This is a genomic window from Marinomonas sp. UCMA 3892, from assembly GCF_012726345.1.
Classification (GTDB): Bacteria; Pseudomonadota; Gammaproteobacteria; order Pseudomonadales; family Marinomonadaceae; genus Marinomonas.
This window is the reverse complement of sequence record NZ_PTXN01000018.1, coordinates 1-88,337: the sequence shown is the minus strand read 5'-3', so window position 1 is coordinate 88,337 and position 88,337 is coordinate 1. Positions and strand designations below refer to the sequence as shown.

65 protein-coding genes and 4 tRNA genes are annotated in these 88,337 nt (G+C 41.8%); 25 read left to right on the top strand and 44 right to left on the bottom strand.

Features of this window, described 5'->3' with window-relative positions; translation table 11 throughout:
- Nucleotides 1–321: 321 nt before the first annotated feature.
- Complete coding sequence (locus tag B6N13_RS20075) at nt 322–696, bottom strand: DsrE family protein (protein ID WP_012069611.1); 375 nt, start codon at nt 694–696, stop codon at nt 322–324.
- 150 nt (nt 697–846) lie between these two features.
- Between B6N13_RS20075 and B6N13_RS20070 the strand changes: the two genes are divergently transcribed.
- The 4 genes from B6N13_RS20070 to B6N13_RS20055 all read left to right on the top strand — a co-directional run bounded on the left by B6N13_RS20070 (nt 847) and on the right by B6N13_RS20055 (nt 6,981).
- The gene (locus tag B6N13_RS20070; protein WP_169460400.1) at nt 847–2,529 is read left to right on the top strand and encodes a transporter substrate-binding domain-containing protein; all 1,683 of its coding nucleotides are present in this window, start codon (nt 847–849) and stop codon (nt 2,527–2,529) included.
- A 33-nt stretch (nt 2,530–2,562) separates the two neighbouring features.
- Entirely contained in the window at nt 2,563–3,981 is a 1,419-nt protein-coding gene (locus B6N13_RS20065; protein ID WP_169460399.1) for a sigma-54 dependent transcriptional regulator, read from the top strand.
- Nucleotides 3,982–4,246: 265 nt separating this feature from the next.
- Nucleotides 4,247–5,674 carry an aspartate ammonia-lyase gene (locus B6N13_RS20060; protein ID WP_169460398.1) on the top strand — a complete coding sequence of 476 codons (1,428 nt, stop codon included), beginning with the start codon at nt 4,247–4,249 and terminating at the stop codon, nt 5,672–5,674.
- A gap of 35 nt (nt 5,675–5,709) precedes the next feature.
- A complete protein-coding gene (locus B6N13_RS20055; RefSeq protein WP_048813980.1) occupies nt 5,710–6,981 on the top strand; it encodes a dicarboxylate/amino acid:cation symporter in 1,272 nt (423 codons plus the stop codon).
- 132 nt (nt 6,982–7,113) lie between these two features.
- On the opposite strand, the gene B6N13_RS20050 is transcribed toward B6N13_RS20055, so the two are convergent.
- Nucleotides 7,114–7,773: an NAD(P)H-dependent oxidoreductase gene (locus B6N13_RS20050; RefSeq protein WP_169460397.1), complete on the bottom strand. Its 660-nt coding sequence runs from the start codon at nt 7,771–7,773 to the stop codon at nt 7,114–7,116.
- 239 nt (nt 7,774–8,012) lie between these two features.
- On the opposite strand from B6N13_RS20050, the gene B6N13_RS20045 reads away from it, so the two are divergent.
- The gene (locus tag B6N13_RS20045; protein ID WP_169460396.1) at nt 8,013–8,774 is read left to right on the top strand and encodes an EAL domain-containing protein; all 762 of its coding nucleotides are present in this window, start codon (nt 8,013–8,015) and stop codon (nt 8,772–8,774) included.
- A 41-nt stretch (nt 8,775–8,815) separates the two neighbouring features.
- Here the strand turns inward: B6N13_RS20045 and B6N13_RS20040 are convergent, their stop codons facing one another.
- Entirely contained in the window at nt 8,816–9,304 is a 489-nt protein-coding gene (locus B6N13_RS20040) for an ASCH domain-containing protein (protein ID WP_211172951.1), read from the bottom strand.
- A gap of 26 nt (nt 9,305–9,330) precedes the next feature.
- The gene (locus tag B6N13_RS20035) at nt 9,331–9,522 is read right to left on the bottom strand and encodes a DUF3185 family protein (protein WP_012069603.1); all 192 of its coding nucleotides are present in this window, start codon (nt 9,520–9,522) and stop codon (nt 9,331–9,333) included.
- A 174-nt stretch (nt 9,523–9,696) separates the two neighbouring features.
- Here B6N13_RS20035 and B6N13_RS20030 point away from each other — a divergent pair, with 174 nt between their 5' ends.
- A complete protein-coding gene (locus B6N13_RS20030) occupies nt 9,697–10,068 on the top strand; it encodes a glutathione S-transferase N-terminal domain-containing protein (protein ID WP_169460395.1) in 372 nt (123 codons plus the stop codon).
- A gap of 137 nt (nt 10,069–10,205) precedes the next feature.
- Here the strand turns inward: B6N13_RS20030 and B6N13_RS20025 are convergent, their stop codons facing one another.
- Together B6N13_RS20025 and B6N13_RS20020 are read right to left on the bottom strand one after the other, a co-directional pair.
- Nucleotides 10,206–11,108, bottom strand: coding sequence for a GGDEF domain-containing protein (locus B6N13_RS20025; RefSeq protein WP_012069601.1), 903 nt, complete (start codon nt 11,106–11,108; stop codon nt 10,206–10,208).
- Nucleotides 11,109–11,329: 221 nt separating this feature from the next.
- Entirely contained in the window at nt 11,330–13,309 is a 1,980-nt protein-coding gene (locus B6N13_RS20020; protein WP_169460394.1) for a sigma-54-dependent Fis family transcriptional regulator, read from the bottom strand.
- 411 nt (nt 13,310–13,720) lie between these two features.
- Between B6N13_RS20020 and B6N13_RS20015 the strand changes: the two genes are divergently transcribed.
- A complete protein-coding gene (locus B6N13_RS20015; protein WP_100635654.1) occupies nt 13,721–15,550 on the top strand; it encodes an NAD(P)/FAD-dependent oxidoreductase in 1,830 nt (609 codons plus the stop codon).
- Between the two features lie 84 nt (nt 15,551–15,634).
- On the opposite strand, the gene gdhA is transcribed toward B6N13_RS20015, so the two are convergent.
- The 3 genes from gdhA to B6N13_RS20000 all read right to left on the bottom strand — a co-directional run bounded on the left by gdhA (nt 15,635) and on the right by B6N13_RS20000 (nt 19,334).
- Nucleotides 15,635–16,987 (bottom strand): NADP-specific glutamate dehydrogenase, encoded by a 1,353-nt coding sequence (gene gdhA, locus B6N13_RS20010; protein WP_169460393.1) that lies wholly within the window; start codon nt 16,985–16,987, stop codon nt 15,635–15,637.
- A 714-nt stretch (nt 16,988–17,701) separates the two neighbouring features.
- Nucleotides 17,702–18,610 carry an NAD(P)-dependent oxidoreductase gene (locus B6N13_RS20005; RefSeq protein ID WP_169460392.1) on the bottom strand — a complete coding sequence of 303 codons (909 nt, stop codon included), beginning with the start codon at nt 18,608–18,610 and terminating at the stop codon, nt 17,702–17,704.
- 19 nt (nt 18,611–18,629) lie between these two features.
- Nucleotides 18,630–19,334 (bottom strand): pseudouridine synthase, encoded by a 705-nt coding sequence (locus B6N13_RS20000; RefSeq protein ID WP_169460391.1) that lies wholly within the window; start codon nt 19,332–19,334, stop codon nt 18,630–18,632.
- Between the two features lie 157 nt (nt 19,335–19,491).
- Between B6N13_RS20000 and B6N13_RS19995 the strand changes: the two genes are divergently transcribed.
- From B6N13_RS19995 to B6N13_RS19985, 3 genes are all read left to right on the top strand, one after another.
- The gene (locus tag B6N13_RS19995; protein WP_012069595.1) at nt 19,492–20,688 is read left to right on the top strand and encodes a DEAD/DEAH box helicase; all 1,197 of its coding nucleotides are present in this window, start codon (nt 19,492–19,494) and stop codon (nt 20,686–20,688) included.
- Nucleotides 20,689–20,939: 251 nt separating this feature from the next.
- A complete protein-coding gene (locus tag B6N13_RS19990; RefSeq protein ID WP_169460390.1) occupies nt 20,940–21,884 on the top strand; it encodes a M23 family metallopeptidase in 945 nt (314 codons plus the stop codon).
- Nucleotides 21,794–22,258 (top strand): polymer-forming cytoskeletal protein, encoded by a 465-nt coding sequence (locus B6N13_RS19985; protein WP_169460389.1) that lies wholly within the window; start codon nt 21,794–21,796, stop codon nt 22,256–22,258. The genes B6N13_RS19990 and B6N13_RS19985 overlap by 91 nt, the downstream gene beginning before the upstream one ends.
- Nucleotides 22,259–22,373: 115 nt before the next feature.
- Here B6N13_RS19985 and B6N13_RS19980 read toward each other — a convergent pair whose 3' ends face one another.
- On the bottom strand, nt 22,374–24,518 hold the full coding sequence (locus tag B6N13_RS19980) for a transporter substrate-binding domain-containing protein (RefSeq protein ID WP_169460388.1): 2,145 nt from the start codon (nt 24,516–24,518) through the stop codon (nt 22,374–22,376).
- A gap of 110 nt (nt 24,519–24,628) precedes the next feature.
- Entirely contained in the window at nt 24,629–25,585 is a 957-nt protein-coding gene (gene rho / locus B6N13_RS19975) for a transcription termination factor Rho (RefSeq protein WP_169460387.1), read from the bottom strand.
- Between the two features lie 197 nt (nt 25,586–25,782).
- Here rho and B6N13_RS19970 point away from each other — a divergent pair, with 197 nt between their 5' ends.
- Nucleotides 25,783–27,336 carry a sensor domain-containing diguanylate cyclase gene (locus B6N13_RS19970; RefSeq protein WP_169460386.1) on the top strand — a complete coding sequence of 518 codons (1,554 nt, stop codon included), beginning with the start codon at nt 25,783–25,785 and terminating at the stop codon, nt 27,334–27,336.
- Here B6N13_RS19970 and B6N13_RS19965 read toward each other — a convergent pair.
- The 4 genes from B6N13_RS19965 to B6N13_RS19950 form a co-directional block, all read right to left on the bottom strand.
- A complete protein-coding gene (locus B6N13_RS19965; RefSeq protein WP_012069589.1) occupies nt 27,333–28,775 on the bottom strand; it encodes an NAD(P)/FAD-dependent oxidoreductase in 1,443 nt (480 codons plus the stop codon). The two genes, B6N13_RS19970 and B6N13_RS19965, sit on opposite strands and share 4 nt — an antisense overlap.
- 193 nt (nt 28,776–28,968) lie before the next feature.
- Nucleotides 28,969–29,202 (bottom strand): hypothetical protein, encoded by a 234-nt coding sequence (locus B6N13_RS19960; protein WP_169460385.1) that lies wholly within the window; start codon nt 29,200–29,202, stop codon nt 28,969–28,971.
- 45 nt (nt 29,203–29,247) lie between these two features.
- The gene (locus B6N13_RS19955) at nt 29,248–31,098 is read right to left on the bottom strand and encodes an alkaline phosphatase D family protein (protein ID WP_169460384.1); all 1,851 of its coding nucleotides are present in this window, start codon (nt 31,096–31,098) and stop codon (nt 29,248–29,250) included.
- A gap of 34 nt (nt 31,099–31,132) precedes the next feature.
- Nucleotides 31,133–32,671 (bottom strand): ankyrin repeat domain-containing protein, encoded by a 1,539-nt coding sequence (locus B6N13_RS19950; RefSeq protein WP_169460383.1) that lies wholly within the window; start codon nt 32,669–32,671, stop codon nt 31,133–31,135.
- Between the two features lie 177 nt (nt 32,672–32,848).
- On the opposite strand from B6N13_RS19950, the gene B6N13_RS19945 reads away from it, so the two are divergent.
- Complete coding sequence (locus B6N13_RS19945; protein WP_169460382.1) at nt 32,849–33,973, top strand: LuxR C-terminal-related transcriptional regulator; 1,125 nt, start codon at nt 32,849–32,851, stop codon at nt 33,971–33,973.
- A gap of 81 nt (nt 33,974–34,054) precedes the next feature.
- Here the strand turns inward: B6N13_RS19945 and B6N13_RS23610 are convergent, their stop codons facing one another.
- Nucleotides 34,055–34,330, bottom strand: coding sequence for a YrhK family protein (locus B6N13_RS23610; protein WP_348981558.1), 276 nt, complete (start codon nt 34,328–34,330; stop codon nt 34,055–34,057).
- A 432-nt stretch (nt 34,331–34,762) separates the two neighbouring features.
- Between B6N13_RS23610 and acnA the strand changes: the two genes are divergently transcribed.
- The 3 genes from acnA to B6N13_RS19925 all read left to right on the top strand — a co-directional run bounded on the left by acnA (nt 34,763) and on the right by B6N13_RS19925 (nt 40,602).
- Nucleotides 34,763–37,507: an aconitate hydratase AcnA gene (gene acnA / locus B6N13_RS19935; RefSeq protein ID WP_169460380.1), complete on the top strand. Its 2,745-nt coding sequence runs from the start codon at nt 34,763–34,765 to the stop codon at nt 37,505–37,507.
- 216 nt (nt 37,508–37,723) lie between these two features.
- Entirely contained in the window at nt 37,724–38,677 is a 954-nt protein-coding gene (locus B6N13_RS19930; RefSeq protein WP_169460379.1) for a TAXI family TRAP transporter solute-binding subunit, read from the top strand.
- A gap of 164 nt (nt 38,678–38,841) precedes the next feature.
- A complete protein-coding gene (locus B6N13_RS19925) occupies nt 38,842–40,602 on the top strand; it encodes a TRAP transporter fused permease subunit (RefSeq protein WP_169460378.1) in 1,761 nt (586 codons plus the stop codon).
- Nucleotides 40,603–40,676: 74 nt separating this feature from the next.
- Here B6N13_RS19925 and B6N13_RS19920 read toward each other — a convergent pair whose 3' ends face one another.
- Entirely contained in the window at nt 40,677–41,162 is a 486-nt protein-coding gene (locus B6N13_RS19920; RefSeq protein ID WP_012069581.1) for a GNAT family N-acetyltransferase, read from the bottom strand.
- A gap of 262 nt (nt 41,163–41,424) precedes the next feature.
- On the opposite strand from B6N13_RS19920, the gene B6N13_RS19915 reads away from it, so the two are divergent.
- Both B6N13_RS19915 and xylA read left to right on the top strand, forming a co-directional pair.
- Entirely contained in the window at nt 41,425–42,147 is a 723-nt protein-coding gene (locus B6N13_RS19915) for a spermidine synthase (protein ID WP_169460377.1), read from the top strand.
- Between the two features lie 169 nt (nt 42,148–42,316).
- A complete protein-coding gene (gene xylA, locus B6N13_RS19910; RefSeq protein WP_012069579.1) occupies nt 42,317–43,636 on the top strand; it encodes a xylose isomerase in 1,320 nt (439 codons plus the stop codon).
- 121 nt (nt 43,637–43,757) lie between these two features.
- Here the strand turns inward: xylA and B6N13_RS19905 are convergent, their stop codons facing one another.
- From B6N13_RS19905 to B6N13_RS19800, 22 genes are all read right to left on the bottom strand, one after another.
- On the bottom strand, nt 43,758–44,198 hold the full coding sequence (locus tag B6N13_RS19905) for an RbsD/FucU domain-containing protein (protein WP_012069578.1): 441 nt from the start codon (nt 44,196–44,198) through the stop codon (nt 43,758–43,760).
- A gap of 44 nt (nt 44,199–44,242) precedes the next feature.
- Complete coding sequence (locus B6N13_RS19900) at nt 44,243–45,307, bottom strand: sugar ABC transporter permease (protein ID WP_012069577.1); 1,065 nt, start codon at nt 45,305–45,307, stop codon at nt 44,243–44,245.
- Nucleotide 45,308: 1 nt separating this feature from the next.
- Nucleotides 45,309–46,829 (bottom strand): sugar ABC transporter ATP-binding protein, encoded by a 1,521-nt coding sequence (locus B6N13_RS19895; protein WP_169460376.1) that lies wholly within the window; start codon nt 46,827–46,829, stop codon nt 45,309–45,311.
- Nucleotides 46,829–47,443, bottom strand: a complete 615-nt coding sequence (locus tag B6N13_RS19890; RefSeq protein ID WP_169460375.1) for a DUF2291 family protein — start codon at nt 47,441–47,443, stop codon at nt 46,829–46,831. The genes B6N13_RS19895 and B6N13_RS19890 overlap by 1 nt, the downstream gene beginning before the upstream one ends.
- A 53-nt stretch (nt 47,444–47,496) precedes the next feature.
- Nucleotides 47,497–48,441, bottom strand: coding sequence for a D-ribose ABC transporter substrate-binding protein (locus B6N13_RS19885; RefSeq protein WP_169460374.1), 945 nt, complete (start codon nt 48,439–48,441; stop codon nt 47,497–47,499).
- Nucleotides 48,442–48,780: 339 nt separating this feature from the next.
- Nucleotides 48,781–49,794 carry a substrate-binding domain-containing protein gene (locus B6N13_RS19880; protein WP_169460373.1) on the bottom strand — a complete coding sequence of 338 codons (1,014 nt, stop codon included), beginning with the start codon at nt 49,792–49,794 and terminating at the stop codon, nt 48,781–48,783.
- Between the two features lie 234 nt (nt 49,795–50,028).
- A complete protein-coding gene (locus B6N13_RS19875; RefSeq protein WP_012069572.1) occupies nt 50,029–51,210 on the bottom strand; it encodes a DNA-binding transcriptional regulator in 1,182 nt (393 codons plus the stop codon).
- 160 nt (nt 51,211–51,370) lie between these two features.
- The gene (gene xylB, locus B6N13_RS19870) at nt 51,371–52,819 is read right to left on the bottom strand and encodes a xylulokinase (protein WP_169460372.1); all 1,449 of its coding nucleotides are present in this window, start codon (nt 52,817–52,819) and stop codon (nt 51,371–51,373) included.
- Nucleotides 52,820–52,857: 38 nt separating this feature from the next.
- On the bottom strand, nt 52,858–53,988 hold the full coding sequence (locus tag B6N13_RS19865; protein ID WP_169460371.1) for a sugar ABC transporter permease: 1,131 nt from the start codon (nt 53,986–53,988) through the stop codon (nt 52,858–52,860).
- Complete coding sequence (locus B6N13_RS19860; protein WP_012069569.1) at nt 53,981–55,510, bottom strand: xylose ABC transporter ATP-binding protein; 1,530 nt, start codon at nt 55,508–55,510, stop codon at nt 53,981–53,983. The genes B6N13_RS19865 and B6N13_RS19860 overlap by 8 nt, the downstream gene beginning before the upstream one ends.
- A gap of 57 nt (nt 55,511–55,567) precedes the next feature.
- Nucleotides 55,568–56,569: a D-xylose ABC transporter substrate-binding protein gene (xylF, locus tag B6N13_RS19855; RefSeq protein WP_012069568.1), complete on the bottom strand. Its 1,002-nt coding sequence runs from the start codon at nt 56,567–56,569 to the stop codon at nt 55,568–55,570.
- Nucleotides 56,570–56,764: 195 nt separating this feature from the next.
- Nucleotides 56,765–57,259, bottom strand: coding sequence for a DUF2165 domain-containing protein (locus B6N13_RS19850; RefSeq protein ID WP_012069567.1), 495 nt, complete (start codon nt 57,257–57,259; stop codon nt 56,765–56,767).
- Nucleotides 57,260–57,320: 61 nt separating this feature from the next.
- Nucleotides 57,321–58,667, bottom strand: coding sequence for an FAD-binding oxidoreductase (locus B6N13_RS19845; RefSeq protein ID WP_169460370.1), 1,347 nt, complete (start codon nt 58,665–58,667; stop codon nt 57,321–57,323).
- A 60-nt stretch (nt 58,668–58,727) separates the two neighbouring features.
- Nucleotides 58,728–59,540: an ABC transporter permease gene (locus tag B6N13_RS19840; protein WP_169460369.1), complete on the bottom strand. Its 813-nt coding sequence runs from the start codon at nt 59,538–59,540 to the stop codon at nt 58,728–58,730.
- Nucleotides 59,537–60,388 carry an ABC transporter ATP-binding protein gene (locus B6N13_RS19835; RefSeq protein WP_198432154.1) on the bottom strand — a complete coding sequence of 284 codons (852 nt, stop codon included), beginning with the start codon at nt 60,386–60,388 and terminating at the stop codon, nt 59,537–59,539. Before B6N13_RS19835 ends, B6N13_RS19840 begins: the two co-directional genes overlap by 4 nt.
- Nucleotides 60,385–61,392, bottom strand: coding sequence for an ABC transporter substrate-binding protein (locus B6N13_RS19830; protein WP_169460368.1), 1,008 nt, complete (start codon nt 61,390–61,392; stop codon nt 60,385–60,387). Before B6N13_RS19830 ends, B6N13_RS19835 begins: the two co-directional genes overlap by 4 nt.
- A 45-nt stretch (nt 61,393–61,437) precedes the next feature.
- Complete coding sequence (locus B6N13_RS19825; RefSeq protein ID WP_169460367.1) at nt 61,438–62,286, bottom strand: creatininase family protein; 849 nt, start codon at nt 62,284–62,286, stop codon at nt 61,438–61,440.
- Between the two features lie 42 nt (nt 62,287–62,328).
- The gene (locus tag B6N13_RS19820; RefSeq protein WP_198432155.1) at nt 62,329–62,793 is read right to left on the bottom strand and encodes a Rid family hydrolase; all 465 of its coding nucleotides are present in this window, start codon (nt 62,791–62,793) and stop codon (nt 62,329–62,331) included.
- Nucleotides 62,780–64,081, bottom strand: coding sequence for an amidohydrolase family protein (locus B6N13_RS19815; RefSeq protein WP_169460366.1), 1,302 nt, complete (start codon nt 64,079–64,081; stop codon nt 62,780–62,782). Before B6N13_RS19815 ends, B6N13_RS19820 begins: the two co-directional genes overlap by 14 nt.
- A gap of 2 nt (nt 64,082–64,083) precedes the next feature.
- Entirely contained in the window at nt 64,084–65,025 is a 942-nt protein-coding gene (locus tag B6N13_RS19810) for a PDR/VanB family oxidoreductase (RefSeq protein WP_169460365.1), read from the bottom strand.
- Between the two features lie 142 nt (nt 65,026–65,167).
- Nucleotides 65,168–65,797: a TetR family transcriptional regulator C-terminal domain-containing protein gene (locus B6N13_RS19805; protein WP_169460364.1), complete on the bottom strand. Its 630-nt coding sequence runs from the start codon at nt 65,795–65,797 to the stop codon at nt 65,168–65,170.
- Nucleotides 65,798–66,273: 476 nt separating this feature from the next.
- The gene (locus tag B6N13_RS19800) at nt 66,274–67,380 is read right to left on the bottom strand and encodes a diguanylate cyclase (protein ID WP_012069566.1); all 1,107 of its coding nucleotides are present in this window, start codon (nt 67,378–67,380) and stop codon (nt 66,274–66,276) included.
- 381 nt (nt 67,381–67,761) lie between these two features.
- Here B6N13_RS19800 and B6N13_RS19795 point away from each other — a divergent pair, with 381 nt between their 5' ends.
- The 7 genes from B6N13_RS19795 to B6N13_RS19765 all read left to right on the top strand — a co-directional run bounded on the left by B6N13_RS19795 (nt 67,762) and on the right by B6N13_RS19765 (nt 76,412).
- Nucleotides 67,762–69,024: a hypothetical protein gene (locus B6N13_RS19795; protein ID WP_012069565.1), complete on the top strand. Its 1,263-nt coding sequence runs from the start codon at nt 67,762–67,764 to the stop codon at nt 69,022–69,024.
- A 256-nt stretch (nt 69,025–69,280) separates the two neighbouring features.
- A complete protein-coding gene (locus tag B6N13_RS19790) occupies nt 69,281–70,336 on the top strand; it encodes a sugar phosphate isomerase/epimerase (RefSeq protein ID WP_169460363.1) in 1,056 nt (351 codons plus the stop codon).
- A gap of 12 nt (nt 70,337–70,348) precedes the next feature.
- A complete protein-coding gene (locus B6N13_RS19785) occupies nt 70,349–71,533 on the top strand; it encodes a Gfo/Idh/MocA family oxidoreductase (RefSeq protein WP_169460362.1) in 1,185 nt (394 codons plus the stop codon).
- Between the two features lie 12 nt (nt 71,534–71,545).
- The gene (locus tag B6N13_RS19780; RefSeq protein WP_100188597.1) at nt 71,546–73,045 is read left to right on the top strand and encodes a sugar ABC transporter ATP-binding protein; all 1,500 of its coding nucleotides are present in this window, start codon (nt 71,546–71,548) and stop codon (nt 73,043–73,045) included.
- Between the two features lie 99 nt (nt 73,046–73,144).
- Nucleotides 73,145–74,119 (top strand): ABC transporter permease, encoded by a 975-nt coding sequence (locus tag B6N13_RS19775; RefSeq protein WP_012069561.1) that lies wholly within the window; start codon nt 73,145–73,147, stop codon nt 74,117–74,119.
- Nucleotides 74,120–74,223: 104 nt separating this feature from the next.
- The gene (locus B6N13_RS19770) at nt 74,224–75,192 is read left to right on the top strand and encodes a substrate-binding domain-containing protein (RefSeq protein ID WP_211172950.1); all 969 of its coding nucleotides are present in this window, start codon (nt 74,224–74,226) and stop codon (nt 75,190–75,192) included.
- Between the two features lie 191 nt (nt 75,193–75,383).
- Nucleotides 75,384–76,412 (top strand): LacI family DNA-binding transcriptional regulator, encoded by a 1,029-nt coding sequence (locus tag B6N13_RS19765; protein ID WP_169460361.1) that lies wholly within the window; start codon nt 75,384–75,386, stop codon nt 76,410–76,412.
- Between the two features lie 1,178 nt (nt 76,413–77,590).
- Here the strand turns inward: B6N13_RS19765 and B6N13_RS19760 are convergent.
- The 4 genes from B6N13_RS19760 to B6N13_RS19745 form a co-directional block, all read right to left on the bottom strand.
- A tRNA-Met gene (locus tag B6N13_RS19760) sits at nt 77,591–77,667 on the bottom strand.
- A 50-nt stretch (nt 77,668–77,717) separates the two neighbouring features.
- Nucleotides 77,718–77,794, bottom strand: a tRNA-Met gene (locus B6N13_RS19755).
- Between the two features lie 50 nt (nt 77,795–77,844).
- Nucleotides 77,845–77,921, bottom strand: a tRNA-Met gene (locus tag B6N13_RS19750).
- Between the two features lie 100 nt (nt 77,922–78,021).
- Nucleotides 78,022–78,098, bottom strand: a tRNA-Met gene (locus tag B6N13_RS19745).
- A 289-nt stretch (nt 78,099–78,387) separates the two neighbouring features.
- Between B6N13_RS19745 and msrA the strand changes: the two genes are divergently transcribed.
- Nucleotides 78,388–79,047 carry a peptide-methionine (S)-S-oxide reductase MsrA gene (msrA, locus tag B6N13_RS19740; RefSeq protein WP_169460360.1) on the top strand — a complete coding sequence of 220 codons (660 nt, stop codon included), beginning with the start codon at nt 78,388–78,390 and terminating at the stop codon, nt 79,045–79,047.
- Between the two features lie 108 nt (nt 79,048–79,155).
- Here msrA and B6N13_RS19735 read toward each other — a convergent pair whose 3' ends face one another.
- Nucleotides 79,156–88,197 carry an Ig-like domain-containing protein gene (locus tag B6N13_RS19735; RefSeq protein ID WP_169460359.1) on the bottom strand — a complete coding sequence of 3,014 codons (9,042 nt, stop codon included), beginning with the start codon at nt 88,195–88,197 and terminating at the stop codon, nt 79,156–79,158.
- Between the last annotated feature and the right edge of the window lie 140 nt (nt 88,198–88,337).

Below are 88,337 nucleotides of genomic sequence, written 5' to 3'. Positions count from 1 at the left end.
CTCAAACACAGCCTAGGTCTGACTGAGTATCGGGCTTTGCGCTATTTTGCACGCTTACCCACCTAAACTGCCGAAGCAGGTTCACTTGCGTTGTGTACTGTTAACTTCCTATCGCTTCCTTCAGACCCTGCCGTTGGCCAGCAACGCCCTTGCGATTCGGATTCTCTTCCCCCCAGTCGGGGTGAGACAGGTTTCTTACAACCTGACGGGTTTGCCAGCTTCGCTGGGCAAACAAAAAAGGGTTAGCTTGTAAAAGCTAACCCTTTTTCATTTTGTTACCGTCTTATACACGATAGACACTGAAGTTTTATATGACAGTCACTAAGGTTTTATATAGGCAAAACCATCCGCTTGTTTCTCAATCAGTTCCAATACTCCAACCGGAACAACATCGACATAAACAGGCAAAGAATCAATAGCTATACCAAGGCCATTTAACGAATTTTGACAGAGTTTAAACTCAACGCCATTCTCTGCTAATTCTTTAACAAGATCGCCTTGATTGGCTTGCTCCTTATCAAGAGAAGAAACACCAGCATTTTGCTCCTCAAAAATAATTGCCGCTTTTGAGTTCACCAATACAACAATACTAGAAGCTTTTACATCCACAACTTTTATCAAATTTCTGGCATTGGCAAGAAGCAACGGCCACTTTTCAACTTCATCAATATGAAAAACCACTTTCACTGATTGCATAACATCCTCATTAAACGGTTAGTACACTTTTAATTAATTACTAGCGTAAGACAAATTCAGCGAACAAAATAGCAATAAAATAAACTCCAGCTCTCTTATCATCGAAGCATGTTATGATTTACATATTCTAAAAAAATACAATTTACCGACATGTCTATTAAAATCAATGCAATGCCATCTATTTACCAATCTTTCCTAATTTTTTTCAGCTTACTCACAACAAATCTCAGCCTAGCAGACTCTCCAATTCATGTGGGTGGCGATCTAAATTATCCACCTTATGAGTTTATCAATGAAGATGGCGAACCTGATGGCTACAATACGGAGTTAACTCGCGCCATTGCCGAAGTCATGGGAATTGAGGTCGAAATACAACTGGGCAGCTGGGATGATATTCGTAGCCGCTTGGAGCAAGGCAAATTAGATGTTTTGCAAGGCATGGCCTATTCTACAGGGCGAACTGACAATTACGATTTTTCGCCACCACATGCATTAGTGCATCAATCTATTTTTGCCCGTAAGGGGACCGCTAAAGTAAATAACCTAAACGAACTTGCAGGCAAAGAACTTATTGTCCAACGCGGCGGAGTCATGCATGACTTTTTTCTTCATAGTGACATCAAGGCCAAGTTGATTCTGGTCGACACCCACGCTGCTGCGCTCCGCTTACTATCATCAGGCAAATATAATTATGCACTGGTCGCCAACTTGCCGGGGCTATATCTCGGCAAGGAACTGGAGCTATCTAACATCATTCCTGTTGGCCGCCCTTTTGGCGCCAAGCAATATGGTTATGCCGTAATGAAAGGCAATACAGACCTTCTCGCTCAATTTAGCGAAGGTCTTGCCATTCTTAAAAATACTGGCCGCCAGCAAGAAATTTACGATAAGTGGCTAGGCCCATTAGAGCAAGACGGCTTCCCATGGAAAAAGATCGGACTAATTACCGGCAGTATTTCTGGAATATTGTTGGTGATTTTAGGCGGTATTGTCATCTGGAACCGCATGCTAACCCGTGAAGTAAGTCGTCGTACCGACGAGTTAAAGCAACAGCAAAAACAGCTAATGCAAGCGGATAAAATGGCGTCATTAGGTATTTTAGTATCAGGGGTTGCCCATGAAATAAATAACCCTAGCAGCCTACTTTTACTCAACTTACCTGTGATTCAAGAGTTTTATGATGATGCCGAAGACATCCTCGAAACCCATTATCAAGAACATGGCGATTTTTATATTGCTGGGCTCGAATACAGCAGGATGCGCGATGAGATCCCTTCTATGCTGCAAGATATGTTAATAGGTACACAAAAAATTCGTCGCATCGTTAACGATCTCAAAGACTTTGCCCGTGAAACACCAGATGATTGGAAAGAACAGATAGATCTTAATGAAACCCTAGAAGTCGCAATTCGTCTAGTAGACAAAACCATTCGTCAAAGCTGTGATCAATTTAATGTGGAGTATACTCGTCCACTACCGAGTTTTTATGGCAGCGCTCAGAAAATTGAGCAAGTTATAATTAACCTTATAGTAAATGCGTGTCAGGCTCTAGAATCATCTAATCAAGCCATTAATATTCGAACCTTTCTCAAAGACGAAAAACACCTATGTTTAGAAGTTTGGGATCAAGGCAAAGGTATAGAGCCACATAATATAACTCGATTATGTGATCCTTTTTTTACCACTCGACGAGAAGATGGTGGTACTGGCCTTGGTCTCTCTATATCCAGTAAAATCGTCCAAGAACACGGTGGCAGTCTGGTTTATGAGTCTATCCCCAAGCATGGCACTAAAGCTATTTTGACCTTTTCAGTTGCTAAACTTCATTCGTGACACCCTGTAAAAGTCTCTGTTAGGAGTTCTTGTATGCAAAAAAACCTTTACCCACAATTCGGTATTTTACTGGTGGATGACGAAGAAGCCTTCTTACGCAGCATGAGCATTGCATTAGAACGTAAAGCGGGATTCAGCCACTTATACCATTGCCAAGACAGTCGTAACGCCATGTCTATGATTTCGGAGCACCCAATTGGCATCGTCCTACTGGACATGACCATGCCTCATATTTCAGGTGATAAGCTACTACATAAAATAGTAACGGAATATCCGGACATTAGTGTCATTGTCATTAGCGGCTTAAACCAGCTAGAGATAGCTTTAGACTGTATTCGACTTGGCGCCTTTGATTATTATGTCAAAACAACCGAAGAACGCCGCTTAATCGAAGGCATAAAACGTGCCGTACGTATGCAAGAAATGCATGTCGAAAATCAAGCCCTACGTCGCCATGTACTAACCAATACACTAGAACAACCTAACGTATTCGCCAGTATCATTACACAAGACAAAGGCATGCATGCTGTCTTTCAGTACCTTGAATCAATTGCGTCTAGCCAACAGCCTGTTCTGATTAGTGGTGAAAGTGGTGTAGGAAAAGAGCAAATCGCTCAAGCCATTCATGACTTAAGTAACAACACAGGACCTTTGGTGAGTGTCAATGTTGCTGGATTAGACGACAACGTATTTTCGGACACATTATTTGGTCACCGGCGTGGCGCTTTCACAGGAGCGGATAGCGCTCGCCCAGGCATGATAGAACAAGCCGCGGGAGGCACTTTGTTTTTGGATGAAATTGGCGATTTAAGCCCTACATCACAGGTCAAATTATTGCGCCTATTACAAGAGGGAGAATATTACCCATTAGGCAGCGACCGACCTAAACGTCTGCGCGCCAGAGTAGTCGCTGCAACCCATCAAAACCTCACGGATAAACAAGCATCTGGCGCGTTTCGAAAAGACCTATACTATCGCTTGAAAATTCACCATGTTGAGATCCCACCGTTACGTCGTCGAGTCAATGACTTGCCCTTATTGCTAGATTTTTTTCTAACACAAGCAGCAGAAGAAATGGGTAAAAACAAACCGACTATACCCAAAGAACTCCCCGTTTTATTAGCTAATTACCAATGGCCGGGCAATATAAGAGAGCTAAAAGCACTCGTTTATGATGCCGTAAGCTGCCATCAATCTAAAGTTCTCTCGATGGAGACATTTCGTCACGTGTTGACGAAAGAAAACCCTTCACAGTTACAAGTAAATCTAGAAAACAGGAACGCACGAGTATTCTTTCCAGCTGAACAACCATTACCATCCATGCAAGAGATTAATGATCTACTAGTAGAAGAAGCGATGAAACGAGCGCAGGGCAACCAATCCCTCGCGTCTCGCCTCATAGGCGTGTCACAACCCGCGCTAAGTAAACGCTTAAATAAGAAAAACAGCTAAAGTCCACCAAAGCAACCCATATAACTGTGGTTATAGCTATAACCACAGTTATTAATCGTATAAAGCTTTGATATATAACATTTTTAATCCATATTTTGGCAATATAACTATTCCTTAGGCATACCCCTTCAGATTTAAAGAAACTCAATAGATTTTAAAATTTTATATTTAAAATCAATGAGTTAAATATAACATACCCAATTGGCACAATGGTTGCTCTTATCTATTACAAACCCTATGTAAAACAACAATAAACGAGAGCATCATGATACAAATCACCAGCGAAGCCGTTCGCTCAGAACACGATCTACTTGGCGACAGTAATGTTCCTGCTAATGCATACTACGGCATTCAAACACAACGTGCCTGTTTGAACTTTGATCTCAGCGGCATACCACTTCATCATTTCCCTGAGCTTGTTGTTGCCATCAGCATGGTAAAATCGGCTTGTGCAGGAGCAAACCGAAGCTTAGGTCTTTTAGACGATGATCGCTATCACGCTATTATTGACGCCGTCGCAGAAATCAAACAAGGACATTTTCACGACCAATTTATTGTCGATATGATCCAAGGCGGCGCTGGTACATCAACCAATATGAATGCTAACGAAGTCATTGCTAATATTGCACTTGAAAAACTCGGTTATGAAAAAGGTGAATACCAACACCTTCATCCGAACAATCATGTCAACATGTCACAATCTACCAATGACGCTTACCCAACTGCTGTACGATTGGCTATTTTGCTCAAACACGGTGATTTAGTAACAGCCCTCGCCTCATTACGCGATGCATTTAAAGCTAAGTCTATAGAGTTTGCTGACATTATCAAAATGGGACGAACCCAATTACAAGACGCGGTTCCTATGACTTTAGGTCAAGAATTTCAGTCTTTTGCTTCGACGCTGACAGAAGACATCGATCGTATTGCCGGCCTGTCAGAGCTACTAAAAGAAGTGAACCTTGGTGGCACAGCCATAGGAACAGGAATTAATACAGATCCAGAATACGCCGCTATGGCAGTAAAAAATTTATCTAAAATCAGCGGTTTCCAACTAATTCCAGCATGCGATTTAGTTGAAGCCAGCTCTGACATGGGCGCGTTCGTGTTGTTCTCCTCCATGCTTAAGCGTCTTGCAATTAAGCTATCGAAAATATCAAACGATTTACGCCTTTTAAGCATGGGGCCTCGCTGTGGGCTTAACGAAATAAACCTTCCTCCACAACAACCTGGTAGCTCTATCATGCCGGGCAAAATCAATCCCGTTATTCCTGAAGCCGTTAGCCAAGTAGCTTATCAAGTTATTGGTAATGATATGGCCATCACTATGGCTGCAGAAGCAGGTCAGCTTCAACTCAATGCAATGGAGCCACTTATTGCCTATAACGTACTAGAATCTATGCGCATGTTGAAACAAGCCATGGACATGTTAACAACTCGCTGTGTCATCGGTATCACGGCAAACAAAGAGCACTGCCAACAACTGGTTGACCAAAGCATCGGAGTCATTACTGCCGTTGTTCCTTATATCGGCTACGACAATGCTAGCCGTATCGCTAAGACAGCACTTGCCACAGGACGTGGAGTTTTAGACTTAATTCGTGACGAACAACTAATGAGTGAAGACGATATCAACGAGGTGCTTAAACCGGCCAACATGATTCGTCCTCAAGCTCGACGTATTAAGCGTTAATCCCCCTGACAAATAACAAATAAAAAGGCATTAAGATGACAGACACTCAAACAACAAAAACAAACTTTTGGAGCAAAATGCCACTTTGGCAAAAAATCTTAATTGGTATGGTTCTCGGTATAATAACTGGCTCTATCATGGGGCCAGACGCAGAAATACTGAAACCAATTGGCACCTTGTTTATTAAAGCCATTAAAATGCTCATTGTTCCCTTGGTGTTTTGCTCCTTAGTAGTTGGCGTTACTTCTATGCAAGACACTCGGAAAATGGGTCGAGTCGGATTGAAATCAATAGTGTTGTATTTAGGAACAACCGCTGTTGCTATTACTATCGGCCTCGGATTAGGAACTATTTTTAGCCCTGGCGCCGGTTTGAATATGGACGCTTCTACGATCTCTCAAGCAACAAAAGAAGCCCCGACATTAGTGCAAACGTTGCTAAACATGATCCCAACCAACCCTGTTGATGCGCTTGCTGCTGGCAACATTCTACAAATCATAGTCTTTGCTCTTGGTTTAGGAATTGCGTTAACTCTGTCAGGTGAGAAAGGTAAGCCTGCCATCGCCGTATTTGAAAGTCTTGCTGAAGCTATGTATATGCTAACTGGACTAGTAATGAAACTAGCACCTTACGGGGTATTTGGTTTAATGGCTTGGGTCGCAGGGAAATATGGCCTAGAAATTCTACTACCGCTGATTAAAGTCGTTGCCGTGGTTTATCTTGGTAGCATCATACACGTCGTAGTTTTTTATAGTGGCTTGATTAGTCTATTAGGACGCCTTAACCCAATTCCTTATCTAAAAGGCATTGCTACACCAGCTGCGGTTGCGTTCACCACCACAAGTAGCTCTGGTACATTACCGGCAAGTATTAAAGCAGCTCAAGAAGAACTAGGTGTATCAAAAGGTATTTCTAGTTTTGTATTACCTTTGGGCGCAACAATAAACATGGATGGTACGGCGCTTTACCAGGGCGTTTGCGCTTTATTTATCGCACAAGCATTTGGTGTTGACCTAGAAGTTTCTGACTATATTGTCATTATCGCTACATCTACACTAGCATCTATTGGTACAGCGGGTGTTCCAGGTGCTGGTATGATCATGCTGTCTTTGGTTCTAACAACTGTTGGCTTGCCAATTGAAGGCCTAGCCATCATTGCTGGGATAGACAGAATCCTAGACATGGCTCGCACAACCGTAAACGTCTGTGGCGACTTAATGGTCTCGACCCTCGTTGCGAAAAGCGAAAATGAACTGGATCAAGATATTTATTCAGCCCAACCAACATCAGATTCAGCAAAAGCGTAGTCTATAATTATTAAAATTGAGCTTTAAAAATTTCTTTGTAATACATAAAAAAATAGCCAGATGACATAATCTCATCTGGCTATTTTTATAGAACAAAGAAATATCAACCCCTTAGCTTGTTAAACGATCGAACTAAGGCGCATTTCTTTGAGAGGGATCCTCAGTGAAAGCTCGAATCATGTCCAGTGGATCAATTTGCTTTTTTTGATTCACTGCAGCCTGAGTCCACCAAATCAATTGGTTAAACGTACGCCCAAAGTAATCAAACCATTCAGATTGGTCTTCACCCTCTAGCAAACCTCCGTCTTCAGAAAAGATATTTTGCGCTTTTGGTACATGAATCATAGATGACACTGGCAAGCAGCCTAGCTCTGACAAAAAGGTTCGCATGCCGACTGCCGCTCGCATGCCACCCCATTGACCTGCTGAATAAGTCACTATGGCACTTGGCTTGTATGAAAACAAAGAGCTACCAAAATGATTCAGTAAGTTCGCCAATGCAGGACTCATTGAATGGTTGTATTCTGGACTTACCATTATATAACCATCCGCAGACGCTATTTTCTTAGCTAACTCATCCAATTCAGATGGGACCTGACTTTTCGAATAGGAAAAATGAGGTTTAAAAATAAGTTCTAATGGATAATTTAAAGCGTCTACCAACTCTATTTCATGATCGCCATGCTGAGATGAAAAAGACGCTAAGCAGGCTTTCGCGACCCTTTCACCTAAACGAGCTGGCCGCGGCGGTGTGCTGTCTCTAACGGTACCAAGGAACATTAAAATCTTCATAAACAATCACCCATTAAAAATCATCGTCATCAAATGCTTCGATAACACCCACCGAAGAAAGATGGAATAAAACCAACACGATAGCAAATCTTTGAAAGAAATAACGCATCACTGGTAAATTACCAACGAAAGCTCTATTGTTTAATACTCCATAGAAATCATTGTGATAAGGGATTATATGTATAAGAAACATCTATCTATTCCCTACATACCCAAGCATTAAACAAGAGAGTCGCAATATGAAACAGAAGGACTTCCGAAAACTAGGCTGCGCAGAATGTTCAACTGCGTGTGACTTAGGCTTCGACTTCACTATGGCGCTTCAGCCGATTATTAATAGCCAAACCAAAACTGTTTTCGCACAAGAAGCGCTTGTTCGTGGCCTAAATCAAGAAAGTGCCTTTCAGGTTTTTCAAAACGTCAATGAAACCAATCGCTATCGTTTTGATCAAAGTTGTCGAGTGAAAGCCATAAAACTTGCAGCAGAGCTCGAAGTCCATAAACACTGTTTTCTTAGTATCAATTTCTTACCCAATGCGGTTTACAAGCCAGAATTATGTATTCGAACTACGCTAAACGCAGCGGAAGAATATCACTTTCCAAAAGAAAAGATCATTTTCGAATTCACTGAAAACGAGCAAATTACGGACAGCAAACATTTAGAATCCATTATTCTGCACTATCAGCAACAAGGTTTTTTAACCGCTACGGATGACTTTGGCTCAGGGTTCAACGGTTTAAACCAACTTGCCGATCTTAAAACAGACATCACTAAAATCGACATGGCGTTAATCAAGAATATCGACCAAGACAAAAAACGCCAAATCATCGTACGAAATTTGGTAAACCTGTTTAACGAACTGAATATGATAATCGTCGCTGAAGGTATCGAAACAAAGGCCGAATATCATGTACTACAAGAAATGGGGATTCATTTATTTCAAGGTTACTACTTTGCTCGCCCAAGTTTTGAATCGCTTGCTGAAATCAATTGGAATTAACTCGAAGCTAAACGCAAAAAGGCCAACATATTAATATTCCCCTATTGATAAACAACCTTAAAGTGCTCTAACACCAACATCATATCTTCCGTTGGCTCGATCCCTAATTCCTCACACTCCGCGGAAAAAAACGCCCAATGCGCTTCACGCCACCAATCTAAAGTTTTATCACCCTCGCCTTCTGCTGCTGCAAATTCAGCACTAACATCACAATATCGACACTCTGTAACAGAAGTAATTTCCACAATGCACACAGGTTTACCATCCCAATTGGTCACAACTAGTAAGTGACCAACCTCTGGCATAGCTTCGCCCTCATAGCTGTACCAATGTTTCATGCTACAGGATGCTTGTTTTTCACCACGCCGGATCAAATCGGCACAAATATTGGCATTGTATTCATCAGCACAGAAATAATCTGCACTAAACGAAGTGTATTTTTCAGCAACTTCTATAGGTAAAGAATGAAGAAAACCAGCCAAATACACTTTACTTCTTTCATCCATGAAATCTTCAACCTTTATGTCCATCTCACTATGTCCCACAAAATCAGCTCTTATTTCAGTCTTGTTAAGCCAACTAATACGCAAACAATACCACCAACCATACCAACCCAAGCTTCTACAGGTGTCTCGCCGCTTAAAGCTCGGGTCACTTGAGAGCTAGCTGCATCATAAATGTTATAACCCCACACAGCTAAAGCAGCACCGGCGATAACCAAAATAATGCCTATAATTTTATTGTTCATATTTACTCCAAAGGATTATAAATTCAGCGAATAGCGTTTCATAATGACACATATCCGAGCACAAATTAAAAACATTTATCTCTAGCCCTTAAATCGCCAACACTTTACCGCTAGAATGGCGCCCACTAACATCCCTCTTATCCATTTAGTTCTGAGAACAAGCGAGCGTCCCATATGAAAATATTAATAAAACTTATTCGTAATCTGCTAGGCTACATCATCATAGCCGTTGATCTTCTTACCCGTGGCTCTAAGAAAAAACGCACACCTGAAAAGCAAGAAAAGATTAACCAAGAGCTTAAAAATTTTTCGCTTTATCAATTCTCTGCTTGCCCGTTTTGCACTAAAACACGCAGAGCCATGTACAAGCTGAACCTACCTATTGAAAAGCGTAACGCAACAGAAGGTTCAGTTCACCGTACTGAGTTACTTGAAGGCGGCGGTAAAGTAAAAGTGCCTTGCTTGCGAATTGAGCAAGATGGCAAAGTAGAATGGATGTACGAATCATCACAGATCATCAGCTACCTAGAAAAACGCTTTGCTTAACACTAAAAATAAGCAAAACTGATATTTCTAATGCTCAAAAAAACGGCTTCTGCAATAGAAGCCGTTTTCCATGAAATATTTAACTATCTTCAGTACAGACCATTAATACGACTTAGTCCTCGATACCTAAAAGGATATTAACCCAATCTTACCTGATCTTTACCACTTCGTTTTGCCTCATATAAAGCATCGTCAGCACGTCTCAATGTCTCCTCGAAAGATCGGTCCGCAGGCTCCATAGTCACGACACCTATGCTAATACTAATAGGTATATCCTCAGTAGAAAATCGGTTCAACTCCAACTTAAAATGCTTTCGTAGTCGATTTGCAAACGTCACCGCATTTTCCAAATTCATATTTGGCAAACCAATAACAAATTCATCACCACCAAAGCGACAAGCAATGTCGGTTTTTCTGAGTTCAGATCGACAAATATCACCTATCGTCATAATAATTTCATCGCCAGAAAAATGCCCCAAGGTATCATTGATTTTTTTAAGGTTATCAAGATCAAACATCAGAATAGACGCAGGGACAGCATACCGCTCGAACGCCTCGTAATGAAGTGCTAGATCCCGCTCAAGTTTCCTACGATTAAAAAGCCCTGTAAGCTGATCTGTATCACTAAGCGTTCTCAGCTTAATTTCAAGTTCGTGCCGCTCCGATATGTTACTGGCGACCCACAATACGACATCCTCGCCATCAACCAAAAAGCCGAGCTTCTGAATACGACCTTCGAACCAAAAAGAATGCTTCGGGTCATCTATAGACTCTCGATTAATATCTAGCCCTTTCATTTCATATTCTTTGATTAACAGCTGACCTGAGTCTAGTGCCAATTCAATTTGCTGAAGAAACCAATCCGCCTTCTCATTTTCAACGATCTCGGTAATACGCAAACCAACCAACCCATCACTGCTGTGGTAATAACGAGCATCACGCCCACCAAATACAGCTATATACTTACCGCTGCGCGACAGGATAAATGCAGGGTCTGGTAAGGTATCTAAAACAATAGCCATTTGTTCAATACTAATCATAAAAACACCCTGCGACATCGCTATGCAAAACCGAGATAAAAAAAGACTACTTATTATCTTTGCCCAGAAAAACTCCTTCTACTATAAGATAGTAACGGCTAAATCTTCCTTTTCTTCAATCAATCGCTCAAAAGAAAAGTCATCATTAATCAGAAATGTAGAATCAATGTCTTAATTCTCAGTGTCATTTTTAAAGCAATGCTTCACAGTAATTTTTTATATTAGTAATTACTATTCTTTGGCTGAACTATTTGATGCTTTGTCATACGACGATATACCGTGGGTCGTGACACACCCAATTGTTTCGCAACAGCGGATACATTCCAACGCTGCTGCCGTAGCAAATTCAATAAAAATTGTTGCTCTGAATCATCATTTGACAACTTCTGACAACCCTCATAAGTCGGTGTTATTGGATGAAGCGGAATCAATGGTTCAACCAATCCGTTTTGATGGACAAAAAACTCTTCGGGAAGATGCTGTATAGATATTTCATCGGTTTCACAAATGGCGTCAGCAAAGGTTAATGTATTAACAAGTTGACGGATATTACCAGGCCATTCATACGCTAAAAGTGCGCTCATAGCATCGGCTCTTAATCTCACTGCTGGATTAATTTTCTTTAAGAGCATTTGAATGAGATATGGTTTATCAGCACGTGCTTTGAGAGTGGGTAGATTTAATGTCGCGCCATTAATACGATAAAATAAATCTTCTCTGAAACGCCCCTCTTTAATGAGTTGAGCAAGATTACAATGTGTGGCCGCTAATACACGTACATCCACATCAATCGCTTGTAGTGAACCTAACGGCATAACTTGCCCTTCAGCCAATACACGGAGTAAACGGGTTTGCAAATGCAGGGGCATATCTCCAATCTCATCTAGAAAAAGAGTGCCACCACTCGCCTGCTGAATTAATCCCTTTGCCCCTTTTGCACGCCCACCAGTAAAGGTTCCAGGCACATAGCCAAAAAGCTCGCTTTCAATTAAAGATTCAGGAATCGCAGCACAATTAACAGCTATATAAGGTTTCTGTGCACGATGGCTTGAGTCATGAATCGCTTGTGCTAACACCTCTTTCCCAGTGCCTGTGTCACCTAAAATCAGTAGATTCATATCTCGATGACGTAGCCGTTTTGCCAGACTAATCGTTTTACGCATGGCTGGATCATCCGCACTCAATCCATCAAGTTGAAAAACAGACTCTTCTTGAGTAGCCAGTATTTGTGAAAGTTGAGGCTGATAAGGCACATTTGTGGCGGGCTCTATCAACATTCCAAACAAGGTTTGCTGTGTTCCCGATAAACGAAAAGCTCGGATACCATCTTTACTTTCGTAATTAATAGAGACAATATCCCGCCATTGGCATTCTAACAATGTAGGTAAGGATACCGTTGGCAGATCAATAATATGACATTGCGATAATAAATTACGGCCAGCGGTGTTTGCAGCCAATACCACACCATCTTCATTTAATGCAAATAAACACTGCCCATTTACTTGAACCAATTCACGAGACTGATCGCACTTAAAAATCAAGCTGTGCCGATATCGCCTCAAAAAATACGCATCCTCTATTAATCGAGCGTAAAGCTGAGTTAAGTGCAAAGCAAAATTTTGACTATCCGGTGTTCGTGATGAATCAAGCGCGGAAATATCCAACACCGCCAATAACTGGCCAGATGGGTCTTTAATTGGTGCGGCTGTGCAGGTCAAACCAATATGGGAGCTATCAAAATGATCGACACGATGACAAGTTAAAGCCTGTTGCTCTTGAATACAAGTACCTACCGCACAAGTACCTGCATATTGCTCACTCCAGTCCGCGCCTAAATACAGACCCGCTCTATGCAAGCGTTCATCGTCATTTTTACTTCCTAAAAACTGAACTGTAATGCCTCGATAATCACTCAGTAATAAGACATAACCCAAGCCTGCTATTTGCGTATAAAGTTGCTCAACACCAGCACGCGCAACATTCAAAAATTCATCCACCGAATCTTGATGCTCACGAAGAATCTGATGCGTCACAATGCGAGCTGGTCTTGGTTGACTGGGGTCTAAACCATATTCACTAAGGCATCGCTGCCAAGAACGCCCAATTAACTCATGGGGAGAATAATGCTTACCTAAGGCTTGACGGCCACTGTAGCTAAGTATTGCATCAATATGCCGACGTTGCTGACTTGTATTATTCATACAGACTCTTTGCTCCTGGCTATTATTTTTATTTTTAGATTACTAGCAGTCTACTCGTGAAGAATCAGGCTTTCTATACTTCTTTACCCAATTCTGATTCATCGCCCAGCTCAAGATCAACATCTCAAACTTCCCCGTCTCTACTTAGTTAAAAGGCGAACACTGGACGTTACACTTGTACAAAAAAGCATTACAGGTGTAACGAATACGAAATACATTATCATTTAATCAATCTTACTTTTAAAAAAATATACGATATAAATCAAAAAGTTATAACAAAAAAATATCCGTGGCGATCTGTTGGCACGCATACTGCTCCATCTTCAGTACCAATATAGTTCAAATGAAACCAAGCATATGAACTTGGTATTAGGGTAGTAATAAAAATAATAATCTACATTGGAGTTACTTATGACGGATCCTTCAAAAAAAACATCTTCACTAAATACAATGCATCAACCCAACATAGCCGTTATGGATTGGCTAGAAAAACTTTCGAACACGCTTAGCTCAAATACCCCAACTGATGCTGCGGTACTGTTTGAAGAAAATGGGTATTGGCGTGACTTAATATCCTTCACCTGGAACATTAAAACCCTTGAAGGTCGCACTGCCATTAGCGACATGATCGCTGACACCATAAAACGTGTTTGTCCGACTAACTGGCAATTAGAAGAAGATGCCACTGAAACAGACGGTGTGATTGACGCTTGGATTACCTTTGAAACTGCCGTTGCTAGAGGACGTGCATATTTACGATTGCGTAACGGTCTTGCTTGGACCTTCCTAACAACAATGACGGAGCTTAAAGACTACCCTGAAAAACGAAACAAACTTCGTCCAAAAGGCGCTGAACATGGAGCCAATAAAAACCGCCAAACGTGGCTTGAAAAACGCCAGCACGAAGAAGCCACCCTAGGTTATACAGAACAACCTTATTGCCTGATTATCGGCGGAGGACAAGGCGGCATAGGTCTAGCGGCTCGCCTACGTCAACTTGATGTTCCCACTATAGTAATTGATGCCCTACCAAAACCGGGCGACACATGGCGCAATCGTTATAAATCACTCTCATTACACGATCCTATTTGGTATGACCACATGCCTTACCTCCCCTTCCCAGAAAACTGGCCAGTCTTCACCCCAAAAGACAAAATTGGTGATTGGTTAGAAATGTACACCAAAGTCATGGAGATCAATTATTGGGGATCTACACGCTGTATACATGCGGAATTTGACGAAGAGAAACAAGAATGGCGGGTAACTATTGATAAAAATGGAGAGAAACTCACCCTTCGTCCTAAGCAACTTATACTAGCAACAGGCATGTCTGGCATACCTAACATGCCCAACATACCTGGAATGGATACTTTTGAAGGAGAGCAACACCACTCTAGTCAACATCCTGGCGGAGAAGCCTATAAAGGTAAAAAATGCATCGTCCTTGGTGGCAACAACTCAGCCCATGATATCTGCTGTGCCCTATGGGAAAATGATGCTGATGTCACTATGATCCAACGCTCATCCACTCACATCATCAAATCTGATTCATTGATGGAGCTCGTCCTAGGAGGCTTATATTCAGAAGAAGCCGTTGAAAATGGTATGACAACCTATAAAGCAGATTTAACCTTTGCATCTATCCCCTTTCAAGTGATGCCACAATTTCATATTCCTGCTTACCAAGCGGTTGCTGAAAAAGATAAAGACTTCTACCAACGTTTAACCGATGCTGGATTTCTACTAGATTTTGGCGAAGATGGCTCTGGTCTATTTATGAAATACCTTCGCCGTGGCTCAGGCTATTACATTGATGTGGGTGCTTCAGAGCTTGTCGCCAATGGAGACATTAAGCTTAAATCCGGTGTTTCTATTAAGAGCATTAAACCAAAATCTGTGGTGCTTACGGATGGTACTGAACTGGAAGCTGATTTAATCGTATACGCAACAGGTTTCGGATCGATGAACGGCTGGGCGGCAAAAATCATCTCCCAAGATGTCGCTGACAAAGTGGGTAAATGCTGGGGCATGGGATCGAACACAGCAAAAGATCCTGGTCCATGGGAAGGAGAGCTTCGCAACATGTGGAAACCAACTCATCAAGAAGCGCTATGGTTCCATGGTGGCAATTTGCATCAATCAAGACACTACTCTCAGTATCTATCATTGCAAATAAAAGCACGCATGGAAGGAATAGATACATCCGTATATGGTATGGAGCCAGTCCATCACTTAAGCTAACGACAGACCTAATTGTCTCGTCCTGAAACACATCAACGGCTTCTATAACAGAAGCCGTTTTTTTATATTGTGATTATAAAAAAGTTATACGATTCCCTGCTCAATCATGGCCTCAGCAACACGCCTAAAACTAGCAATATTAGCACCTAAAACAAGATTACCAGGTTGACCAAACTCTGTAGCAGTATCATTGGCTGCATTGAAAATATTTTTCATAATTACTTTCAACTTTTCATCTACCTGCTCGAACGTCCAATTTTGCATGCTTGCATTTTGCGCCATTTCTAACTGACTAGTCGCTACACCACCAGCATTCGCAGCTTTACCTGGACCATAAGCAATTTTCGCATCAATAAAGGCATCAGCTGCCGCTTGAGTAGACGGCATATTCGCCCCCTCACTCACAACAACGCACCCATTGGACAATAATGCCTGAGCGTCTTCTAAAGTAAGTTCATTCTGTGTAGCACAAGGAAAAGCAGCATCCGCCTTAAAACGCCATACGGCATGACCATTCGCAGGATAATCAGATGCTGGAATATATTGAGCATCACTGTGCTTTTGCAAATACTCTACTAGGCTGACACTACGCACTTCTTTCAATTCTTTTAATAAATCAAGATCGATGCCTTTGTCATGATAAATAGTGCCACGTGAATCTGAACAACTAACAGGTATCGCACCAAGCTGATATAGCTTTTCAATCGTGTAAATAGCTACATTACCAGCACCTGAAATAAGACATTTTTTGCCTTTTAAAAGGTCTCCGCGGGCCTCTAGCATATACTGAGCAAAATACACTGCACCGTAACCAGTTGCTTCCTTACGAACTAATGAACCGCCCCAAAGCAAACTTTTCCCCGTCAATACCCCTTCGTAGCGGCCAGTCAAACGTTTATATTGTCCAAACATATAACCAATTTCTCGTGCACCAACACCTATATCACCCGCAGGAACATCCGTTGTTGGGCCAATATGTCTGTATAACTCGGTCATAAATGACTGGCAAAAACGCATAATCTCGCCATCAGAACGGCCTTTAGGATCAAAGTTAGCGCCACCTTTACCGCCACCAATAGGTAATCCCGTTAGTGCATTTTTAAAAATTTGCTCAAAGCCTAAAAATTTAATGATGCTGGCATTTACACTAGGATGAAAGCGTAAACCGCCTTTATAAGGGCCAAGAGCAGAGTTAAACTCAACACGATACCCTTTATTCACTTGAATATTACCCTTGTCATCTACCCAAGGAACACGAAACATAATTTGACGCTCAGGCTCAACAATACGTTGTATTATTGCTTGCTTTTGATAACGATCATTTCCTTCCAATACGGGCGCAAGTGAATCCAGCACCTCTTCCACGGCTTGATAAAACTCAGATTGAGCAGGACTAGTACGCTTCAAATCAGAAATGGTTTGATGAACATAAGTCATAAAATTTCGGTTCCTATTTAATAGTCAAAATATTACTTCCATTTTGTTAATCATCGGATAATAAAGGCATGGGTACTTTCTAAACGTTTCAATCACATTATTTCACTAAGTAATTTTGTGACGATACTTACCGTTATATGAGAAGAAAGGCGGGTACAACTCATGCTCCCGATGCTTAACTGAGCATATTCATCATCAATCGTTAACAAATTTAACAACCAAGACAAATAGTCTATCGCTCCAAATTGGTGCCATAGATTATATGGAAAATAGTTAAAATCGTAATATTGACCTGTTTATTTGTTTGAAAAACGGTCAATGCTACTAATTTTTTAAAGTGTTATACATGGAATAAACCAGAAAACTTGCAGAAAACAGAAGAATTATCTTGTCAAAAAGACAGGGTTTTAGTGCTTTATTATGGAACAATGCAACTTTTCACTCTTGACTTTGTTCATTATAAGAGATGTAAATCAACCAATTAAATACTTATAAATCATTAATATAAATCAAAAAAGTAAAACGCACCATTTGCAAACAACAGATCGCACCAAAAAAGTACAGACGATATCACGACCCCTTTACAAAATTTAAACAGTAAATCTCTACTACAAAAAAACGACTTCTGTAGTAGAAGCCGTTTTTTGTAATCCTTCACCCGTTTTCCTAGCCCAATAAAATAGGATCAATGTTTTAACATTTTTTCTCTAAATTTTACTCACCAGAAACGCTCACGTACTTACGCCAATTATGTTGCTCTTTAAAGTCCAGCACATCACGGATTTTACGGTTTGAGAACAAGGCTTCATGCTCGCCCATTTCTCGGGTAAAGGGCACACCTGGAAAAAAGCGTTCGGCTAATTCTTTCGTTGGAATAATCGCACCATTGTCATCATTACCCGCATTAAACACTTGAAAACCTAAGCCGTCTTTTTGCAAACATAAATCCACAATCTGCCCAAGATCACGAGCATCGATATAACAAAAAGCATTCCGACGACGTACTTCGGGATGTTTAAAATAATGTGGAAACAGTTCAGCGTATTCATGAGGCTCAATCACATTACCTATGCGCAGCGCATAAATATCAATTCCTGAACGACGCTGAAAACTACGTGCTGTTTTCTCGTTAACAACCTTAGACAAACCGTAGCTGTCCATAGGATCAACATCATATTCCTCTTCTAGTGGTAGTGAATGAGGATTAGTTTGCCCATCAGAAAAACAAATACCATAAGTGGTCTCTGACGATGCAATAATTACTTTCTTAATACCAAGTTTTACTGCTGCTTCAATAACGTTGTAAGTACCAATGGTATTCACTCGAAAGGTTTCATTATCTGGATTGATCAAGATTCTAGGCACCGCGGCGAAATGCACAACCGCGTCAAATGTTGGTACACCAGTACCAAGTTCTAATTCATCAAAATTAGCATACGAGCTCATGGCGTTGAACATTTGACCTGAATCGGTAATGTCCGCAATCAGGTTATCGACCTTGGGATGATCGAGTGGCGTCAAATCTACATTAAGTACTTGATATCCCTGATCAATAAGATATGCAACGGCATGCTTGCCTGCTTTTCCCGATCCACCAGTAAATAATATTCGTTTTGCTGTCATAACCTAACCTCAATGAATTTTAATTATTATTAAAAGACTCTACTTCATTCTTAGATAAATAACGCCATTGTCCGACATCAAGATCTAGGTAAACCTCGCCTATTTGCTCTCGATGCAAGCCAACCACTCTATTGCCAACGGCTGAAAACATGCGCTTAACCTGATGAAACTTGCCTTCAGTGATGGTTAAAAGTACTTCTTTTGGAGTAATAATGTCTAATTTGGCGGGACGAGTTAAACCTTGCTCACCTTGGAGTTGCAGTCCTTGTTTGAACTGAGTAACAAGCTCGCTACTCCGTTCTGCAGGAATAGCTTGCGACAACTGAACTCGATAGACTTTGCAGCAATCATTGCTTGGCAGTGTGATATTAAAAGACCAGCGTCCATCATCGGTAATCAGCACCAAACCAGTTGTATCCGCATCCAAACGCCCCGCAATGTGTAGCTCGGAAGCTTTATCAACGTCTAAATAATTAAATACAGACGGATACACTTCATCGATATTCGAGCACACAGTACCAGCTGGCTTATTCATTAAAATGTAGCGATAATCGCGCGTTTTTAGCCTATCACCATTCAAGAGCACCGTATTATTTTCATGCACTTGAATCGCTTCACTTGTCACTACTTCACCATTGACGCAAACCTCACCCGAATGAATGCATTGAACTGCTTCCTTTCTGGTCAACTCAGTACTTTTACAAACAAACTTATCAAGACGCATGACAGGCAACATTATCAGGTGGAAGAACCAGACATTATCCTTTCTGAGCAGTAATTATCAACGCCAGACGGATTTTCCCAATATAGAAGTACTTTTACGCTATACTGCATCATCTTTTCATTTCGACACACCTTACGACAATCTGTCAGAGCACCTTATGCCATTTGCAAAACTAGGATTATCCAGTCCTCTTGTTCAAGCTATTACCGAATTAGGTTACAAAACACCTACACCAGTCCAGAAACAAGCGATTCCCATCATCCTTTCGGGTAAAGACTTAATCGCCACAGCACAAACAGGAACAGGTAAAACAGCAGCTTTTGTTCTGCCCTTGCTAGAACGATTTACCAAAGCCGGAACATTACGCGGCAAACGCATTCGAGTGCTGATTCTCGTGCCGACTCGTGAGTTAGCCGTTCAGGTTGAAGCCAGTGTTGCTCAATACGCTAAACACACTAAGCTAACATCTATGGCCGTATATGGTGGTGTGGATACTGAAGCACAAAAAGAACGTTTAATAGAAGGTGTAGATATTCTGGTCGCCACTCCAGGCAGATTGCTCGATTTAGCTCATCAACGTGCACTGCATTTTGATGAACTTAAAGTCATGGTATTGGACGAAGCAGACAGAATGGTAGACATGGGCTTTGTTGGCGATATCAACAAAATCATGGAACGCCTACCTGAAAATCGTCAAAACCTTTTATTTTCGGCAACCATGACCGACGATGTTCGCGCTCTAGCATTTGATTTTTCAGACAGCAAGATGACCGATCTAGCGGCTGAAATATCTATTTCACCTAATGTCCGCGCAGCCGCCAACATAAAGCAGTGGTTAATCACCGTTGATAAAGACACAAAATCAGCCCTACTCAGTCATTTAATTAACGAGCAAAAGTGGGATCAAGCACTTATCTTTATCGAGAAAAAACATGGTGCAGCTAAACTTGTCGATCAGCTAGCCAAACGTGGCATAGTCGCCGATTGTATTCATGGTGATAGAAGCCAAGCCATGCGCGAAAAGATTTTGGCGCAATTCAAATCTGGCGAACTAAAATATCTAGTCGCCACGGGCGTTGCTGCACGTGGTTTGGATATCGGTGAATTAAGTCGCGTGGTCAATTATGACTTACCATTCAAACCAGAAGAATACATCCACCGCATTGGCCGAACAGGTCGTGCAGGTGCTTTGGGTGAAGCTATATCCTTCGTTGCTATGGGTGACTTTAAAAACCTTTGCGCTATTGAAAGCCGTCTAAAGCACATTATCGACCGCAAAGAGATTGCAGGCTTTCCTGTAAGAAAAGTCGTACCGGTTTCCATCTTGAATTACGTTCGCAAAGCCAACCGTTAAAAAACGATTTGTCCTAGATAAAAAACTATCTATCTAGGACAACGCCTCAAGACCTAAGACGATAGCTGTTACAAAGCATTCTTTTCTATAAAGTGACAGCCATAAATCTAATCTTTAAAAATTAATCTATTTGGCCAAATTGGCATTATTTAAGTATAAAAAGGCCGCTTTGATATACAAAAGTTTACAAACATGGATACTATGCTGTATATCTAAGCATTGAATTATGATGTCGGTAAAAAAGTAAAACAATGAAAGACAATATAACGGTATCCATTTCTTCAGTTGATGGAACAAAGCATTTTAGTTTCGGTAAAAGAACACGTCATACATTCAAGTTTATTAGCTACATTATTTTTCTTGCGATCCTACTTACTGCAGGAATCATTTACTACTTAATTAACGATGCCGAATATTCAAAGCTAAAATTGCTCGAACTAGAAAATAAGTCCTCTTCTTTAACCAGAGAAATCACCTCGCTTACAGCTCTAAAACTAAGCTTGGAACAGGATTTATCTGAGCGAGAAGAACGAATGCAAGTGGTCTCTGATCGACTAAATGATTTAGAAAAAGTTCTGGGCATGGATAATCAAGATACTGTCGAACTTGAATCACGTTTAGACACGGCGGCGATGAACTCGTCATTGCGAATTGCGATGCTGACTCAGATCCCAAGTGGGCCACCAGTAAAAGACGCAAGAACCTCTTCTGGTTATGGCGAACGACAACATCCTGTTATTGGTATAATGAAATTTCATCGAGGCCAAGACTTTGCGGTAAATACAGGGACGCCAATTTATGCACCTGCAGATGGAACTGTTGAAGTAACCAGGCCCAGTAATGAAGGGTCTGGTAATTTCTTGCGTTTATTGCATGGTTATGGATTTTCCAGCTCTTACTCTCATATGAGTAAGTTTGCGGTTAACAAAGGTGATTTCATTAAAAAAGGCGATTTAATCGGTTATTCGGGTAACAGCGGATTAACCTCAGGACCTCACCTACATTATGAAATACGGTTCATTGGACGAGCACTAGATCCCAAGCCCTTCATAGTTTGGGATGTAGATAATTTTGATACAATTTTTGAAAGTGTAAGAGGTATACGATGGGAATCTTTGGTGGGCAAAATAGAATTAAGAGTCAGTCAGCAACTACAACTCTCATCGCAGAAGGCTGCACAATTAACGGGCACATAAAAGTCGCTAACCAACTACAAGTAGATGGTAATATCGAAGGCCAGATTGAAGCAAAAAATCAAATAAAAATTAGCACATCAGGTAATGTTCAAGGTGAAATAACCACTGAACGCTTGATCATTAACGGCAGCTTTGAAGGTATCTGCCACGCTAATTATATTGAAATTTTAAGCTGCGGCCGCGTCAGTGGCACCATTTACAGTGACAATTTAAGCATCGAATCTGGCGGAAAATTTATGGGAATCACCAATCCATCAGATAACACCACCGTAAAACAAGAACATCATGAAGGTCTTAATAGTTTTGATGAGCTAGGTGAACTAAACCATCAAGAAGACAAGGTTGTTTTAATTAGTAATGATACAAACGCCTAGTCTAAAGCAACTTTTTTATCGGAAAGTTAACTAGGGAAAAAGCCTTAAGCAGCTCGATATTGGTTGGGTATTTCTCATAATACTCAACCATAGAACCAATTAATCACCTGATGATTTAATTAACGACGACCCTATTACGGCCGCTTTCTTTCGCTTCATAAAGTGCATTGTCGGCTCTTTTAACCACCGTCTCTATCGTATCGCCGGCTTTGAAAGCGGTTAATCCAAAACTAGCAGTTTTGTGTTCAACTCCCTCAAAATCATATTGCGCAATCTTAAGCCTAACGCCTTCAATTATTAATTTAACATCTGCAATACTTGATTCAGGGAAAATGATAATAAACTCTTCCCCGCCATAACGTCCTACATAGTCTGTTATTCTTAAACTGTCTTTCAAAACTCTTGCTATCTCAACAAGAACGCTGTCGCCTCGCTGATGTCCATATTTGTCGTTAACTTCTTTAAAGTGATCAATATCAAGTATAGAAAGACAGAAGCTATTATCAACATGGCAACCTTTATCAATCTCAGCCTGTATAAGCTCTTCCAGCTTTCTTCTGTTAAATAATGTTGTTAGGTTATCCGTAAGAGCCAGCCTATTTAACTCTTTATTTTTTTCTTCGATATCTTTTTGAGCTTGCTTTAACAATGTATTTGCTTTGGCTATTTTTCTATTCCAATAGATCATAAGTGCAAGAAAAACCACAATGGCTAACACAATTTGCCATACTATTTTATAGTTTACATCTTGTTCGTATTTTATAGGAATCCATTTTGTAAATATCTTTCTATGACGCTCATTTGTAATGTTATTAACGACTTTTTGTAGAATTCCTAATAGAGTCTCATCATCTTTTCTAACAGCGATAGAAAGCTTTAAATTTTCAGATATTTTTCCTGCTATTTTTAATTCACCAAAATATTTACTTTGAAACTCGTATCCAATACTGGCTAAAGTATCAATATAAGCAAAAAGTTGCCCATTTTTTACTTGATCTAAGCCATCATAAATATCATCAACTTCTACTATTTTTAAAGATGGATACTTTGTACGTAATATTTTAACAAAGACATCATCTCTTATTATTCCAATTTTTTCACCTTCTAAGTCCAAAATTTGATTAATAAAAGGAACATCAACCCTTGTGGCTACAACTAACGGAACATCCAAATAATGACTAGTGAAGTTTAAATATTTTTTCCTTTCTTCCGTTTCCATACCTAAAGCGAGCATATCGCATTTTTTATGCTGTATGTATTCTACTGATTGACTCCAAGTATTTGTTTTAACCAATTCAAATTTTGCTGACAGCATTTGTTCAAAAAGGCGATAATAATCCGAACTCATTCCAACATGTTCACCGTCTTCATTCAGTCCTTCGAAGGGCAAACCACTTGGGTTGATACAATATTTAATAGTGTGGGTATTAATGTAAGCTTTTTCGGTATCATCTAGATCAATATGCCCACCTGGATACTCTTTAATGGAGCCAATCCATTTATCACTCAACTCCTCCATTTCTCTTTTTGATATAGAGATAAGAGACTTTTGTAGAATAGAAATTAAAAGGCTTTTCTCAGGCTGTATTCCAAACCTTAAGTCCTCTCTATTAGTATTTGGTAAAACAAGCTCACTTGCCAACTTTATATTATTATATAAATTCTTTTTAATCAGATGATTTATATTCGGGAGATTTTGCATTAACGCATCAATTTTACCAAACACTAAATCCTTAGTTAAATCATCATAGCTATCATAAAAAATCAGATTCATTGAACCCAACTCTTCAAGTTCTTTAATGTAAAAGACGTCCTTCAACACACCGACTTTTTTTCCTGTCAGGCTTTTTAACCCATTGTATTCACCAAAATCATCTTTAACAAAAATCATAATAGGTATGTTGTAATATGGACTAGTAAATATAGTAAAGGGCTCTCTGTATTTTTTATAAGAAATACTACTTATCATATCGATTTCTTTGTTTTTAAACGAATTATAAATAGTTGTCCATTTATCTATATGTCTTTCAAATTTCAGGCCAGTTTTCTGCGATATCAAAGTCAATAAATCATGCTCAAACCCAACCAACTCACCTTCGATATAGTATGAGAAAGGAGTAAAATCAGGCATCATACCGATGCTCACTACTGGGTTATCTTTAATAAACCTCTTTTCCTCTTTCGTTAAATCCAAAGGTTTCGCTATAGACCCGACTGAATATAGGAATAAAAAAAGCAATGTAATTAATATTTTTTTCATTTCTATCTCAGTAAAAATTTCAAGTGTAATTTAGAACTAATCAAAAGCTACTCTAGAAAAAAGGCTATTCTGGTCTTAATATGAAAATAAAGACCTTTAAATTCTATTCGTTAAGTTGGTGAAAAAGCCTTCAATAGCTCAGCATTGGTCGGGAATTCTTCTAGTAACTCAACCAGCTTATGAGCACCGTCTACTGGCTTAAGGTTTGTAAGTGAACGTCGTAAAGCACGCACTTTCTCAAGATCTTTTCCATCAATAAGTAATTCTTCTCGACGCGTACTGCTTTTCGCAATGTCGATAGCAGGAAAAATTCTATGGCTCGCCGCTTCTCGTGACAAAACAATCTCCATATTCCCAGTCCCCTTGAATTCTTCAAAGATGACCTGATCCATTTTACTGCCAGTGTCCACCAAAATAGTCGCGAGAATCGTCAATGACCCTCCGTTCTCTATCTTTCTCGCTGCGCCAAACAGCTTACGAGGGATTTCTAACGCTCTTGTATCAAGTCCGCCAGACATGGTTCGACCGCTGCCTCGCTGCTCGGCATTATGCACTCGTGCAAGCCTTGTTAATGAATCAATCACAATCATCACGTCTTGACCTTCACCAGCTTGTTTACGCGCTGTTGCAAGCAGCGCATCGGCTACACGAACATGTTGTGTATAGCTTTCATCAGAAGACGACGCATGCACTTCTGCCGATACGCTGCGCTTGAAATCCGTTACTTCTTCAGGGCGTTCATCGATAAGCAAGGCATATAGCTTTATTTCAGGATAAGCTTCTGCCACAGCCTGACAAATGTGTTTTAACATGGTTGTTTTACCAGATCCTGGTGGCGCAACAATCAGACCACGCTGCCCCATACCAATTGGCGTAATCAAATCCATTGCACGAACCGTTCTCTGTGAAGAACCAGATACCAGATGAATACAAGGGGAAGGATGAATGGCCACACCGTTTAAAAAACGTTTTTCAGGATCATTCGGATACAAATCCTCAACCACCTCATCGACAGGGGTCGCGTCTGAAGATCGCTTACCTTTCAAACTTAATATTTTTCTCGTCATAAAATGGTCTTATAGCCTAGGATAATTATGTGTTTGATTTATTGATAATAAATGATACTACTTTACCATAAAGACAATGATTTTTTACTGCTCATAATGCTTAACCTTCGTTATAATAGTTTCAGATTAAATTTATAAAACAATAAAAAACTCGTATCGACACAGACACATGATTTCAGGCTTAGTAAAGGGGATAAATGTTGTTTCGTTTAGACTTACAAAGACTTTTTTTACTACTGACCATTGCTGCTGTGTTACTTACTTTTGCCAACAGCTACTATGTAACTTACCAAGTCCAAAAGCAATTATTGATCAACTCAACGCTTGAAGCCAATCGCGTTTACGCAGCTAAACTAGCAGAAACAACCAACAATTTTTTACAAAATGCTCAAAAGCAATTAGCTTACAGTGCAAATATTTTATCAACAGATTTTGATAACGAAGCACTGCTAGAATCAGAAGCCAAAAGGCTATATCAGCAATCAAGCTTCTTTAACTCTGTTTCAATTATTAATTCAAAAGCAATTATCACGACTATTTTCCCCCTTACAATACCCGTGAAAGGACTCTTACTTCCTCCTGAAACACGCCAATCCTTTAATACTCGAAAACCAATAGTAGCAGACCCATTTCTATCACCTTCTGGCAGTTATTTGGTCAGTATTTCTCATCCTATTTTCACAAAGAATAACGAGTATCTAGGCTATATTGCCGGCACCATTCACCTACACCAAAACAATGTATTCTTTAACCTACTCGGACAGCATCCTTATAGCGATGGTTCATACATATATGTTGTCGACCGACACAAAGAAATAATTTATCACCTACATAAAAACCGCATTGGGGATCATGTTCAAAACAACCCTGTTCTAGATGCTGCCATAAACGGTCAATCAGGCAGTGCTCGCGTTGTTAATTCATTGGGAATATCTATGCTAGCAGGCTACGCACATATCGAACGAGCTGGCTGGGGGGTAGTTACGCAACGCCCTTTTGATAGCGTTATGGCTGAATTAGATGTGCAGTTAACGGAAGTAATTTGGAAAAGCTTACCAGTACTACTAATGGTGCTTATAGCTTTCTGGATCGCAAATCGATTTATTACAGCCCCCTTACAAGCATTAGCACACCACGCTAGCAATATGCATGACAAAGATGCAGAGCATAATATTCTAAGTATTAAATCATGGTATTTTGAGGTTTATGAGCTTAAACGAGCAATTCTTAGCGGTTTAGCTGCCTTGAATCAAAAAATAAATCAATTAAATATAGACACAAATACAGACCCCTTGACGGGTTTATACAACCGTCGAAGCTTAGATCAAAAATTAGAGCAATGGCGAGAAATGAAGCAAAGCTTTGCTGTCATTGCATTAGATATCGACCATTTCAAAGTAATCAATGATCTTTTTGGTCATGATGTGGGGGATGAGGTTTTAAAGCAATTAAGTCAGATCATGAAAGAAACCTGCGATAAAAACGCCATCATTTTTCGTAATGGCGGGGAGGAATTCTTAATCCTATTACCATCAACTAAGCAATCTGTTGCACAGTTTTTTGCAGAGAAACTGCGTATAAAAATTGCACAGCATGAAATGCCTATAGAGGATAACATCACTGTTTCCTTAGGCATTTCATATTGGGATAGCAATAGCAACGATACGATTAAAATAACACTTAAAAAAGCGGATATCGCTTTGTATCAAGCAAAACGACAGGGCCGAAATTGCTCTATTGTTCATAGCTAATTATCTAGTCTTTTTAGGGCTCGGCCTCTCGGCTCATCACCTTCATAAAGCACAATATCAGAATGCAAGAACTCGGCCGCCTCAGCGGAGCCTTCTACTTTAACTGCACTACGCTCTAACATTTCAGCTTCAAACTCGGTGAGAACACTTGATCGAATACCCGCTTCGCGCCACTGAGATTTTGACCAACAACCTTTTGTGATTTCGCGAGCCAAGGCCAACGCATCCAACAAAGCCTGATTCGCACCCTGCCCTTTAAATGGGCTCATTGGGTGAGCTGCATCGCCAATCAGCGTGATTTTATCGCCTTTCTCTAGTAGTTCTGCCGTAAGTAGCTCTCGGTCATAAACAGGATAGCCAGACACCTGAGCGGCTTGCGTTGCGGCTAGAATCTGTGGAATAGGATCATGCCACTGAGTTCTGCGACAAGCTTCCTCTTTTAGAGCCTGAACACCTTGAGCACTCAATGCTTTCGCATCGCCTTCTGACATTGGGAAACTCAGCTGCCACATTACAGAATCAGCGTCATAGGGCATAATATAAATACGTTCATTACCATTGGCTGTTTGAAATACAGTCGCTGAATCCAGCAGTTCGCTTTCTACACCATTGAGGTCTGATAAAGGACAAATCCCCAGAATAACAATGCAACCAAGATAGCGTAACGGCGTCGTTTCCTCACCAATTAGTAAACGGCGCACCGCGCTACGAATACCATCCGCACCGACAACAAGATCCGCCTTGACATGTTTTAACTCACCATCAACCAAAAAGCCGAGATCAACCTCATCACCCTCTTTTAAATCGACTAACTGGTGTCCCCATTGTACAACATCGCGCCCACCTAACTGTTCAAGCAAAACCGAACGTAAAGACTGGCGAGCAATATGAATATTGGTGCGCTTTGGCGACGTCTTGGCGTCAGACTGCATCCACTTTCTCATGCCCCATTGACCGACAACTTTGCCTTCCGTCGTATGAACCACGTGTCGTGTTGAAACCACACCTTTTTCTAACGAGAAAATACCAAAGCCTTCAATCGCTTTACTCGCTTGCTGCAAAGTCAAACCATAACCTTGCGAGCGAGCATCAAAACCATGATCTCGTTCATACAGCGTAAAAGGAATGCCACGATGCAGGCAAGCAACAGCCAAAGCAACGCCGCCGATACCACCACCAATAATCGCAACATGAGGATATTTTTCCGTATCCGCTACTGGAAAGTGGGCAGACTGAATCAGCCCCGAACCAGCGCAGTTTGAACAAGCTTCAAGATGCCCTTTAGGACGAACAGGAGCTGGGCCTTCGCCCTTCAATCTTTCAAATTCACTTAACTCTTTTAAATAAAGCAAACGCACTTTTTTGCGCAGCCTACGGCTTCTTTTGCCACGCCCCAGACATTCAGGACAAGCTGTCCAACTACCCGCTTCACTTACCACTTGATATATTTTCCACTTGATGCGCTTTAAAAAGCTAATGATGTCGTTTTTCTATGAAAGAAATAATAACCGATACGATAGATGGGAGCCTAAAAGAAAAACCTGAATATGGAGTTAATTACTAAGATAATTGTTATGGTTCAAAAAAAATAAGCAAATGAAAGCCCTATTTGAATAATGAGCAAGCTCAAAACTAAGCATTTTTGTCTAGAATCAAAATGATACGTTTACATTCACTTTTAACCTTATTTTTCATAACGTCAGATGCTTTATTAACCGACTGCACACAAGTATGAGAGTAAAACCGTATTGACGATGCCAGTACAAGAGCCAAAGCTATTGAGCCAATGGTTGATAGCACTCGAAAGCCAACCATAGGAGTAAACAATACCTCAGGTTTAAGAACATGTACGATCGCAGCATCCACCTTGTTCACCAGGTACCCTGAAACAAGGAGGCCAACAACAAACGCCTACGATGGATATTCGCGATATTTATTTAAGCGCAAATCATAGCGTTTCTCATAAATCTCACCGGAAGCGGAGCAGCAATGAAGCGTTGCTTTAGCAGGAACAAGTGCCATATTCACGATATCTAATTCCAAAGCACCAATATTTTTATCTGACGTTAAAAAATGGGGTCTTTTACCATTCGGCATTAGATATTTTGTGTCATCATGGTAAAAATGCTTCGCCATAGCAGAAGCCAAAGACAAGCCGACATTACCACCAACAGGTGAATTACAGGCAGCACTACTACAAAATTGCCAAAATGTTACACCTTGAGCGGCTAAATGCTGCCTGCGTAGAAAGCCGTAATGCACATCACCACTAAAAATAATGACATGTTTTATGTCTGGCGTTCTCAACAAAGCATTCTGTAAATTCTTAAGCGCTTTCTTACTCGCAATCCACGGCTCCCTATCAGAAAAAGCCTTAAGCTTTGTTAATAGCGGACTAAGTTGAGCAGCCTCAATAGCATTAAAACCATACATTGGCGTAGGAGAAACCAGTATTAACGTGGAAGTTTTTGACAAAAGAGCAAGTTTTTCGCCTAGAGCATTAAGCTGTTGCCCAGACATCAGCTCAAGGTTATCACCGTCATAAACTCGCTGGGTCCGAGTATCCAATACCAGTGTTGGTGGTGTTTGCTCTAATAAATACCCCCAATACTTACTAAATAGCACCTCTAAGGGTTTATGATTTTCCTGAGTAGGATGCTTTGCTAAAGCCGCGATATTTTGCTGCATTGCTGGACTAAAATCATCAGGCTGATTCCCCCAATGCTGACAAACAATGTAGGCGGACAAAGCATTAACATAAACCTGTTTACCCAGCCAACTGCTAGAAAGATTATGCTTATTTTCCTCTGTTAAATTCCAATCATCCGTCACGTCATGATCATCAAACATCATATACACACTAATGTTAGCCAACGCTTTACGAACTTGACTCGTTGCCGTTTGCGCGAATCGTTCCAAAACTACTTTTTCATTTTCATATCGCATAGAACTATAATGATATTCCCTATCATCTTTACGTCGTAGCGATGTCAGTCTTGGCTGTAGCGCCTTATATTTGGCAAATCTTTGATTAGGTAAACTGGCACCAAAACTGAATAAATACATGCAAAAGTATTCAGCAAAACTAAAAAGATGGGATCTTTTCTCTCCTGAAGTAAAACCAAATTTTCGTTTAGCCTTACGCCACCGACCATCTAAATGCATTTTATCTGGATCAAAAGAGTCATTTTTATCGGTATACATCATTTCATGGGACAGACCTAAAGCCTCTCGAACATCTTGAAAGGATTGCAGCAATATCGGTGACACATCATCCGCATAAATTTGATCGCCAGTAAGATACAGCTGACTAGGTCTTGTCTCTTTGCCTAAAGTATCTTTGAGTAAATCAGCTATTTCAGCCAAATGATCAATACCTTGTTTATCATGAGGTTTACGGCAAGACGCTTGATAAAGATAACGATGTTGCTTGGGTATCATCACACTTGGCAGTTTTTCTCCCTCTAAACAAACCAGTTTATTAAGCCCAGTTTCCACCAAGCCATCACCATCAACAATGACATCATAATAAATAACTTCATTAGAGTCTGATGGTGCAATGGTGGCAGATAACATTACAGCAAAACAGGACGAACCAAGCTGCACAACACGACTTGACACCTCAGAAGCAATATTATCAAAGCTCTGTAATGATGAATAAACAGCGAGATTTATCTCATTAAACTCATGATCTAAAACTTGCCATATATTAATTTTTTCACGAGTTGTATGCCTAACCATTGGCCCGCAGGTAATTGCCATAATAAATCTCCCTTTTTTTCAAATTAGTTCAAATTCATTTATTAACCTTCAGTCTATCTAATAATTTAATATACAATGCAGCGCTACTTTCATGTGCTTTATAAAAGCTATCAATCGTTGCTTTTGGTGCAGATTTTCCTACTTGCTTGCTGTATTCAAGATAATAAGTTTTTGCATTCAAACAAAATAATTCGACTTGATCTTCGTTACTTTTTCCACAGCTAGCCAACTCCCCTTTTCCGACGACATCGAAATAATTTTCTTTGACAGATGCTGCAGAACCATTACCAGCTGGACGACAACTTTCATCATATGCATTTTTTAGATGCTCGTAAGAGGCTTGTAAACTAGGATCAGTACTACTCTTAATAGCTTGAATATTTGCGTTCATGGATTGACATGAATCATCATCAGCCACTGAGCTACCAGCTTGCTTCATTTGCTTATTTCGAACCACTTGAAGCGCTTCTTTATTAGCCATTAAAAGATTGGGGGCATAGATGCGTCGCTCAACAACGGAACGCTTAGCTGGATCTGATATCTGGGACGTTTGAGCTAAAGATTCTTTAAGTGCAGCAAGATTATTTTTCCCACCATCTTGGCTCCAAATATCTTTTGTTGTGGCTGTCATCACCTGAGCCGCATCGTTAGCTGATATACCTGATGAGACTGCCATACCGCCAATCACTGCTGTCGCAAATACTTTGCCAAATAGTCCATCATCGTCGTTAGCACTTTTATTAAGAGTACCGCCACCCTGACGAATCAAGTTAGCTGCTCTTGAACCCTCACCACATTTATTTATTGCATAATCTAATGTGCTGTATTTTCCAATTCTTGGGGAATAGGCATCCGCACCGTGAGAAAGTAAATAACTAATCGCATCGGCGTTGCAGAATTGAGCTGCATGCATCAATGCTGTCATACCATTATCATCGCTATAATCTATATTCGCTCCAGCAGCTAATAATATTTCCATCTGCAAAATAGGATCGGACTTGTTGTAGTGCGAAAAAATTCGATGTAATGGGGATTTGCGCGATGAAGTAGAACTTCCCGTTGTTACAACATTTGGATTTGCACCCGCTGCAAGTAAGTCCGCCATCGCAAACGTACGACCTCGTTCAGCAGCAATCAATAATGGTGAATTGGCGTCAATACCAGACCCAATATTACTCATTATCTTGGTTTTATATTCAACGTCTGCGCCTGCTGCAATCAATAGTTGAATAGCTTCTACATTACCAACTTTAGATGCTTCCCATAAAAAACTTGCACCATTAATCAAACGACCATTAGGATCAACACCAGCCGCTAACATGGCGGTAAGCATAGCAATACGATTCTTATCTATCGCTTCTCCGACTGCCCCCGCTTGTATTCCAGACACACCCACGGTCGACAATAATCTAGATAACTCATTATCAAAGGCGACTTTATCTCCGGATATAACCGTATTTTTTAATATAGAAAATGATTCAACAGGTGCTACATAAGGTTTTCTAGATGAACACCCAGATACGACAACACAAAGAAGTAAAATTTTTATCCATAACTGCCAATTTCTGATCATGTAAACCTCATATATCTACTGACTTAAATCCACATCATTTAAAAACACTAAGAAAACTCTAAGGAAAATACAATAAAATGCTTTACTTACAAATATAAACATCAACCTTATATTGGTCATACCCTATATGGGGTATATTCAGACTTGTATCCTCCCGCTTCTTAGGAACATCTCGATATGAAAGAAAACTCTATTTTGGATTTAGTCGATATGATCTATGAGCGTGGCTTTGAGCACAGAGACTGGGACAGTGTCTTAGAAAAACTCTGCGAAACAATTAAAGCCAAAAGTGCTGGACTGTTTTTTATTAAGTTTAATAAAAATGTTTATCGAGTCTTGGGAAGTTATGGTGTACCGAGTGATTTTTCTCCTGAATATCAAGAGAAATTGGGCGTACATGGTGCAACAGGTACCATCATGAAAGTTTTACCTGAAGGGACTGCTCTTGGGGCAATCGATCATAAAATATCAAAAATTGATCATCCAGAGTTTTATAAAAAATTACTTTTACCTAATAATGTCGGCTACATAAGCGCTTTAAATATTTGTAACAATACGGAATACTTCGTTGGTATTGGCATTCATAGAGGGATGGATCAAAAACAATTTAATGATAAGGAATTAGAGGTATTAGCTCGACTTTACCCTCATTTTCGTAGAGTGTTTGATTTCTCTGACATCCTTGAAAAACTGTATGAAAAAGAAGAAGTGCTTAGCAGTGCATTAGCTAAAGTTCCACTTGGCTTAATTGCAATCGATACTGATCTGAAGGTTCATTTCATCAACGACTTAGCAACATCTTTAGTTAATAATGTATTTGGCCTTCATATAAAAGATAAACAATTATTCACTGACAAGATATCATCCCAAAAAGCTCTTAAATCAAAAGTACAAAATATTCTTGACGGCCAGATTTCAGCAACTTCGTTGCAATTAGAAAATAACAACAGTATGACACCGTTATCCATAACGATTACCAACTCAAGAGTGCAGGACTTAGATATCCTAAGAGATAAAAACCAAACATCAAATTTTGCTTTGATGTATATTTCTCATCCTGACCTTTGCTCTCATATGTCACTGGAAGTGCTAAAAGAAGTATATAACCTGACGACTTCAGAAGCCCAACTAGCCTTAGCCCTCACAAACGGTTTATCTTTACAAAACTATGCTGATTCTAAAGGCGCTAGCATTCAAACAGTTAGAAGCCAGCTAAAAAATGTATTTAATAAAGTACAGGTAAACTCACAAACCGATCTAGTTCGCACTCTGATCATAAGCTCATTCAACATTGTATCTTAAGGCCTATTTTTAAATCAGAAAGTTTTTGTCGTCACTTCAACCTCGCAAATTTATTCAAGTCTTTTATACGCTGAAAAACATCTAGCATTGCTTTAACGAAATGTTATGAAGAATCCCAATATGCACCAAGCTTATTAATTTAATAATAGGCTTAATAATAAGCTGCGCACTACCAACAACGAATAACCAAGTACCACTTTCGACCAATGAATCATTAAGAAAAAAGAAACTTCCTATCAAAAACCAAACAGCAATCATAAGGTCATTGAAAGCACCAAGTGCTTCGTATCGACGTTGAACAACAATATGTTGGTTACCAATGTCTATATCTAACTCTCTACCATTCGCTTTTATCACTTTTACTCCTGTTATTAGCTTGAGAAATATCATGATAGAACCGTAACGAATCAACTTAAGTTTAACAACCTTAAACGAGACTAAGACTAAAATACGTTTTTAAACCTCATTTAATAGCTCCATACCTTTCAAACACCTATTTTCATGCTTTTCTTTATCATTAAAATCAACGCATTTGTGCTTACAGCAAGCCAATTAAATGATTTTGATTTCACTTTCATCGTAATGATTAAATGCGAAAAAATTAAGATTCTTTTCTAGAATATCCAGACCAAACAAGGCTTTAGAGCTGTCAAGTTCTAAAATACCAACGCCATGCGGTCGTCTAAGCCAAAAAGTACTGCTACACTCTTAACCAACAACACACTTAACGACACTCAATATTACAGAGGTTTTTCAAGATATCTGTCTAACTTTATAGAGGAAAAAAAAATGAACAATAGTTTCGACACCCAACAACAGATCACTGTTAATGGCGAGCAATTTCATATTCATTCCTTAAAAGGGCTTGGCGACAAAGCCAAAAGACTGCCGTTTTCCTTAAAAATATTACTCGAAAATCTACTTCGTAACGAGGATGGCGTAAATATCAAAGAACAAGACATCCAAGCCTTATTGAATTGGGATCCTCAAGCCAAACCGGCATCCGAAGTTGCTTTTACCCCTGCTCGTGTTGTCATGCAGGACTTTACCGGTGTCCCTGCCATTGTTGATTTAGCCGCCATGCGCGATGCTATGGAGAAGCTAGGCGGAGACCCTGCAAAAATAAACCCTCTTTCTCCTGCAGAACTGGTTATTGACCATTCGGTACAAGTAGATGGTTATGGCAATGCTGCAGCATTTGATTTAAATACCAAACTGGAATACGAACGAAACAAAGAACGCTACGAATTTTTACGTTGGGGTCAAACAGCCTTCAATAACCTAAAAGTTGTGCCACCAGCAACCGGTATCGTTCACCAAGTAAATTTAGAGTATTTGGCTCGTGTGGTTTTTAATGATGATAAAAATGGTCAGAAGTTTGCTTACCCAGACACTCTAGTGGGAACAGACTCACACACGACAATGATTAATGGTTTAGGCGTGCTTGGTTGGGGTGTAGGCGGGATTGAAGCAGAAGCGGCTATGCTTGGTCAACCTATCAGCTTACTTATCCCTCAGGTTGTTGGTGTTAAGCTAAGTGGCCGCCTACCGGAAGGCACCACGGCGACCGATCTAGTACTTACCATCACTGAAATGCTACGAAATCATGGCGTCGTTGGTAAATTTGTCGAATTTTACGGTGATGGTCTTGCTGACTTGCCACTTGCCGACAGAGCAACCATTGCCAATATGGCTCCAGAATATGGCGCAACATGCGGCATCTTCCCTATTGATGATGAAACCATTAACTATCTTCGTTTAACAAATCGCGACGAAACGCAACTCAACCTCATTGAAGAATACGCAAAGCACCAAGGTCTATGGCGCAATGATGGCGATGAAGCCAACTATACCGACAAACTTGAACTTATATTGAATGATGTTGTTCCTAGCCTCGCAGGCCCTAAAAGACCACAAGACAGGATACCCCTTGATAAAGCAGGTGACACTATCCGTGATCATCTAAAAGGCTTTCAAGACGAACGAATGGCTCGTGAAAATAAAAGCAGTGAAGAACAAGCTCGTATAGAAAGTGAAGGCCCTGTTATTCACCCCGATGAGTCCGTAGATGAAGCACCAATTAAAGGCGCGAGCATTGTTAAATTTAAAGGACAAGAATTTGAATTGAATGACGGTGCTTGTGTTATCGCAGCCATTACCAGCTGCACCAACACTTCAAACCCAAGCGTCATTCTAGCAGCAGGCTTGGTCGCTAAAAAAGCAAAACAACTAGGTATCAATGTAAAACCATGGGTGAAAACTTCACTGGCGCCAGGATCTAAAGTGGTAACAGATTACTTAGCAAAAGCAGGATTAATGGATGACCTAGAAAGCCTAGGCTTTAACCTCGTCGGCTATGGTTGCACCACCTGTATTGGTAACTCTGGACCATTAGCCAGTGAAATATCAGACGCCATCCAGAAACACAAACTCATCGTTAGCTCTATTTTATCTGGCAACCGAAACTTTGAAGGACGTATTCACCAAGACGTGAAAATGAACTTCTTAGCCTCGCCTCCACTCGTTGTCGCCTATGCCATTGCAGGCCGTACCGATATAGATGTGTACAAGGAACCTCTTGCGCAAGACGCGAACGGTAACGATATTTACCTAAAAGACATTTGGCCAAGTGTCAAAGAAGTAAGCGATCTGGTTAAAGAAACCGTTACTAAAGAAATGTTCGCAAAAAGCTACGCCAACGTGTACGAAGGCGACAGCCACTGGCAGCAAATCCAAATTCCAGATGGCAAACTTTATGACTGGAACGACGCGTCAACCTACATCAAAAAAGCCACCTTTTTTGATGGCATGAGCATCGATCCTCCGGGTATTCCAAGCATTAAAGGTGCTCGCTGTCTAGCCAAACTGGGCGATTCTGTCACCACAGATCATATTTCTCCAGCAGGTTCAATTAAGGCTGATTCCCCAGCCGGTTTATACTTGCAAAAACACGGCGTAGAAAAAGCACAGTTTAATTCTTATGGCTCTCGTCGAGGTAATCATGAAGTGATGGTGCGCGGTACCTTTGCTAACGTAAGACTTAAAAACCTACTGGCACCGGGCACCGAAGGCGGCATTACCCGCACTCAACCGGCTGATAACTTAGCCAGTATTTACGATGCTGCCGTGACCTATCATGAAAGCAATACGCCACTTATTATTTTAGCGGGTAAAGAATACGGTACAGGCTCATCTCGCGACTGGGCGGCTAAAGGCTCATTGCTACTCGGAGTAAAAGCGGTAATCGCAGAAAGCTATGAGCGCATCCACCGCTCTAACTTAATCGGCATGGGTGTCTTACCGCTGCAATTTAAAGACGGCGAAAGCTATGAATCACTTGGTTTAACGGGACAAGAACAATTTGATATAAATAGCTTGCAGGATAAAACCGACGAAGTGACTCTAATAGCAACCAATAGTAAAGGACTGAAAATAAGCTTTAGCGCAGACGTACGAATTGATACGCCAAAAGAGTGGGATTACTACAAACATGGCGGCATTTTGCAGTACGTATTACGAGGTATGCTCAACTAATTTTCGCGGCCTTTAATAAAACACCCTCACTCAAAACTGAGTGAGGGTGTTTTATTTATAATTCGTTATTCTCCTAACACTTCAAATATATCTTTCTGTTAATTTTCGGCGCCCACTGTACACAGCTAGTTTTAAGCTTCTTAATCAAAAGAGGATTCGCTATAATCTTAGCTTAACAATTAAAAAATAAATAACTCAAAAAAGAGACTAGCCTAGATGAAATTTTACCAAGCAGTTGTCTGCACAGCCCTCGGTTTAGCAGTGACACAGTTGAGCGTCGCTCAAAGTCAAATTACCTTTAAATCAGCTAAGACTAGCTCTTCTTATTATCAAATGGCGGTTGAAATTGCTCAGGCGGTAAAAAAAGATACTAACAGCAACATTATTGTTACTGTCGAAGAAAGCCAAGGCTCTGTGCAAAACGTCATGGAAACAGCCTTTCGAGGCGCCAATTATGTATTTACAACGCCACCAGCGTTAGTCAATTTGGCGCAGAACGGCCAAGCAATGTTCAAAAACAAAAGCAATCCTAAATTTAGCGAGATTCGAGCTCTTTTTCCAATTCCTTCCCTAGCAATGCATTTTGTCGTATCCGATAAAAGTGGGATTAATAACTTTGCAGGAATGGCGGGTAAAAAGATATTGCTTGGCAAAGGCACTTTTGGAGCAAATGAAGGCGCTAAGTACATCCAACTATTTGGTTTAGAAGATAAAATCGACCTTGCTCAGGTAGAGCTTTCTAATGCTGTTCCAGCCTTGAAAAATGGTCAAATTGACGGTTTTGTTACCTCTGGCTCTTTTCCAGCTCCTAATGTAGTCGAAGCCTCAGCCGGAACCAAAGTGAAGATATTATCCTTTAGCGATGACCAAGTAGCACAAACAAAACGTACCAAATTGATTATTCCTGCAGGGACTTATGCTGGACAAGATACAGACATCACAACAACCTCATTACCAGTTGTCGTATATACAAGCTCTGCAATGGATGATGAAACAGCATACACATTAACCAAAGCCTTTTGGGATCAAAAAAAGAACATGTCCGATTCATCTCCTTGGTGGAAAGGCGTCACTACTGAAATGCTTGATAATATCAATGGTAAAATCCATCCAGGTGCAGCAAAGTATTATCATGAAATTGGCGTCACTCTAAACGAAAATCAGCAATAAACACCATATTTGGTGAGTCGTGCGAGACGATAAATCTATTACGATAAACTGTAGTTTACTTATTAAAAACGCAGAACTTACTTATCCGTACGTTCTGCTTTCACTATGACGACTTACCCTAAAAACGTCGTAATCATCCAACTTTTTTAAACAGGCCGTACTTTATGCCTAGCAAATATTTTTGGGCCGGTTTTGGCTGCATTAGTATTATTTTCCACTTAACGCTGATTTTCTCAGGCTTGGTTCCCAATTTGGTCAGCCGACCACTTCATATGGCGCTTGCGTTACCTTGGGCGTTTATTTTCTTAAGTAACACAGCTTTCCAACGTTATACGGGCTACTTATTTACTGTACTTGGTTTAATTGCCACCTTTTGGGTTGCCATTAATGCCGATATATTGATTGATCAATACGGCTATATTGGTGAAAGCTACCAATTGTGGATTGCTGGCATTTTACTGCTTAGCGTTTTAGAAATGGCAAGACGTTGCATCGGCTGGCCCTTACCATTAGTAGCAGCAATTGCTCTTTGTTACGGTATGTTTGGGCAATATATTCCGGGAGAGTTTGGTCACCCAGGAACGCCAATAGGCAGCTTCTTAGGCACCTTAACCATTGCTGAAGGCGGAATTTGGGGGAAACTTACCGGCGTATCCGTGAGTATTGTCGCCATCTTTGTTATCTTTGGTGCGGTGCTCAATGCAGGAGAGGCAGGAGAAGGCTTTATGAACCTCGCTATGGCCGCAGCGGGAAGACTTCGTGGAGGAGCAGCCAAAGTGTCGGTTATTTCCTCAGCGCTGTTCGGTTCTATTTCAGGTTCTGCCTCGGCTAACGTAGCCTCTACTGGTGCGATCACCTTACCTGCCATGACCAAGCTTGGTTATCCTAAATCTCTCGCAGGAGCAACGGAAGCAGTTGCCTCTTCTGGTGGGCAAATTATGCCCCCTTTAATGGGTGCTGGAGCTTTTGTCATGGTTGAACTCACAGGCATTTCCTACCAAAGTATTATGATGGCCGCTATCTTGCCCGCTATATTATATTTTTGGGCTGTCTGGGTTGGTATCGATGCCTTTGCATTACGTTACGATCTAAAAGCCGTCAAAAAAGACCAACAACCAAGCCGACAGCAACTACTTATTACCTGTAGCTTCTTCATGATCCCATTTGCAATTTTGCTTTGGGGTATGTTTGGACCCGCTTTTACACCGCAATTTTCAGCAAGCATTGCCATCTTTGGTGCGGCAATTTTGCTCTTCTTTAACTCAAAAGGTTTATCAAATAAGAAACAGGTTTTTGAGCGTTTAGAAGATGTCTGCATTAATGCTGGCAAACAAATAGCCATGATAGCCGCAATCATCTTATGCGCGTCTATTGTGATTGGCGTCTTATCAATTACTGGATTAGGCGTAAAAATCACCTCCCTTATTATTTCAGGGGCATCGGGGATGTTATGGCCAGCGATCATATTGACAGCAATCGCCTGTCTGATTTTAGGTATGGAAGTACCGACTACAGCGGCTTATGTAATCTGCATTTCAGTCGCAGGTCCTGCCTTAGCTCAACTTGGCCTTTCTCTACTACAAGCGCATTTATTTGTATTCTGGTTTGCTCTACTTTCAACCATTACACCACCCGTTTGTGGAAGTGTATTTATTGCAGCTGGCATGGTGAAAGAAAACTGGTTAAAAGTGGCAGGAGTCTCCATGATGCTGGGGGTCGGCCTGTATTTAATTCCACTAGCCATGATTGCTAATCCGTCATTAATCCAATTAGGTACAAGCCCGTTACTTGCCATTGCAAGTGCCTTGAAAATCGCGCTCGCACTGTATTGCATTTCAATGGCTTTGATTGCGCCATATAAATTAATAAAACGCGCACTGTATCTGTCTATTGGACTAATATTAATTTTTGCGTTTTCTATCTAGAACAATAAGACTCTTAGTACTAACTGAACTGGCACTAAGAGTCTTTATTTACAGAAAATTCCTTGTGTAATAAATTACATATTGGCTTGGTCTATTTTCTTAACCATGTTAACGCTAACGGTTTCATAACCCATTTCAGCGTACAGTTTTTGTGCGGCATCATTGTGAGAAAACACATGTAAGCCAATATTGACGATGTTATGCGTTGCCGCAAAGTCTTCGATTTCCTTTAAAGCAAGCTTGGCATAGCCCTTCCGGCGATGCTCTGCCTTGATTTCTAAATCGTAAATAAATACCGTACTCGTGGTGCTGCTGTTCTCTAACGACAGCCATATCATACCGACTGTCTCATTCACTTCAGGTACTTTCATTTCAAAAAAATGATTGTTATCTGTTTCTATACCACGCGGGAGCAGTCTTTCAATATCACGCCTAGATCGAGTTAATGATCCTGTTTTCTGCCAGCGGCCGGATTCCACATTTTCTCGTGCATACTGTACGATCAGCTCTTCAATATAAGAGGCAAAAAAGGGCTTTGACATTGATACCAAGAAAGACATAACGACTCCAATTCATATGCGGCAGAGGAAATCCTGCTCTGATAGCTTAAGTATTCATCAAATTTTCAATAAAAAAAACTTTATTTGAGTCTTGAAGCACTCATTAAGAAGCAAGCTGTTATAAAATAGCGACAATCAACATCGAGCATGACGGGTTTGAAAAGCAGTTTACTGTTAATCCTTCAATGGACAAAACATTCATTAGCGTACCAAACGCTATGCTTTTCTACTCATTTATACCGCATATTAGGACTACCCAGTCATGTCTTCATTGTTCAAAGAAATCGACAGCCAAGCCTCTCCTTTAGGTGAAATTTCCCTTCGCAGACGACGCATTCCTGCCTTTGGTGACAGAGACATCTACGAAGTAAAACTAGGCGAAGAATTTCTGATGTCGAGCATGTTTGTCGACGCAGAAGAAGCCTTGCCTACCCTTGGTTTAGCACAAGTTCAGGGCGAAAATTTGAGAGTTGTTGTTGGTGGATTAGGCTTAGGTTACACCGCTGTAGCGGCACTAGAAGACGAACGAATTGCAGAACTACTTGTGGTCGATGCGTTAGAAACCGTCATTAGCTGGCACCAAAAAGAACTCGTGCCACTGGGTAAAATACTCAACGCAGATCAACGTAACCGTTATGTACTTGGCAGCTTTTTCGACCTAGCCACAGACCCAAGTACTGGATTTGACCCAAGCCATGCCGGTAAAAAGTTCGATGCTATCTTACTAGACATAGACCATTCCCCAACCGAATTCCTCAACCCAAGTAACGCCGGCTTCTACACCACGGAAAACCTATCGCGCATGGCAGAACAACTGAAATCAAACGGCGTATTCGCCATGTGGTCTCAGAACCCTCCAGAAGACAACTTTATCGAATTACTTAAAACCGTATTCGCAAGCGTCAACTCCCACCTAGTAACCTTTGACAACCCGTTTCAAGGCGGACAATCAACTAACTCGGTTTATGTTTGTGTGAAAGAGTAAGGCAACTCTTACAAGTAACATGGCCGCTAGCCCCTAGTACTTATTCACTATTCGCCCCACTCTCCCAACAAATTCAATAACGCGCTCAGAAAATTTCGTAATTGAAGCAATCACCTAAACAAACAATCATTCGTAGGGATAAAAAATAACAATAGTCTGGAGTTCTGATATGAGCGAATTTTTCAAAACTGTGCCGGTTGTCAAATACGAAGGTGCGGATTCAAGCAACCCTTTTGCTTTCAAACATTACGATGCGAACAAGATGCTGATGGGCAAAACCATGGCGGAGCATTTACGGGTGGCGGTGTGTTATTGGCACACGTTCTGTTGGCAAGGTAGCGATGTCTTTGGCGCAAATACTTTTGATCGCCCTTGGTCTAAAGCTGCATCTGAAATGGAAGCGGCAAAGCTAAAAACCGATGCAGCGTTTGAGTTTTTCACTAAATTGGGTGTTCCCTACTACAGCTTTCACGATGTGGATGTCAGCCCAGAAGGCCGTTCAATCAAAGAGTACATTAATAACTTTGCGCAAATGGTAGACGTTTTGCAAGCCAAGCAAGAAGCCACTGGCATCAAGTTATTGTGGGGAACAGCGAATGCCTTTTCCAATCCAAGGTACATGTCTGGCGCTGCATCAAACCCTAACCCTGAAATCTTCGCTTACGCGGCGACTCAGGTGTTTCATGCGATGAATGCGACCAAAGCACTTAAAGGCGAGAACTATGTCCTATGGGGCGGCCGTGAAGGCTATGAAACTCTATTGAATACCGATCTAAAACGCGAGCGCGCGCAGCTTGGTCGTTTTATGCAAATGGTGGTTGAGCACAAATACAAAATCGGCTTTGAAGGCACCTTGTTGATCGAGCCAAAACCAGCGGAACCGACCAAGCATCAGTACGATTACGATACCGCGACAGTATATGGCTTCTTAAAAGAGTTTGGTCTTGAAAAAGAGATCAAAGTTAACATTGAAGCCAACCACGCGACCTTGGCGGGTCACAGCTTCCATCATGAAATTGCTACGGCTTGTTCCTTGGGCATTCTTGGTTCCGTCGACGCCAACCAAGGCGACGCTCAGCTGGGCTGGGATACAGACCAATTCCCAACTAGTGTGGAAGAATACACGCTCGTGACTTATGAGATTCTAAAATCTGGTGGTTTCAAAACGGGCGGCTACATGTTCGACACCAAGTTACGCCGTCAATCAATGGATCTGGAAGACTTGTTCCATGGCCACATTGGCGCGATGGACACCTTGGCTTTGTCACTAGAACGTGCGGTTAAAATGATCGAAGATGAAAAATTGGCGAACATTGTTGATCAGCGTTATGCAAAATGGAACGACTCTTTGGGTGCAGACATTTTGGCTGGCAAGCATACTTTACAAGATCTGGCAGAATATGCTGAGAAAAATAACATAGACCCTCAGCCAGTGTCTGGTCGCCAAGAGATGCTAGAAAACATGGTAAATGGCTACATCTTTAAATAAGATGTTCAAATAAGCCATTAGATAAAAATTTAGCGGTTTAAAACAAAAACACAGGCCAACAAAAGCTGACCTGTGTTTTTTTAGTATTGCTAAGATCTAAGTTGAACGTTACTAAACGATATTAAGAAAAGATCACACCTTTCTTCAATAGAAAACAACCGTAACCCCGGCCTTCGCCAGTCACAACAAAAGCATAGGCTTGTTTAGCCGCTTCATAAAAAGCAAAGCGTTCTAACGAACCCATTTCAGCGTTGTCACTGTCGGCAGCTTTTAACTCTACCGCGAATTCTTGCTGAACTTCTGGCATCACAGATTCGTCTTCACCAACCACTTGCATACGCGTCACAGGTTGATCAACGAAGGTATCTAATGGCAATACAGATAGAATCGCCTTAGCCGCTTGAATAACATTCACACCATCTAAACGAATAACCGGTTTTCCTGCTGCCATAGAAGCCGCAGGAAAGTTACGATCAACCAGTACAATGTCGTCGCCGTGGCCCATTGTGCGTAGCACGTTCAGTAATTCACCACTTAGCAAAGGATCTATATTTTTTAGCATGTTTTTTCCTAATAACAGATAGGCTGAAAGCAAATGTTGATAATCTATTTTTGCTGCACGATGGCGGCTTTATGCTGCAAGCGACTTTGTTTTTGGTCGATGATAACAGCAAGAATAATCACCACACCTTTAATGACCATTTGCCAAAATTCACTCACGCCCATCATCACCAAACCATCGGCCAAAATACCAATAACAAAAGCGCCAATCAGCGTGCCCATTATGGTTCCTCGGCCACCAGCCAAAGACGTGCCACCTAATACCACAGCGGCAATAGCATTCATCTCGAACGCAACACCTGTTGCAGGGTGACTTGCCACTAATTGCGAAGACACCACAATACCTGCAAGCGCAGCACAAAGACCCGAAATGGTATAAACCCAAACTTTGACGCTACGCACTTTCACACCAGACAATTCGGCAGAATGTTCGTTGTCACCAATGGCAAATACATGGCGACCAAATTGCGTTCTTTTGGCGATGTAGGCAATCACACCAGCAAGGATAAACATCATCCAAATCGCGTAAGGCAGACCCAATAATTTCGCAGAACCAATCAACTCAAAGCCAGTATTACCAAGCTGCTCATTGCCTGACAAACCAGTAAAGGTTTCACCGCCAGACAACAACATGGCCGCACCACGCACGATATACATGGTGCCCAAGGTACATATAAATGGCGCCACGTTATAGCGGGTGATTAAAATGCCATTGACCGCACCAATCAAACCACCAATAACCAAAACCATTGGCACGATCAACCAAACGCTTGGAAAAATAGCGATACCAAACATAGGTAACACGATACCTTTGGTAATCAACCAGCCAGCAACCATGCCACAGAAGCCAAGAATCGCACCGATTGAAAGGTCGATACCTGCGGTGATGATGACGAAGGTAATGCCAAGTGCTAAAAAGGCGTTGATGGCAATGTGCTTAACCATAATGACAACACTACTGGCCGCCAAAAAGCCCGGTACCATGAAGGTAAAAAATGCCAGAATCAAAAACAACGCAATGAATGTGCGCATTTTTAACGCCAGTAACAACAAGCTTTCGCCGGAAAAAACAGACGATTGTTGAGATGCAGTATTTTGAGAAGTTTTCATATTAAAGTCCTTGCGCGCTTGCTGACACAAGTGCAGATTCTGTTGCTTCAGAACGAGCGATATTGGCAGTTAATTTGCCTCCGGACATCACCAGAATGCGGTCAGAAACAGCCATAATTTCTTTCAAGTCAGAGGTCGAAAACAACACACCAATCCCCTGCTCAGAAAGCTTCACCATCATTTTAAATACGTCGCCTTTGGCACCAATATCAATGCCACGAGTTGGCTCATCCAATAACAAAACTTTCGGACTGGTTAACAAGGTTCTGCCAATCACCACTTTTTGTTGGTTACCGCCACTCAATGCGCGTATTTCAATATCAGGAGAAGACACCTTGATAGACAAATCACCAATGGCGGACGTTACCGCTTCGGCTTCGGCTTTTTCATCAATGGAAAAGCGATGCTTGAGCCGACGCCATAAGCTAGAAATCGTCATGTTATTGCTCACTGACGAAATAGGGAAAATGCCGTTCTTTTTGCGATCTTCAGGCACAAGACAAATCCCATACCGAATACGATCACTGGTGTCCATTTTGGCAGGCACTTTATGTCCTGCTATCTCTACCTCGCCTGAGTAATCCTGCAAGCCAAGTAGACATTCCATTAGCTCGGTTCGGCCTGCGCCCATTAGTCCGTAAATACCAACGATCTCGCCAGATTTCACATCCATCGATACGTCATCAACCAAGGTATGACCCATTTCGTTGATCAGCTTGATGTTTTTAACATCCAACACTGGCTTGCCAAATTCACGGCCCGGCTTCAAGAAATTAGAAACAGGATCGCTACCGAGCATTTCTCTGACAATCCACGGCACATCAATATCTTTTACTTCGGCTTCTGATTGGAAGTTGCCATCACGCAAAATCGTAATGTGATCGCCAATCGCCATCAGTTCTTCTAATCGATGAGAAATATAAATAATGGAAACGCCCTGAGCAGTTAAGTCTCGAATGACTTTAAACAGCAACTCGACCTCGGTTTTACTCAGCGCAGACGTCGGCTCATCCAGAATCAGCACATCTGCTTCATCAGCCAAGGCTTTGGCGATTTCAATTAACTGCTGCTGTCCGACTTTTAAGTTAGACAGCAACTCAGTGGGCGAAATGTCTTGATCAAGGCGCGCCATGAGTTCAGCGGTGACTCGGTGCTGTTCCGCAGTATCAAGCGGCATCAGACCATGCTGTTTTTCACGACCCAAGAAAATATTTTCAGCAACGGTTAAGTTACCAAACAGATTCAGCTCTTGGTGAACCATGCCAACCCCTTTGGCAGCTGCATCACGAGTATTCTGAAACGACACGGCTTCATCGTTTAGATAAATCGTACCTTTGCTTGGTTGTTGAACCCCAGCCAAAATCTTCATTAAGGTGGATTTACCCGCGCCATTTTCACCAATGATGACATTCACTTTGCCGCGATAAACTCGGTAATCCACTTCATTTAGCGCAATCGTGCCAGGGTAAATCATGGAGATTTTTTCAGCACGAATGACGACGTCTGCGTTAGCTTGGCTCATCATTTACCTCCAAGCGTAATCTGCATAGGCACAGCATCACTGATGATATTTTGATCTATGCTAATCGCAGCAATGACCGTGGCTTTTTCGCCTACCCAACTTGAATCTGGCTCGCCAACCGATGCCATGGCACGATTATTAAACTCTCGTGAGATTTGAGCGAAACGAATCTGGTTTTTAAAGTCATCAAAGACAACGTATTTAGAGGCATCACGTATGGCATTGCCCTTGATAATACGACCCACTTGCAGATCGATATTGGTACCGCCCACTTTAATCGTTATCGCACCTTTCATTTTGCCTAAATCAACACTTTCGATGGTGCCATCTAAACGGACAAAAAAACTTTGCTTGGTATTAATTTGCTGCGCATCCAACTGGGATTTAATACTTTCCCAAGGGGTGAATTCTTGTGTTGCTTCTGGGAAGACTTTTGGTTCCCAAAGCTGATCGGCCACTTCAGACAAGGTGAAGTCTGCAAAGCTAACCGCAGCATTAGGATCTTTAGGAATAATAGGATTGCCGTCAGCGTCTAAGTCCGTAACAGTACAGGCTGTCAGCAAGTTAAGGCACGCAATGAGCCCGATAAATTGAAAGATTTTTTTATAAGACATAATGATACCCAAGGAGCCGAAGCTCTCAAAAATGAGAGCTTCGAGTCAGGTTGTTATTTTTTTAGAGCGAAGTTACTTAAATTTTTCGCATTAGAACTATCAATCAATACACAATCCATTAATTGTTTTTCTGGCAATCCTGTTGAGCCAGTACGAATGTATAGATCTGCTTGTTCAGCAACGCGTTGTGCCTGAGCGTAAGCTGGCTGCATTACAGTTGCTTTGATGTTAGAACCTTTGATAATAGAATCTCTTACGTAATCAAGACCATCAAAACCTACGATGAAAACGTCTTTACGACCCGCTGCTTGCAATGCCGCTTCTGCACCCAATGCCATAGAATCGTTACCCGTGATCACACCTTTGATGTTTGGATTCGCTTGTAAAATTGACTCCATACGGCTGAACGCTTCGGTTTGGCTCCAGTTGGCAGACTGACGAGCAACCATTTTGAATTCTGGGAAGTTATCTAAAATGTCGTGGAAACCTTCACTACGCACTTGTGCATTGGTGTCTGACTCAGGTCCTAATAGCTCAACGTATTCACCGCCGTCACCCATCAACTCGGCAAATTTTTCACCGGCTAACTGAGCGCCTTGGAAGTTATTCGATACGATTTGAGTCACGGCGATACCGGTTTTATTGATTTCACGGTCGTATAGGAAAGCTGGGATGCCGGCTTTTTTCAAACGCTCTAGTGAACCAATACTTGCATCCGCATCAGCATTATCCAAAATCACCGCTTTGGCTTGACGAGCAATCGCTGTTTCAATTAATTGGTTTTGTTTATTTACATCACCGTCATGAGAAGCAACCAAGGTGTCATAACCCAATTCTTTAGCTTTCGCATCCGCGCCTTCGGCACCGGCTTTAAAAAATGGATTGTCATGAGATGGAGTAATGATGGCGATCAAACCATTGCTAGCTAAAACGCTGGTGCTAGCCAAGGTCAATAATGTTGCGGCAAGGCATGATTTCAAGAAGGTTTTCTTTTTCATTGTATGTCTCCGGTATGCTTATTTTTATTAAAATATTCGAATAGCAAACGATTGCGTAATCGTTTGCTATTTTTATATTAAGCACATGGAGCTTGTCAATAAATTCTTGACCGATAAGAAAAAAACCCTATTTATCAAATAGTTAAGACGATAAAACCATGAACATCTGGTGTAATTTAACTACAAACAATCAAGCAACTGAATTATAAGGACTTTTCTATATAAAAAGACTTCTTACAGGCTCTTTTCTCAACCTTAAAACGAGTTTTTAGTCTAAAATCGAGCAGAGAGTCCAAAAAGCTGAAAGTAAAATACACAGAAAATAACAAGAAATCGGAGCTATTCTGCAGAAACAGCAGCCACCGACGAACGAACCACCAAGTTTGGCTCTAACATGATCATTTTGCCTTCTTGACGAGGATTCTCAATCCGCTCAATCATGGTGCTGATTGCCAATTCGGCTAATCGCTCTTTGGGCTGATTGATGGTGGTTAGCGGCGGACTAAAATAAGCAGAATACATACAATTATCATAGCCGATGATAGACAATTGCTGTGGAATTTTAACACCAGATAATTGTGCTTCACTCATAGCACCCATCGCCATAGCATCATTGGCAACAAACACAGCGCTAGGCAAATTATGGCAGGATAATAATTGGCGCATTCCCAATTTTCCACCTTCAAATTCGAAGTCGGATTCAATCACCCAATCATCTTGGACAGGTAAATTGGCTTGCTCCATGGCCTCCATAAAGCCGTCTAAACGCTGCTTTGCGGGCAATTTTTCTAATGGACCGCCAATATAAGCAATACGCTTATGACCTTGTTCAATTAGATGCTGAATCGCCAAATGCGCGCCTTTTACCGAGTTGTCTTGAATGCGATCGACATAATCATCAGATGGGCCCCAATCCATGACGACCATGGGCAAATTACGCTGACCGATCAAAGAGCTAAACAGCGAGTCATCATAGGCGGAACACATGACCAAAATGCCATCAACACGTTTTTGCGTCAGCATTCGTAGATAGGAATTGGTTTTTTCTAACTCACCATCAGTATTACAAAGCACAAGGTTGTAACCTTCTCGGTAACAGCACTTCTCTACTTCGTTGACCAATTCGGCGAAAAAAGGATTCAAGGTAGTGGTGACTAACATGCCAAGGCTTTTGGTATTTTTTACCTTTAAGCTGCGTGCCACCGCGCTCGGAGCATAGTTCAGCTCCTCAGCGGCTTGGAAAACACGTTCTTGTGTCGTTTTGGCTACAAAACGCGTTTTATTCAAAACATGAGATACGGTGGTTGTCGATACACCTGCCCGTAACGCAACGTCTTTGATTGTCGAAGACAAACTTACACTCCCCTTTAATGAATTGCGTAAACTGAATTTTTTGGCCGTCACTTTTTTCAAACAAAGATAAATAGATCAAGCGCTTACGACTTATCTTTGTTTACAAAATAACAGTTTAAAATCCAATACCATTTCAGGAAGTATACTTAACGACCTCGTTAAAATGCATCAAGAGTTTTTTATAATATTTAATTTTCTCTTATTTTTTAAACATTAATTATTGAATAAAACGTCTTATGAATCTTTACCAAGACGTGATGACACTCGATATTCCCCTGGCGTCATCCCCAAGTTTTTGCGTGATACCGTGTACATGTATTGCACTGATGGATAACCACAGGTTCGCGCAATCTCATCAAATGGTAAATCGGTCGATGTGATCAATTCACAAGCGCGATAAAACTTGGTCATATGCAATTGTTCGTGCATTGAGCAGCCAATTTCGTCGATAAAGCGAGTTTCTAGGTTAGTTCTTGATATGCCAATGTAATCCACTACTTGCGCTACTTTCACACCTCGACAGGCATTATGACGAATAAAGTGCATGGCTTGAATCACATAAGGATCGCGCAAAGCGCGATAATCAGACGACTGTCTTTCGGTAATTCCAGTTGGATCTACCACTACCAACGAATTTTCAACAGAATAACCTAGTAGCATACGATGCAACATTTTTGCCGCTTCATAACCCATTTGCTTGCTGCCCTGTTCAACAGAAGACAAAGCGGTGCGATTTAAATACCTCGCCATGCTTTCGTTATCGATCCCAACAATGGCAACTTGCTCCGGCACCAAAATATTCAAATGATCACAGACTTGCAATAAATGACGTGCACGGGAATCAGTGACGGCAATAATGCCAATGGGTTTAGGTAGGTTCGTTAACCAAGTTTCTAGCTCGTTTTGAGCGGTTTCCCATATTTCAGCAGAGGTGCAGAAACCTTGATGCACATGAGGTTCAAATCCGTCAGAGCGAACTTGCTCGACAAATGCATGCTCTCGCTCACTTGCCCAACGGCTGTAAACCGTACTTGGTAAGCCATAAAAAGCAAACTGAGGCAGCCCTTTGCGCTTCAAATGCTGATACGCACAACGTACTAATGCCGCGTTATCCGTCGCAACATAAGGCAAACGAGGATAATCTTTTTTATGATGATAAGAACCACCTACAGCGACCGTAGGTATATTGGTATTTTTTAAGATTTCTTCGACTTCAGGGTTATCAAAATCGGCAATAATGCCGTCCCCCTTCCAATGCTTTAGTGCATCAAGGCGAGAGCGAAAATCATCTTCAAAGTATACATCCCAGTCACATTGCGCGGCTTGTAAATATTCGCCAATACCTTCAATGACTTGCCGGTCGTAAACCTTATTAGCATTGAACACTAGGTTAAGTCGGTAGCGTTTTTCAAACATACAAAAGCGTCTCTAATTTTTATTTTTGCTGGCTCGATAATACCCCCTGAGAGCCCATTAGTTCTAGAGAATGATAAAAATCAGAAAGGGAATAACAGAAATCGTAATGAAAGAAAGCCTGTAAAAAAAGAGCGGTGCAATAAGACACCGCTCTTACTCATTAAAGTCCTTTTAATCTTTGATATAACGCCTGAAAACGCTCGCGTTTTTCAGTATATCGAGCGGCACCAGTGTGGTTCGGCAGATAACGTTGAATTAGCGCTGGTTTTGCACAAACTTCGCTTAATACCTCTTGACCTTGATAACCTATCGCAGCCAATCGGGCAGCACCCAGTGCAGGGCCAACTTCGCCACCTGCGCGGTAATCTATTGGCACGTCAAACACATCAGCCAACATTTGTAACCAATAAGTACTTTTCGCACCACCACCGATAACATCAATACTTTCATTGATATTTTGTGCAGAACGTACTGCGTCTAAGCCATCTAGCAAAGCAAAGGTCACACCTTCCAGTACTGCATGAACAAGATCCGCTGCGGTAGTCTCATGGGTCATTCCCCAAAAGACACCCTTCGCATTGGGATCATTATGTGGTGTTCTTTCTCCACTTAAATACGGCAGAAAAGTGAGGCTATTGTCGTGATCCATTCGATTTTCAGCCGCTAATAAAGCGGCTTCAATACTGCTAAACTGAGCTAATTTTGTCACCCAATTAATACAGCTCGCGGCGCTCAACATCACCGACATCGTGTGCCAAGTATTAGGAATAGCATGTCCAAAACTATGCAAAGCCGCCGCGGGATTGGCCGTAAAGCCATCACTTACCGCAAAAATAACCCCTGACGTACCAAGCGACAACATGGTTTGCTCAGGCGAGATAATTCCCATACCTACAGCGCCAGCGGCGTTATCGCCACCACCCGCCACAACAGGAACAATCGGCATAGACCAACGTTTTGCTAAATCATCATAAATCACACCAGTGATTTGAGATCCTTCAAATACGCTTGGCATTTGCTCGGCCGTTAATCCTGTAGCACTCAACATGGTGTCACTCCAAGAGCGTTGCTCCATGTTTAGCCACAGCGTGCCAGAGGCGTCAGAAACGTCGGTCGCAAACTCACCTGTCATACGAAAGCGCAGGTAATCTTTTGGCAATAGCACTTTTGCAATTTGTCCAAAAATTTCTGGCTCATACTGTTTCACCCAAAGCAGTTTAGGCGCAGTAAAACCTGGCATAACCAAATTACCGGTAATCGCCTGCACCTCTGGGCAGCGTCTTTGTAATAACAAACATTCTTCGTGGGAACGACCGTCATTCCATAAAATCGCAGGTCTTAATACATCGCCTTTTTTATCCAATAATGTAGCGCCATGCATCTGGCCTGATAAGCCAATGGCTTTAACGCCCTGCAAATCATGCTCTGCCGCTAACTGCAACATGGCTAAGTCCGTGGCTTGCCACCAGTCTTCTGGACTTTGCTCAGACCAAAGATCAAACGGCCGAGATACTGACAAAGGCGATGAGCAGCTTGCTACGACGTTTCCGTCTTGCGCCATTAAAATCACTTTGACACCTGAGGTGCCGAGGTCGATGCCGATATACATAATAGTTATCTCTTATTTAATTCATTTAAATCTGTTGATTACTGCGCTTTCTTGGTTTTCACATCCAGCCAAACGGCGAATAATAAAATCATGCCTTTGACAATTAATTGCCAAAAAGTCGGTACATCGAGCATGCTCATGCCGTTGTCTAAACTCGCCATAATAAGCGCGCCCATGATGGCTCCAAACACTGCGCCAACGCCGCCAGCCAAACTGGTTCCGCCGATCACACAGGCAGCAATGGCATCCAGCTCCGCCATATTTCCGGCTGCTGGAGAACCCGCACCAAGCCGAGAAGTCAGTATCAAAGCCGCGACAGCGACCATCATGCCGTTAAAACCAAACACCAACATTTTGGTTCGTTCGACGTTCACACCAGACATGCGAGTCGCTTCGATATTGCCACCAATGGCGTAGACACGACGACCAAACGCAGTTCGCTTGGCAACATAAGTGGCAATAAGAATTAATCCGCCCATGATCAAAATAGGCGTTGGAATGCCTCGATAACTTTCTAAGGCATAGAGCAAAACTAGCAAGACCACGACCGCCACGAAAGCTTTTGCGTATTCAAACTTTGCCGCTTTATTTTCAACACCATGTTGTTTTCTTGCCTTACGTCGAGCATAAACTTTTGCCACCAAACCTAAGCACAACAAACCCACAACACTAATGCCCCAACCTGAAGGAATATAGCTTTGACCAATGATGGCCAGTGAACTAGACGTTGGTGCAACCGTGGCACCATCAGTCAAACCCACTAAAATGCCGCGAAATGCCAACATCCCAGCCAAAGTGACAATGAAAGATGGCACACGTTGATACGCCACCCACCAGCCGTTAAATAAGCCTAAGACTAAACCCGCAACGACGGTCACTAACACGGTAAGTAAAATCGGAAAGTTAAACCAAACATCCAAAATCGCTGCGATTCCACCCAATAGGCCCATCATAGAACCAACCGACAAATCGATTTCGGCACTGATGATGACAAACACCATGCCAATAGCGAGCACGCCCACAATGGCCGTTTGACGAATCAAGTTCGAAATATTCCGTGGCGAAATAAACGCGCCATCGGTCGCAATAGAAAAGAAGACGACAATCAGCAGCATCGCCGCTAACATCGCAAACAATTGTAATTGACTGGTTTTTATTGTTTTAAACATTTGCTACACCTTCTTTGATCGCGCAATTCATAATCATTTCTTGGGTCAAACCTTGATAGTCAAATTGCCCCTTCAAGCGCCCTTCATGCATCACTAATACTCGGTCACTGATACCAATTACTTCAGATAATTCAGACGACACCATAATGATGGACATGCCTTGTTTGACGAGAGCAAACATCAACTTATAGATCTCATATTTTGCGCCTACATCGATGCCGCGAGTTGGTTCATCGAGAATCAAAATTTTGGGATGGGTTAACAGACATTTGGCGATAATGGCTTTTTGTTGGTTGCCACCGCTGAGGTTTTTAATCGACAAATCAGCGGACGCGGTTTTGACTTTTAGCTGCTCGATATAATCGTCGATGTCATTACTTTCTTTGTCTTCATTCACCGCACCAAACCAAGAAGAGTATTTCCCCAACACGGATAAAGTAATATTGCGGCCAACACTCATAATAGGCACGATACCATGACGTTTTCGGTCCTCTGGCACCATGGCAATGCCAGCTTCTAACGCCACACGCTGGGAACGAATGTTGACGGTCTGCCCTTCTAGCTCGATCTCTGCTTCATAGTCACCATCATAAGAACCATAAAGACACTGCATCAGCTCAGTACGACCAGAACCAATCAAGCCCGCGATACCAAGAATTTCCCCTTGGCGCAACTCAAAGCTAACATCTTCGACTTGCGCACGAGTCGCACCAGCTTGTTTCGCGGTGGCATGTTTGACGCGCAAAACCACCTCGCCAATATCGTGCTCTTCTCGCGGAAACAGCTCGTCTAGCTCTCGCCCAACCATCATGCTGATGATGTCATTTTGTGTCAGCTGAGCCGCTGCTTTGGTATCAATATGGTCACCATCACGAATCACGGTGACCCAATCAGACAAGGCCAATACTTCATCCAACTTATGAGAAATATAAATGCACGCGATACCTTGCTGTTTAAGCTCACTAACAATGTTCAGCAGAATGTCGATTTCAGTTGTCGTCAAAGACGAAGTTGGCTCATCCAGAATTAACAGTTTGACGTTTTTATTCAGCGCCTTGGCAATCTCGACCAATTGCTGCTGGCCGACGCCAAGATCTCGTATTGGCGTATCAGGCAACACATCTAGTTTCACCCGAGCTAATAATTCCGAGGTCCGACGATGCATTTCTTCGTCATTCAGTCGAGCAAATGAACCAATTTCATTGCCAAGAAAAATGTTTTCCATGACTGACAATTCTTTAACGAGCGCCAATTCCTGATGAATAATGACAATACCCAGCGCTTCGGTATCTCGAATTGTCGAAGCCTTAACGAGATTACCTTCGAAGAAGATTTCTCCTTCGTAAGATCCAAACGGCCAAACGCCACTTAACACCTTCATTAAGGTGGATTTACCCGAACCATTTTCACCACAAATAGACAAGACTTCACCACGATCAAGCTGAATGCTGACACCATTTAAGGCACGAACACCCGAAAAGCTTTTTACAATGGAACGCATGTCCAATAATGTTTGCTTCATATTTACACCCTTATGAAAAGCAAATGGCGCTCAATTGAGCGCCATACATTAGGAAATCTAAGGATTGTAAACATCATTACGAGAATGGAATCCGTCAGCAATGACGGTTGAATCTAGGTTGTCTTTGGTAACCGAAATAGGCGTTAACAACACAGCATCAACGTCTTTTTTGCCGTTGTTAACCGAGCCATTAACTTTGATTTTTTCACCACGAGCTAGCTTAACCGCCATTTCAGCACTGGTTTTTGCCAGTTTCGAAATCGGTTTGTACACCGTCATAGTCTGTGTGCCAGCGACAATACGACGTACCGATGCTAAATCAGCATCTTGACCAGAAATCACCACTTTACCACTCAAACCTTGTGCTGCTAGTGCTTGGATCGCACCACCAGCGGTAGAATCGTTAGACGCTACAACCGCATCAATTTTATTAGCATTGGCAGTAAGACCATTTTCCATAATATTTAACGCAGCCTCAGCAGACCAACCCATTGCCCATTGATCGCCTACTATGTTAATTTTTTTCGCATCAATCGCAGGTTGCAGTACGTTCATTTGACCTTGGCGGAACATTTTCGCGTTGTTATCTGTTGGCGACCCTCCCATCAAAAAATAATTACCTTTCGGTTTACGCTTCAGTAAAGCTTCAGCCTGCATTTCACCCACACGAATATTGTCAAAAGACACATATAAATCGATGTCGGCAAATTTAATCAATCGGTCGTAGGCCAGTACTTTAATACCTTCGGCTTTGGCTTCTGCCAACACATTACCGAGTACTTCACCGTTTTCTGGCACAATAACCAACACATCAACTCCACGAGAAATCATGTTTTCAATTTGAGAGATTTGTGTGTTCGCATCGCCATTGGCTGATTGTGTGTAAACCTTAGCGCCCATAGATTCAGCCGCTTCCGTAAACAAATCTCGGTCTTTCTGCCAGCGCTCTAAGCGTAAGTCAGACATCAACAAACCGATTTTCTCACCTGCCGCCAATGCAGGAAGAGATGTTGCTGCACAGAGTGTTGCCAGCAAACTCATGGAAAGGATTTTTTTCATCTTTTCATTCCTTGTTATTTTTATTAAAAGTGAACGATCTCCTGATGGAGTGAGACGAATGTAAATCGGCGCTTTAATAAGCGGTATTATCTTTTTTTGTTTCCGTTTAGCGTTTTTACAAAAAAGCCCTTTGGACGTTAATCCAAAGGGCTTTAATAAGATATAAGAGCGGTTTATTGATGAACGAAGCGCTGACTAAGACTCTTCTTCAACTTGATTAATAAAGATAAGTACTAAAAACAACACAACAATAAAACGAAACGCAGAAGCTTGCCCGTTCCAAATCTGCGACTGCCACATTAAGAACCATTCAGCGCCAATGGTCATAAATCCGGTAAACCAAAGCAACACACCAAGAGCCAAACCAAAATTAGCCAGTGTTTTTGCTGCGTTAAATTGCTTTTTATCTAGCTTTCTTTTTTGCCACATATTCCAAGCGCCCAACGCACACAAAATACCAACTAAAGCTTCAGCCAAGATAATCAACCAATAAAATCCGTGATGCAAAACAGGTTCATCGATAGCACGGTATTTTAATTCATTCCATTCAAACGTCGTGTCCATGGTTAATACATGCTGGACAAACGCAAAGTTAGAACCGTAATCCACAACATTATTAAAAGCCACCAACCCTGCGAACAGAGCAACACAGCCAACTAACACGATTTTGATTGTTCTTAAATGATTCATCTAATCCTATCCTTTTGATGTAATAAAACAGTTTAGTAATCTTAAATGCTTTTTGTTTCATTTAACACAAGCTGCGAACTTTCCCCACGTTCAATAACGAATGAGGGTCGTTTTGCTTTTTACTCGTTAAAATTTCGTCACTTAAGCGGCCACCATGCTTACCATCTTCTAAAGTATAAACATGTGGATTATTGATTTTTATTCCTAAACTTTGATGAATAGAAATCAACTCCATCAATCGTTCTGGCGTCGAATAATGAATCAGCGGCAAGCCAGTAACAAATAAAGACGAGTCTGTGCTCCGGATAAACTCCAAATGAACGCCAACCTCATCACCCACTTGCTCTCGAATGCCAGCCAATTGCTCTAGCAATTTGTCTACTTGGTAATTCGCTTGCAAATACGTTAAAGAATCGTCTTTTTTAAGAGCATGCAAGGTTGAATGATTCCAACAATATTCCATCAAAGTATGTTGGTTTTGTTGCATATCGGCGGCAGTCTGAGACCACGCAATATGGCCAAGTTTTTCTTCCAACAGCTCTAACATGGGCTCTTTTGAATTTGACGAGACTATAGCAATTACCAAATGCTCGCCGGCTTTCAAATTTTCACTAGCTTCGAAAAAATGCGCGGCACTTTGAGCGTCAAATACCGCGATATTTCGTTTATCAATGCCAACACTGTTGGTTATTGATTTAGCAAAGTGAACAGCATAGCTTAAATCCGCAAACGCCAGCATATATTCGTCCCACTGTCTCGCAGGCGCAAGCGCTACCTCTAACTCAACCAGAATACCATTAGTACCGTAAGTATGATGAAAATTAAGGGTTTCATGCCCTCGCAGTTCTATGATTCTAGGTGGATTTTCTAGTGTCATTACACGTGCAGCAAGCACATTTCCTGAGGCAGAAATAGGTCCATAATTAATAGAACCAATGCCGCCGAAGCCGCCTGAGAATAAACCTCCAATCGTCGCCATTTTGTACGTCGATGGCATACAGCGTAGCTCCAAGCCATATTCTCGAGCAGATTCTTCAAGGCCGCCAAGCTTCATACCAGGTCGAACACTTGCAACACCACCTTTTATCCAGTTGAGCTGATTAAAATCTGTCATATCAATAATGACACCGCCATTTAAAGGTACGGATTGACCATAGTTTCCCGTTCCACCACCACGAATAGTAACTGGGATATTTAAACGAACAGTTTCACAAATAAGTTGTGTCAATTCTTCTTCACTGCGAGGACGTACAACTAAATCAGCCTTTTTGTCGGCTAATTGCGCTTTCAAAAGCGGGCTAAACCAGTAAAAGTCTTTTGATAGTCGCTTAATATGAATAGGCGATGTAAGCCAATTCAGCTCCGGTAGTGTACGCAGTAATTCTTGGGTACTTTCAATTGTAGTCATTGGGAAAACTCACATTAATCATAGTAAAAATCAAACAAGACGTCGTTTCAAACAGAGAGGTTAGTTTTCACTTTCATGCCAATGTCCTATTGCCAGCTTCGACAAAATAGACATAGCTATAAACAACACAACCCCAGTTAACGAAATCAAAATTAAGGCCGCAAACATACGAGGGATATTTAACTGATAACCGGACTGTAAAATTTGATAAGCCAATCCTGTGTTACTTCCTCCCGTTCCTGCCACGAACTCAGCAACCACGGCCCCTACTAAAGACAATCCACTCGCAATTTTTAATGCAGCAAAAAAATACGGTAATGCAGAAGGAATACGCAGTCGCCAGAGAACCTGTAATCGACTCGCTTGACGTAATTTAAAATACGCCAGTAGATTCGGTGAGACACTTCTCAAGCCCAAAGTGGTATTAGATATAATGGGGAATAAAGCCACCAATGTTGAACAAACAACCAAGGCTAATACTGTGTTGTCGATCCAGATAATGATTAATGGCGCAATGGCAACAATTGGAGTGACCTGCAACAAAACCGCATAGGGGAAAAATGCCGTTTCTATTGCTCGACTTTGAACAAACAAAAATGCAATACCACAACCAACCACCGTCGCCATCAAAAACGACAGCAAGGTAATTTTCAAAGTAAACAACAAGGATGGCCCTAATAACCCCCAATCCTCATACAAAGTATTAAGAGTGACCAAAGGGGAAGGGAAAATGTATTCTGGCACTTTTCCAGCAGTCACCACTGCTTGCCATAGTAGTAACAAAATCACGGCAATTGCCGCAGGCACAATAACCTTACGAATTCTCGGATGAGACAACCAAGGGCGTTTTGGATTTGGCGCTATAGTATTCATAGCTCATCCTCCGTTGAGGCGCTCACCAAGCAATCATGTAATTGCATTGCATATTCAGTAAAACGCGGCTGCATTCGAAACTCAGCTTTACGAGGAAAAGGCTCTTCGATTTTTATATCTGCAACAACTCTTCCTGGTCTGGCTGCCATCACAATGACACGCTGAGATAAAAAAACGGCTTCATGAATAGAATGTGTGACAAAAATAACAGTCAACCCATTACGCTGCCAAAGATCCAACAAATCACTGTCCAATTTGTAACGGGTGATTTCATCCAAAGCACCAAAAGGCTCATCCATTAACAAGAGATCTGGTTTAATAACCAGCCCCCTTGCAATAGAAACCCTCATTTGCATGCCTCCAGAAAGCTCTTTCGGTAACGCTTCGGAAAATTTTTCTAATCCAACCAGCTTAAGTACTTTTTCAACCCGCTCATCTGCCTCTTTTCCTTTAACGCCTTCTAACTCAAGTGCAAGACGAACATTCTTTCGTACACTGTGCCATGCCATTAATGAAGCTTCTTGAAAAACAAAAGACAAAGTACGGCCATTATTAGCCAGCTGATTAATAGGTTTTCGCCATAACAAAAGTCGACCATCACTCGGTTCTTCAAGACCTGCCACCATTTTTAGCAAGGTACTTTTTCCACACCCAGAAGGCCCCAATAAGGTGACAAACTCTCCTTGTTTGATTTTCAAATCCACTGGCAATAAAGCTCTAGTTCCATTGTTATAAACTTTGTCGGTAGATAACAATTCAATGGCGGGAGCAACGCCATCATTTTGCGGATGCTCCTCAAGCATTTGCTCTGAATGATCAAATGCTTTGATGACTGCATTTATACTCATGGCATCACTCTCACTGCATCAACAAATTCAGTGGTGTAAACTTCTGAAAGCGTTACATCTGAAGCGCTAAACAAATTATTCCCAACTGCCATGTCCCAAGTTTTTTTCATACGGCTGTCGCTGATATACCCAATTCCTTTGGTTTGTGCATCGCCACCCGTTACGATGCCAGAGCTATTTAATAAGTTCACCGCGTATGCAATTCGGTCTTCTGTCATATTCGGGTTATCTTTTATGATTAACTCATTACCCTTAGCTGGAGAAGCCAAATACGATTTCCACCCCTGCATAGAAGCGTCAATAAAACCTTTTATTTCTTCTGGATGCTGCTCAATAACCTCAGTCCGACAAGCAATCGAATTTCCATAAGGTGGGTAACCTTCTTTACCTATCAGGAAGCTTTTAAAATCTGCCCCTGCTTCTTGCATGGCATAAGGTTCAGAGGTCATATAACCTTGTTGAGCAACGGTTTTATCAAGCATAAATGGCTGAATATTAAAGGTATAAGGGCGGCTCATAGCGTCGGTGAAGCCATACTTTTTCTTTGCCCATGGCCACCAGCTCGATTGTGAACTGCTAGCAATAAGTACAGTGTGCCCTTTCAGATCTTCTAATGTATCAATATCACTATGGGTAATAACAACCGTTGGATCAAACTGGAAGCTTGTCGCTACCATTTTTACCGGAATGCCTCTTTTCTGAGCCATCATCACACCAATATCATCAACAATCGCACACTGAGCTTTACCTGCTGCAAGTAGTTGTAGATTATTGACTTGTGGACCACCCATACGAATTGTCATATCAAGCCCCGCATCTTTATAAAGTCCCTCTGCAAGAGCCTGATAATATCCACCATGTTCAGCTTGAGCATACCAATTGGTTATAAAGGTAAACTTCGTCGGCGCTGCCACCACATTTGTCGTGCAGATAGTGGTAGATACTAGCGCGGCAACAGAAAGTACATTAGAAAAAGATTTCTTACTTATCTCATATAGACTCATGGTTCTCTCCTAATTTCATGCTTGATAACACAATAAAAAATGATCTTACTTTCGCCTCTGAATATGACCTTGATAATGACCTCTGCCCCAAGAAACCTCTTGGCGCTTCATCCAGTCTGCTTGATAAATTTCAGTGATTGCCTGTGCCCACTGCCCTCCTAATTGTGCCAACAATTGTTGGCCCTGCTCCAAAGTCGCCATAGTAGGATCGCCAATCACACCAGTAGGGCCAAAATCATAACTAGCCCATGCCGCAGCAGGTCTTCCAGTGGTTAGCGTCGGACATGGAAATGGTGGCGGATAACTTGCTTCAGCTCTTTCCATCTTCACTGAGTCTGGATCCAAAGCCATCATGATGGCAGTCTCACCGTGTCCTGCGTGCATAGACAGCTGCTTCTCTATATCTGAAAAGAAACTACTATCATGGGCCACACTCCATGCAGAACGGGCAATTACCATATAGTCACCATGACGCAAGCGCAGCTCCCGAGCGGCCATTTCCAAAGGTTGAGGCTGACCGCCATGCGCATTGACCATGAGTAATTTTCTAAACCCTGCACGATAAACAGACTCTCCTATTTCTTGCACCATGTGCAGAAGCGTCTCTCCATTCAAGGTTATCGTCCCAGGGAAATGAATGTGCTCATCTGACTTACCATAGATAATGGGAGGTATACCGTAAGCAGGGATATTATTAGGTAAAAGTGATAGCGCTTTTCCAGCCACCCCTGCTGCAACAGTGGCATCGACAGAACATGGAAGATGCGGCCCGTGCTGTTCAATAGCCCCTACTGGTAAAACAATCACAATATTTTCTTTGTCTTCCAAAGCGTCTATATCAACCCAACTCAAATAGGGTAAAAAACGCTCTTTTGGAGTAAATCCGTGCAACATAAGACACCTCTGTTTATTAACCAGCTATATAGCTTTCGTTCTTTAAATGGGTAAATAAGCCGTAGCTTCTACTTCGATCAACATCTCTTTGCTTGGCAACATGCCACTCACTTCAACAACGGTAGAAATGGGTAATTCATCCAAAAAAAAGTGCTTACGAACTTGGCTGTAATAAGGAAAATGATCTAGATTTTTAAAATACTGAACCAATTTGAATACATCCTTGATGCTTCCTCCCTCGCGGATCATGTGCTCATTAATCGCATTGAGCACATACCAGCTTTGTGCCAAAATCGGACCCTGTTTAAAATCAGTAGAAAACTCACCTGTACGACCAATTAAATTGGCCGCTTCTGCTGGAATGTCATCAAATCCATTCACAATAATTTGTGCTTTTGGATCAACTGCAATCACACCGGAAAGAAACACAAAGTCCCCTACTCGCTTACTGGCTGCATATTTTGCTAATGGCGCACCACCGGCTGATTCTGCTTTATCTTTCATCATTAACCTCTTTATTTTGATCATTGAAATGGGTATCAAAACGACTATGAAAAATGGATGTATTGGTTATGAACTGACCTTTTCGCATAACTAATCGCGCAATATTACTGGGCCAACTTGAGACGTTCTTGGTATCAAAAATGACGAAGTCAGCCTCTTTTCCTACCAAACTAAAATTTTTATCTGTCGCACTGTTCAACCAGTCAAATCGACAAATCGATTGTGACCACACATCAAAAGCATGTTGTAAATGCCCGCTGTATACTCCAAGTTGAAGGGCTTTTACTGGGTCGTATTCGCCTAAAGGACAAAAAGCGTCCTGAACATTATCCGTGGCAACCATGGTGGGAATGTTTCGCTGCATTGCTTCATTAACAAGCGTTAGGCCTCGATTTCGGGGAGTTCTTCCAGCTCTCGCGTCTTGAAGTAGTAGATTTGTCCCAGGAAGAGTGACTAAAGTGATAGGATGTTTTGCTACTCGATCCAATAATGTCAATGCTACAGATTCGTCTACACTGCTTAAGGCACAGACATGCCCACAAACGATTCTGGAATGAAAACTCTGCCCATCCAAAATGTCTAACAGCGCGGGTAAACCTTTAGGTTCATCAATGAGTTCTTCATCAATATGAAGATCTAGAATCAAGTTCTCGTTGGAAGCCGCCTCAATTAAATTTTTTACCCCAATGTAAGTAAAATTACTACTATGAATGAAGCCCCCCATTTGACTGTCATCAGACAATCGAATGGTGTTAGCTATCTGCCGACTCCATGCCTTATTTTTCAACAAGCCAAGAGGAATAAGCGCCACTCTTTGAAGACGAACACGAGACTGCCATTTTTTCGCTAAATCTCTGAATACTTCCCATGCCAATGGTGTGTGTTCAGACACCCAATCCACATGAGTACGTAAAAATACAACACCATTTCGATAAGCTTGTTCTAAAGCTTGTTCAGCTCGATTAAATAAATCTTCATACGTCCAATTCTTTTGATCCGATTTCATCGCCTGAATGGCATTTAACAAGCCCGGCTGCAACTCACCTAAACGATGTACAGTAAAGGTTTTATCTAAATGTGCGTGGGCTTCAACCAAACCAGGTAAAACGAGACACCCAGACAAATTCGTTCCAGAATCATCTTGCACAGAAGGGACTACGCTATGAACCTTTCCCTCAAATATGTGAATAGTCGCCAAAGCAGGTGCCATTCCCTCCATTGGCCAGCCTGAAGGTAAAAGCCACTTTGGCAGTCTTGCATAAGTAAGGTATTGATTCTTTGTCAGTCCCATAATCAAAGCTCCAAAGTAAGACTAGAGGAGTTGCATCCAGCACAACACAAAGCGACATATTCATCTCGCTCTTCAGGCTCCAGACATTCATCACGGTGAATAGGGTTACCATCGCGCCATCTCACCAGACAGCTTCCACAGATTCCCTGTTCACAAACACTTTCTACATGGATGCCAACATTTCGCAGCGCGCTCATCATGGTCATGTTTTCTTCAACAACAACACGCTGATCGCTTTCACTCAGATACAACTCAAACTGATTACTTTTTGTTTCTCTGGTCTTTGCTGCGAACCTTTCCTCATGCCAATGTGCTCGCGCCAATACTTCACAGTTCTTTTTAGCCATGGACATCAACCCCTCAGGCCCACAACAATATATATGTGGATCATCGGGCAGCGAGGACAAAATTGTGGTGAAATCAATAGACTCACGACCATTTAAGAAGTAATGGATAGGCCAAGGAGAGTTATTCAAGATGTCAAAGAATGGCAATTTTACACTGCTGCTAGCACAGACAACCAAGGTGAATGGTTCACCTTTAGCATGCAAGCTGTACGCCATCGACAACAGAGGTGTTAAACCTATTCCACCAGCTATTAATAAATGATGAGAGGCTCTAGCTGCCAATGGGAAAAAGTTTTTTGGTGGGCTAATGCTAAGTTCAGCACCCACGAACACTGAGTTATGCATTGACTTAGAACCACCACGGCCAGTGTCTTCAATCTTGACCGCAATACAGTAATGAGTCATAGCAAAAGCTGGGTCACTGCAGAGTGAATAAGCGCGTATAAATTGTGCGGAGATATGCACTTCAATGTGTGAGCCTGCAGAAAATGAAGGCAAGCTTAAACCCTCTAAAGGCTCAAGCTTATAAAGCACAATATCCTTCGTTAAATACTCACGATAACTTACTCTAACTTTTATTCTTTCATCTAATCTCATAATAAACCAACCGGTTTGTCCAATCGGTCTAACTTTGCATTTAATATGCCAATATTCATTATTCTTAATGAATCATTGCATAAATAATCTTATAGGAAATGAAAAAAGAAGGGGTACTAAAAGCGCTTAATGGTCTTAATAATTAAAGCCCACATCCTTTTAGAATAAGGGTTGTCACTTCATCTATTAAACAATCTTGAAGATCAGATTCGTCCAAAGAAGCCGACATGACTAGCTCTGCTTGAATTCTGTAATCTGCGTAATACTGTGTTAACGCCCAAATATTCATCATCAATAAACGACCATCTAAAGATCGTATTTTTCCTTGCTGCACCCAATTATTAATTACTTCAGAATTCAGTTTAGTGTTATGTAAAGCGCTTGGCCAAAATGGCGCTAAACGTTCACCACCAGATAAAATTTCCATCGTAAATACCCTCGATAAATCAGGATACTTTAAAGCAAACTGTAATTTCACATGGATGTAATGCTTTAATATTTCCGCGGGTGTTTGACTGTCATCCTTCAATTCAGAAAGTCGTCCCCAAGACCTAAAAAGCTTGCTAAGCACCTGATTATAAAGGTCTTCTTTATCTACAATATAATAATGTAACTGAGATTTTCTAAGGCCAGCACGTTCAGCAATAGACTGAGTTGACGCACCAATAAAACCATGTCGACTAAATTCATAAATAGCCGCCTGAAGGATATTGTTTTGAATCTCCTCTCTGGTTAATTTTACTTTCTCTACGCTTTTTGTAACTTTTGCCATTTTTGCACCATACTGTTCTTGCTGATGTTTTTTTGCACATTGAGTGTGCGTTTATTTTGATTGATCCGCTAGCAAACTAATTACTTTTGTATATCGCTTCCCACGGCTCCCACGGCTCACATTTTTACAGCGCTCCAAGCTAAATAAAAAAAGCACGGTGACAACAATTTTAGGACTTTAGATGGCTGTTCATCTATAGAAGCATCACTCTTTTCATTCCCCAGCTTCATAAAAGTGCAGCCGTGCGATGACAGAACGCTTTCGATTAATCTAAGGAAAAAAATACACGGATGAATCATATTTGGCATATTGATTTAATTCGCAAGTATCTCAATGTTGAATACCCTATGGAGAGATGCAAAGCTTCAGAAGTTTTGGTTAAAACATATTGATGTAGGCTACTTGTTTTTTGCGAAATAAAAAGGCAAGTAGATGACGTATGTGTCGACTAATATGTGTCAACTAAAGAGCCTATCTCAACACTCTGGTGTATAAGCAAAAACTGTATTTCGTCCTGCCTGTTTCGCTCGATACAAACTGACATCAGAAAATTTAATGGTTTCATTGAAATCGACATCGGGTGACGTTTCGCACAAGCCAACACTCAAGGTAATAAAAATACTAATATTCCCATGCCCAAAAGGTGTTTCTTCTACGCATTCTCGAATAGATTCCAACAGCACAAGAGCTTCTTGCTCTGTCGTTTCTGGAAGCAATAGTAAAAACTCTTCGCCTCCCCAACGGGCTAATGAGTCTTGCGAACGAATACAGTCACGTAATACTCTACTTGTATGTTTAAGCACCATATCACCAACTTCATGGCCAAATTCATCATTGATAACTTTAAATTTATCAATATCCAAGATGGCAATAGTCGATACTTTATGAGTATGTTTTCTTTGCCGCTGATCTTTATTAAGTATTTTTTGGATTCCTCGACGGTTTGGTAAAAATGTCAAATAATCGAACTGAGCCTGATACTCATACTTATCCTTCATCGTCTTTAGTCGCATAAAAGAACGATAACGAGCCACTTCATACAATCCAGAAAGAGTAACAATCGTCAAAAAGACATATATCAAACGTGTTTTAAATTCATATGAGTAAGTCGTTAGCAACATCTGATCGTTCGGAAAAAAAAGCATAATCGATACAATAAAAATGAAAGCTGCATTAGCAATAATACCTTGCTTCAAACCCAAAAAAGCAAACGTGATCGAAGGAATGACGTATATCCATAAAGGTCCACTACTGTTTACCCCTCCGGCACATACCAAGTAAAAACATAAGATGTACAGGGCGACAATAGCGATAAATCGGGAACAATTATGATAATGACGGTAAGAAGACGTTTTTAATATATAAAATGTTATCAGCAATAAAATACTTACTAAAAATAGACTAACCGCCAAGCTATAAAGCAGATTTAAAAAACTAGTTATTGCGCTAAAAAAGGTAATAATGGAGATTATCAAGCTAAAAAAGCCTACCAAGTAACTATGTTGATAACCTTCGTCTATATTCAGACTTTCGTCGACATTATGTCTATAATAACGAATCAATTTTCTTAAAAGAAACTGCATGCCTTAGCCTTTTCCTTGCTTGACGGTAGTAACACAGAAAATACACCATGAATATACAACACGACATTTTATAAGTTATGGAAGGTCATCCATACAAAGTTACAACTCAAATACGTCCGATTAATATATGTGCAACATAGATACTCTCAATACACTGAAGAATCAAACATTTAGTATAAAAAACAACCTCCCTATGCTGGAAATCAAAAAAAACGTACATGTAGATAAAAAGAACTTCCTTCGGCAGGAAATAGATGACTCGCATAACCTCTTGCCGATCACTTATAGATGCATCACTATTTAGAACGTATCTAAATGCTACTTAGATCACCCACGCGCTGAAAAAGAAAGCCTCAACAATGCAAGGACAATTCGTTCGTAATGAATCTACTCAAAAAATACACAGGCTGGTTTGTACTCGGCACATTGATTTTTTATCTATTGTCAGTTGCTCATTTGACCCCTGTGTTATTACCTACCCTACTAGCGTGGGGAGCCAATATCGCCATGTGGCATACCTTAGCGCCAAGTGCGAAGCGACAAGTTACCTGGCTTATGATGATAGGAGTAGCTGCGTTACTGTTTGCAGGGTCAAAAGGCACATGGATGACTTGGCAGCAGATTTTTGCGGTTAACTTGCCAATGCTGGCGATGTTTGTGGCTGTTTCTTTTTTAGACCTGACCAGCTCAACAGATGAAAAGCGTCCTTTGCCAAAGGGGCTAAGCGCAATATTCAACACTGCGCTCGGCGTGCAAGCATTAGGCGCAGTGATTAATCTATCAGTGATTCTAGTCTTCGCAGATCGGATAAAAGGCGCAATAAAATTAACGCCTGAACAGCAGTTTATATTGACTCGTAATTTTTCCGCGGCGGCTTGGTGGTCACCTTTTTTCGTAGCAACGGGCGTTGCCATAATTTATGCGCCAGGAATGCAATGGCAAAAGACACTTATTCCAGGTCTTGCAATGGGACTAGTCGCTATCATTTTTTCCACTATAGAAGCCTTTAAACGCACTAAAGGCGACTTTAACGGCTACCCCATTCGCAAAGAAAGTCTCTTCATTCCAATGTTTTTGGCTTCTAGCGTTATATTTTTTCACTTCATTTGGCCTGATATCAGCATACTGGTACTTATTTGTCTATTAGCACCAAGCGCAACCATGCTGCTGATGCGCACGCCATCAAGAAAGAAAAGCTTATCGCATTTTGTGAACCACAAACTGGCTCAAATCGGCAGTCAGTTTGCATTATTTCTCGCTGCCGGCATCTTTTCCAATGGCATTAGCGCAATTATTCTTAGCTATCCGCAGTTTTTTAATTTAGACAGCTTTACATTTAGTCCACTACTCTTTTCATTGACTCTTGCCATCATGATTGCAGCCGGTGTTATCGGAATACATCCTGTTGTGAGCATCGCCATAGCAAGTCCTATGCTACTTCCATTAAGTCCAGATCCGACACAATTAGGCTTTTTGTTTCTAAGTGCTTGGGCTATTTCCGCAGGCAGTAGCGGATTAACGGGGCTGGGATTATTAATGACTAGCCGCTATCAAATCCCTACCAAAACCATTGTTGCTAACAGCGCCCACTACGCTATTGTTATGTGGCTGCTCTGCTCGCTGGTAAATGGTTTTTTCTTATAAAAATATCTCATATGACAAACACAAAAACATTTATTTTTGTAATGCATTTCATTCAGTTAACTCTCAACCAAGGTAAAACCACGCTAATTTGTCGCTAAAACCCATTTACTTAACCATTAAAATCACTATACTCAAGCCAAATAATTCAAAAAGACTTTACAAAATACATTGAAAAGTCTTTTTTTATGAACTTAAATGTAATCGATTACAAACATAAAACACCACTCAAATAAAAATAAATATGGGGGTTATTATTATGCAAGCCTTACAAGGTCCAGCTCTTTTTCTCGCTCAATTTGCAGGCGATGACGCACCATTTAATACGTTTGAAAACATCATTGAATGGGCAGGAAACCTTGGGGTCAAGGGGGTACAAATACCCACTTGGGATCAAAGACTGTTTGATTTGGATAGAGCTGCAACCGATCTTGAATACTGCAAATATATTCAGGACACTCTCGCCAAACACGGTATGGTGGTAACAGAGCTATCTACACACCTACAAGGACAATTAGTCGCTGTTCATCCCGCCTACGATGATATGTTCGATGGCTTTGCACCAGACCATGTCAAAGGCAATCCCGAAGCCCGCCAACAATGGGCAGTTGATCAACTATTTAAATCCGCACAAGCTTCTAAAAATCTAGGACTAACAAATCACGCCACTTTTTCTGGCGCCCTACTCTGGCCTTATCTTTATCCTTGGCCACAAAGGCCTGCGGGCTTGGTCGAAGCTGGCTTTGAAGAATTAGCCAATCGTTGGACTCCAATACTGGATGAATTTGACCGCTGCGGCGTCAATGTTTGTTATGAGATTCATCCGGGGGAAGACCTGCATGACGGCGTTACATTCGACTTATTCTTAGCGGCAACCAATCATCACCCACGAGCTAATATTCTATTTGATCCCTCTCATTTCGTTTTACAACAACTCGACTATTTGCAGTTCATCGACATTTACCATGAACGAATCAAGATGTTCCATGTAAAAGACGCTGAATTTAATTCCACTGGCAGACAAGGTGTATATGGCGGCTATCAAAGCTGGATAGACCGTGCAGGACGCTTTCGCTCTTTAGGTGATGGGCAAGTCGACTTCAAAGGCATTTTTTCGAAACTCACTCAGTATGATTTTGGCGGTTGGGCTGTAATCGAATGGGAATGCTGTATGAAACATCCAGAAGCCGGAGCCGAAGAAGGCGTCAAGTTTGTCAACGATCATTTAATCCGCGTCACTGAGCGCGCCTTTGATGACTTCGCCAGCAGTGGCATTGATAACGAAACTAATCGACGCATTCTTGGTTTGAAATAGAGGGACAACAACATGACTCACAAACGTATCCGCATCGGTATGGTGGGCGGCGGTGATGGCGCTTTCATTGGTGCCGTACATCGCATTGCAACTCGTATTGACGATGGTTTTGAATTGGTTGCTGGCGCTTTATCTTCTGACTCTGATAGAGCTCTCGCTTCGGCACTTCGGCTTGGTATTGATCAAGAACGCTCCTACTCATCATTCTCTGTTATGGCAGAAAAAGAGAAACAGCGCAAAGATGGTATTCAGGCGGTGATTATCGTCACACCAAATCACATGCACTACCCTGTGGCAAAAGCATTTCTAGAACAAGGCATTCACGTCATTTGTGATAAGCCCGTAACGAAAGATCTAAACGAGGCCTTAGAATTAAAAGCCCTAGTGGAAAAATCCGGTGCATTTTTTGCCCTTACTCATAACTACACAGGCTACCCTCTCGTTAGGCACGCCAAGCATTTGGTTGATACTGGCGTACTAGGGAAATTGCGCGTTATTCAAGTGGAATACGCTCAAGATTGGCTAACAGATCAAGCTGAAAACACAGATAACAAACAGGCAAAATGGCGCACAGATCCAGAAAAATCTGGTCTGGCTGGTTGCTTAGGAGACATTGGAACCCACGCTTTCAATCTAGCTTGTTTTATTTCCGGGCAAAAAGTTCAACAGGTATCTGCTGACTTAACGACTTTTGTTAATGGCCGCCGCTTGGATGACAACGTTCATACCATGCTGCGCTTTGATGGTGGAGCAAAAGGCATGTTGTGGTCTAGCCAAGTTGCTCCTGGCAATGAAAATGGTTTGAAAATTCGCCTTTATGGAGAAAAAGCAGGCATCGAATGGGCTCAAGAATCCCCTAACGAATTATGGCTTTCATTGTTTGGTGAGCCTACTCAAAAAATCACTCGATCCGGACACGGTGCTGGTGAAGAAGCCAACCGACTTTCCCGAATTCCAGCAGGTCATCCTGAAGGTTACTTAGAAGGTTTTGCCAATCTATACGTCGACATTGCTGCTGCGATTCATTCCATTGAAGCGGGTGCTGATGTGCGTTCAGTTCAGGGTTTTATTCCTAGTATTGATGATGGTGTTGACGGAATGAAGTTCATAACAGCTGTGTTGGCATCATCTGCTAATAACAGCACATGGCACTCTCTAGAAGACAACACGCTCTCAAAGCCAATGACCAGTAACTAGGAGTCAAAGCAAATGAATGACCCCATTATGCAAATTCGCGGCATTGTTAAGGAATTCTCTGGTGTGCGTGTTTTACACAAAATCACGCTGGATATTTTTGCTGGTGAAGTGCTCGGTGTGCTGGGAGAAAATGGCGCTGGGAAATCGACCCTTCTCAAAATTATTAGCGGCATTTATACCAAAACATCGGGCAGTATTAAGATCGATGGTTCCGAGGTATCAATCCAGTCTACCGCGGATGCAAAACGTCTAGGCATTGCCATGATACCGCAAGAATTTAACCTAATTAGTAGCCTAAATGTGTTTGAAAACATCTTTCTTGGCAACGAAATCAAAAAGGGCTTTTTGCTCAATAAATCGGTAATGCGTGACAGAGCCAGTGAGCTTCTCAAAGAATTAGAAACCGACTTGAGCCCAGATGCATTAATAGAACATCTTAGTGTGGCACAAAAGCAAATGGTAGAAATTGCCAAGGCGCTCGTTAATGAATCACGTATCCTAATTATGGATGAGCCCACGACAGTGTTAACTGATCACGAAGTGGATATCTTTTTCAGCTTGGTGGAAAAACTAAAACAACGTGGTGTCACCATTATATTCATCTCTCACAAACTAAAAGAAGTGAAGCTACTTTGTGATCGTTTGGCCATTTTACGTGACGGCCACCTCGTTAGTGTGGATGACGTTGCAGAAATAGATGAAGAAGACATGGCTCGTAAAATGGTGGGCCGTGAATTAAACCAAATCTATCCTCAGCGTACAGAACATACTGATGAAGTCGTACTTAAAGTAAGTAACCTATCAATCAAAGGGGTGTTACAAGACATCAATTTTGACCTAAAAAAAGGCGAGGTACTTGGCTTTGCTGGCCTAATCGGCGCGGGTCGAACAGAGACTGCCGAAGCGGTAATGGGACTGCGTAAAAAAGACAGCGGTGAAATTGAAATAAATGGCAAAAAGGCAGTAATCAATTCAATCGCAGATGCGGTGTCTTACAACCTAGCCTACCTATCAGAAGATCGCCAAGGTAAAGGCTTGATCATGAATTTTGATATACCAAAGAACATCACCCTCATTTCGCTTTCCTCTTATGTTAGAGGGCTTATTCAGCATAAGAAAGAGAATCAAGTTGCGAGAGAATACGTTAAACGCTTCGACATAAAGGCAGCGTCCTTACATTCAAACTTGGCCAACTTAAGTGGTGGAAACCAGCAAAAAGTATACTTATCAAAATGGATGGACACTCACCCGAACATCCTCATTTTGGATGAACCAACTCGCGGCATCGACGTGAATACCAAAAAAGAGATCTACCACTTTATACGCTCACTGACTGAACAAGGTGTGTCCATCATTGTGATTTCGTCAGAACTGGAAGAAGTCATGGGCTTATCACATCGCGTCATGGTAATGAGATCCGGTCAGATCATGGGAGAGCTCACCGGAGATGCCATCAATGAAAAAGAGATCATGTATTACGCGGCAGGTTTAAAAACCATGGCTCAAGCCTAAGTTGAAAATCTGTTAATAACTAAAAATAACTTTATAAACGACGCCGTGCTTCTCATAAGCACAGGTGCAAAAAACAATAAGAATACACGAGGATTCACTATGGCCATGTTCGAATTATCGCCCATGATCACACGCCTAAAACGACTAGATATAGCAACTTACGCGCCCTTTATCGCATTGCTTTTATTAGTTCTGTTTTCGTCCATTGCCAGCGAGCATTTTTTAATGCCGCGCAATATTACCAACGTATTAAGACAGGTTTCCTATACCGGCATTATTGCCTTGGGTATGACATTCGTCATCATCGCCGGCGGAATCGATTTATCCGTTGGCTCAATGGTGGCTTTGGTTGGCGTACTGTCCATCATGATCATTAATGGTGCTGGCGATGGTTGGTGGGCGGTTGCAATGGCAGTTTCCTCAGCCATCGCTCTAGGTGGTGTATTTGGTGCGATAAATGGGCTAGTCATTACACGTGGTAAAGTAGCTTCGTTTATTGCCACTCTCGCCACCATGTCCATTTTTCGCTCTATGACACTATATATCAGTGATGCGGGGGAAATGGTCTCTCAAAATCAACATTTCGCGGATATTGGTGGCGGTTACTTATGGGCCATTCCCTACCCTGTTTGGGTCTTTCTACTATTGGCTGTTGCCTATCATATCTTATTAAAACACAGCGCATTTGGACGTCATGTCTGCGCTGTAGGCTCAAACGCAAAAGTAGCCTCTTATTCTGCTATTAAAGTGCGCTGGGTATATTTTCTAACTTTTTTAATTGCTGGGGTATCAGTTGGTATATCTGCTGTTTTATTAGCATCGCGCTTAAATTCCGTCAGCCCGGGCGATGCAGGGTTGTTTTATGAACTAGACGCGATTGCAGCGGTTGTTATTGGCGGCACGGCTCTATCTGGCGGTAAAGGCACCATTTGGGGCACCGTCATCGGTGCAATCATTTTAGGGATTATCAATAACATGCTGAATTTAATGGGCATCTCGCCTTATCTACAAGGCATGGTTAAAGGTCTCGTTATTTTGACTGCGGTTTTAGTGCAATTTAAGGGCGACCGTTAAAGGCTTGGTTTTTCTTACTATGCAAACCATAAGAAGAAAAACAAGAATCCGAGCAAAACAGACGTTTTGTTCACTATTTAATCAATGTAAAACGGAGAGTATCCATGAAGTATAAAAATAAAATCATGAGACTAATCGCAGTGTTTACTATGCTGTTTGCCTTTGTTGGCACAAGCTACGCTGCAAAATACAAAATTGGTATAAGTGTGCCATCTGCAGACCACGGTTGGACTGCAGGGCTACTTTGGTGGGCAAATAAAGCATCGGCAGATTTAAAAGCAAAAGAAAAAGACATCGAATTTTTCGTTGTTGCGTCAAGCTCGGGTTCAAAACAAGTGGGCGATGTAGAAGACTTAATGATCAAAGGCATTGATGCTTTGGTTATCCTTCCTCATAACCCAGCCACCTTACAAAAAGTCATTGAAGAAGCCTACGACGAAGGTATTTACACCGTTGTGGTAGACCGAGAACTCGCCCACCCTGCTCAAAATGTCTTCATTGCTGGAGATAACGCCGGTCTAGGTCGTGTAGGTGCACAATGGCTAGCTAAAGAAATGTCTGGCAAGGGCAATGTAGTAGTGATTGAAGGGCTACAAATTCCTATCAACAAGCAACGTGTTGATGCTTTTAACGACGTTATTGCTGGATACCCAAATATCAAGATCCTTGATTCTCAACCAGGTGATTGGTCTACACAAAAAGCGCTATCAGTGATGGAAAACTTCTTGCAGAAGCATCCTAAAATTGATGCGGTATGGTGCCAAGATGACGACATGTTGAAAGGTGTTTTAAAAGCCATTGAAGAATCAGGCCGCACAGACATCAAAACTGTATTGGGTGGCGCTGGCTCTAAAGACATCATCGAGATGATTCAATCAGGAAATAAAATGGTACGTGCAACCGTCACTTATAGCCCATCTATGATTGCGTCCGGCATTGCTCTTGCTGTTCATGGCGTCAAACACGAAAAACTTGGTTATTTATACCACGAACCGTCTCGCGTCATTTTAGGCGCAGACTTGGTAACGAAAGAAAACGCTGCAGATTATTACTTTAAAGACGCTGCTTACTAAGCGGTTTATTAATACTAAGTCATTAGGGCTTTTGCGCTAATGACTTAGTCCTTGCAACACTATTTTCCTGAGGAATAGCCGCTGCGCATAGGCAGAGAGTTTGGTAAGATGTGCAATCATAAAAACTCACCGTTAAAAGGCTATGCATTTGGGCGCGACTATTCTTTATTTCTTCTTGCTTTTGGACTCTTATGGCCACAGTTAAAGATGTAGCAAAGCTAGCTGGAGTATCCACTGCGACAGTATCTAGAGCATTAGCCAATCCAGAAATGGTATCTCCTACCACTCGCCAAAAAGTAGAAAAAGCCGCCTCAGAAGTAGGCTATTCTCCAAACGGACTTGCCCGAAGCTTACGTAAAAGCGAGTCGAAAACTATTGTTGTTGTTCTTCCTAACATAGACAGCACCTTCTTTTCAGACGTTGTTCATGGCATCGAAGCACTCGCTCATAAGCATGGTTACAAACTATTAATTGGTGATGCAGGTAATGAGTCTTCACGATTACGTAGTTATTTTGAGCTATTCGAGAGTAAGCAGGTAGATGGCGTATTATCTCTTTCTTCTAACGTACCTGAATCTATGATTATTAACAGTGCTGGCGAAGTAAAACTCCCCATTGTTATCGCTGGTGAATACTTTTCTGACATTCCTGTACCAACAGTTCACATAGACAATCACTACAGCGCCAAAAAAGGCGTTGAATATTTAATTATGATGGGGCACTACAAAATAGCCTGCATTACAGGAAAAAGAAGTACCCCTGTCTACAATGCTCGTGTAAATGGTCACACAGAAACCATGAAAAAATGGAAAATCCCTGTGACGGATGAATACATAATGGAAGGTGATCTTTCATTCATCGCCGGTTACAACCTTGGCAAACAACTCTTATCGCTACCAAACAAACCATCAGCGATTGTTTGCCACAGTGACGAAGCAGCAATTGGCGTGCTCAAAATAGCCAGAGAAATGAACATTCCAGTACCCAGCGAACTATCTGTTATTGGCTTTGATAACTTAGCAATGAGCGAGTATTGCGTGCCTGAATTAACAACGATTCATCAGCCACGACAATTGATCGGTGAAACTTCGATGAAGTTATTACTCGACATATTATCAGGCAAAAAACCAAACCCAGAAATGACCTTACCCACACAGCTCATCGTCCGCGAAAGCTCATGCCCACCGCCAATAGATCAACGACTACAAATAGATTTATAAACAAATCAATTCCTAGACACCTCTGCACAAAATCATGAGCAAAAATATAAGAAAAAATAAATTAGAGAACAAAGCTTACGATTAAAAATCGAATTTTTTCAATCAAAAAAATGAGTCTAAAAAGACATAAAAATAACTGAATGCATAAGCGAGATAGGAAAAGAACTATTTTTAAAATAGTTGCGGAGGCACTTGGTTGAACTTAAAAGTGAACCTACGATTTAGGGTAATTGATCTTTAAACTTTATTGAAATGGTTGCGGGAGCCGCTGTTTAATTTAGAAAAAAGAACCAACGACCTTCGAACGGCTGTGCCGAATGGGAAAAAGCTGAGCCCGACGAGCTACCAGACGGCTCCATCCCGCGACAAGTTAAACTATAGACATAGCTTACTTTTTAATGACTTACTTGAAAAATGGTTGCGGGAGCCACTTTTCTTGATTAAAAAGCGAACCAACGACCTTTTTTAATATGGTTGCGGGAGCCGCTGTTTAATTTAGAAAAAAGAACCAACGACCTTCGAACGGCCGTGCCGAGTGGGTAAAAAGCTGAGCCCGACGAGCTACCAGACTGCTCCATCCCGCGACAAGTTAAACTATAGACATAGCTTACTTTTTAATGACTTACTTGAAATATGGTTGCGGGAGCCGCTGTTTAATTTAGAAAAAAGAACCAACGACCTTCGAACGGCTGTGCCGAATGGGAAAAAGCTGAGCCCGACGAGCTACCAGACTGCTCCATCCCGCGACAAGTTAAACTATAGACATAGCTTACTTTTTAATGACTTACTTGAAATATGGTTGCGGGAGCCACTTTTCTTGATTAAAAAATGAACCAACGACCTTCGAACGGCTGTGCCGAGTGGGTAAAAAGCTGAGCCCGACGAGCTACCAGACTGCTCCATCCCGCGACAAGTTAAACTATAGACATAGCTTACTTTTTAATGACTTACTTGAAAAATGGTTGCGGGAGCCACTTTTCTTAATTTAAAAGCGAACCAACGACCTTTTTTAATATGGTTGCGGGAGCCGCTGTTTAATTTAGAAAAAAGAACCAACGACCTTCAAACGGCTGTGCCGAATGGGTAAAAAGCTGAGCCCGACGAGCTACCAGACTGCTCCATCCCGCGACAAGTTAAACTATAGACATAGCTTACTTTTTAATGACTTACTTGAAATATGGTTACGGGAGCCGGATTCGAACCAACGACCTTCGGGTTATGAGCCCGACGAGCTACCAGACTGCTCCATCCCGCGACAAGTTAAACTATAGACATAGCTTACTTTTTAATGACTTACTTGACATATGGTTGCGGGAGCCGGATTCGAACCAACGACCTTCGGGTTATGAGCCCGACGAGCTACCAGACTGCTCCATCCCGCGACAAGTTAAACTATAGACATAGCTTACTTTTTAATGACTTACTTGAAATATGGTTGCGGGAGCCGGATTCGAACCAACGACCTTCGGGTTATGAGCCCGACGAGCTACCAGACTGCTCCATCCCGCGACAAATTAATTCTTTCAAGAATCACTAACAATTTCGTTTGATTAGTTTTTGCTGGAACCCTTTTCTTAATTAAAAAGTGAACCAACCACCATTTTTAAAATGGTTGCGGGAGCCGGATTCGAACCAACGACCTTCGGGTTATGAGCCCGACGAGCTACCAGACTGCTCCATCCCGCGACTAATTATCGTTAACAACAACCATTCATCAATGCTTGTTGGCTAAGCCAATTCGCTCAACCCTTGCTAACGAGGTGCGTATTATAGGTAGATTAATCCAAGAGTCAAGCACTGCAAGAGAACTAGATAGGATTAGTTGAAAATAAATCTTTCTCCCTCATTATTTAACTCTATAAAACAGACTTAGCCTCTTATTAGATATAGAGAAGCTTAAATACTTGTATCCTCCGCTACCGCAAGGTAAAAGGTAGCCATCCGATATTTTCGACCAACAGGTTAGGAGACACACATGCCCAGCAATATTGAAGCAATTCTTAAAAAGTCAGCAATCCCAGCTGAAGCCGATGCTCTTCCAGGTAGAAGCACACCTTTAAAAATCTCTGGTATACACGCAGTTAACAATGAACCGTTTGTCCGCTCTGAAAAATCGAATGAATCCGAGATCATTCTTGGGATGGGATGTTTCTGGGGTGCCGAACGCAAGCTATGGAATACTCCCGGTGTTATCGTCACGTCTGTTGGCTATGCAGGTGGCTTTACACCCAACCCAACCTATGAAGAAGTTTGCTCTGGGCAAACAGGACATAGCGAAGTCGTACAGGTTGTGTTTGATACCTCTATTATCTCGTTAGAGGGCGTACTTAAGGTTTTCTGGGAAAACCATGATCCAACCCAAGGCATGCGCCAAGGCAACGACATAGGCAGCCAATATCGCTCTGTTATCTATGCAACCAATGATAAAGATATGGCAATCGTGGAAGCCAGCAAAGCAGCATTTCAAAAAGAGCTAATCAGCGCAGGTCATGGCATGATCACCACAGAAATTGAACCACTCGATACCTACTATTTTGCCGAGGAGTATCACCAGCAGTACCTTCACAAAAACCCGAACGGATATTGTGGACTCGCAGGCACAGGCGTCAGCTGCCCTATTGGCTTAGCCGTGTAGTTTTTAAATAATTGGAATAATCGCTTTTAAAGCTGAACAAGCGACAGAAACGAAAAGGCCGAATCGCAAAGCGATTCGGCCTTTTTAGTGGTCTATATCAGAGCAAGATTAGCCATCAATATTGATGTTGTACTCTTGGTCGTTGTAGATGACTTTAATAGAGTCAGCTGTCGTTACACCATTAATTCCATTTGAGTCAAAATTGGAATCAGGACCAAAATTGGCAACTTTTTCGCCGTCAACTTCTACAAGACCATCTGTTACTTTAACATTATCGTTCAAGAACTTAGTAACCGCATCAACATCTGCATCTTTACCTGGGCTTCCGTCTAATCCTGTCAGCAAGTCGGTCAAGTCCAGCGCATCTTCAGCTGCATTAAAGTCAGTAATGATATCTATATTTAAAACATCCGTTGTGTCATTCAATATAAAGATATCTTTACCATCCCCACCAGTCAGAGTGTCTGACACTTGGTCATCACCACCAAACAATACATCATCGCCAGCTCCGCCAAGTAACGTATCTTCTCCAATACCACCGACTAAGAAGTCATCACCGCCAGTGCCAACTGTATCATCTTTATCAGAAGAGCCGACGATGCCACTGTTGTCACCGTCTGTCGTCAACGTAGCAGTCAAATCGAACTCTGCAATATCTGCATCGCTCTCACTAACAACCGTCAAGTTGTCAACAGTGGTTGCACCTGACTGAATAGCAACTGTGTAGCTACCATCTAAGTTAGGAGTTAGATCCATACCGTCGTGTTGCAATTTAGCACCCTCTGGAACACCGAAGATGGTAGCGCTAGTAACGTTTTCTCCATCTGCCAAGTTGGCAATATCAACCGAAACCGAGTAAGCGTGTGTAGAGACAAACGCACTGCCATCGCCTATTACCGTTCCATCTTTGAACTTGATATTTTCAAAGTTAGCAACATCATATTTGATATTGTCTTTGTTGTTGTTCCAATCTTGAAGTGTATAGCTCTGTAACCAAATAGAATCATTTCCAGATCCGCCAGTAATATAACCAAACACGCTACCACCAACTACAGCAATATCATCCCACAAACCGAGATCGATAGATCCATAGACGTTTCCGCCAACGATGACTGTATCGTTCCCACTCCCCGCATCGATATGTCCGCTCATATTTTGACCGACAGCAAGAAAATCATTACCGCTATCTAGAAAAACAGTACTGTTCTTTTGGCCTGATAAAGTATTAGCAGACGTGATACTACCCTCGATAAGTACGGTGTCGTCACCTGCTCCAGTTGAAATATGACCTTCCGTATAGTAGGTCCAACCATAACTAGACGAGAGGTGACCTATATCCCCCCCAACAGTAATGATGTCATTCCCATCATTAGTTTGAAGAGAAGCATAAACATCATTTTGCACAAATACTTGATCGCTATTTGAACCAAAATTGATCCAATCATTATACTTGCTCAAGTTATAAGTTGGGTTTAATTGCAACGAAGCTGAAATATCTGTCACAAACCCTGCAGACGTGTCATACGTATCTTTTGAAATATCCGTTACAGTTACACTTACGGTCGCTTGATCAGCCATGACGCCACTCACCTGAAGTGAGGCAGTTGCGCTATCATAGTTACCATGACCATCGCTAACAGTGTAGCCAAACGATGCTTGACCGCTGTAACCAATAGCTGGGGTGAAGACAATATCACCATCCGCATTGATGTACGCATAACCGTTTTCTACATTGTCAATTGACGTAATCTGTAAAGTGTCATTATCGACATCCGTATCGTTCGCCAATAATACGCTAGGTTCAATGATGACAGATTGACCATTTTCACTACTTAAAATTTCCGTCGTACCATTTCGAAGAATCGAACTATCAAGTGTAAAATAATCTCCATTACCCATACGCAACTCAGGCTGGAACACAAAAGCACCACCTTGGTCCCACCAGATCATATCAATAGCATGATAGCCAGATTTAATAACGGTGAAAGATTGATGAGTCGTCGTATTTTCTGATTGAATACCATCAACCGTCGCTACTGCTTTACCATCAATTGTTATCTGGTAGCCATCATCTGCAGTTACTTTAAAGTTATATGTACCAGCCTCTAAGTAAACATATCCTTGAAGATGAATACCACCATCCGTATTGTCGCCAGGGTCCGTACTCAACGTACTGGCATCAGCACCTAAGAAAGTCTGTAAGTTAGTCCCTCTGGCAACATCGCCGTCGCCTTTTTGATAGTCGATATTTGAAGCCTCAAAAGTCGCATCTGGCTGTTTACTGCCAACAAGCGCTCTAAAGTCACTAATATTATTAATCTGTGAATTGGTACCGTAGTATTCCCCATTCAATCCAGAGAACGTAGATATCACATCATCCTTGGCAACCGGAGCCGTGTTCTCTGCATTAACAGTAATCGTTAGCTCGTTGTTAACAACATCACCATCCGCGTCGCGAACTTGGTAAGTAAAGGTAGTTACTTCTGCTTGACCAGACTCAATACCCAAAGCAAACGAGTTGTTCGGAGTAAACTCATAAGACCCATCAGCATTGATTACCAAAGTACCATCTTCATTAGATAATGTTGTCGCAACGACAACACCACCATCCGCACCCACATCAGAATTCAGGGTTACATTACCCAAAATGGCTGCATAACCTTCAGACAACACTTCAACTTTAGCCGCAACAGCAGTAACACTCGTTTTATTCTCCTCCGTGGACAAATTCGTACTAATGTTGCCTAATTTATCAACGAAACCAGCAAGAGATACAGTGTATGTCGTTCCATCAACCATTACATTTACAGATGACAAATTAGTCAAACGAACCACATCTGCACTGGAAGCATCGGAGTTTGGTGTCGCGTCATGCTCTAAATCAGCAGTTAATGTCACGATCTTGTCTTGCCCAGCGATGTTAACAACTAATTTATAAGTCAACGTAGTAGTCTCTAATGACTTATAATTTGAGCTCACCGGCGAATTAACGTGAGTGAATGTACCCACAGAAAATACATCAGAAATAGCAAGATCTGGTTTTGAATCAGAGTCCGCTAATGTTAATGAAGTTTTATTCGATTCGCCTTTGTTATCGGTCCAAGTAAGTTGATCAATTAAAGCGTCATCGTCCAGTTGATTTGCATTGGTGCTGTTCACTCCTTCAGAAAAAACGCTACTAGCAAAACCTCCTGCAATACTAACTACAGAGAAACTAGTTACCGCAGTAGACCTGAGCTCAATCGTATCTGAAGTCGCCACAGACAGAGGCGAATCATCTTCAATAACAACCGACACGTTTTCTGTTGTCGTGACAGTGCCATCGTTCACTGCAATACCAAAGTTGATACTAGCTGTATCCTCCGACGTTGCATCAGCATGATCAACAGGACCACTCAGAGTAACTACATAACCATGTTGGCCATCTGTGTCAGTAAGAGCTACACGAATAATCTCAGTATCACCCGCTTTAGCGACCAAATCACCGCTACTATCCGTTGTCCAAACCAGTGTTACACCACCAGATTTTATAACTTCAGTAGGAGCAACAAGTGACACAGTTAATGTATCGTCACTATCAACATCACTTACAGTAAAGGTACCAGTAGCAGTCACATTATTAGTGGTATCAGAATCACCAACAGTGTCTGGATTACCATCAGCTAAACCTTCTTCGGAAATAACAGCAGAATCAGAACCATCTACAAACGTTAGCTCAGGAGCGGAGTTAACTCGCTCTGTTCCAAGACTAACCACTGTAGTAGCACTGTCTCCATCGTTGTCGACCGCCTTAACAGTAAATTGAATATCCTGAGTCATCTCCTGATACTGTAGGACATCCCATGTACCAGTTTCCCCACTCATTTTAATTTCGAAAACAGGTTTATTATCTTCATCTACAGCCTTAAGCGTATGGCCATCATCACTAAGCGTAACGGTATAACCTAAATCATCGACCAAACCAGTTAGTTTGAAATCACCAATACCATCAGCTGAGCTAGCGTCTACTTGTCCAGTCGCACTTGCGATAGGTTGAGCTGAATCAGCCCCAATAAAAGAAATAGACTGGACAGCAAAATCGCTATTAGAAGCACTTGATGAGCCAGTACCATTATCCACAGCGACAAAATGCACCTCATCAAAACCTCCCGGTACAGAGATCAATTTCGTCGTAACTGAACCTGCTCCACCGCCAGAATTAGCAACGAAATTCTCAGTTTTACCTATGACAACGCCGTCTCTATAGAATACGGCTTGAGCCAACTCATTTTCAGTATCACCATTAGTGCCACTAACATATAGAGAACTTAATTGAGCATTCATTCCAAATGCTAGATGTCCAGGCTCAAGTTTAAAGACAAGCTCTTCAGATAAGTTACCACGGGATGAAATTTCACCTGGTAACTCATCAAGTCCAGAATTGGCACTATGACTACTAACAGAAAGCCCTCGACCAGTTTGGTATAACTCAGCGGACACCAATGCCGAACCATCTACATTAAAACCAAGTGCTTCTACTGTGAAACCTTGCTCCTTATACTGAGAACCAGAAATAACATTATTACTATCGTAATCTCTTGAAGACCCCCAATAACCTTTTGCAAAATCAAAATCTCCCAACACCACCTTAGTAATATCGGATGTTGACACTTGGTAGCCACCATCTGGCACAGCATTTTGTAAAATACTTACGCCATCATCTGCAAATTTGAGATGTGCACCAAGATCTATTTCTGTCGTAGCAACATCAGCGTCCGACGTATTGCTATCTGCATCCGTCGCCGTTACCTGCAGCTTAACGCCCAAACCTTCTAACGTAATTTCTTCATTATCTTGAGTGCCATCAGGATGAGACACCGCCTCGTATTGGGTCATAGAGACCTTGCCATCAGCATCAAGGGTAACTTCGAATACTTTAACTCCACTTTCTGTCAAGCCAACTAATTTACCGTCAATCAATGACAAACTAATTGCCTCACCCGAACTAGATGCCGTCAGCCCAGTGTTAGTAGAAGAATCATCAAGTTTGATTTCGTAAGCCACATCACCACGACCATCGGTGCCATAATCGACATCAAAGGCCGATGAGAAATCAACCACAGTAGAAACAGACTCATCAGCAGTACGAAGGTCAGAATCATCCGTCAATACATCCAAGCTAGCGAGAGTACCAGCGTCAACAGTAATAGCTGGAACAGTATCCGTATCAACAAAATTAGCTGTAGCAGATCCAATAGCACTATCACCACCAACACCTTCTGTTGACGTAGCTTTTGCTGTAATAGTGAAAGCATCAGAATTTTGCGGCACAGTCATTTTCAACTGAATATCTGTTAGATCTTTACCATCAGGATTGCTAATGACCCACTCACTACCATTATGACTGAGCTCAACACCTTCAGGCGCTCCAACAAGCTCGACATCAATGCCATCAGGAATACCTGTTAGCGTAACCCCAGAAAGTGTTTCACTACCATCGGTATCAGTAAGTTCAGCAGATACATCAATCAAAAACTCTTGGCTAGTAGCTATTGTTTCAATTGTTGTATCATCTTGATTTGGCCCATCGAGCGTTCCATTCCCGTGGATAATCCCCTCAATGCGGTTACCACCACTGATAAGTGATTGGGTTCCTTTTGTAATACTTATACTCTCGAGTGTATTAACGTTTGTGGTGCTGCCATTATTAGACCCGTAACTAACGTTTATATCTGAACTATCACCTGATAAGAAAATGTAATCCTTCATTGCATCACTACTTTGAGGTACTGATGTTCCATTTACAGCATGTAATGACGTCCAATTACCATCTTGTAAATAGCCACTACCAGAATGGACAATAAATACATCAGCGTACTCTCGATCGCCATTAACATCACTAGGGCCGTAGTAATTTACTATGCCATGGTTTTCAGAGTCAGGGGTTGCAATTTCCGGTACTGGATCACCTTTAGTCAACCACACACGAACGCCATCACCAACTTTGACAATTTGACCATTCTGAACATCAAAACCACCAGGCTGACCACTACCACCGTTAACTTGAGTAATGTCACCAGCATTAGATTCATCATTCGATTCTAAAGCAGTAATTTTAAGCTCAATCTTAGGTGCATCAGCTACTGGAGAGATATTAATATTCAAATCAGCACTTTCGCCTGTAGACGTTGTATATATAACAGTTGGAACGTCACCAGACCAATTTGTAGCAGGAGCAAAATCGTAAGAGCCATCAGCACGAAGCGTTAACGAACCGACCTCTTTTGCATCATCACCAGTACCGTCTTTAATAACAACAGCTACAGGCGTTGTTGCATCAACATCATAACTCACGCCGTTAACAGTAAAAGAAGCGACAGTTAACCCGCCATCCAGGTCTGAATCATTAGATAAAACGCCATTGTCAGCATTCACTGATAATACATTGTCCTCTATTCCATTAGCTGTATCAGCTTCGGTGTACGTAAAATTATCTACAACCGCGCTATCTCTACCCTCATCAGACACATTACCAGCATTGTCAATTTGCGTTGCGATCACATCAATACTCGCTCCCTCTGCTACAGTTTCCGACCATGTAATCGTGTTATTACTATAACTGTAAGTACGAGTGTCGTTCTCGTCTGAGCTGATAACTTTATAAGAGCCAACATCGTTTGCCATTAGAGATAAAGACACAACACTAACGACACCGTTATTCGTGATACTTAATGCCACCGAGCTATTTGCACCTACTTCCAGCTCTTTGCCATCCACAGTAACACTTACTTGGACTCCATCATTGCCTAACTCAGCTTTGCTAATCAATCCATCATCGTTCGCATCATCTACAATACTAATAATAGGTGCAGAAGTTGCTGTAGTGTCTACAACAGCACTATCTGTAGACGCTTCAGACTCATTGCCAAACTTATCAATCAAGGTTGCTGTTACAGCAATCGTATTCCCTTCACCTGGATTGTCGAACGAGCAAGTTACAAAGCCATTAGCAATTGCAGTCGCATCCAATTTAATATTATGGGACTCATTACCATCAGTTACTACAATAGTCTGATGTGTATTAACACCCTCTGGTAAAGCAATTTTTACTGCAATAGTCTCTGAACCATTAAGCTCATCTTTATTAATGAAACCATCATCCGGATCACTATCAGTGGTAATCGTCACAATTGGAGTTGGAAGATCATTATCAATAATAGTTGTGGTAGCTTCACTTTCATCAGAAGAAACTCCCGATACTCCCTCTACTTTTATCGAAAATTTTTCATTACCTTCAACAATACTGTCATCAATAGTCGGAACATTTAAAGTAACTTTTGTCACCCCGGCTGGGATATCAATAATGCCATCAGAGCTAATAGATAAAATATGAGTCACATTATTATCATCAACATAACTTGCTGTCATAACATCAATATCTGCAGCACTAGCAGTATCAAAAACAGTGGAAACTTTAATCTGCACATCCTCTGCAGAAGCTTGACTTAAAGAGACAGTGAAAACAGCATCATCTCCCTCTATAGCAAATCCACTATCATCAATAGAAGCATAAACAGTTGAATTATCTTGATAGCGACCATCAGTAGTGTCTGATGTAGCATTGAAATTATTACCTGCCGCATCGGAACCAGAAACACTTGCTTGGATATTATTACTACCCACTAAGTCTTTACCATCTACAATAATGCTATAGACTAATTCTCCTGTACTTGATTCCGTAACTGTGCCCGTTCCAATAACACTTATCCCATTCACCTTCAGCGTTACTTGATCTCCGATCGCAGCATCACCACCAACAGTACCAGTAATAGTAACAAGGCCACCGGCTTCAACAGCCGTAAGCACATCATCACCAGCAATAGTATCGATACTTATAGTCGCGCTTGCACTAATATCTAAAGTCACATCAAGTGAGTCAGATATTGCAGTATTGCCTGCTTTATCGGTAACTTTGACAGTTAGATCATTACTACCTTCTACCAATTGACCTGCTGTAGCCGTAAATGTCCATACACCACCAACCAAAATGGCATCACCTAATAACGTTGCGCCTTTAAAGACCTGAACAGATGTTGCATCACTATCGATATTACCTAAAGTGAAAGTCGGTGTAGTGTTATTAGTTAGATTATCTGAATCACTATCACCACTATCACTTTCAGCAACAAGATCTATCGTCGGCGTGCCGATGGTCGTATCGATCGTCATCGCCTGCGTATCGCTCGCGCTATTACCCGCTGTATCCGTGATCGTCGCCGTGATGCTGTAACCACCTTCATCCAACGCATTCGTTGGCGTGAACGTCCACGTGCCGTTCGCCGCATCGGTGCTCAACGTACCCGCAACGGCATTACCCGCCGCGTTGGTCACTGTCACCGTCACATCGCCATCGACCGCGTCGTATTTGCCGCTGATCACTGGCGTCGTGTCTTTACTGATGAAGTCGCTGTCGGATGAGCCTGTGTCGTCCGTCATCGCATCGATGGACACGGTCACACCGTCGCCATCGCTGTCGATGGTCGTATCGATCGTCATCGCCTGCGTATCGCTCGCGCTATTACCCGCTGTATCCGTGATCGTCGCCGTGATGCTGTAACCACCTTCATCCAACGCATTCGTTGGCGTGAACGTCCACGTGCCGTTCGCCGCATCGGTGCTCAACGTACCCGCAACGGCATTACCCGCCGCGTTGGTCACTGTCACCGTCACATCGCCATCGACCGCGTCGTATTTGCCGCTGATCACTGGCGTCGTGTCTTTACTGATGAAGTCGCTGTCGGATGAGCCTGTGTCGTCCGTCATCGCATCGATGGACACGGTCACACCGTCGCCATCGCTGTCGATGGTCGTATCGATCGTCATCGCCTGCGTATCGCTCGCGCTATTACCCGCTGTATCCGTGATCGTCGCCGTGATGCTGTAACCACCTTCATCCAACGCATTCGTTGGCGTGAACGTCCACGTGCCGTTCGCCGCATCGGTGCTCAACGTACCCGCAACGGCATTACCCGCCGCGTTGGTCACTGTCACCGTCACATCGCCATCGACCGCGTCGTATTTGCCGCTGATCACTGGCGTCGTGTCTTTACTGATGAAGTCGCTGTCGGATGAGCCTGTGTCGTCCGTCATCGCATCGATGGACACGGTCACACCGTGCCCCTTCTACACATCTGACGCTGCCGACGATATTCAGCGGGTAGTTGCCGGCGGTCTCAGCCGCAGTATACGAGAAAGTCGCCGTGATGCTGTAACCACCCTCATCCAACGCCTCCGTTGGCGTTAACGTCCAC

Coding starts and splice junctions, on each gene's coding strand:
- B6N13_RS20075 (WP_012069611.1), bottom strand. CDS start 696: ATGCAATCAGTGAAAGTGGTTTTTCATATTGATGAAGTTGAAAAGTGG.
- B6N13_RS20070 (WP_169460400.1), top strand. CDS start 847: ATGTCTATTAAAATCAATGCAATGCCATCTATTTACCAATCTTTCCTA.
- B6N13_RS20065 (WP_169460399.1), top strand. CDS start 2,563: ATGCAAAAAAACCTTTACCCACAATTCGGTATTTTACTGGTGGATGAC.
- B6N13_RS20060 (WP_169460398.1), top strand. CDS start 4,247: ATGATACAAATCACCAGCGAAGCCGTTCGCTCAGAACACGATCTACTT.
- B6N13_RS20055 (WP_048813980.1), top strand. CDS start 5,710: ATGACAGACACTCAAACAACAAAAACAAACTTTTGGAGCAAAATGCCA.
- B6N13_RS20050 (WP_169460397.1), bottom strand. CDS start 7,773: ATGAAGATTTTAATGTTCCTTGGTACCGTTAGAGACAGCACACCGCCG.
- B6N13_RS20045 (WP_169460396.1), top strand. CDS start 8,013: ATGAAACAGAAGGACTTCCGAAAACTAGGCTGCGCAGAATGTTCAACT.
- B6N13_RS20040 (WP_211172951.1), bottom strand. CDS start 9,304: ATGGACATAAAGGTTGAAGATTTCATGGATGAAAGAAGTAAAGTGTAT.
- B6N13_RS20035 (WP_012069603.1), bottom strand. CDS start 9,522: ATGAACAATAAAATTATAGGCATTATTTTGGTTATCGCCGGTGCTGCT.
- B6N13_RS20030 (WP_169460395.1), top strand. CDS start 9,697: ATGAAAATATTAATAAAACTTATTCGTAATCTGCTAGGCTACATCATC.
- B6N13_RS20025 (WP_012069601.1), bottom strand. CDS start 11,108: ATGATTAGTATTGAACAAATGGCTATTGTTTTAGATACCTTACCAGAC.
- B6N13_RS20020 (WP_169460394.1), bottom strand. CDS start 13,309: ATGAATAATACAAGTCAGCAACGTCGGCATATTGATGCAATACTTAGC.
- B6N13_RS20015 (WP_100635654.1), top strand. CDS start 13,721: ATGACGGATCCTTCAAAAAAAACATCTTCACTAAATACAATGCATCAA.
- gdhA (WP_169460393.1), bottom strand. CDS start 16,987: ATGACTTATGTTCATCAAACCATTTCTGATTTGAAGCGTACTAGTCCT.
- B6N13_RS20005 (WP_169460392.1), bottom strand. CDS start 18,610: ATGACAGCAAAACGAATATTATTTACTGGTGGATCGGGAAAAGCAGGC.
- B6N13_RS20000 (WP_169460391.1), bottom strand. CDS start 19,334: ATGCGTCTTGATAAGTTTGTTTGTAAAAGTACTGAGTTGACCAGAAAG.
- B6N13_RS19995 (WP_012069595.1), top strand. CDS start 19,492: ATGCCATTTGCAAAACTAGGATTATCCAGTCCTCTTGTTCAAGCTATT.
- B6N13_RS19990 (WP_169460390.1), top strand. CDS start 20,940: ATGAAAGACAATATAACGGTATCCATTTCTTCAGTTGATGGAACAAAG.
- B6N13_RS19985 (WP_169460389.1), top strand. CDS start 21,794: ATGGGAATCTTTGGTGGGCAAAATAGAATTAAGAGTCAGTCAGCAACT.
- B6N13_RS19980 (WP_169460388.1), bottom strand. CDS start 24,518: ATGAAAAAAATATTAATTACATTGCTTTTTTTATTCCTATATTCAGTC.
- rho (WP_169460387.1), bottom strand. CDS start 25,585: ATGACGAGAAAAATATTAAGTTTGAAAGGTAAGCGATCTTCAGACGCG.
- B6N13_RS19970 (WP_169460386.1), top strand. CDS start 25,783: ATGTTGTTTCGTTTAGACTTACAAAGACTTTTTTTACTACTGACCATT.
- B6N13_RS19955 (WP_169460384.1), bottom strand. CDS start 31,098: ATGGCAATTACCTGCGGGCCAATGGTTAGGCATACAACTCGTGAAAAA.
- B6N13_RS19950 (WP_169460383.1), bottom strand. CDS start 32,671: ATGATCAGAAATTGGCAGTTATGGATAAAAATTTTACTTCTTTGTGTT.
- B6N13_RS19945 (WP_169460382.1), top strand. CDS start 32,849: ATGAAAGAAAACTCTATTTTGGATTTAGTCGATATGATCTATGAGCGT.
- acnA (WP_169460380.1), top strand. CDS start 34,763: ATGAACAATAGTTTCGACACCCAACAACAGATCACTGTTAATGGCGAG.
- B6N13_RS19930 (WP_169460379.1), top strand. CDS start 37,724: ATGAAATTTTACCAAGCAGTTGTCTGCACAGCCCTCGGTTTAGCAGTG.
- B6N13_RS19925 (WP_169460378.1), top strand. CDS start 38,842: ATGCCTAGCAAATATTTTTGGGCCGGTTTTGGCTGCATTAGTATTATT.
- B6N13_RS19920 (WP_012069581.1), bottom strand. CDS start 41,162: ATGTCTTTCTTGGTATCAATGTCAAAGCCCTTTTTTGCCTCTTATATT.
- B6N13_RS19915 (WP_169460377.1), top strand. CDS start 41,425: ATGTCTTCATTGTTCAAAGAAATCGACAGCCAAGCCTCTCCTTTAGGT.
- xylA (WP_012069579.1), top strand. CDS start 42,317: ATGAGCGAATTTTTCAAAACTGTGCCGGTTGTCAAATACGAAGGTGCG.
- B6N13_RS19905 (WP_012069578.1), bottom strand. CDS start 44,198: ATGCTAAAAAATATAGATCCTTTGCTAAGTGGTGAATTACTGAACGTG.
- B6N13_RS19900 (WP_012069577.1), bottom strand. CDS start 45,307: ATGAAAACTTCTCAAAATACTGCATCTCAACAATCGTCTGTTTTTTCC.
- B6N13_RS19895 (WP_169460376.1), bottom strand. CDS start 46,829: ATGAGCCAAGCTAACGCAGACGTCGTCATTCGTGCTGAAAAAATCTCC.
- B6N13_RS19890 (WP_169460375.1), bottom strand. CDS start 47,443: ATGTCTTATAAAAAAATCTTTCAATTTATCGGGCTCATTGCGTGCCTT.
- B6N13_RS19885 (WP_169460374.1), bottom strand. CDS start 48,441: ATGAAAAAGAAAACCTTCTTGAAATCATGCCTTGCCGCAACATTATTG.
- B6N13_RS19875 (WP_012069572.1), bottom strand. CDS start 51,210: ATGTTTGAAAAACGCTACCGACTTAACCTAGTGTTCAATGCTAATAAG.
- xylB (WP_169460372.1), bottom strand. CDS start 52,819: ATGTATATCGGCATCGACCTCGGCACCTCAGGTGTCAAAGTGATTTTA.
- B6N13_RS19865 (WP_169460371.1), bottom strand. CDS start 53,988: ATGTTTAAAACAATAAAAACCAGTCAATTACAATTGTTTGCGATGTTA.
- B6N13_RS19860 (WP_012069569.1), bottom strand. CDS start 55,510: ATGAAGCAAACATTATTGGACATGCGTTCCATTGTAAAAAGCTTTTCG.
- xylF (WP_012069568.1), bottom strand. CDS start 56,569: ATGAAAAAAATCCTTTCCATGAGTTTGCTGGCAACACTCTGTGCAGCA.
- B6N13_RS19850 (WP_012069567.1), bottom strand. CDS start 57,259: ATGAATCATTTAAGAACAATCAAAATCGTGTTAGTTGGCTGTGTTGCT.
- B6N13_RS19845 (WP_169460370.1), bottom strand. CDS start 58,667: ATGACTACAATTGAAAGTACCCAAGAATTACTGCGTACACTACCGGAG.
- B6N13_RS19840 (WP_169460369.1), bottom strand. CDS start 59,540: ATGAATACTATAGCGCCAAATCCAAAACGCCCTTGGTTGTCTCATCCG.
- B6N13_RS19835 (WP_198432154.1), bottom strand. CDS start 60,388: ATGAGTATAAATGCAGTCATCAAAGCATTTGATCATTCAGAGCAAATG.
- B6N13_RS19830 (WP_169460368.1), bottom strand. CDS start 61,392: ATGAGTCTATATGAGATAAGTAAGAAATCTTTTTCTAATGTACTTTCT.
- B6N13_RS19825 (WP_169460367.1), bottom strand. CDS start 62,286: ATGTTGCACGGATTTACTCCAAAAGAGCGTTTTTTACCCTATTTGAGT.
- B6N13_RS19820 (WP_198432155.1), bottom strand. CDS start 62,793: ATGATGAAAGATAAAGCAGAATCAGCCGGTGGTGCGCCATTAGCAAAA.
- B6N13_RS19815 (WP_169460366.1), bottom strand. CDS start 64,081: ATGGGACTGACAAAGAATCAATACCTTACTTATGCAAGACTGCCAAAG.
- B6N13_RS19810 (WP_169460365.1), bottom strand. CDS start 65,025: ATGAGATTAGATGAAAGAATAAAAGTTAGAGTAAGTTATCGTGAGTAT.
- B6N13_RS19805 (WP_169460364.1), bottom strand. CDS start 65,797: ATGGCAAAAGTTACAAAAAGCGTAGAGAAAGTAAAATTAACCAGAGAG.
- B6N13_RS19800 (WP_012069566.1), bottom strand. CDS start 67,380: ATGCAGTTTCTTTTAAGAAAATTGATTCGTTATTATAGACATAATGTC.
- B6N13_RS19795 (WP_012069565.1), top strand. CDS start 67,762: ATGAATCTACTCAAAAAATACACAGGCTGGTTTGTACTCGGCACATTG.
- B6N13_RS19790 (WP_169460363.1), top strand. CDS start 69,281: ATGCAAGCCTTACAAGGTCCAGCTCTTTTTCTCGCTCAATTTGCAGGC.
- B6N13_RS19785 (WP_169460362.1), top strand. CDS start 70,349: ATGACTCACAAACGTATCCGCATCGGTATGGTGGGCGGCGGTGATGGC.
- B6N13_RS19780 (WP_100188597.1), top strand. CDS start 71,546: ATGAATGACCCCATTATGCAAATTCGCGGCATTGTTAAGGAATTCTCT.
- B6N13_RS19775 (WP_012069561.1), top strand. CDS start 73,145: ATGGCCATGTTCGAATTATCGCCCATGATCACACGCCTAAAACGACTA.
- B6N13_RS19770 (WP_211172950.1), top strand. CDS start 74,224: ATGAAGTATAAAAATAAAATCATGAGACTAATCGCAGTGTTTACTATG.
- B6N13_RS19765 (WP_169460361.1), top strand. CDS start 75,384: ATGGCCACAGTTAAAGATGTAGCAAAGCTAGCTGGAGTATCCACTGCG.
- msrA (WP_169460360.1), top strand. CDS start 78,388: ATGCCCAGCAATATTGAAGCAATTCTTAAAAAGTCAGCAATCCCAGCT.